We start from the raw sequence: 112,246 nt of genomic DNA, 5'->3' as shown, positions 1-112,246 counted from the left end.
GACGATCGGGGGGCGCGGAAACCCGGTGGGCCGCGGGGACGGTCCCACCGGGCTCCGGCGCAGCGCGATCGGGGGACGGGGTCCGCGCCGCGCTCGGCCGGTCGGGCTCAGCCCGTCGGCGCCGGGGAGGGCCGCAGGGCCTTGCACTTCGCCAGGGCCCTGGCGACCGTCGGGTCGGCCTCGTCGGGGTTGCGCGAGGTCACGCCCTGGTCGCGCAGGCAGTTCCGGTACGCCGAGCCGGGCCCGCCGCGCCCGCCGCCGGGCCGCAGCGTCGGCCGGACGGACGCGCACGCCTGCTGCGCCTTGTCCCAGGTCGCCTGGTCGACGCTGTCCGGCTTGCGGAACGGCCCGCCGGGCCGCCGGCCCGGACCACCCGGCCCGTCACCCGGCCGCTCCTGCCCATCGCCACCGGGCCGCCCCTGCCCATCGCCGCTCGGTCCACCCGGCCCGCCCGGTCCGTCGCCGGGTCGACCCTCGCCCGGCCGGCCCTGCCCCTCGCCGCCCGGTCGTCCCTGGCCGTCGCCGCGCCCCGGCCGGCCGGACGGCAGTTGCAGCACCACGCCGTTGTCGCGCAGGCAGTTGACGTAAGCCGTGAACGCGCCGCCCCGCCCGCGGTCGCCGCCGGGTCCGTTCCCGGCCGCCGGTTCGTCGTCGCCGCCGCAGCCGGCCAGGACCAGCCCGCCCGCCACCAGGACGGCGCCGAGCGCCGCCATCGACCTACCTGTACGCCGCACCGGCTTCCTCCTCGGTGGAGTGGGTTCGGGCGAAAAGGGTGGGCCCGTGGGGACCGCCGCGGGGGCGGGTTTGCGACCAACAGCCAACGCCGCACACCTCGGAGTCCGGTCGGCCATAACTGGGAGTTACCTTTGAATTGATCGCAGACTATGAGGTAACTCCGAGGTTCGGTCCACCGCACCGTCAGCACGGACGGTGATACTCGCTCGGTATGGCGACCCGAATCCTCCCCCGAGGGCCCGCCTGGCTCCGCGGTGAACTGCGGAAACTGCCAGGACCGCCGCGCCTGCCGTGGCGCGGCGGCAGGCCGCGCCGCCCGCTGGCGGCGCTCGTCGCGACGCGCCGCCCGACCGGCCGCGGCCGGTGGCCGCGCCCCGACCGGCGGCAACTGCGCGTGATGCTCGGGCTGCTGGTCCTGTCCCAGGTCGCCGCCGCCGGCACCGCGTACGCGATCACCCGGGACGCCGCCCCCGGCGACCCCGCCGCCGCGGCCACGGTGGACCGGGGACCGGTGACGGTCCAGCTCTCGGCGACGGGGACGGTCGAGTCGACCCGGACCCGCAGCCTCGCCTTCACCGCCGACGGCACGGTCACCGCCGTCCGGGTCCGGGTCGGCGACCCGGTCCGGGTGGGGCAGGTGCTCGCCGCGATCGACAGCAGCGCCCTGGCCGAGCGGGTCGGGTTGGCGCGCACCGGCCTGGACCTGGCCGAGACGGCGCTGACCGAGGCCCGCGCCGCGGCCACCACCGCCGCGAACGCCGCCGCCGGCACCACGACCACAGACACCGCCGCGGCGGGCACCACCACGGACACCGCCGCGGCGGCGGGCACCGCGGTACCCGCCGCCGCGGCCGGCGCCACCGCGACCGCCGCCGGCACGGCGACCGCCGCGACCAACGGCGCGAGCGGCGGCGGGGTCGCACTGCGGCTGGTCGCCGAGTACGAGCCGCTGTACCACCCCGACGACGACCCCGACGCGGGCGAGCCCCCGGGCCGGCACCCGCGGCCGCGGCACCCGCGCCCACCGCACCCCTGCCCCTGCCCGAGCCCCTCCCCTTCCCCCACACCGACGGCGTCACCGTCCCCCACGAAGCCGCACCCGAGCACCCCCGGCGGCGGTACCGGCAACCCCGGCGGCTCCGGCGGACCGGGCAGTCCCGGCAACCCGGGCGGCGGCACGGGCACCGGCGGCGGCCGGAACGGCACCGGGAACGGGAACGGAAACGGCGGCGGCGGCGGCCAGAACGGCGGCCCCGGCGGGAACGGCACCGGCGGCGGACAGAACGGTTCCGGCCGGAACGGGCAGAACGGATCCGGCCGCGCCGGCAGCGCCCCGGGCGGCCGGAACGGCGACGGCCGGAGCGGGGCCGGGCAGGACGGCAGCGGCCAGGGCGGGGACGCGATCCTCTCCACCGAGCAGCGGGTCAACCGGGCCCGCCGCCAGCTCGCCGACCTCGAGGCCCAGCTCGCCGGCACCACCATCACCGCCCCGATCGCCGGCAAGGTCCTCGCCCTCGCCGGCAAGGTCGGCACCGCCGCCCGGGCAGGCGGCACGTTCATCGAGGTCAGCGACGTGAACCGGCTCCAGGTCGCGACCAGCTTCCCCGAGGCCGACGCCGGCCGGCTGGCCACCGGGCAGGCCGCGAGCGTGACCATCCCCGGCATCGCCGACCCGGTGCCGGCCACGGTCACCGCGGTCGACCCGGTCGGGACCACCACGAACGCGGTCGTGACGTACGGGGCGGTGCTCGGCTTCGCCCGCGCCCCCGCCGGCCTGCTGCTCGGGCAGAGCGCCCGGGTGCTCGTCACGGCCGGCGCGGTCCGCGACGCGGTCCGGGTGCCGACCGGCGCCGTGCACGACATCGCGGCCGGGCGGGGCACGGTCCGGGTGGTGGCCGACGGGCGGGCGAGCGACCGGCCGATCGGCGTCGGCGTGCAGGGCGATCAGTACATCGAGGTCACCTCCGGGCTGGCCGAGGGCGAGAGGGTCCGGACGGCATGGTGAGAGTGCGGCGCGCGGTGGCGCGCCCCGTCGCGGCGGCGGCCGCGCTGTCCGCCCGGACGAAGCGGCCGACGCTGCTGGTCAACGCGGTCCTGCTGGTACTGGTCGCCGGGTGCGGCTTCTGGGCGTACCGGGCGGTCACCGGCGGCGCCGACGAGCCCGCGGCGACGGGCGCGCGGACGGTGCCGGTGCTGACCGGCGACCTGACCGCGACGGTCGAGGCGGACGGCTCGGTGGCCAGCGCGCTGACGGCGGCGGCGGACTTCACCACCAGCGGTACGGTCACCGACATCCGGGTCCGGGTCGGCCAGCGGGTCGCCAAGGGCGCCACGCTGGCCACGGTGGACGCCGCGGCGGCCCGCCGCGGCCTGACGGCGGCGCGGGCGGACCTGTCGGCGGCCAACGACGCGGTGACCCGGGCGTCCGACGCCGGCCAGGACACCAGCCAGGCGCAGGCGCAGGTCACCGAGGCCGACCTCGCGGTGCGGGAGGCCCGGGACGCGGTCGCCGGCGCGACCCTGACCGCGCCGATCGCCGGCACGGTAACGAAGATCAACGGCAGCATCGGCGGCTCCTCCGGCGGCAGCGGAAGCAGCGGAAGCAGCGGCGGAAGCACGAGCGGCGGCACCGGCGGCGGGGCCGGCAACAACAGCGCCGGCCGCACCGGCACCGCCGCGTCGTCCGCGTCGACCGGCGGCACCAGCGGCTTCATCGAGCTGGCCGACCTCGGCCGGCTCCAGGTGACGGCGTCGTTCGCCGAGGCCGACGCGGTCAGGCTGCGCGTCGGCCAGGCCGCCACGGTCACCTGGAACGCCCTGGCCGACACCCGGGTCGAGGGCAAGGTCGTCACGATCGACCCCAACGCGACGAGCAGCAACGGCGTCGTCACGTACGCGGCCACGATCTCGCTGGCCGAGCGGCCCGCCGCCGCCCGCGCCGGCCAGACCGTCACCGCCAGCGTGGTCACCGGCCGGGCGACCGACACGGTGTACGTGGTGGCGGCCGCCGTCAACAAGGCCGGCAACCGGCGCACGGTGACCGTGCTGGAGAACGGCCGGCAGACCGTCCGGCAGGTGCGGGTGGGCCTGGAGAGCGCGGCGTTCGTCGAGATCGCCGAGGGCGTCGAGCCCGGCGAGCAGGTGGTCCTGCCCACCCCGACCGGTACCGGGCAGAACGGCCGCGGCCAGGGCGGCTTCGGCCCCGGCGGCTTCGGCATCGGCGGCGGGGGCCGCGGACCCGGCGGCGGCGGCCAGGGCGGTGGTCGCGGATGACCGCCCCCGCCGCCCACCCGGTGCTCGACCTGGCCGGCGTCACCAAGGTGTACGGCGAGGGCGAGGCCACCGTCCGCGCGCTGCGCGGCGTCTCGGTCACCGTCGACCGCGGCGACTACCTGGCCATCATGGGCTCGTCCGGCTCCGGCAAGTCGACGCTGATGAACATCATCGGCTGCCTCGACGTCCCGACCGACGGCCGGTACCTGCTCGACGGCGTCGACGTCAGCGACCTGTCCGAGCGGCAGCTCTCGCTGGTCCGCAACCGGATGATCGGGTTCGTCTTCCAGGCGTTCAACCTGATCCCGCGGACGACCGCGCTGGCCAACGTCGAACTGCCGCTCGCGTACGCCGGGGTGAAGCCCGTCGAGCGCCGCCGCCGGGCCCGGGCCGCGCTCGCCGCGGTCGGGATGGAGGGCCGGACCGAGCACGAGCCCAACCAGCTCTCCGGCGGCCAGCAGCAGCGGGTCGCGGTCGCCCGGGCGCTGGTCACGATGCCGTCGCTGGTCCTGGCCGACGAGCCGACCGGCAACCTGGACAGCCGGTCCACGGCCGAGGTGCTGGACATCCTCGACGGCCTGCACGCCGCCGGCCGCACGATCGTCCTCATCACGCACGAGGCCGAGGTCGGCGAGCGCGCCGCCCGGCTGATCACGCTGCGCGACGGCGAGGTCGCCGCCGACGTCCGGCAGGGGGCGCGATGAACCTGCGCGAGGTCATCCGGTTCGCCCTGCGCGGGGTGGCCGCGAACAAGCTGCGCTCCGCCCTCACCGTCCTCGGCGTCCTCATCGGCGTCGCGTCGGTGATCCTGCTGGTCGCGGTCGGCACCGGCTCGGCGAGGGCGGTCAGCGACCGGATCGCCGCGCTGGGCGCCAGCACCGTCACCGTCCAGCCGACCGGGCGCGGCGGCACGGGCGGGCTGACCGTACCGGTGGCCGAGGCCCTGCGCGACCCGCTGCTAGCGCCCGACGTCAAGTCGGTGTCCCCGGTGGCCAGCACGTCGGGCACGCTGGCCTTCGAGGGCGTGGACCACGAGGTGAACCAGTTCATCGGTACCCGGGCCAGCTACTTCGCCGCCGCCAACATCCCGATCGCCCGCGGCGCCGCGTTCACCGACGCCGACGAGGCCGCCGGGCGCCGGGTGGTGCTGATCGGCGACACCGTGGCGACCGAGCTGTTCGGCCGGGTCGACCCGCTGGGCAAGCAGCTCACCGCGAACGGCACCCTGTTCACCGTCGGCGGCGTCCTCGGCCCGCGCGGCACGGCCGGCTTCGGCGACCCGAACGACGTGGTCATCGCGCCGCTGTCGGCCGTCCGGCAGACGCTGACCGGGTACGGGCAGCTCAGCTCGATCCTGGTCGAGGCCACCTCGGCGGCCCGGGTCAACGACGTGCAGACCCAGGTCGCGACGATCCTCGACCAGCGGCTGCGGGTCGCCGCCACGACCGGCACGGGGCAGAACGCCCGGACGCCGTACCGCATCCTCAACGCCACCCAGCTCCTCCAGACGCAGACGGAGACCGCGCAGACGTTCACCGTCCTGCTCGGCGCCGTCGCCGGGATCAGCCTGCTCGTCGGCGGGATCGGCATCACCAACATCATGCTCGTCACCGTCACCGAGCGGACCCGGGAGATCGGCATCCGCAAGGCGCTCGGCGCCCCGCGCTGGGTGATCCTGGCCCAGTTCCTCGTGGAGGCGACGCTGCTCAGCGTCGTCGGCGGGGCGCTGGGGGTGGGGGTGGCGCTGCTGGGCGCCCGGTTCCCGATCGTCGGCGTGGTGCCGGTGGTCGTACCGGCGTCGATCGCCCTGGCGCTCGGCGTCTCGATCGCCATCGGACTCATCTTCGGCGGCCTCCCCGCCAGCCGCGCGGCCGGGCTGCGGCCGATCGACGCCCTACGGTACGAGTGAGGCTCCCGTGAACGCTCTCCCCAGCGACCCGGCCGACACCCCACCGCCGTCCGCGGCGACGGCGCCCGCAGCACCGACCCCCGCCGAACCGGACGGCGCCGAACCGGACGCCGCGGAATCGGACGGCGCCGAACCGGACGCCGCGGAACCGGACGGCGCCGAACCGGACGCTGCCGAGTCGAGCACCCCGGAACCGGCGGTCGCGGAAGCGCCCGCCGACCCGTCCACTGCGGACCCGGCTGCCGCACCGCCGGTGGCCGCCGACGACGCAGCGGCCGGCGAACAGTGGTGGCTCCTCCCGCCGACGGACCACGACGCGGACACCGTGACACTGCCCCACACCGACCCGCCCGCCGCGACGCCCGCCGAGCCCGAGCCGACCGCACACCGCCTGCTCACCGACGGCGGCGCCGACGGCGACCCGCCGCCGGGCGGGCACGACCCGCTCGCCCCCGCCCCGCCCGCCGACGGGTTCGCCGACGAGCTGGCCGCCGCCGCCCCGCGCCGCTGGTGGAACCGCGGCACCGTGCTGCTCGGCCTCGTGCTCGTCCTCGGCGCGGGCTTCCTCGGCGGCGCGTACACCCAGCGGGCGGTCGGCGGCGGGGACGACGGCGGCGGCCGCGGCCGGGACGGCGGCCGCTTCCCCGGCGGCGGCCGGGACGGCCAGAACCGCCCCGGCGGCCAGAACGGCCCCGGCAGCGGGAACAACGGCAACAACCAGGGCCCCGGCAACAACGGCGGGCCGGGCGGCCAGACCGGCGCCGCCCCGATCACCGGCACGGTCAAGCTGGTCGACGGCCGGACGGTCTACGTCCAGACCGCAGACGGCGAGGTCGTCACCGTCCGGACCGGTACCCGCACCGCCGTCACGCTGGCCCGCCCGGCCACCCCGGCGCAGCTCGCCGTCGGCAGCCGGGTCACGGTCACCGGCGCCGCCGCCGACGACGGCACGGTCACGGCGACCGCGGTCACCGGTACGGCGAAGTAGCCCGGGTCGTCACCGGCCCGGGCGGCCGGTGCCGCGCCGGGGGGCGGCGGCGAGCATCCGGCCCGGCGGCGGCGCCGGGAACGCGGGCCGCGGCCGCGGCGGCGTCACTGCATCGGCAGCAGCACGCGGAACGTCGCGCCCTGGCCCGGCGCGGTGTCCAGGGCGACAGTGCCGCCGTGGCTGTGCACGATCGCCGAGACGATCGCCAGGCCCAGCCCGGCGCCGCCGCCCAGCGTCCGGCTGCGGCTCGGGTCCACCCGGTACAGCCGCTCGAACACCCGCTCGGCGTGCGACTCGGGGATGCCCTCGCCGGTGTCGGCGACCTCCAGCACCGCGACCGCGCCGGTCGCGCCGCCGAGCTTGTCCGGCCGGGCCTCGCGCCGCCCCACCCGGACGGTGATCGACGCGCTCTCCGGCGTGTGCTGGAGCGCGTTGTTGACCAGGTTCGCGGCGACCTGGCGCAGCCGCGGCTCGTCGCCGGGCAGCAGCACCGGCCCGCTGTCGGGGGCGGCGACCGTGATGGTCCGCTGCGGGGCCCGGACCAGGGCGTCCCGGACGGTGTCGGTGGCGATGGCCAGCAGGTCGACGGTCTCCCGGGCGAGCGGGCGCTGGATGTCCAGCCGGGCGAGCAGCAGCAGGTCGTCGACCAGCAGGCCCATCCGGGCGGCCTCGTCCTCGATCCGGCCCATGGTCTCGTCCAGCATCGCGCCGGGCGGGGCGCCGCCGCGCCGGTACAGCTCGGCGAAGCCCCGGATCGAGGTCAGCGGCGTGCGCAACTCGTGCGAGGCGTCGGCGAGAAACCGGCGCAGCCGGTGCTCGGACTGGGCCCGCGCGGCCACCTCGGCCTCCAGCCGGGACAGCATCCCGTTGAGCGTCGCGCCGAGCCGGCCGGGCTCGGTGTGCGGGTCGCCGGCGGGGACCCGGCGGGACAGGTCGCCGACGGTGATCCGCGCCGCCACCTCGCCCATCCGGGTCAGCGGCATCAGCCCGATCCGGACGACGACGTACCCGACCAGGCCGAGCAGCAGCAGGACCACCCCGCCGGCGGCGGCGTCGATGAGCAGCAGCGACCGGGTGGTGGCGTGCACCTCCTGCAGCGAGGCGGCGAGCACGGCCAGGCCGCCGTCGTCGCGCGGGCGGGCCAGGGTGCGCCAGGCGGTCGCGCCGTTGCCGATGGTGAACGGGCCCTTGCCGGCCCGCGCGCGCAGGTCGGCGTAGCCGGGCAGGACCGGCGGGCTGGCCTCGGGGTCGGTGCCGCTGCGCTCGATCAGGGTGCCGTCGGCCCGGTACTGGTACACGACGAAGTCCGAGCCCAGCGCCCGGTTGGGCGGGGTCCGCGCCGGGGTGCCGGGCGGCGGGGTGCGGACGGCCCGGTTGCTCATCCCGGTGAGCCGCTGGTCCACCTGCGCGACCAGGTACGTGCGCAGCAGCACCACCCCGGCGGTGTTCGCGGCAAGCAGGCCGGCGGCGGCGAGTAGGGAGAGGGCGACGGCGAGGCGGGCGCGCAGGGTCCACTGTCGCCAGCCGCGCCACCGGCGCCACCGGCGACCCGCGTCGGTCACGCGTCGGCGCCCCGCGGCAGGCGCAGCGCGTAGCCGACCCCGCGGACGGTGTGGATCAGCGCCGGGCCCTCCCGGTCGATCTTGCGGCGCAGGTAGTACACATAAGACTCCACGATCCGGCCGTCACCGCCGAAATCGTACTCCCACACGCGATCGAGGATCTGCGCTTTGCTGACCACCCGGCCGGCGTTGGCCAGCAGGTACCGCAGCAGCCGGAACTCCGTCGGCGACAGGTCGATCCGCCGGCCGCCCCGGCGCACCTCGTACGCGTCGGCGTCCAGTTCCAGGTCGGCGTAGCTGAGCACGGTGGGCTCGGCCGCGGTCGGCGGCTCCTCGGCGGTCTCCACGCCGGCCCGGCGCAGGATCGCCCGGATCCGCAGGACCACTTCCTCCAGGCTGAACGGCTTGGTCACGTAGTCGTCGGCGCCGACGCTGAGCCCGGCGATCCGGTCCTCCACGGCGTCCCGGGCGGTGAGGAACAGCACCGGGGTGGCGTGCCCGGCCTGGCGCAGCCGGCGGGCGACCTGGAAACCGTCCAGGTCGGGCAGCATCACGTCCAGCACGACCAGGTCGGGGTCGAACTCCTCGGCCGCGATCAGCGCCTCGTTGCCGGTCTCGGCGACCCGCACCTCGAACTGGATCAGTCGCAGGGTCGCCGACAGCAGCGCGGAGATGTTCGGCTCGTCGTCCACGACGAGCACGCGCGTGCCGGCCCCCGCCGCTTGGCTGCTGGCGCTCACCCGGGTCCTCCGCTCGCCGACTCGTCCCGATGTGCCGGTTCTAGCAGGACGACCTGTGCACGCCCTGAGGCGCGCCTGTGGCCGCGACCCGCCGCCCGGGCCCACCGCGCGGCCGGCGCCGGGGTCAGAGCCGGTCGGCGGCCGCCCGCTGGTCCCGGGCCAGCCGGTCGGTGGACGCCCGCTCGGCGGTCGCCTGCTCGGCCAGCGCGGCGTCGGCGGCCACGATGTGCCGGATCGCCTCGTCCACGTCGTCGGTGACCGTGAGCAGGTCCAGGTCGGCCTCGGCGATCTTGCCGGCGCCGGCCATCGCGGTGCGCATCCAGTCGACCAGGCCGCCCCAGTACGCCGTGCCCATCAGCACGACCGGGAACCGGGTCACCTTGCGCGTCTGGACGAGCGTGAGCGCCTCGAACAGCTCGTCCATCGTGCCGAACCCGCCGGGGAGCACGACGAACGCCTGGGCGTACTTGACGAACATCGTCTTGCGGGCGAAAAAGTACCGGAAGTCGATGCCCAGGTCGACCCACTCGTTCATGCCCTGCTCGAACGGCAACTCGATGCCGAGGCCCACGGACAGCCCGCCGGCCTCGGCGGCGCCCTTGTTCGCCGCCGCCATCACGCCCGGCCCGCCGCCGGTGATCACCGCGTACCCAGCGGCGGCCAGCGCCCGGCCGATCCGCTCGCCGAGCCGCCACTCGTCGCTGTCGGGCTTGCTGCGCGCCGAGCCGAAGACGCTGACCGCGGCGGGCAGGTCCGCCATCGTGTCGAAGCCCTCGACGAACTCGGACAGGATGCGCAGCGCCCGCCACGAGTCCTTGGTCTTCCAGTCCTCCCGCGAGCGGGAGTCCAGCAGCCGCTGGTCGGCGGTGCTCGGCGGGATCGAGTCCCGCCGGGTCAGTACGGCGCCGCTGTGCCGCTCGCGCCCGCGGCGCACCGGTGCGCGCTCGGCACCGCCGCGGCCGGGCGCGGCACCCGGGAGATCAGTCATGGTCACCACCGTAGTGTCTGTCGACTGTATCGGCGCAGACCGCAACCTTTTCCGCCCTTGAAGCGTCTATAACGTAAAGACGCGGGTATGCCGTGCATTACCCGTAACGGGGGAAAGGGGGCACCACCGATGATCCGCACCGATCTGGACCGCCGACGCCGTGTCCTGAATCGCCGCATCCGTGCGGCGGTCACCGCGCGCCGGCTCGCCGCGGCCGTCCGGGATCTCGACGCCAAGGATCTGACGCCGGACGAACGGATCCCCGCGGTCGCCTGATCGACGACCGTGCGCCGCCGGGCCGCCGACCCCGTCCGGGGTCAACCAAACGGATCGATCCCCGGCCCCCGCACCGCCCTCCATCCTGGACCCGCGCCCCGCCCCGGTCAGGCCGTCAGCCAATTGATCAGGGTCGCCGCCCCCTCGACGATCTTCGGAATCTCGACGTGCTCGTCCCGCTTGTGGGCGAGGTTGGGGTCGCCGGGCCCGAAGTTGATCGCCGGTACGCCGAGCGCCGAGAACCGGGCCACGTCCGTCCAGCCGAGCTTCGCCGCCGGGGTCGCGCCGACGGCGGCGATGAAGTCCCGGGCGGCCGGCTGGTCCAGGCCCGGCAGGGCGCCGCCGGCGGTGTCCAGGACGTCCAGCTCGTACCCCTCGAACACCGCCCGGACGTGGGCCACGGCGTCGGCCACCGACCGGTCCGGGGCGAACCGGAAGTTGACCACGATCGCGCACTCGTCCGGGATCACGTTGCCGGCCACCCCGCCGGAGATCCCGACGGCGTTGAGCCCCTCCCGGTACGTGCAGCCGTCGATCTCCACCTGCCGCGCCCGGTACGCGGCCAGCCGGGCCAGCGGCTCGGCGGCGGCGTGGATGGCGTTGCTGCCCAGCCACGAGCGGGCCGAGTGGGCCCGGACCCCGTCCAGCCGCACGGCCACCCGCAGGGTGCCCTGGCAGCCGGCCTCCACCCGCCCGTACGTCGGCTCCAGCAGCACCGCGAAGTCCGCGGCGAGCCACTCCGGGTGCACGGCGGAGACCAGCGTGAGGCCGTTGTACTCGGCCTCGATCTCCTCCGCCTCGTAGAACAGGAAGGTCAGGTCGTGCCGCGGCGCGGTCACGGTAGCGGCCGCGTGCAGGGCCAGCGCGGCGCCCGACTTCATGTCCGAGGTGCCGCAGCCCCAGAGGATGTCGCCCTCGGTCCGGCTCGGCCAGTTGTCGGCGAGCGGGACGGTGTCCAGGTGGCCGGCGAGCACGACCCGCTGGGCGCGGCCCAGGTCGGTCCGGGCCATGATCGTGTGCGAGTGCCGGGCGACGGTGAGGCCGGGGATGCGCCGCAGCGCCTCCTCGACGCAGTCGGCGATCTGCCGCTCGTTGCGGGACACGGACTCGATGTCCACCAATGTCCGGGTCAGGGCGACGGGATCGGCGAGGACCTCGGGGGTCAGCGGGTTACCCATGTCAGGCACGGTACCGTCACGTGCTATGACCGCACTGCACTCCCCCGCGTGGGGCATCGGGCTGGCCACCGTCACCGCCGACGGGCAGATCCTCGACACCTGGTACCCGGCCGGCAAGCTCGGCCTCGGCCCGGCGCCCGGCGACGCGGCGGCCGCGGCGGGCGACCCGGCGGCGGGGGCCGGCGCGCGCGGCCCGCTGGACGGGCCCGCGGGCGCCGCGCTGATCGGCCTGCCGGCCGGGGTGCTGGGCGACCGGCCGCTGCCGGGGCTGCGCAGCCGGGTCGTGGTGACGGTCGTCGAGTCGCTGGCCGACGCCCCGGTCGACGCCGCGGACGCGTACCTGCGGCTGCACCTGCTCTCGCACCGCCTGATCAAGCCGCACCAGGCCAACCTCGACGGGGTCTTCGGGCTGCTGGCCAACGTCGCCTGGACCAGCGCCGGCCCGGCCCCGGTGGACCGGGTGGACGAGCTGCGCGCGCTGGTCCGGGCCGGCGGCGGGACGCTGGTGGTGTACGGCATCGACAAGTTCCCGCGGATGGTCGACTACGTCACGCCGAGCGGCGTGCGGATCGGCGACGCCGACCGGGTCCGGCTCGGCGCCCACCTGGCGGCCGGCACGACGGTCATGCACGAGGGCTTCTGCAACTTCAACGCCGGCACGCTCGGCACCTCGATGGTGGAGGGCCGGATCAGCGCGGGCGTCGTCCTCGGCGACGGCACCGACCTGGGCGGCGGGGCGTCCATCATGGGCACGCTGTCCGGCGGCGGCAAGGAGACCATCTCGGTCGGCGAGCGGTGCCTGCTCGGCGCCAACGCCGGCGTCGGGATCTCGCTCGGCGACGACTGCGTGGTCGAGGCCGGCTGCTACGTCACCGCCGGTTCCAAGATCGCCCTGCCGGACGGCCGGGTGGTCAAGGCCCGCGACCTGTCCGGCGTGCCGAACCTCCAGTTCTGGCGCAACGCGCAGTCCGGCGCGCTGGAGGCCCGGCCGCGGTCCGGCCAGGGCATCGCGCTGAACAGCGACCTGCACGCGCACAACTGACGCCGCGCGGCGCCGGGCGGGCCACCCGCCCGGCGCGGCCGGCGGTCAGCGCTCCGGCGGCGTCCCGCCGGCCGGGGCGAGCGCGTCCAGGGCGTCCAGCTCGGTGTCCAGCGCGGCCAGCGTGGTCGCGGTGGCCTGCCGGCGGGACAGCGCGGTGCGGTACGCCGTCTCGTACCCCAGGGCGAGCTTCTCGGCGCTGAAGTGCGCCGCCACCCTGGCCCGGCAGGCGGCCGGGTCGATCTCGCCGACCCGGGCCATCGCGGCCGGCAGCTCGGCCGGGTCGTCGCAGATGAACCCGGTCTCGCCGTGCACCAGCACCTCCGGGACCGCGCCGCCGCGCAGCGCGACCACCGGCGTGCCGCAGGCCATCGCCTCGATCATCACCATGCCGAACGGCTCCTCCCAGCGGATCGGGAAGAGCAGGCAGCGGGCGCCGGCCAGCAGCTCGCGCTTGGCGGTGGCGTCGGCGACGCCGAATACCTCGTCGGTGTCGCGCAGCCGCGGCTCGACCTCGGCCCGGAAGTACGCCTGCTCCGGCGGCTCGGCGCACTTGCCGGCGAGGATCAGCCGGACGCCGGCCGCGTGCGCGGCCTCGACGGCCAGGTGCGGGGCCTTGGTCGGATGGAACCGGCCGAGGAAGAGGGCGTAGTCGCCCTTCTCCTCGCGGTACGGCCAGGTTTCGAGGGTCAGCGCGTTGTGCACGGTGCCGGCCCAGTTCAGGTCGCGCGCCATCGCCCGCTGCCGGTCGCTGATCGCGACCAGGTCGATGTCGGTGCCCAGCGCCCGGTAGTACCGGTACAGGTCGCCGTCCACCGGGCCGTGCACGGTCACCACGGTCGGCAGGCCGAGGTGCGCGTACGCCGGGGCGTTGAGCGGCCCGGACGTCGTGTTGTCGTGCACCACGTCGAGGCCGCCGCGCAGCGCCAGGTGCTCGACCGCGCGCCGGCTGACCGCCGCGTGCACCAGCTCGGGGAAGGGCTCGCCGAGTCGTTCGGGGATCGTCCGGTCCCACACCGGCAGGAAGTCCGCGGCCGTGCCCGGCTTTCCGGCGCCGATCAGCGTCACCCGGTGGCCGCGCGCCACGAGCGCGTCGGCGAGGTCCGCCACGACGGCCTCGACCCCGCCGTACGCGGCGGGCGGCACGTCGAAGTACGGGGGCACGACCAGCGCGATCCGAAGTGGATCCCTCGTCCCGCTACCCACCTGGATCTCCTCCTGCCTGCGGCGGCGCCCAACCCCGGGTCCTTTCTCACCATAGAGTCAACAGCAGGGCAACTCTGGTCGAATACGCCGAATTACGGCTGAAAGTTCCATATCCTCACGCCGTCCGGGCGCGTACCCGTGCCGCACCGGCAGCATGCCACCCTGGGTGTGCAAGAAGGTGGACAGAAACTTGCGGCCGCCGGGGCGCCCGCTGACGATGGACCCGACTCGGGGAGGACCACTTGGCGGCAGGAGCGATAGCGGCGGCCCGTGGCTGCCTGCTCGGCCTCGTCCTGGGCGACGCGATCGGCGCGACGGCGGGCCTCGTCCCCGACGCCGGCAGCCTCGCCGCCACCAGCGGCGGGCAACTCGCCTGCTTCACCGTGGACGGGCTCATCCGGGCCGACGTCCGGTCGGCGCTCCAGGGGCCGTTCGACCCGCCGCACGCGGTCTGGCGCGCGTACCGGCGGTGGGCCGCCCTGCAGGGCGTCATCGACCCCGACGGCACCGGCGAGCCGTTCCTCGACGGCTGGCTCGCCGAGGTGCCCGTGCTCGCGCAGGTGCGTGGCCCCGCCCCGGCCACCATCGCCGCGCTGCGCGGCGGCCCCGGCGGCGCGCCGGACACCGCGCCGCCGCGGGTCACCCACGGCCCGCGCGCGGTCATCCGGACCCTGCCGGTCGGCATGTACGCCCGGGCCGGCCAGGCCGCCCGGCTCGCCGCCGACATCGCCGCGCTCACCCACCGGGACGACGCGCTCGTCGCCGCCGGGTACGCGGCCACCGCGATCCAGCTCCTCAGCGAGGACGCCACCATCGGCCACGCCACCTCGGTCGCCGAGGAGCGGGCCGTGCGGCTCGGCCTCGGGCCCGTCCCGGCGGAGTTCCGGGGCGCCGCCGACGAGGCCGCGGCCGACCCGCGGGCCGCCGTCCGGCTGGCCGAGTGGGCCGGCGCCGGCACCGCGGTCGGCGCGGTCGCCGGGGCGCTGTACGTCGTCGCGTCCTTCCCGGAGCGGGACAGCATCCGGGACGCGATCCTGTTCGCCGCCGCGGCCGGCGACGGCGGCCACGTCGCCACGATCACCGGCGCGCTGCTCGGCGCCCGGCACGGCCCGGACCCGCTGCCGGTGGACTGGCTGTCCCGGCTCGAACTGGTCTGGGTGGCCGACCTGCTCAGCCGCGACCTGGTCCGGCAGATGAGCCAGAGCCCCGCCGGCACCGACGGCTCGACGCCGACCGACCCGTACTGGTGGGACCGCTACCCGGGCTGGTGACCCGCGGCCCGGTCCGCGCCGGGGAACGCCGTCGGCGGGGTCAGGGTGAACCGCAGCTCCACCGCCGCGGTGACGCTCTGCGGGACCGGCGTCAGGTCCAGCACTGTCGACTCGGCGGCCGCGTAGGCCATCCGGGCGCCCCCGCCGCCGCCGTACCCGCCGGAGGTGCCCGGGTCGCTGATCGCGACCAGGCGGTCCAGCGCGGCGCCGACCGCCGCGGCGTACTCCCGGGCCCGGCCGACCGCGTCGTCCACCGCCGCGCGGCGGGCCGCCGACCCGGCCGGGGACTGCGGGCGCAGCTCCCACCACGGCCCGGCGACGGACACGTGGTCGAGCCCGCCGAGCGCGGCCAGCAGCTCGCCGAGCGCGGCGAAGTCGGTGACGGTCACGGTGACGCCCAGGCTGGCCACGTACGCGGCGACCCGCTGGTTGTCGCCGGTCAGCTCCGGATACACCTGGAGCGCGCCGTCGTCGCGCCGCTCGATCGCCGCGGCCCGCTCGTCCAGCGCCGCGCGGACGTCGGCGACCCGGGCGGTCAGCGTGCGCAGGGCGGCCTCGCGCTCGCCGGCGCGGACGGTCACGGTGGCGGAGAGCCGGGCCAGCTCGGGGTCGGCGTCGACGGTGGCCTCGCCGCGGACGGCGACGTACGGGGTGTCGGTCATGCCCCGACGCTAGCCCGGGCACCGCCCGCCGGCACCCCGACGCCCGTCGATCCCACCGAACCGCACGCCCGGTGACCGACCGCCGGCAGGCCGTGGCCGCCGACGGCGCGACCCGGTGCCGCCGACCGGCGCGACGCAGGGTTCGCGGGGCCCGGTGACGGGGTTGCCGGGCCCGGTGGCGCGGCCGGCCAGACAGTCAGGCGGGCCACGGCCGCGCGGTCGGTCAGGCGGTCAGGCGGGCCACGGCGGCGCGGGTGTGGGCGTCGCTGACGGTCAGCGCCACCCGGGCGTGCCGCCCGCCGCCGGGGCCGTAGAACGTGCCCGGCGCCACCAGCAGGCCGCGGTCGGCGAACCACTCCACCGTGGACGCCGCCGGCTCGTCCCGGGTCACCCACAGGTACAGCCCGGCCGTCGAGTGCTCCACCCGGAAGCCGGCCGCCTCCAGCACCGGCCGCAGCGCGGCCCGGCGGGCGGCGTACCGGCCCCGCTGGACCGCCACGTGCGCCTCGTCGTCCAGCGCCGCGACCATCGCCGCCTGCACCGGCGCCGGCACGATCAGCCCGGCGTGCTTGCGGACCAGCAGCAGCTCGTCCACGATCGCCGGGTCGCCGGCGACGAACGCCGCCCGGTACCCGGCCAGGTTCGACCGCTTGGACAGCGAGTGCACCGCGAGGATCCCCCGGTGGTCCCCGCCGTTGACCTCCGGGTCGAGGACCGAGACCGGCTCCTCCTCCCAGCCCAGCGGCAGGTAGCACTCGTCCGAGGCGACGACGGCGCCGCGCTCGCGGGCCCAGTCGACGACCTTGCGCAGGTGGGCCGCGGGCAGCACCCGGCCGGTCGGGTTGCCCGGCGAGTTGACCCAGACCAGCTTCACCCGCGGGTCCGGGCCGACCGCGGTCAGCGCGTCGGACCGGACGCCGGTCGCCCCGGCCAGCCGTACCCCCACCTCGTACGTGGGGTAGCTCACCTCGGGGAACACGACCACGTCGCCGGGGCCGACGCCGAGCAGCGTCGGCAGCCAGGCGACCAGCTCCTTGGAGCCCACGGTCGGCAGCACGCCGAAGCCGGGCTCGGCCCGGCAGGCGCGGACGCACCAGCGGCTGATCGCGGCGCGCAGCGCCGGGCTGCCGGCGGTGAGCGGGTAGCCGGGGGTGTCGGTGGCGTCGGCCAGGGCCCGCCGGACCGCGTCCGGGACCGGGTCGACCGGCGCCCCCATCGACAGGTCGATCAGCCCGTCGGGGTGGGCGGCGGCGCGCTGCTTGGCGGGGGCGAGCTGGTCCCAGGGGAAGTCGGGCAGGTGGGCCGACACGGCGCTCAGTGGTCGCCCTCCTTCGGCGGCTGCGCGGCCACGAACGCCGTGTCCGCCTCGATCTTCCCGACCTTCGAGGCCCCGCCGGGGGAGCCCAGGTCGTTGAAGAACTCGTAGTTGGCGTTCGTGTAGTCCTTCCACTGCTCCGGGACGTCGTCCTCGTAGAAGATCGCCTCGACGGGGCAGACCGGCTCGCACGCACCGCAGTCGACACACTCGTCGGGGTGGATGTACAGCATCCGGCCCCCCTCGTAGATGCAGTCGACCGGGCACTCCTCGATGCAGGCCTTGTCGAGAACATCGACGCACGGCTCGGCGATGATGTAAGTCACGGGTCTTCCCTTCACAGTGCCCGTACGCTGATGGCCCGCGCGGGGCCGGGTACGCGATGGGGCCGCGTGTGCACGACCCTCAGCAGCCTAGTATCCAGTCGCCGCCCCGCGCCCGGCAGGCGCGTGGTTCCCGACGTACCCCCGGGGAGGGCATTCGTGCTCGGAAACGACGATCTCGGGCATCGCGTCGTGGTCCGCGCGCGGGCCGGCGAGCGCGCCGGGCGCCCCCTGTTCCGGGACCACCTCGGCACCCTGACCGACCTGTCCGACACGTCCCTGACCGTGGCCACCGCCGCCGGCCCGGTGACGGTCCCGCTGGCCGCCGTGCACCGCGCCAAGCGCGTCCCGCCGCGCCCGGACCGCCCGCCCCGCTCCCCCGCGCCCGGCTAGCTGCGCGGCAGGCGGGCCTCGGCGCGCTTGGCCTCGGCGTACCGGCGCAGCCCGCGCGACCGGGCGTCCAACCCCAGCGCCGTCACCGCCCCGAGGCCGATCAGCGCACCCACGATCGAGACGCCGCCCCACTGCCAGATCTGCTTGAAGAACTCCCCCGCCCCGTACGTGAACGGGCCGGCCCCGCTGGCGAACGGCCCGACCAGCACCGCCAGCAGCAGCGCGCCGCCGCTGGCCAGGGCGAGGTCCGCCGCCCACGCGCCGACCGGCCGGTACCGGCTCCACCACGCCGCGAGGCCCAGGCAGGCCAGGCCGACGGCGGCGAGCATGCTCAGCGTCACGGCGTCGGCGGCCAGCCCGTCGTCGGCGTACCACAGCCGGACCACCAGCCGGGCCACCAGGTTGACCGCGAACAGCCCGCCGGCGATCACCGCGACGGTTCGCCAGCGGGCCGGGAATGCTCTCTCCGCCATGGGACTGTCTTAGTCCGTTTCCGGGCCGGACACCAGCCCACGCGCCCGGAGCGGTCAGTGCGGCGCGGGCGGCGGGGCGGCCGGGCGCGGGGTGTGGCGAGCATCATCCGGTACATCGCGATGCCGAACGCCAGCGAGCCGGCGACGTTGACCAGCACCGCGAACACGCCGGTGGCCAGCAGGTCGCCCTCGCTGCGCCGGCCGGCGGCCAGCAGCATCACCATCAGCCAGGCGACGAACGCCAGCAGCGCCGGCCAGCGGGCGCCGGTGGCGGCCTCGGTGAACCGCGGCAGCAGGTAGTTGACGGCCACCGCGAGCAGCACGCACAGGCCGACCGGGATGCCGCCGACCCGCAGCGGCACCAGGATCAGCTCCAGCGCCCCGGTGAGCACGGCGAGCAGCACGGCGAGGACGCCGCCGGTGATCCGCAGCGCCCGGTCCACCGGCCCCCGCCACCGTTCGGGGATGAGCGGCGGCACGGGCTCGGCCGGGTCGCCGGGGGGCGGGCCCGGCTCGGCCGCGGCGGCCGGACCGGGGTCGGGCGGGCCCGCGGGGTCGGTCACGCGTCCAGCCCCGCGAACAGGTCGGTCTCCCAGCCGTACGGCCCCTCGCCCGGCCCCGGCTTACCCAGGGCCAGCCGGTAGTGCTCGATGCCGAGGAACTCCCCGCCGAAGTTCGACGCCATCGAGAACAGCCACGACGTCGGCGGCACCTGGGTGGCGTGGGCGCGCAGCGCGGCCAGCTTCGCCGCCTGGAACTCCGGCGCGTACACCGCCGCGGCGATCTCCTCGTCCGGCGTGCCGAACGGCAGGTCCTCGGCGCGCTCCACCCCGGCGAACGGGTTGTCGGTCGACTCGCGGAAGTGGGCGATCCCGGCGGCGAGCGCGGAGAACGGCACCGCCGTCCAGTAGATCTTGTCCGGGGCGTCCGGTCCGGCCAGCTCGGCCGCCCGCATCGCCACCCGGTGCGCCTGGATGTGGTCGGGGTGCCCGTAGAAGCCGTTCGGGTCGTACGTCACCAGCACCTGCGGCCGGACCTCGCGCAGCACGTCGACCAGGTACGCCGCCGCCGCGTCGACGTCGGCCCGCCAGAAGCAGCGCGGGTTCTGGTTGGTCGGCTCGCCCATCATCCCGGAGTCGCGGAACCGGCCGGCCCCGCCGAGGAACCGCTGGTCGGCGACGCCGAGCGCGGCGCAGGCGCCGGCCAGCTCGGCGATCCGGTACCCGCCGAGCTGGTCGGCCTCGGCCGCCGCCAGGTGGGCCAGCTCGGGTACGTGGATCTCCCCCTCCTCGCCGAGCGTGCAGGTCACCAGAGTGACGTGCGCGCCGGCCGCGGCGTACCGGGCCATCGTGGCGCCCGTGCCGATGACCTCGTCGTCGGGGTGGGCGTGGACGAACACCATCCGACGGTCGCTGTTGATCCGAGGACCGCTGTTGATCCGACGCTCGCTGCTCACCGCGCCACTGTAGTCCGGGGGCCCGACCCCCCGCCGGGGCATCCGGACGGGTCGGTTTCGCCCGGGCGAGTTGCGGTGCCGGGGGTACCCGGGGGCCGGGGATGGGGGAGGATCGACGGGTGGACTTTCCGGAGTTGGCGGCACGCACCCATCGTTTCCGGTACGGCATGGTTCGGGCGGTCTCCGTCGCGGCGGACGGCTCCCGCGTGCTCTACCTGCGCTCGCAGGGTCCGGAGGACCCGGTCGACCGGCTGTGGTCGTACGAGGTGGGCAGCGGCGAGACCCGGCTCGTGGCCGACCCGGCCGCGCTGGGCGAGGGCGGCGAGCTGCCGGCGCACGAGCGGGCGCTGCGCGAGCGGATGCGGCTGGCCGCCGAGGGCATCGGCAGCTACGCCGCCGACCCGGCCGCCCGGGTGGCCGCGTTCACCCTGGCCGGCCGCCTGTACCGGGCGGAGCCGGCCACCGGCGCGGTGACCGCGATCGGCACCGCCGGCCCCGTCGTCGACCCCCGCCCGGACCCCACGGGCACCCGGATCGGGTACGTGACCGACGGCGCCCTGCGGGTCGTCGACGCCGACGGCCGGGACACGCTGCTGGCCAGCGAGCCCGGCGCCTCGATCACCTGGGGCCTGGCCGACCACGTGGCGGCGGAGGAGTTCGGCCGGCACCGCGGCTGGTGGTGGTCGCCCGACGGCCGGACGGTGCTCGCCGCCCGGGTCGACAACACCCGGGTCGCCCGCTGGTACCTGCACGACCCGAGCAAGCCGGAGGAGCCGCCGCACGAGGTCGCGTACCCCCGGGCCGGCACCGCCAACGCCGAGGTCTCGCTGCACCTGCTCGACCTCGACGGCGGCTGGGTGGACGTGCGCTGGGACCGCGAGCTGTACCCGTACGTCGTGGCCGCCCAGTGGGCCGACGGCGGCCCGCTCATCACCGTGCTGCGGCGCAGCCAGCAGCACGGCCTGGTGCTGGCCATCGACGCCCGCACCGGCGAGACCCAGGTGCACGCCGAGCTGACCGACACCCGCTGGGTCGAGCCGATCGACGGCACCCCGCTGCACCTGCCCGACGGCCGGGTGCTGGTCGGCGGCGAGCTGCTGCACGACGGGTACGACGCCCGCTGCCTGTTCGCCGACGGCACCCTGCTCACCCCGCCCTCGCTGTACGTCCGCCGGGTGGTCGGCGCGGCCGACGGCGACCTGCTGGTCGAGGGCAGCGACGGCGAGCCCAGCGAGCAGCACCTGTTCCGGGTCCGCACCGCCGTCGCGACGACCGGCGTGGACGCCCAGCGCCTCACCCACGAGCCCGGCTGGCACGTCGCCGCGGTCGCCGGCGACGTGCTCGCGATCGGCCGGGCCTGCCTGGACCACACCGGCACCGTCTGGTCGGTCCGCCGCGGCGGGGTCGAGCTGGCCACCCTGCCGAACGTCGGCGCCACTCCCCCGTACGCCCCGCGCCCGCTGCTGGACCGGGTCACCGACCGTGCGTTGCCCGCGGCGGTGCTGTACCCGACCGGGCACGTCGCCGGCCGCCGGCTGCCGGTCCTGCTGGACATCTACGGCGGCCCGGGCGGCCAGGAGGTCCTGGCCATCCGCAACTACTGGCTGGCCCGGCAGTGGTTCGCCGACGCCGGCTTCGCCGTCGTCTCGATCGACAACCGGGGCACCCCGGGCGTGGCCCCGTCGTTCGAGAAGGCGATCTACCGCCGGATGGCCGACGTGGTCCTCGCCGACCAGGTCGACGGCCTGCGCGCGCTCGCCGACAAGCACCCCGACCTGGACCTGGAGCGCGTGGGCATCCGCGGCTGGTCGTTCGGCGGCTGGCTCGCCGCCCTGGCGGTCCTGCGCCGCCCGGACGTGTTCCGCTGCGGCGTCGCGGGCGCCCCGGTGACGGACTGGACGCTGTACGACACCGGCTACACCGAGCGCTACCTGGGCGCCCCCGACGACGGCACCGACGTGTACGCCCACCACAGCCTGCTCGACCTCGCGGCCGAGCCGCCGATCCGGCCGGACGAGGCGCGGCCGCTGCTGCTGGCGCACGGGCTGGTGGACGACAACGTGGTGGCGGCGCACACGCTGCGGCTGTCGGCGGAGCTGCTGCGGACGGGCCGGCCGCACGCGGTGCTGCCGCTGCCGGGGGCGTCGCACATGGCGGCGGGCGGGATCGGGCCGCGGCTGCTGCGGCTGGAGCGCGAGTTCCTCGTCCGCCACCTCGCCCCGTAGCGCGGCGGACCGTCGCGGCCACGCCGAACGGGTGCATGGGCGAGACCCACAATCGAATCGAACGGATCGACGGGAGCCTTCAGGTAACGCCCGCGCCGACCCCCCGCCATCGGGCGATCTCGCATCGGCTCGCGCGGCTTCTGGAGGAGCCGGCCGCCGCCGCGGGCCTGCTCGTCCTGCCCGCGGTCAACCTGCGGCTGAAGCCCGGCCGCATCCCCATTCCGGACCTGGTGCTCGCCGACGCCGCGATCGACCGCGACGAGCTGGTCGTTCCCGCGGAGCGGGTGGCCCTGGTGGCCGAGATCTTCTCGCCGAGCACGGCGATGACCGACCGAGTACAGAAGATGCACGTGTACGCCGCGGCGGGCATCGACCACTACCTACTACTGGTGGAGCCCCGCGGGCCGCGGCTGCACCTGCACCGCCGCGAGGGCGACACGTACGCCGAGGGGGTCGCGGCCGGCCCGGGCGCGCGGCTGGAGCTGACCGACCCGGTCCGGGTGACGATCGACCCGGCGGCCCTGCTGCCGTGAATCAGCCGGCCCGCCGTGGCACCCGACATGGCACGCACTGGCAAGTTGCCGCGAGGTGGCAAGGGCAGCCAACCGAACGTTCGTTCACATAGGGTCGGCGGGTGACGGAATTCGAGGCGGCCGAGGCCGCTGTCCAGGCTGCGCTGGACGCCGGAGCGCGGTACGCCGACGCCCGGCTGATGCACCGGCGCTACGAATCGATGGATGCCCGCAACGGCGAGGTGGAGCAGCTCACCCGCGAGGAGGACGCCGGCATCGGCGTCCGCGCGCTGGTGGGCAGTTCGTGGGGTTTCTTCGCCCTGCCCGAGACCGGTACCGCGGCGGCGCGGGCCGCCGGCCACCGGGCCGCGGAGATCGCCGAGGCGAGCGCGACGGTCGCCGGGCCGGCGACCGACCTCGCCCCGGCCGAGCCGGTGGTGGCGAGCTGGTCGTCGCCCTGCGGCACCGACCCGCTGGACGTGCCGCTGTCGGTCAAGGGCGACCTGCTGGTCGGCGTGACGGCGGCGATGCGGTCGGCGGGCGCGGACCTGGCGACGGCGCTGTACCGGGTGTGGGACACGTCGAAGTGGTTCGTCTCCTCCGACGGGCACCGGATCGACCAACGGACCCGGGAATGCGGCGGCGGGATGTCGGCGCTGGCGATCGGCGACGGCGAGACCCAGATCCGGTCGTACCCGTCGTCCACTGGCGACTACCGGACGGCCGGCTGGGAGTTCGTGGAGTCGCTGGCGCTGCCGGCGCACGCCGAGCGGATCGCCGCGGAGGCGCGGCAGTTGCTGACCGCGCCGGCGTGCCCGGCGGGCGAGACGACGCTGATCCTCGGTGGGGAGCAGCTCGCGCTGCAGATCCACGAGTCGGTCGGGCACGCGATCGAGCTGGACCGGATCCTGGGCTGGGAGGCGGCGTTCGCCGGTACGTCCTGGTTGGACCTGGCGAAGCTGGGCAGCCTGAAGTACGGCTCGCCGCTGATGAACATCACCATCGACCCGACGATCCCCGGCGCGCTGGGCAGCTTCGGCTTCGACGACGAGGGCACGCCGGCCGCGGCCCGGTACGCGGTCCGGGAGGGCATCTGGACCGGCGTGCTGGCGGGCCGCGACTCGGCCGCGGCGGCGGGGCTGGACTACGCCGGCAGCGTCCGGTCGGACGGCTGGTCGCGGCTGCCGATGGTCCGGATGACCAACGTCGGGCTGGAGCCGGGGCCGCACACGCTGGACGAGATCATCGCCGCGACCGACGACGGCGTGTTCATGGAGACGAACCGGTCCTGGTCGATCGACGACCGGCGGCTGAACTTCCAGTTCGGCTGCGAGATCGGGTACGAGATCAAGAACGGCAAGCGCGGGCGGATGCTGCGCAACCCCACCTACACGGGCATCGGGCCGGTGTTCTGGGGGTCGATGGACATGCTGTCGTCGGAGATCGTGCCGTGGGGCACGCCGAACTGCGGCAAGGGGCAGCCGGGCCAGGTCGGCCACACCGGGCACCCGGCGGCGCCGGCCCGGTTCCGCAACGTACGGGTGGGGGTGACGGGATGACGCGCGAGCTGGAGCTGGCCGCCCGGGTGCTGGCCGAGGTGCGGCGGGCCGGCGGCGGCGACGCCGAGGTGTCGGTGCGGCACGCCGCGAACGGGCTGACCCGGTTCGCGAACTCGGTGATCCACCAGAACGTCGCCGACGAGGTCACCGCGGTGTCGCTGCGGCTGCACCTGGACGGCCGGACGGTCACCGGCTCGACCACGCTGACCGGCGACGACGGGCTGGCCGGGCTGGTCGCCCGGGCCCGGGCGTCGGCCGAGCTGTGCCCGCCGGACCCGCACTGGCCGGGGCTGTCCCCGGCGGCGCCGGCGGCGGGCGCGGCGGGGTACGACGACGCGACCGCCGCGGCGACGCCGGGCGACCGGGCCGCCGCGGTGCGGGCGTTCGTGGCCGCCGCCGACGGGCTGCCCACGGCCGGGTACTGCCGGACGGGGACGATCGCCGCGGCCTTCGCCAACAGCGCGGGCCAGCAGCTCACGGCCGCGCTCACCGAGGCGGCGATCGACGGCATCGCCCGGGCGCCGGGCGCGGACGCGGTGGCCCGCGACTCGGGGCCGCGGCTCGGCCCGCTGGACGGCGGCGCGCTGGGCGCCAGGGCCGCGGCGAAGGCGCGCGCCGCGACCGGGGCGGCGGACCTGCCGCCGGGGGTGTACGAGGTGGTGTTGGAGCCCGGCGCCGTCTCCGACGTGCTGGAGAACCTGTCCGCGTTCGGCTTCAACGGGCGGGCGTTCGCCGAGCGGCGCAGCTTCGCCGCGCCGGGCGAGGCCCAGTTCGACCCGGCGGTGACGATCGTCGACGACGTGGCCGGCGGCGGGCTGCCGTTCGACGTCGAGGGCACCCCGCGCGGCCGGCTGGCGCTGGTCGAGGCGGGCGTGACCGGGGGCGTGGCGCACGACCGGCGGACCGCGGCCGAGGCGGGCGCGGCCTCGACCGGGCACGCCGGGCCCGAGGTGGCCTGGGGGCCGTTCCCGGCGTACGTGGCGCTGGAACCGGGCGCCGGGCCGCACGCGCCGACGGCCGACCCGCACCCGGCGGTGGACCCCGCCGCGGCGGCGCTGGTCGCGGGCGTCGAGCGGGGCCTGCTGGTGACCGACTTCTGGTACACCCGGGTGCTCGACCCGAAGTCGCTGGTGGTGACCGGGCTGACCCGCAACGGCATCTGGCTGATCGAGGACGGGAAGCTGGCCGGGCCGGTGTCGAACCTGCGCTTCACCCAGTCGTACCCGCGGGCGCTCGCGCCGGGCGCGGTCCGCGGGATCGGCGCGGTCCCGACGCGGGTGCCGGGCGAGTGGTTCGGCGGCTGGGTCAGCGCCCCGGCGCTGCACCTGGCGGGCTGGCACTTCACCGGCGGCGCGGCCGGCTGAGCCGGCGGCGGACCCGGTCGGGGCGGCGCGCCGCGACTCCGGTCGATGACAAGGGCGGGGTGGGTAAGTTAGGCTAACCTCACCCCGCCCCGTTGAGTGAGGTTATCCACATCCGGGGCCGGATGTGACGTGTGGACTTTCGTAACCCGTTAGCCACGCGCGAGACTCCCTGCGCACGTCGTCCACGAGTTACGGCGTAACGTGTGCACCTGCGTGCCGATCACCCTTCGGCGCGCACACGCGAGCGGCGCGGTCCGGCAGCCGGGGCCCGGTTCCCGCCGCGCGCCGCCGACGACCACAGGCGCCCGCCAGGGAGATTGACACATGACAACGACGGCAATGCGGCCGCAGAAGGCCCGGCCGCGGGCCGCAATCGCGGCGAGGACACTCCGCACCGACCGGTGGTGGTTACCGCCGCTGACCATCGGCGCGATTCTGCTGCTCTTCATCGTGTATTCCACGGTCCGCCTGTTCATGGGCAAGTACTACGTGGTCGGTGACTACGGCTACCTGACGCCGATCTACTCGCCCTGTTTGTTCAAGGACTGTCTGCCGGAGGCGTCCCACTTCGGCCAGCCGCTGCCGGCGATGCCGTTCTTCATCCCGCTCGGCGCGATCGTCTTCCCGTTCGTCGGCGGGTTCCGGCTCACCTGCTACTACTACCGCAAGGCCTACTACCGCTCGCTGTGGGCCTCGCCGCAGGCGTGCGCGGTGCGCGAGCCGCACAAGAAGTACACCGGCGAGACCCGGTTCCCGCTCATCTTCCAGAACTCGCACCGCTGGTTCTTCTACGCCGCCGCGATCGTGCTGCTCATCAACGTCTGGGATGCGCTGCACACCTTCCAGGGCAAGGACGGCGGGTTCGGCATCGGCCTGGGCACGCTGATCATCTGGATCAATGTGCTGGCACTCGCCGGGTACACCGCTTCCTGCCACGCGTGCCGGCACACATTCGGCGGCAAGCTCAAGCACTTCTCCAAGCATCCGCTGCGGTACCGGATGTGGGTTTTCATCTCCAAGCTCAACCCGAGGCACGGCTTCTTCGCGATGCTGTCGCTGTGGACGGTCATGCTGACCGACTTCTACATCATGGCGGTGTCCGCGGGCTGGTTCTCCGACTTCCGGTTCTTCAACTGAGGCGCGGCGGAAAATGACTGAACGTATCGAACGACACCAGTACGACGTCGTCGTGATCGGCGCCGGCGGCGCCGGCCTGCGCGCGGCGATCGAGGCCAGGCTGGCCGGCAAGAAGACCGCGATCATCTCGAAGTCGCTGTTCGGCAAGGCGCACACGGTCATGGCCGAGGGCGGCGCCGCCGCGGCGATGGGCAACGTCAACAGCAACGACAACTGGATGGTCCACTTCCGGGACACCATGCGGGGCGGCAAGTTCCTCAACAACTTCCGCATGGCCGAGCTGCACGCCAAGGAGTCCCCGGACCGCATCTGGGAGCTGGAGACGTACGGCGCGCTGTTCGACCGGACCAAGGACGGCAAGATCAGCCAGCGCAACTTCGGCGGGCACGAGTACCCGCGGCTGGCGCACGTCGGCGACCGGACCGGCCTGGAGCTGATCCGCACCCTCCAGCAGAAGATCGTGTCGCTGCAGCAGGAGGACAAGCGCGAGTTCGGCGACTACGAGGCCCGGATCAGGGTCTTCGCCGAGACCACGATCACCGAGCTGATCCTGGAGGGCGACGCGGTCGCGGCCTGCTTCGGCTACTACCGCGAGACCGGCGAGTTCCTGCTGCTGGAGGCGCCGGCGGTCGTGCTGGCCACCGGCGGCGTCGGCAAGTCGTACAAGGTGACCTCGAACTCCTGGGAGTACACCGGCGACGGCCACGCCCTCGCCCTGCGCGCCGGCGCGAACCTGATCAACATGGAGTTCCTCCAGTTCCACCCGACCGGCATGGTCTGGCCGCCGTCGGTCAAGGGCATCCTGGTGACGGAGTCGGTGCGCGGCGACGGCGGCGTGCTGAAGAACTCCGAGGGCAAGCGGTTCATGTTCGAGTACGTCCCGGACGTGTTCCGCAAGATGTACGCCGATACCGAGGAGGAGGCCGACCGCTGGTACACCGACGCCGACAACAACCGGCGTCCCCCGGAGCTGCTCCCCCGCGACGAGGTCGCCCGGGCGATCAACTCCGAGGTCAAGGCCGGGCGCGGCACCAAGGCCGGCGGCGTGTACCTGGACGTCTCCACCCGGATGCCCGCCGAGACGATCCGCAAGCGGCTGCCGTCGATGTACCACCAGTTCAAGGAGCTGGCCGACGTCGACATCACCAAGCAGCCGATGGAGGTCGGCCCGACCTGCCACTACGTGATGGGCGGGGTCGAGGTCGAGCCCGACTCGGCGCACGCCACCGGTACGGTCCGGGGCCTGTTCGCCGCGGGCGAGGTCTCCGGCGGCATGCACGGGTCGAACCGGCTCGGCGGCAACTCGCTGTCCGACCTGCTGGTCTTCGGCAAGCGGGCCGGCGAGCACGCCGCGGCCCACGCCGACGGCCCGGCCGCGCGGCCGCGGGCCGCCGACCGGGCGGTGGCCGAGGCGCTGGCGACGGCGCTCGCGCCGCTGGAGAACCCCGGCGGGGAGAACCCGTACGCGCTCCAGGCCGAGCTGCAGACCGTCATGGGCGACCTGGTCGGCATCATCCGCCGCCGCGGCGAGCTGGAGGACGCCCTGGTCAAGCTCGCCGACCTGCGCAAGCGGGTGGGCAACGTGGGCGCCACCGGCGGCCGCCGCTACAACCCCGGCTGGCACCTGGCGCTGGACCTGCGCAACATGCTGGTCGTCTCCGAGTGCACCGCCAAGGCGGCGCTGGAGCGGGAGGAGTCGCGCGGCGGCCACACCCGCGAGGACGCGCCGGGCATGAACCCGCAGTGGCGGACCAAGAACCTCATCTGCTCGCTGCGCGACGACCAGGTCGAGCTGACCCACAAGCCGGTGCCGCGGATGCGGCCGGAGCTGATCCAGCTCTTCGAGCGCACCGAGCTGTCGAAGTACCTGACCGACGAAGAGCTGGCCGAGTTCGACACCCTGGCCGAGGGGGCGGGCGAGTAATGGGAATCCGCAAGTTCAGGGTCTGGCGCGGCGACGCGGCCGGCGGCTCGCTCAAGAACTACGAGGTCGAGGTGAACGAGGGCGAGGTCGTCCTCGACATCATCCACCGCCTCCAGGCCACCCGGGAGCCCGACCTGGCCTGCCGGTGGAACTGCAAGGCCGGCAAGTGCGGCTCCTGCTCGGTGGAGATCAACGGCAAGCCGCGGCTGGGCTGCATGACCCGGATGTCGACGTTCGAGGAGGACGAGACGGTCACCGTCACGCCGATCCGGACGTTCCCGATCATCCGCGACCTGGTCACCGACGTCTCGTTCAACTACACCAAGGCGCGCGAGACGCCGGCCTTCGCCCCGCCGGAGGGCGTGGCGCCGGGCGACTACCGGATGCAGCAGATCGACGTGGAGCGCTCGCAGGAGTTCCGCAAGTGCATCGAGTGCTTCCTCTGTCAGAACGTCTGCCACGTCATCCGCGACCACGAGGAGAACAAGCCGGCCTTCTCCGGCCCGCGGTTCTTCATCCGGGCCGCCGAGCTGGACATGCACCCGCTCGACGCGCGCGAGGACCGGAAGAACTACGCACAGGAGGACATGGGCCTCGGGTACTGCAACATCACCAAGTGCTGCACCGAGGTCTGCCCCGAGCACATCAAGATCACTGACAACGCGATCATCCCGATGAAGGAGCGCGTCGTCGATCGGAAGTACGATCCCCTGGTATGGCTCGGCCGGAAGATCTTCCGGCGCGATCAACTGGAGGGCGCGGTGGACGGTACGGTGGGCCGGGTGCACTCGGACGAACCGCACGAGGGCGTCAACTGGGGCCGGCCGAAGCCGGCGCCGCAGGCCGCGACGCTCGACGACGACGGCCACATGGGCATCACGGAGCTGACGTTCAACCGGCCGGCGGCGGCGTCGCCGTTCGGCGACCAGGAGTTCCCGCTGCCGGCCGACGGGCTGAACTACCACCACCCGGACCGCTGACCGGCCACCGACCGGACCGCTGACCGCACGTCGCGAGGGCGCCCGAGCCGACCGGCTCCGGCGCCCTCCGCGCGTTCAGCCCTCGATGAGGTACGGCCGCAGGGCCGCCACGATCGGCGCGTCGGCGGGCAGCCACGGCACCGACAGCAGGTCGGCCCCGCCCAGCCAGCGCAGGTCGCTGTGCTCCAGCGCGCGCGGCCGGCGCGGCCCGCGCAGCCGGGCGACGTACACCTTGAGGACGTAGTCGCGGCCCGCGAGGGGGACGTCGTCACCCACCCGTTCGAACACCTCGACGTCGACCGCCAGCTCCTCCTCGCACTCGCGGATGAGCGCGGCCACCTCGCTCTCGCCGGGGTCCACCTTGCCGCCGGGGAACTCCCACATCCCGGCCACCTCGGCGGGCTCGGCGCGCTCGCAGGCCAGGACGCGCCCGCCCTCGAGGATGGCGGCCCCGACGATCACCGGCATGCCCGGCCCGTCCGGGGTGCGGGGGCCGGGAAATCGGTCATCGGACTCAATACGGGCTGTCCATCTGGTCGGCACGTGCAACTACATTGCCAGACCCTCGGGCGTTCGGGGAAGCACCGTCATCCGGCCGGCTCTCAGAACACGAAACTATGGGGCATGGACACGCATCGCGATGGAGGGCAGACTGGCAGCACATTTTCACTACGGTAGGGCGACGACTCAGCAACAAGATGAACTCAGTCCCGACGCACCACCGATATATCGCACCACGGAACGACACCGTCGACTCCACGCTCGCCGGCCCGCTCCCGACAGCCGCCTGCCGCGGGCTGTCACACCGCCGCCCGGGTCGCCCGCCCTACTCGCCTGGTCGACCGGGCACGCCGCGCCGCTCCGCTACCGGCGCCGACGTGCCGGGCGGGCATGCGCCGGTCGCCGCCTCATCGTAGGCGGCACGGGGACCCGGCACAGCCGCCGATCGGACGGTCCGCGCCGCGGGCCGGTCCCCGGCCGGCCGGGCCGACACCAGGGTCGGTCGCGACCCGAGGGAGGAAGTGGCGGTGCGCGTGCCATGGAGCATCAGCCGCCGGCCGGACTACCTGTCGGAGGCGTTCGCGCTGCTCGCCGGCTGGGCGCGCCAGGGCCGGGAGATCCACCGGTCGCTGGCCCTGGACGACAGCCAGCACGCGGCCTTCACCGAACGGATCACGGTGATCGCCGACGTCCTGCAGATCCGTCCCCGGGTACACCGGCACGACGGACATACCCTGATCCGGCTGCACTCGCCCGATGAGGCCCTGCACCCCGGCACCGTCGCGATGGCCGCCCGGATCGAGGACGTGTACCGGGCGGTGACGGAGGAACCGGACCGCTGAGCTATCCATCGACGAATGTCTTTCCAAGGGCCCCGTGCACCGCGTACGGTACGCGGAGCCGGTGGGGTTGGCGCCGCCGTGCCGGCGCTCCACCCACCCCCTTGGAGGAAAGCATGCGTCTCCGCGCCCTGCTCGCCGCCGGTACCGCGGCCACCCTCGTCCTGTTCGCGCCGGCCGCGCCCGCCCCGGCGAACCCGGCGGTGCCCGCCGACCCGCCGGCCATCCCCGGCGAGGCCCTCATGGCCCACCTGCAGACGTTCCAGAAGATCGCCGACGGCAACGGCGGCAACCGCGCCCACGGCCGCCCCGGCTTCAAGGCGTCGCTGGACCACGTCAAGGCCGCCCTCGACGCCGCCGGCTACACGACGTCCGTCCAGAACTTCACGCACGGCGGCGCGACCGGCTGGAACCTCATCGCGGAGTGGCCGCAGGGCGACGCCGACCAGGTCGTGATGGTCGGCGCCCACCTCGACGGCGTGACCGCCGGGCCGGGCGTGAACGACAACGGCTCGGGCAGCGCCGCCGTCCTGGAGAACGCCCTGCTCGTCGCCAAGTCGAACCTGCGCCCGGAGAAGCGGCTGCGGTTCGCCTGGTGGGGCGCGGAGGAGAACGGCCTGATCGGCTCGGCGCAGTACCTGAAGAACCTGTCGGCGGACGAGAAGAAGAAGATCTCGATCTACCTCAACTTCGACATGGTCGGCGTGAAGGACCTGAAGAAGTGGCGGATCTACAAGGAGTCGCCGGACGTGGCGTCGGTCTGGAAGGAGCACTTCGCGGGCAAGCAGATCCCGACGGAGGACTACCAGGCCAGCTCGGACCAGCTCTCGTTCAAGAACGCCAAGATCAAGGTATCCGGCTTCGGCGGCAAGACCGACGACGGCTGCTACCACAAGGCGTGCGACACGATCACCAACGTCTCGGTCGAGACGATGACGGTCAGCGCCAACGCGATCGCCGCGGTCTCCTGGAAGCTGGCCGGCGCCAAGCGCCTCCCCTGACCCCGCGCCCGGTGCCGGCGCCGTCCCCAGTGGAGGCGCCGGCTCCGCTGCGCCCATCGTGCTACGCCCACCGGGCGCACACCGCCCCGTCCTCCTCGTTCGTTGGCAGAGCGAGTCCGATTTGCCCAGATATCGGCTTGTTCTCGGGAGGTCCCATGCCGCTGCGCGCCCGTACGATCGCCACCGCCGCCCTGCTCCTGCTCCCCGCCGCGCCCGCCCCCGCGGCGGCCGCGGAGCCGGCCCCGCTGTGCGCCGGCGGCCACCTGCGCCTGCGGATCGACCCCGGGACCGGCGCGGTGAGCGGCGCCGGCACCCTGCACGGCTGCGCCGTCCCCGGCCGCGGCGGCCCCACCGGTGCCACCATCACGATCCGCGGCAGCGCCCCCGTGCGCACCCCGCTCACCCTGGTCACGGTCACCGCCGACACGGTCGAGTGGGACCGCGGCGGCGCGACCACGTTCACCAACCAGCGCACGATCGTCGGCCGGCACGCGGTCGCGATGACCGGCGCCGGCGAGGCGGTGGCGGGCGCGCCGCGCCCGCGGCTGATCGCCGAGAGCGGCACCGGCCACCGCGCCGGCGACACCCCCACGACCGTCGACCTGACCACCACGCTGCTGGACTGACGTCGGTCGATTCCACACCGGCACGCGGTACGTGGAAAATCCGCGTCACCCATCGGCTCCCGCCGATCCTTGTTCCCGGTTACGGTGCAATCCCTGCCCCTTCCCCCCGGGAGCAAAATGATGCACCTCCGTACCCTCGTGGCCGGCGCGGTCGCGGCGGCGCTCGGCGCCACCACCCTCGCCGGTACCGCATGGGCCGAGATCCTCCCCACCGTTCCCGGCGCCCGCGGCGCCGCTGCCGCCGACCCGCCGGTCATCCCGGAGTCGGCCCCGATGGAGCACATCCAGGGCCTGCAGAAAGTCGCCGACGCCAACGGCGGCAACCGCGCCCACGGCCGGCCCGGCTTCAAGGCGTCCATCGACTACGTCAAGGGCAAGCTCGACGCCGCCGGCTTCACGACGTCCGTGCAGAATTTCACCCACAACGGCGCGACCGGCTGGAATCTCATCGCGGACTGGCCGCACGGCGACGCCAACAACGTCGTGTTCCTCGGCGCCCACCTCGACAGCGTCCCGGCCGGGCCGGGCATCAACGACGACGGCTCCGGCACGGCGTCGCTGATGGCGGTAGCGCTGGAGGTCGCCAAGTCGAACGTCAAGCCGGCCAAGCGGCTGCGCTTCGGCTGGTGGGGCGCGGAGGAGCTGGGCCTGATCGGCTCGAAGTACTACACCCAGCAGTTGCCCGCGGACGAGCGCAAGAAGATCGCGGTGTACCTGAACTTCGACATGGTCGGGGCGAAGGGGACGCAGACCTGGGGCGTGTACGAGCAGAGCAGCGAGTACAACGCGATCTGGAAGGACTACTTCAAGGGCAAGAACATCCCGACCAAGAACGTGAACTACGGGGACCGGTCCGACCACGGGTCGTTCCTGCGGATCGGGGTGAAGGTGAGCGGGATCGGGTCCGGGTCGGATCCCTGCTACCACAAGGCCTGCGACACGACGAGCAACGTGGATGCGCGGACGATGGGGGTCACGACGAACGCCATCGCCCACGTCGCCTGGAAGCTCTCCGGCGCGCGCCGCTACTGAAAGTCACTGAGGGGTGGGTGGTGATCACCGCGCACCCCTCAGTCAATCACATAGAGTAATGAACAGATTGACAAATCATCTGTCAATGTTGACAGATGATTTGTCAATCTGCCATCGTCGGAGCGTGCTGTTCGCCGCCCCGACTCTCGTGCCGGACGACCTGCGGGTCGTCGCGGAGATCGACGAGCTGCGCCGTGAGCTGCGCCTGCACCTCCACGAGCCGCGGCGCTGGAAGGGACAGCTCAGGCGCAACCTCAAGGCCCGCGCGGTCCGGGGCTCCAACAGCATCGAGGGGTACGACGTCAGCCTCGACGACGCGCTGGCCGTGCTGGAGGACGAGGAGCCGATCGACGCCGACCACCGTACGACGCTGGAGATCGTCGGCTACCGCAACGCGCTGACCTACATCCAACAGCTTGCCGACGATCCATCGTTCGCGTGCGACGAGTCGCTGATCCGCAGCCTGCACTTCATGATGCTGGGGCACGACCTGAGCAAGAGCCCGGGCCGGTACCGACCCGGCCAGATCTTCGTCCGGGACGACGAGCGGGACGTCACCGTCTACGAGGGCCCGGCGGCCGACGACGTTCCGGGGCTCATGCGGGAATTGGTGCTCGCCCTCGATCAAGCCCCGGAGGATTGCCCCGTCTTCGTCCGGGCGGCGATGGCGCACCTGAACCTGGTCATGATCCACCCCTTCCGGGGCGGGAACGGGCGGATGGCGCGCGCGCTGCAAACCCTCGTACTGGCGCGCGAACGGATTCTCGCCCCCGAGTTCAGCAGTATCGAGGAGTGGCTGGGCCGCAACACGCAGGCGTACTACGCCGTTCTCGCCGACGTCGGTGCGGGCGTTTGGAGTCCTGCGCGGGACACGACCGCCTGGGTACGGTTCAACCTCATGGCCCACCATATGCAGGCGCAGACGGTACTGCGACGGGTGGACGAGGCCGCGCGCATCTGGATCGAACTCGAGACGGTGGTCCGGGCCGAACGGCTGCCCGAGCGCAGCATTCACGCCCTGTACCCCGCCACGCTGGGCCTCAAGGTCCGCCGGCCGGTGTACGAGAAGGACGCCGAGATCGAGGTGGGAACCGCGAACCGCGACATGCGGATGATGGTCGCAGCGGGTCTGCTCCAAGCCCGCGGCGAGACCCGCGGGCGGTACTACGTCGGTGCGTCGGGACTGCGCGACGTGCAGGCCGCGATCATTGGCGGTCGCGCGCCCGTACGGGACCCGTACGCCGCGTAGCCAGGCCGCCGGCCGAGCGGAACTGATATCGGTCCGCTCGTAGCCACGGTGTCGTAGCGTCATGCTGTTGGGGTTGAGTCGATTCCCTTGCCGGATAACGGTTTCCGGCGGTCGAGAGTAGCGGCACGCCCCGCCCACATTCCTCCACGGGGAGGTGACCAATGCCGAACAGTATCGTGAATCCGCGTTTTTCGGCTACATTGCGGCGGTTGCGCGCTGAACGCGGCCTGTCCGTCCGTGACCTCTCCCGCCTGGTCCACCACGGCAAGACGCTCGTCCACGACCTCGAGACCGGCCGCGCCCGCCCCGGGTACGACATCGCCCGCCGCCTGGACGACGCGCTCCGGGCGGGCGGCGAGCTGGCCGCGATGGCGGTCGCCGGCAGCGGCCTACCGGACCCGGACGAGGCCGCCCGGGTGGCTCACGTCGTCCGGCACCCCCGACGCGTGGACCTGTCCACTGTGGCCTCTCTGGCCACCGTGCTCGCCCACCAGCGCCGCCTGGAGGACACCATCGGTTCGGCCGCCATGCTCGGACCGGTCGTCGGTCAACTCTGCGTGATCGAGCACCTGGTCACCGAGACATCCGGGCACCTGCGCTCGGATCTCGTGGACGTGGCGAGCCAGTGGGCACAGTTCGCGGGCTGGCTCGCCGTGGCCACCGGCCGCCCCGCCGGGGCCGCCGCGCGCTTCGACCGGGCGCTGGCCCTGGCGGCCGAGATCGGCGGCCGGGAGATGACCGCCACCGCGCTGAGCTTCAAGGGATACCTGGCCGAGCGCATGGGTCAGCCGGGGGCGATGGTCGGGCTGACCGAGGCCGCGATGCGCGACCGAGGGGTGTTCATCGGCCAGCGGGCGTACGACGCGCTCCAGCTCGCCCGGGGTCACGCGATGCGCGACGACCGGGCCGGGGTCGGGTCCGCGCTGGCCGAGGCCGCCGACCTGACGGCCGGGTTCGCGGAGTACGGCGGTCCGGTCCCCGACTGGCACTACTACCGGTCCCCCGCGTTCTTCGACATCGAGCAGGGCCGGGTGTACGCGCTGCTGGGCGAGCACGAGCCGGACGGGAATCGCCGCGCGGTGGACCTCCTGGCGGCCGGGCTCGACGCGCTCCCGGCGGAGCAGCGCGGGGCCGAGTGGGCGGCGGAGTACCGGCTCCACCTGGCGCACGCCCTCGCCCGGGCCGGGAACCCGACCGCTGCCCGGGCGGCCGCCGAGGCGGTTCGGGTGGTCGCCTCGGCGTCGGGCGCCGCGGCGCTGGTCCGGCGGGCCGAGGAGCTGTCCGCCCGACTGTCCGGGGACACCTGACGGACAGCACCCTTCTTCACAATCCGTGATCCAACGATAACGATCGGAGGATGCGGCCGACCGTCACGAGCCGCTGCGTTCTCGGACCGCCCGAAGGGAGAAGGATGAGGACAATCCTGGCTGTCGGCCCACGCGAGTTGCCGGCCGACGGAATAGTCCGGGTGTGGGTCGACACCGGAAGCGGGTGCGGACGGGAGATCGCCGTAACCGCGGACCGCCTCGTGATAGCCGACCTTGACAACGGACGGGGCACCTCGGCGGTCTATGCCTTCATCCGCAGGTCCGGGATGAGCGACGAATAGCGCGCCGGGCGAGGAGTGCGCTGCCGGCCGAACTCTTCGCGGTCAGACGTTGAAGCGGAATTCGACCACGTCGCCGTCGCGCATGACGTAGTCCTTCCCCTCCATCCGCACCTTCCCCGCCGACTTCGCCGCCTGCATCGACCCCGCCTCCACGAGATCGGCGTACGACACGACCTCCGCCTTGATGAACCCCCGCTGGAAGTCCGTGTGGATCACCCCGGCCGCCTCGGGCGCCGTCGCCCCCACCGGGACCGTCCACGCCCGCGCCTCCTTCGGCCCGGCCGTGAGGTACGTCTGCAACCCGAGCGTGCCGAACCCCACCCGGATCAACTGGTGCAGCCCCGGCTCGGTCTGCCCGGTGGACTCCAGCAGCTCCAGCGCCTCGTCCGGCGGCAGGTCGATCAGCTCCGACTCGACCTTGGCGTCCATGAAGATCGCCTCGGCGGGGGCGACCAGGGCGCGGAGTTCGTCCAGGAAAGTGGCGTTGTTCAGCTCGGCCTCGTCGACGTTGAAGACGTACAGGAACGGCTTCGTCGTCAGCAGGTGCAGCTCGCGCAGCGCGTCGGTGTCGATGCCGGCGGCGGCCGCGCCCGCGTACAGCGTGGTGCCCGCGTCCAGCAGCTTCGCGGCGGCCTCGGCCGCGGCGGCGATGCCGGCGCGCTCCTTGCGGAGCTTGGCCTCCTTCTGCAGCCGGGGCAGCGCCTTCTCGATCGTCTGCAGGTCGGCCAGGACCAGCTCGGTGTTGATGGTCTCGATGTCGTCGGCGGGCGACACCTTGCCGTCGACGTGCAGGACGTCCGGGTCGGAGAAGGCGCGGACGACCTGGCAGATCGCGCTGGCGTCGCGGATGTTGGCCAGGAACGCGTTGCCCCGGCCCTGGCCCTTGGAGGCGCCGCGGACCAGGCCGGCGATGTCGACGAACGAGACCGGCGCCGGGATGACCTTCTCGGAGTCGAAGATGCCCGCGAGCACGGCCAGCCGGTCGTCGGGCAGGCCGACGACGCCGACGTTGGGCTCGATGGTGGCGAACGGGTAGTTCGCCGCGAGGACGTCGTTGCGGGTCAGCGCGTTGAACAGCGTGCTCTTGCCGACGTTGGGCAGGCCGACGATGCCGATGGTGAGGCTCACGTCAAACCAGCTTACGGGTCCCCGCCGCGGTCCCGGACGACCCCACCCCGCGCCCGCCCCCGGCGCCGGGCCGCGGGCCGGACCGCTTGACGTCCGGGTGCCCGACCAGGCGTACGGCGACGATCAGCAGCCAGGCCGCGACCGCGGCCAGGCCGGCGCGCTCGGCCAGGCCGGTGAACGTCGAGCGGCCGACGAACGCCAGGCAGGACGCGGCGACGAGCAGGACCGGCACGGCCAGCACCGCGGCGCCGACGCAGCGGCGGCGCAGGGTGCGATCCGGGGCAAGGGCGGCCAGCAGGACCATCGCCAGGGCGAGCAGGCCCAGCGCGGCGATGCTGGCGGCGGCGTGCACGAGGTCGGCGGGGGTGGCGCGCTGGTACGGCGGCAGCGGGCAGCCGGGCGAGCAGTGGACCAGGGCGGAGGTGGCCGCGGCGGGGGCGGCGAGCAGCAGCAGCGCGGCCGCGCCGAGCGACGCCGCCGGGCGGCCGGCGGGGTTCGCGTTCCCGGCGGCGCCGCGGCCCCAGCGGTGCAGGGCCAGGCCGAGGGCGGCGACGCCGAGGGCGGTGGCGAGGACGCCGGCGCGGTACAGGTCCGCGGCGGGGGCGGCCGGTGTGCCGGACTCGCTGACGAACGCCGGTACGCCCGCGCGCAGGTCGGCGGTGGTCATGGCGAGCATGCCGGCGGCGACCAGGGCGGCGGCGAGCGCCGCGGCGGTGCGCACCACGCGCCCTCCCCCGCCGACCGCGCCGGCGCCGGACCCGCCCGCGTGAAAGTTTTCGATCATCGATACTAGCCCGCCCGGCCGACCCTAGTTTGGCGACTGAGCAAAGGGGGACGTCGATGGTACGGGGGAATCGCGGCTGGGCCGCGGCCGTCGCGGCGCTGGTCGGGCTGGGCGCGGCGGCGCCCGCGGCGGCGGCCGGCGGCGGGTGGGCGCAGGCGGGGTACGACGCGGCGAACGGCGGCTACAACCCGGTCGAGGACGTGCTCAACGCGGGCAGCGTGGACCGGCTGCGGCCGCGGTGGCGGGTCACGTCGCCGACGGTGCCGGAGTACTCCTGCATCAATCAGGGGCCGCCCGTGCTGGCCGACGGGCGGGCGTTCCACCCGGACCAGCGCGGGTTCGCCGCGCTCGCCGCCGGGTCGGGGCGGGTGCTGTGGCGGCACGACGTCGAGGACCCGATGGACACGACCACGCCCCGGCTGGCCGTCGCGGGCGGGCTGCTGGTCGCCGCGTCGTCGGACTGCCAGTCGGTGTCGGACCCGAACGGGACGCTGGCGGCGTACGACGCGCGGTCCGGGGTACGGCGGTGGCAGCTCCGCCGGGACGCGCCCATGCACACGATGGTCGTGGCCGGCGGGCTGGCGATCGTGTCCGGCGTGGACCCGTCGACGACGGCGGAGGTGACGGCGTACCGGGTCGGCGACGGCCGCCGGGCCTGGGCCGTGCCGCGCGCGCTGAACGCCGCTCCGGTGGCGGCCGGCGGGCGGCTGCTGCTGACCCGGGAGGACGCGCCCGCGCCGGGCGCGGTGGCCGTGTCGGCCCGGACCGGTCGGGTGCTCTGGCAGACCCGCCGGGCGTGGGAGGTGCTCGCCGCCGACCCGGCCGGCGGGACGTTCTACGCGCGGGAGGGCGCGGCGCTGCTCGCCGTCCGGGCGGACAGCGGGCGGGTGCGCTGGTCGGCGCCGGTGCTCGGCGGGATCGCCCGGCCGAGCGTGGCCGCCGACGGGCGGCGGGTGTTCGTGGGCGGCGGTGCGGCGCTGACCGCGCTGGCCGCGGCCAGCGGGCGGCGGGACTGGTCGGTGCCGCTCGGCGGCGCCGTCGGGCGGCCGACCCGGGCCGGCGGGCTGGTGTACGCGGCGGTGGCCGGCGGGGCGCTGGCGATCCGGGCGGCGGCGACCGGGCGGGCGGTGCCGGGGGCGCCGGCGCTGCGCGGGACGGTCGGGCACGCGGTGGTCGCGGACGGCACGCTGTACGCGGCGGACGGGGTGCGGCTGGCGGCGTACCGGCCCTGACCCGGCGGGCCCGAACCGTCAGGTCCGATTCCCGCGAGCAATGCCCGGGTCGGCGGGGCAGGATCGAGGGGTGGACCTGGACTTCGCCCGCTGTTACCGGGCCGTCGACAGCCGCGACCCGCGGTTCGACGGCTGGTTCTACACCGCTGTCACCTCGACCCGCATCTATTGCCGGCCGTCCTGCCCGGCGACCACGCCGAAGCAGCGCAACGTGCGCTTCTACCCGTCCGCGGCCGCCGCGCAGCGGGCCGGGTTCCGGGCCTGCCGGCGCTGCCGGCCGGACGCCGCGCCCGGCTCGCCCGAGTGGGACGGCCGGGCCGACACCGTCGGCCGGGCGATGCGGCTGATCGGCGACGGGCTGGTCGACCGCGAGGGGGTGCCGGGGCTGGCCGCCCGGCTCGGGTACACCGCCCGGCACCTGCACCGGCTGCTCACCGCCGAGCTGGGCGCGGGGCCGCTGGCGCTGGCCCGGGCGCAGCGGGCGCAGACCGCCCGGACGCTGATCGAGTCGACCGACCTGGGGCTGGCCGAGGTGGCGTTCGCGGCCGGGTTCGGCAGCGTCCGGCAGTTCAACGAGACGATCGCCGCGGTGTACGCGGTGCCGCCGTCCGCGCTGCGCACCGCGGCCCGGGCCCGGGCGCCCGAGCCGGCCGCGGGGACGATCACGCTGCGGCTGGCGTACCGGCCGCCGCTGCACGCGGGCGCGCTGCTCGGGTACCTCGCCGACCGCGCGGTGGCCGGGGTGGAGGCGGCGGACGGTACCGGGTACCGGCGGGCGGTCCGCCTGCCGCACGGCGCCGGGGCGATCGCGCTCACGCCGGCCGACGGGTACCTCAGCGCGACGCTGCGGCTGGCCGACACCCGCGACCTCGCGCCCGCGGTGGCCCGGTGTCGGCGGCTGTGCGACCTGGACGCCGACCCGGCGGCGGTGGACACGGACCTGGCCGCGGACCCGGCGCTGGCCGCGGCGGTGGCGGCCGCGCCGGGGGTGCGGGTGCCGCGGGCGGTGGACGGGTTCGAGCTGGCGGTGCGCGCGGTGGTCGGGCAGCAGGTGTCGGTGGCCGGCGCCCGCACGGTCCTGGCCCACCTCGCCGCGGCCGCCCACCCCACCGCTGCTGCCCCTGCCGCCACCGCTGGTGCTGGTGCTGGTGCTGGCGCTGGCGCTGGTGCTGGCGCTGGCGCTGGCGGCGAGGGTGCGGCGGTCGGGGACGGGGCCGCGGCCGGGGACGGCGGGGTGGGCGGGCTGGTGTCGTTCCCCGACGCCGGCGCGCTCGCCGACCTGCCCGACGCCGCGTTCCGGATGCCCGCCGCGCGGCGGGCCACCCTCCGGGCGCTCGCCGCCGCCGTCGCGGCCGGCGACCTCACCCTCGACCCCGGCGCCGACCGCGACGACGTACGCCGCGGCCTGCTCGCGCTGCCCGGCGTGGGACCGTGGACCGCGGAGTACGTCGCCCTGCGCGCCCTCGGCGACCCGGACGCCTTCCTCCCCACCGACCTCGGCGCCCGCCGCGGCGCCGCCGCCCTGCACCTGCCCGACTCCCCCGCGGCGCTCGCCGCGCACGCCGCCGCCTGGCGGCCGTGGCGCGGGTACGCCCTGATGCACCTCTGGAGAGCCGCCCGATGATCGATCTGCTGACCTCGACCACGCCCACCGGACCGCTGACCATCCTGGCCGCGGACGGCGCCGTGCGCGCCGCCGGCTTCACCGCCGACCCGGCCGACCTGCTGCCGCTGATCCACCCCGAGCTGCGCGGCCCGACCCGGCCGCGGGCCGAGCTGGGCGACATCAGCAAGGCGGTGGACGCCTACTTCGCCGGCGACCTCGCCGCGCTCGACCGGGTGCCGGTGCACCAGCGGTCCGGCGGGGAGTTCATGGCGGGGGCCTGGACGGTGATGCGGGACATCCCGGCCGGTACGCCGGAGAGCTACACCGCCTTCGCCGCGAGGGCCGGCCGGCCGGCGGCCGTGCGGGCCGCCGCGGCGGCGTGCGCGCGCAACGCGGCCGCCCTGTTCGTACCGTGCCACCGGGTCCTGCGCACCGACGGCAGCCTCGGCGGCTACCGCTGGGGTACGCACGTAAAAAGTTGGTTGCTGTTACACGAGGCCGGCATGAGCCAGCGTTAGTGCAGGTCAGCAACTACTTTCACAATGCCCGACAAAGGTGAATGACTGTTAACGCTCGCATTGGCTAATGGCCCGCATCGACATTCGCGACGTGGATCACACATCATGGCGGCGAGCATGCATCCGGGTTCGTCGATACCCGGGTGCGGTCACCCACCCTGGAGCATGCAGTGAAGCGTTCCACCCCCGCTGCGCTGGCCATCGCGTCCCCGCCGCAGATCGGCGCGCCCACGGGCGCGCCGGGCGGCCGGCGGCCGACGACCCGGGGTCCGCGGGTCACGGTCGCCCCACCCCGATCGTGACCCGCCATGGGCGGGCGGCGTGGGACCCCGATGGCAAGGCGCGCCGGAGGAGTCCCACGCCGCCCTCGTCCCGGCCGGGCCGCGGTGGGCGCGCCCCCGGCCGCGGTAATGGATCGCCGGTGTCGGACCCGGCCCGTACGATCCGGGCATGACGGAAGCGGACGGGCCGAACCACCCGAGCGGGTCAGCCGAGCCCGGCGGCGCGAGTGAGCCGGCACCGCCGCGCGACGACCCGGCAGCGGGCGGCGCGGACGGGCGGGGCGGCGCGGACGGGACGCGCGCCGGGACGCTCCCCGAGCGGCCCTCGCTCGACGGCCTGGAGCAGCGGTGGGCCGAGCGCTGGCGGGCCGACGGCACGTACGCGTTCGACCGCACCCGCGAGCGCGCCGACGTCTTCAGCATCGACACCCCGCCGCCGACCGTCTCCGGTTCGCTGCACCTCGGCCACGTCTACTCGTACACCCACACCGACGTCGTCGCCCGGTACCAGCGGATGCGCGGCCGGGCCGTCTTCTACCCGATGGGCTGGGACGACAACGGCCTGCCCACCGAGCGCCGGGTGCAGAACGTGTACGGCGTGCGCTGCGACCCGGGCCTGCCGTACGACGCCGACCTCACCCCGCCGGAGCGGCCGTTCGACCCGCCGCGGGCGATCTCCCGGCGCAACTTCGTCGCGTTCTGCGAGACGCTGACCGCCCGCGACGAGCAGGTGTTCGAGGAGCTGTGGCGGCGGCTCGGGCTGTCCGTGGACTGGTCGCTGACGTACACCACGATCGGCGCGGCCGCGCGGACCGCGGCGCAGCGGGCGTTCGTCCGGGCGGTGGCGCGCGACGAGGCGTACACCGCGGAGGCGCCGACCCTGTGGGACGTCGGCTTCGGCACCGCGGTCGCGCAGGCCGAATTGGAGGATCGGGAGCGGCCGGGGGCGTACCACCGGCTGAAGTTCGCCGGCCCCACCGGACCGTTGTTCGTGGACACCACCCGCCCCGAGCTGCTGCCCGCCTGCGTCGCGCTGGTCTGCCACCCCGACGACGAGCGGTACGCGCTGCTCGTCGGCCGGACCGCCCGCACGCCGCTGTTCGACGTCGAGGTGCCCGTTCGGGCGCACCCGCTCGCCGACCCGGCCAAGGGCACCGGCCTGGCGATGGTCTGTACGTTCGGCGACCTCACCGACGTCACCTGGTGGCGCGAACTCGACCTGGACACCCGGGTGCTGGTCGGCCGGGACGGCCGATTCGCCGCCGAGCCGCCGGCCGGGGTGCCCGCCGCGCCGTACGCGCCGCTGGCCGGCGCCACCGTCAACGCCGCCCGCCGGGAGATCGTCGCCGCGCTCGGCGCGGCGCTGGCGCTGATCGGCGAGCCGCGCCCGATCACCCACCCGGTGAAGTTCTACGAGAAGGGCGACCGGCCGCTCGAGATCGTCGCCACCCGCCAGTGGTACCTGCGCAACGGCGGCCGCGACGCCGCGCTGCGCGACGCGCTGCTGGACCGCGGGCGCGAGCTGGACTGGGTGCCGGCGCACATGCGGCACCGGTACGAGCACTGGGTCGGCGGCCTCAACGGCGACTGGCTGGTGAGCCGGCAGCGCTTCTTCGGCGTGCCCATCCCGGTCTGGTACCGCCTCGACGACGACGGCCGCCCCGACCACTCCCGCCCGATCCTGCCGCCGGAGTCGGCGCTGCCGGTCGACCCGTCCACCGACACCCCGCCGGGCTTCATCCGCGCCGACCGCGGCAAGCCGGGCGGGTTCGCCGCCGACCCGGACGTCCTCGACACCTGGGCCACCTCGTCCCTGACGCCGCAGATCGCCGGCGGCTGGGAGCGCGACCCGGACCTGTTCGGCCGGGTGTTCCCGATGGACCTGCGCCCGCAGGCGCACGAGATCATCCGGACCTGGCTGTTCGCCACCGTGCTGCGCGCGCACACCGAGCACGACGCGCTGCCCTGGCGGCACGCGGTCGTCTCCGGCTGGATCCTCGACCCGGACCGCAAGAAGATGAGCAAGTCCGCCGGCAACGCCACCACGCCGGTCGACCTGCTGGAGCGGCACGGCGCGGACGCCGTCCGGTACTGGGCCGCCAGCGGCCGGCCGGGCACCGACCTGGCGTTCGACGAGGGGCAGATGCGGGTCGGCCGGCGGCTGGCCACCAAGCTGCTCAACGCCGCCCGGTTCGTGCTCGGCCTCGGCGCGGCCGAGGCGCTGCGCGCGCCCGCCACCGCCGCCCTGGACCGGGCGATGCTCGCGGCCCTGGCCCGCACGGTCGCGACCGCGACGGAGGGGCTGTCGGCGTACGACCACACGGCCGGGCTGGTGGCCGCGGAGCAGTTCTTCTGGACGTTCTGCGACGACTACATCGAGCTGGTCAAGGAGCGGGCGTACGGGCCGGCCGACGACCCCGGCGCGGCCTCGGCCCGGGCGGCGCTGGCCAACGCGCTGTCGGTGCAGTTGCGGCTGTTCGCGCCGTACCTGCCGTACGTGACCGAGGAGGTCTGGTCGTGGTGGCGGGGCGGCTCCGTCCACACCAGCCCGTGGCCGACACCGCAGGAGGTGGAGCGGTTCGGCGCGGACGAGGGCGACCCGGCGCTGCTGGCGGTGGTACGGGACGCGCTCGGCCAGGTCCGGCGGGCGAAGTCGCAGCGGAAGCTGTCGATGAAGGCGCCCGTGCCGCTGGCCGAGGCGCTGGGGCCGGCGGCGGAGCTGGACGTACTGGCGACGGCGCTGGACGACCTGCGCGCCGCGGGCCGCATCGACACCCTGGAACTCCACCCGGACCGCACGACGGAACTGGTCATCGCCTGCGCCCTCTGACCCCACCCGCCCGGGAACATGGGCTGAGGTACCGAATCCGGCGCGGTTGAGGTATCCGACCTCATGATCGCGAGCGGGTGGCGCGGGGGCCCGGGTGGTGGCTCGGTGTGGTGGTCAGTCGCTGGATGAGCAGCCGCCGCCCGAGTCGGTGCTCCAGCCGGCCGCGTCCCCGCCGCCCCAGCCGCTGTCGCCGCCGCTCGGGCTCGAACCGCTGTCGCCGCCGCCCCAGCCGCCGCCCCCCATGCCCCAACCGCTGTCGTTGCCGCCCGCGGTCCCGGTGTCGCCGCTGTTCGGGGCGCAGTCGGCGGTGCCGGTGTCCAGGGTGCCGGCCTCCACCATGCCCACGCCGTCGGCGCCGGGCAGGACGGCGCCGACCGGCCGACCCGCGGGTATCGCGGGTCGGCCGGCCACCCCGCCCGCCCGCTGCCAGCGCGGCGGCGCTCCCGCCGCCCGCCGCCGCGCGGTGCGCACCAGCAGCACCAACCCGACCGTCCAGAGCCCACCGACCACCACCGCCAACACCACCATTCCCGCACGGTAGTACCGCCCCGCCGCCCGCGCGGCCGGGCTGTCGGGTGTCCGACGCGCCGGCCGCGCCACGCGGGAGATGGGCCGCGCGGAGAGAGGTCGCGTGGGGAGGGAAGCGCCGCGGGGCGCGCCGTGCGGAGTGGAGGCGCGCGGATGAATGGTTGCGCCGCGCGGGGATCGTCGCGGCGCGCGGAGAATGTCGGTGCGGGCTGGCAGGGTGTCGGCATGACGTTCTCGACGGTGCTCGTCGTCGTGGTGTGCCTGGGCGTCGGTGCGGCGCTGGGCTGGTACGCCGCCCGTGGCCGGTCCGCCACCGAGCGGGCCGAGCTGCGCGCCACGCTCGCCGCGCGGGAGCACGGTGAGACGCGGCTGGAGCAGTCGCTGCGGACGCTCGGGCACGAGGCGACCGCGCAGTCCGCCGAGGCGGTCGCCCGGGCGGTGGCGCCGCTGCACGAGTCGCTGCTGCGGTACGAGCAGCGGGTCGCCCAGTTGGAGCGCGACCGGGTCGGCTCGTACGCCGAGCTGCGCACCCAGATCGAGGCGATGACGACGGTCTCCGGCGAGCTGCGCACCGAGACCCGGCAGCTCGTGGCCGCGCTGCGCGCGCCGCAGGTGCGCGGGCGCTGGGGCGAGCACCAGCTCCGCCGGATCGTCGAGGCGGCGGGGATGCTGGAGCACTGCGACTTCGCCGAGCAGGTGCACGCGGCGACCGACGACGCGGTGGTCCGGCCGGACCTGGTCGTCCGGCTGCACGGCGGGCGGTCGGTGGTGGTGGACGCGAAGGCGCCGTTCGACGGTTACCTGTCCGCGATGGAGGCGCGCGACGAGCACACCCGGGACCGGCACCTGGCCGCGCACGCCAAGCACCTGCGCGGGCACGTGGACGCGCTGGCGGCCAAGTCGTACTGGTCGGCGTTCCCGACGGCGCCGGAGTTCGTGGTGCTGTTCGTCCCGGCGGACCCGTTCCTGGACGTCGCGCTGCAGCGGGACCCGACGCTGCTGGAGCACGCGTTCGCCCGCGACGTCGTGCTGGCCACGCCGGCGACACTGGTGGCGCTGCTGCGGACGGTGGCGTACTCGTGGCGGCAGGAGGCGCTGGCGCGCAACGCGCAGGAGGTGCACACGCTGGCCCGCGAGCTGTACGGGCGGCTGGGCACGCTCGGCGACCACGTCGGCAAGCTGGGCGGGGCGCTGGGCAGCGCGGTGGCGGCGTACAACCGGGCGGTGGGGTCGCTGGAGTCGCGGGTACTGGTGAGCGCGCGCAAGCTCGCCGACCTGGGCGTGTCCGACAGCCCGCTGGCCGCGCCGGCGCAGGTGGAGCTGGCGCCGCGCCAGCCGCAGGCCCCGGAGCTGACCGACGCCTGACCACCGCACCCCGGTCCCGCCCGGAGGCGGCGGCGTCAGTCGGGGCGGGTGGCGGCGCGGGATTCGGCCAGGACCTCGACGCCGATCGGGCCGGGGTTGTGCGCGACCTCCCAGCAGAAGCCGTCCGGGTCGGCGAAGTACCCGCTGTACCCGCCCCAGTCGCGGGCCGTGCCGGGGCTGATCAGCCGCGCCCCGGCGGCCACCGCCGCGGCGAGCACGGCGTCCACCTCGGCCGGCGCGCCGACGTTGTGGGCCAGCGTCAGCGGGGCGGGGCCGTCGGCCGGCTCGTACCCCAGCTCGGCCACGAAGCCCGCGCGCGACCACAGCGACAGCACCACGCCCGGCGCGACGCGGAGGAAGAGCACCTCCCCCGGCGCCTCGAACGCCGGCCGCCAGCCGAGGCCGTCCAGGTAGAACGCCCGGGACCGGGCGACGTCGCGGACGGCGAGGGTCACGAAGTTCAGCCGCTGCTCCACCCCGCCAACCTACGCCGGCCCGCCCCCGCCCGCCGGGCAACCCCGCCCGCCCCCGCCGCCGGCCCGGAGCGCGGCGCGGCGGATCGACCGGGCAACGGAACACCGTGCCGCGGGCCCCGGGCCGCCCGCCCGGTGACGCCGGCCGGACGGACGATGGCGCATCGGCCGGGCCGCCGACCGCGATCGGGCCGCCGAACAGATCAGTGTGCATCACTGCGGCGGGCTCACCCGGCCCGCGGTGCAGGGGTTCGGCGGGGGTTCGTCTCGCCGTCGGCTGCCGTTGGGTTACGGCGGCTTGAGTGACGGCAACCGACAACCCGCGAAAGGCAGTCATCGTGACCACGACACCGCACGATTCCGCCCTGTCCCGGCGCGGCCTGCTCCGCGCGGGCGCCGCCGGCGGCATGGGCATCGCCCTGGCCGGCAACCTCGACATCTTCGCCGGGCCGGCCGCGGCGCTCGGCGCCCCGAAGCCGCCCACCGGCTACGGGCCGCTGATCGCCGACCCGGCCGGCGTCCTCGCGCTGCCGGCCGGCTTCTCGTACACGCTGGTCGCGAAGACCGGCGGCACCACCCTGGACACCGGCGAGCTGTGCCCGGACGACCCGGACGGCATCGGCTGCTTCCCCGGCAAGCAGAAGGGCAGCGTCCTCGTCACCAACCACGAGGTCGGCGGCAGCGAGCCGAACGGCGTGCCGACGGCGGCGGGGCTGACGTACGACACGGGCGCCCGCGGCGGCACCACCACGATCGAGGTGGACCGCACCGGCAACCGGGTGAAGCACTACGTGAGCCTGGCCGGTACGCACAACAACTGCGCCGGCGGCATCACGCCGTGGGACACCTGGCTCACCTGCGAGGAGACCGAGCAGCGCAAGGGCGGCCGGTTCCTGCGCGACCACGGGTACGTCTTCGAGGTCGACCCGTACGACCAGGCGGCCAACCGCGACCCGGTGCCGCTGAAGTTCCTCGGCCGGTACGCCCACGAGGCCGTCGTGGTCAACCCGCACAGCAGCGAGATCTACCTGACCGAGGACGCCGGCAACCCGCACGGCCTGTACTACCGGTGGGTACCGCCGCGGCACTTCCGGGGCCGCAAGGGCGCGCTGCGGGCGCTCGCGCTGGCGCCGGGCGGCGACACCGCCGGCCAGCTCCAGGCGATGCGCTGCACGCTCGACGGCGTGCACGTGCCGGACCTGGCCGCGGCCACCGCGCCGGGGACCAAGTACAAGGTGACCTGGATCAACGTCGCCGACCGGGACGCGCAGACGACCTCGGTGCGCAAGCAGTTCGCCGCCGGCGTGGTCACCAACAGCAACAAGCTGGAGGGGGCGTGGTGGGGCGACGGCGGCGCGTACTTCGTCGCCAGCTTCGCCCGGACCGCCGACGGCAGCCCGCAGCAGCACGACGGGCAGGTCTGGTTCTACGACCCGCGGCGGGCGACGGTCGAGCTGAAGACGCTGTTCGGGGTGAACCAGACGCCGGACGTGGACGGGGCCAACTTCGACGGGCCGGACAACATCACGGTCTCGCCGTACGGCGGGCTGATCCTGGCCGAGGACGGCGCGGGCGTGTCCCACCTGGTCGGCGTGACCGAGCAGGGCAAGACGTACGCGCTGGCCCGCAACGACCTGAACGACAGCGAATTCTGCGGCCCGACATTCTCCGCGGACGGCCGCATCCTGTTCGCCAACATCCAGGCGCCGGGGCACATTCTTGCGATCACCGGACCCTGGCACCGGCGGCGGTAATCAATGAATGGGGGCGGCCGGGCCGCCCCCATTCATTGCATTGACGTTCATCACTGTGAACGCTACGGTCACCGGCGTATCGGACGAAGGGAGACGCCATGCGCCGCGCCGGGAACCGCCTCGTCACCGTCCTCGCCGCGACCGCCCTCGCCGCCGCGGCCGCCGGGCCCGCGCTCGCCTGCGACCTCAGCCCCGCCGCGGTCGACGCGAACCGCGCGCAGGCCGTCCGCGCCTACATCCCGGCCTGGCAGAACGCCGGCCCGATCACCGGCCGGGCCGAGCAGTGCAGCAACGGCAGGATCCGGGACTACCTCTGCAAGAACGTGGAACTGCTCAGCTTCACCCCGCAGAGCCAGCTCGGCGGCGGCAGCAGCGCCGGGCCCGTCTGGCCGTGGACCGACCCGGAGACGAAGAAGCAGTACGTCGTCTTCTGCCGGGACAACGGCGTCTCCTTCGTCAACGTCGACGACCCGCTCAAGCCGGTCTACCTCGGCAACCTGCCGGCGAACGCGCAGGCGTCGATCTGGTGCGACGTGCGGGTGTACCGGAATCTCGCCTACGTCGGCAAGGACGTCAGCACCGGCAACGGCATCCAGATCTTCGACCTGACCCGGCTGCGCGGGGTGACCGCGCCGCAGACGTTCAAGCACGACGTCGTGTGGAGCCAGGGCTTCAGCAAGGTGCACACGATCTGGATCGACGAGAAGACCGCGACGATGTACCTGTCCGGCGGCGAGCTGTGCGGCAAGCGGGTCGCCGTGGTCAGCCTGGCCAGCCCGCTCGCGCCGAAGCAGGTCGGCTGCGCCGGGACGACGACGTACTCGCACGAGATCGCGCTCGACAACGACTACCGCGGGCCGGACAGCCGGTACCACGGCCGGCAGATCGCGTACAACTTCACCGGTTTCGGCAAGCGGTTCGAGATCATCGACATCACCGACAAGGCGAGCCCGAAGGTGCTCGGCGGGGCCACGTACCCCGAGGCCAACTTCCCGCACCAGGGCTTCCCGACCGGCGACGGCAAGTACCTGCACATGAACGACGAGCTGGTCAGCAACGCCGGCGGCAGCCGCACGTACATCTGGGACATCCAAAAGCTGGACGCGCCGCGCCTGGTCGGGATCGACAGGACCAGCCGGGGCGAGTTCACCCCGCACAACGGGTACACCGTCGGCGACCGGCACATCCAGGCGTCGTACAACGGCGGCCTGCGCATCCTCTCCACCGCCGGCGCGGCCGGCGCCAGGGCCGAGGAGCTGGGCTACCTGGACGTCGCGCCGAGGACCAACGCCAGCGGGTTCGAGAGCGTGATCTTCGCGGCGCCGTACCTGAAGAACAACGTGATCGCGGTCTCCAGCATGGGCGTCGGCCTGTTCCTGGTCCGGGCCACCGGCGCCGCGGCGGTCACGCCGGGCTCGGCGGGGCCGGCGGCGATCCACCCCGTCCCGGCGACCTGACGCCCCACAGCCGGGCAGCCCGGCCGCGGCACCACGCCGGCCGCGGCCGGCGCACATCCGGACCGGACAGTGTCGGTGCGGCGGCGGGAGCGGTCAGGCGGTGCGGCCGGCGGCGCGCATGTCCCGGCGCAGCTCCGGCGGCAGGGCGAACGTCAGCCGCTCCTCGGCCGTGTGCACCGTGTCCACCGTGCCGAACCCGCGCGCGGCCAGGTACGCCAGCACGTCCTGCACCAGCTCCTCCGGGACGCTCGCGCCCGAGGTCAGGCCGACCGTCGTCGCGCCGGCCAGCCACGCCTCGTCGATCTCGTGCGCGAAGTCGATCAGGTACGACGCCCGCGCCCCGTAGTCGAGCGCCACCTCGGTGAGCCGGACCGAGTTGGACGAGTTGCGCGACCCGACCACCAGCACCACGTCGCACTCCGGCGCGATCTCCCGGACCGCGAGCTGGCGGTTCTGGGTGGCATAGCAGATGTCGTCGCTGGGCGGGGACTGGAGCAGCGGCAGCCGGCGCTTGAGCCGGTCGACGGTGGCCATCGTCTCGTCCACCGACAGCGTGGTCTGGGACAGCCAGACGACCTTGGCCGGGTCGCGGACGGCGACCTTGTCGACGTCGTCCGGCCCGTCGACGAGCTGGATGTGCCGGGGCGCCTCGCCGGCGGTGCCGACGACCTCCTCGTGGCCCTCGTGGCCGATGAGCAGGATGTCGTAGTCCTCGGCGGCGTACCGGCGGGCCTCCTGGTGCACCTTGGTGACCAGCGGGCAGGTGGCGTCGATCGCCTTCAGCGAGCGGTCCCGGGCCTGCTCGTGCACCTCGGGGGCCACGCCGTGCGCGGAGAAGATCACGGTGGCGCCCTCGGGCACCTCCTCGTTCTCCTCCACGAAGATCGCGCCGCGCTCCTCCAGCGTGCGGACGACGTGCTTGTTGTGCACGATCTCCTTGCGGACGTAGATCGGCGCGCCGTACAGCTTCAGGGCCTCCTCGACGGTCTGCACCGCCCGGTCCACACCCGCGCAGTAACCCCGCGGCTGTGCCAACAACACCCGCTTGCTCCGCTGCCCCTCGCTCACGCCGCCATGGTACGTGCCCCGCGCCGCCGCGGCCGATTGCCTGATCAGGGGGCTGACGGGCGGAATCGGGCGCGGTACCGGAAATCGGGCGGGGCTAGGGTGGGCGCGTGGTGGAGGTCGCACGCAGTACGTCCGAGGAGCCCTGGCCGGTCCGGGTGGTGAGCCAGAAGATCGGCGCCTGGGTGGCCAGGCTGGGCTGGGTCTGGATCGACGGGCAGGTGGCGCAGCTCGGGCGGCGGCCCGGCGCGCAGACGGTGTTCCTGACGCTGCGCGACCCGTCCGCCGACCTGAGCCTGACCGTGACCGCCCACCGCGACGTCCTCGACCGCGGCGCGCCCGGCCTGGCCGACGGCGCCCGGGTGGTGGTCCGGGCGCGGCCCGAGTTCTACCCGGCCCGCGGGACGCTGAACCTGCGCGCCGACGAGATCCGCCAGGTCGGCATCGGTGAGCTGCTGGCCCGGATCGAGAAGCTGCGCACGCTGCTGGCCGCCGAGGGGCTGTTCGCCCGCGAGCGCAAGCGGCGCCCGCCGTTCCTGCCCGGCCGGGTCGGGCTGATCACCGGGCGGGCCAGCGCCGCCGAGCGGGACGTGCTGACCAACGCCGCCCGCCGCTGGCCGGCGGTCGACTTCCGGACGGTGAACGTCGCCGTCCAGGGCACCGGCGCGGCGCAGCAGGTGATCGACGCGCTGCGGGTGCTGGACGCCGACGAGGCGGTCGAGGTGATCATCATCGCCCGCGGCGGCGGCTCCACCGAGGACCTGCTGCCGTTCTCCGACGAGGCGCTGTGCCGGGCGGTGTTCGCCTGCCGGACGCCGGTGATCAGCGCGATCGGCCACGAGACGGACACGCCGCTGCTGGACTGGGTGGCCGACGTCCGGGCGTCCACCCCGACCGACGCGGCCAAGCGGGTGGTGCCGGACCTGGCCGACGAGGTACGGCTGATCGGCGGCGCCCGGGACCGGCTCGACCGGGCGGTCGGGCACCTGCTGGACCGGGAGGCGCAGCGGATCGCGGCCTGGCGGTCCCGGCCGGTGCTGGCGCACCCGGAGCGGGCGCTGGACCGGGCCGCCGGCGAGGTGGCGGCGCTGCGCGACCGGGCCGGCCGGGTGCTGGACCACGGGGTGCTGCGGGCCGCCGACGGGCTGGCGCACACGCTGGCCCGGCTGCGCGCGCTGTCGCCGCGGGCGACGCTGTCCCGCGGGTACGCGATCGTCCAGCGCGCGGACGGCCACGTGGTCCGCGCGGCCGCGGACGTCGCCGACGGCGACGACCTCCGCCTCCGCCTGGCCACCGACACCCTTGCGGCCACCGCCCGCCTCCCGCGGAACTGACCGCCGCCGGGGTCGGGAGTGGGTGCATTCGCGGCTGCCCCGGCGACCGGGAATGCACCCGGTCGCGGCGGGGTCCGTCCCCGTGGCGGGGCGGTAGGGTGCGCGCGTGGGTGACGAGGGGTTGAGTTACGAGCAGGCGCGGGCCGAGTTGGGGCGCGTGGTCGAGCAGTTGGAGGCCGGCGGGGGGACGTTGGAGGAGTCGCTGGCGCTGTGGGAGCGCGGCGAGCGGCTCGCCGACATCTGCCAGGGCTGGCTGGACGGGGCCCGCGAGCGCCTCGACGCCGCCCGCGCGGCCCGCGCCGCCGACTAGCCGCGGGCCGCCAGCCGGCGGCGGCCGGGTCGGGGCCGCGGCCGAGTCAGGGTCAGGCGATGGCGAAGGAGCGCTTCGAGAGGCCCATCATGTACCCCTGCACCGCCGTCGTCACCGGTGCCGTCGGGTCGGTCGCCGCGCCGAGCGTGACGAACAGCGGCAGGTAGTGCTCGACCGTCGGGTGGGCGTACGGCATCCCCGGCGCCCGGTCCGCGTACGCCGCCAGCTCGTCGACGTCCCCGCGGGCCAGCGCGTCCGCCGCCCAGGCGTCGAAGTCGGCCGACCAGCCCGGCGGGCGGTTGTCGGTGACCATCTCCCTGGTGACGTACGGCAGCCCGTGGGTCATGAACCCCGAGCCGATGACCAGGACGCCCTCGTCCCGCAGCGGGCGCAGCCGGGCGCCGAGGGCGAGCAGCGCCGTCGGGTCGCTCGTCGGCAGGCTGAGCTGCAGGGTGGGTACGTCGGCGTGCGGGTACATGACCTTCAGCGGCACCCACGCGCCGTGGTCGAGGCCGCGGCTGCGGTGCTCGTGCAGGTCGGTGGTGTCGGGCAGGACGGCGGCGATCCGGGCGGCGAGCGCGTGCGCGTCGGGGGTGTCGTAGCGCATCTCGAAGAAGCGCCGGGCGAACCCGCCGAAGTCGTACACCGGGGTCGGCGCCGCGGCGGCGCTGGACAGGCCCAGCGGCGCGTGCTCCCAGTGCGCCGAGACGATGAGGATCGCCCGCGGCTTCGGCATGGTCAGCGCCCAGTCGCCCAGCTCGCGCAGGAAGACCGGGTCGTCGAACAGCGGCGGCGCGCCGTGGCTGAGGTACAGCGCGGGCAGCGGGCCGTCGGCCGGCGTCCAGGCGGGCTGGGCGGCGCTGGCGGGCGCGGCGGTGCGCAGGTACGCGTCGTAGGCGGCGCCGGGCGCGTGGGCGACGGTCATGGCGGGCCTCCCCGGTAGGTGGTCGGGGTCCAGCGTACCGCGCGATAGTTGCGCTAGCAATATTTGCTTAGAGGACTACTTTGCCCGCCAGCGTGGCCAGCTCGGGGGCGCCGGCCGGGCCCAGGACCAGGACCGTGCGCTCCGGCGCCAGCAGGACCAGCGCCTCCTCCCCCGGCCGGCCGGGGTACCGCTGCCAGTCCCGGCCGGCGACCGCGACCGCGCCGGCCGGGCGGGTCGGGCCCAGCTCGTCGGCCAGCAGAGCGTCGGCGGGGCGGTCGCTCTCCACGAGTTGCAGGCCGGCGCCGGACGGGGCCTCGTACCCGATCCGCAGCACCGCCCGCCCGTCCCCCGCGGCGTACGTCGCGCTCGCCGGGCGCCAGCCCGGCAGGTCGCCGGGCGCCGCCACCGGGAAGTCGCCGGCGCGGCGGGCCTCGTCCAGCACCGGCGCCACGTCGGCGACCCGGGGCTCGTCGCCGCGCTGTACGTACTTGTAGATCCCGCCCAGGACCGCCAGCGGCACGATCAGCGCGACCAGCGACAGCACCATGTCCCGCGGCCGCCGGCCGGCCGGCGCGGCGGCGGGGCGGGCGCCCGCGGGCGGGGGCGCGGCGGGCGGCGGAGCGGGTTCGGACGGCACGGGCCCATCCTCGCCGATCGGCGCCCCGCCCGGCCAGCCGGGGCTCGGACCTGGCAGGATTCGAGGGCCGGTCGCATTCACGGCCGGTGATCCCGGCCGGTGCGGGCCGCCCTGCGGCAGCAGCGCCCGGCCGGGGCACGTACCGCCGGCCGGCCGCGGCCGGCGACCGCCCCGCCACCGCGAGGAGGAGCCGCATGACCAGCACCCGCACGCCCCAGGAGCTCGACCGGAACCTGGCCCTGGACCTGGTCCGGGTCACCGAGGCAGCCGCCATGGCCGCCGGCCGGTGGGTCGGCCGGGGGGACAAGGAGGGCGGCGACGGCGCGGCGGTCGACGCCATGCGGAAGCTGATCAACTCGATCCCGATGACCGGCGTCGTGGTGATCGGCGAGGGCGAGAAGGACAACGCCCCGATGCTGTACAACGGCGAGCGCGTCGGCGACGGCACCGGCCCCGAGGTGGACGTCGCCGTCGACCCGATCGACGGCACCACGCTGATGAGCAAGGGCATGCCGAACGCCCTCGCGGTGCTCGCGGTGGCCGAGCGGGGCGCGATGTACGACCCGAGCGCCGTCTTCTACATGGAGAAGCTCGCCGTCGGCCCCGACTGCGCCGACGTGATCGACCTGGACGCCGGCATCACCGAGAACATCCGCCGCGTCGCCAAGGTCAAGAACACCGGCGTCTCGGACGTGACCGTCTGCCTGCTGGACCGGTCCCGGCACAGCGAGCTGGTCAAGGAGGTGCGCGACGCCGGCGCCCGGATCCGGTTCATCTCCGACGGCGACATCGCCGGGGCGATCAGCGCGGCCCGCGAGTCCTCGGAGGTGGACCTGCTGGTCGGCATCGGCGGCACCCCGGAGGGCATCGTCGCCGCCGTCGCGCTCAAGTGCATGGGCGGGGCGATCCAGGGCCGGCTGTGGCCGCGGGACGCCGAGGAGCGGGAGAAGGCCATCGCCGCCGGGCACGACCTGGACCGGGTGCTGACCACCGACGACCTGGTCCGCGGGGACAACATGTTCTTCGTCGCCACCGGCGTGACCTCGGGCGACCTGCTCAAGGGGGTGCGGTACCGGTCCGGCGGGGCGTACACCCAGTCGATCGTCATGCGGTCCAAGAGCGGGACGATCCGGGTGATCGACTCATACCACCGGCTGGAGAAGCTGCGCCAGTACTCGGCGATCGACTTCGACGGGCGGGCGGGCGACTGAGCCCCGGCCCCGCCCGCCGGCGCGCCGCGGGGCTGGCCCTGGCGGCGCTGGCGGGCGTGGGCTCGGCCGCGCAGGCGCGGGTCAACGGCGCGCTCGGCGCCCGGCTGGGCGACGGGGTGGCGGCCGCGGCGGTGAGCTTCGGCGTCGGGCTGCTGCTGGTCGGTACGGCCACGGCGGCGGTGCCGGCGGGGCGGCGCGGGGCCCGACGGCTGGCCGCCGCCGTCCACGCGGCGGTGCGCCCGACGGCCGCCGCGGGCCGGGGCACCGGTGAGCGGGCCGGGCGGCTGCGCTGGTGGGAGTGTCTCGGCGGGCTCGGCGGGGCGGCGTTCGTGGCCAGCCAGAGCCTGACCGCCGCGGTCCTCGGCGTCGCCGTGTTCACCGTCGCCGTCGTCGCCGGGCAGGCGGTCAGCGGGCTGCTCGCCGACCGGTTCGGGCTCGGCCCGCACGGCCGGCAGCCGGTCAGCGGCGCCCGGCTCGCGGGCGCGGCGCTGACCGTCGGCGCGGTCGCGCTGGCCGGGGGCCGGCCGCCGCCGGGCGTACCGGTGTGGCTCGCCCTGCTGCCGGCGCTCGCCGGGCTGGGCGTGGGCGTGCAGGCGGCGGTGAACGGGCGGGTCCGGCAGGTCGCGGGCGGCGCCTGGCCGGCGACGCTGCTGAACTTCGCCGTCGGTACCGCCGCCCTGCTGCTCCTGCTCGCCGTCGACCTCGCCGCGGGCGGGGCGCCGGGGGCGCTGCCGGCAGCGCCGTGGCTGTACCTGGGCGGGCCGCTCGGCGTCACGTTCATCCTGATCGCGGCGGCGACCGTCCGGCACACCGGCGTGCTGCTGCTCGCCCTGGCCACGATCGCCGGGCAGCTCGTCGGGGCGGTCCTGCTCGACCTGGCCGCGCCGGGCGCGGCCGGGCCGCCGGGCGCGGGGACGTACGCCGCGGCCGCGCTCGCGCTCGCCGGCACGCTGGTGGCCGCCGGCCGGGGGCTCAGGTCCGCCGGGTCGCCGCCATGATCACTCGGTGGAAGGCGGGCACCTCGGCGTACACGCCGGGGTAGTCCGGGCGGCCGCAGCCGTTGCCCCAGCTCACGATGCCGAGCTGGGTCCACCTCCCGCCGGCCCGGTACGCCAGCGGCCCGCCGGAGTCGCCCTGGCAGGCGTCCACGCCGCCGCGGCGGACATCGCCGGCGCAGATCATCTCGGCGCGCAGCACGCGGTACCCGAGCGGGTCGTACGCCCGCCGGCACGCCCGGTCCGGGACGAACGGCACCCATGCCCGGCGGAGCACCCGCTGCGCCGGCCCGTCCTCGCGCACCGCGCCCCAGCCGAGGACGAGCAGCGGCTCGCGCGGGGTGACCGGCGCCGCGGCGAGCCGCAGGGGCGGCAGCGGCAGGGCCCGGTCCAGCCGCAGCACCGCCCAGTCCTCGCCGGCGGTGGCGGCGACGTACCGCGGCGACCGGTACACCGCGACGCTGCGCGCCCGCAGCCCCGGCCGGTCGAGGTCGGTGGCCCCGGCCCGGACGGTGATCGCGGCGAGCCGCGGCGAGGCCCCGACGCAGTGCCCGGCGGTGAGGACGTGCCGCGGGGTGATCAGCGTCCCGCCGCAGCCGACCGAGAGCCAGACCATCCACGGGTACGCCCCCGGCGCCGCCGCCCCGCCACCGACGACCCGCGGCAGCCCGCCCGCGGCCGGCACCTCCCCTGTCGCTCCCGGCGCCGCAGCCGCGCGCACGCCCGGCGCCACACCCGGGGCCGGGCCCGGAGCCGGCGCCGATACCGGGGCCGGGGCGGCCGCCGCGGGGGCGGCCGGCGGCAGGAGGCAGGCCCACGCGATGACCGCGACGATCGACCGTTTTGTCGGCATGCGCGAATATTAAGAGCCCGCTCGCGCCGGCGAATCCCATTCCGCCGAACACCACCCACCGACCCCGGCAATCCATAGGAACGGTCATCACATCGACTGCGGTCTTTGCCTCGGGCGGGGGGTCGGGTTAGCGTACGCATGCACCGTGGGCAATATCACGCCGCCCGCGCCCCCACCTCCCCCTTCCCCCCGGAGGAAACCCATGCGGCTCCGTACGCTCGCACCCGCCGGCCTCGCGGCCGCCGCCTGCGCGGTCCTGACGGTCACCTCGGCCTGGGCGGCCACGCCCGCCGGGCCCGCGCCGGCCCCCCGCGCCGCCGACCCGCCCGTCATCTCCGACGACGCCCCCCTCGCCCACCTGCGGCAGCTCCAGCAGATCGCCGAGTCCAACGGCGGCACCCGCTCGCACGGCCGCCCCGGCTTCAAGGCCACGGTCGACTACATCCAGCGGACGCTGGAGGGCGCCGGCTTCAAGGTGACGGTCCAGCCCTTCACGGCGAACGGCTCGCAGAGCTGGAACGTCATCGCCGACTGGGGCACCGGCGACAAGATCGTCATGGTCGGCGCGCACTCCGACTCCGTCCCGGCCGGGCCCGGCATCAACGACGACGGCTCGGGCGTCGCGGCGGTGCTGGAGAACGCGCTGACCGTCGCCCGCGGCAAGGTCCAGGCCGACAAGCGGATGCGGTTCGGCTTCTGGGGCGCCGAGGAGATCGGCCTGCAGGGCTCGAAGTACTACGCGAACAGCCTCGGCGCCGAGAAGAGCAAGGTCGAGGCGTACCTGAACTTCGACATGGTCGGCATGAAGAACACCAAGAAGTGGGGCATCTACAAGGAGGGCCCCGCGCTGAACCAGCACTTCAAGGACTACTTCTCCAAGCGCGGCATCCCGACGGCGACCATCGACCCGGCCGGCCGCTCCGACCACGCCTCGTTCGCCCGCCTGGGCATCCCGGTGACCGGCATCGGCTCGGACGCCGACATGAACAACCTGGACCCGTGCTACCACAAGGCGTGCGACAGCTTCACCAACGTCGACGGCAAGACGATCGGCATCGCGGCCAACGCGGTCGCCACCGTGATGTGGAAGCTGGCCGGCGCCCGCCAGTGACCGCGGCCGATGGGCGACGAGGCACAGACCTCGTCGCCCATCGATGTCGTGATAGCCCGCTGATAGCCCGCCGTTCTACGTTGGTCCCCAGCCGCTTCCTCGGAGGGGACCACATGCGACGACTCCTGCTGACCGCGCTGGTGGCCGTACCGGCCGCGGTGGCGGCCACGGCGCCCGCGACCGCCGGGCCCGCGACCGGCACGCTGACCGGCGTCCTCACCCTCGCCGCGACCGGGCGGCCCGCGGCCGGCGCGTGCGCCGCCGCCCTGCCACGCTGGACCGACGACACCACCCCCGCCGCCCGTACCTGCGTCGGCGCCGACGGCCGGTACACCCTGCGCGTCCCGCCCGGCCAGTACGCGCTGCGCGCCGACGGCACCGGGCTGCCCGAGCAGTGGCACGGCCCGTCCGGCACCGCCGGCGACCGCGCCACCCTGACCGTCGGCACCGGCGGCCGGGCCGTCGCCGACCTGGCCCTGGTACCCGGCTTCGCGACGATCGCCGGCCGGGTCACCGACCCCGACGGCGCCCCCGCCGCGGCGGGGGTGAGCGTGTACACCGAGAACGGCACCGCCATCGCGACCGACGCGGGCGAGGACGGCCGGTACGCGCTGCGGGTGCGCCCCGGCGCGTACCGGATGTCGGCCTGGACGCCGGAGTTCGAGCACCAGTACCGGCCGGGCCGGTCCCGGCTCGCCGACGCCCGGGCGTACCGGGTCGCCGCCGGCGGCGCGCTGACCCTGGACGAGCGGTTCCTCGACCGCGGCAGCGTCCGGGCCACGTTCGTCGACCGGGCGACCGGCGCCGCGGTACCCGACGCGTGCCTGTCCGTCGGGGCGCTGCGCGCCTGCGCCGACGCCCGCGGCGTGGCCACCCTGGACCGGGCGCCGTCGGGCGGGCCGCGGGCGTTCGCGGTGGAGGGCGGCGTCGGGCACCGCGGCCCGGAGCTGACCATCGACGTCCGGCCGGGCAAGCGGGCCGACCGCCGGGTCCCGCTGGACCGGGTCGGCGCGATCGTGGTCAACGCCGTGCAGGCGGGCACCCGGCGCCCGGCGGCGGGCGTCTGCGTGCTGGCGCTGCGCCCCGGCGAGAACCCGCCCTACACCGCCCCCCTGCAACCCGCCGACCGCACCGCGCGTGCCGGCGACCGCGCCGCGAACGGTGCCGGCGAGCGGCCCGCCGGGGTCGGGCGGGGGGTGCGGTTCGGGGCGCGCGGCGTCGGCGTGGACGGGCCGTGCACCGACGGGAACGGCACGCTGACCCTCGGCCCGTACCCCGCGGGCGCGACCGTCCACCTGCTCGCCGGCGCCGGGATCTGCGACGACGACGACTGCCCCGACCACGGCCTGCAGTGGGTCGGCCGGAGCGCCGGTACCGGCGACCGGCGCGGGGCGGCCGCACTGACCGTCCGCCCGGACGCGTGGCTGACCGCGCCGACCATCAGCATCACCCGGTCCGGGGCGATCGAGGGCACGGTGCTCGGCGCCGGCGGCGAGGTGGTCCGGCCGGTGTGCGCGTTCCCGTTCGCGATCGAGCGGTCGTTCTTCGGCAGCGGGCCGCGCGAGCGCCAGTGCACCGACGAGGAGGGCCGGTACGGCATCGAGGGGCTGGGCCCGTTCGCCTGGCCGGTGCTGTTCACCGCGCCGGCGCCGTACGCGTGGCAGTGGTCCGGCGGGCAGCCGGACCGGTTCGCCGCGGCGTACCGCCGGGTGCCGCTGGGCGGGGTGGTCGGGCAGGACGCGACGCTGACCGGCGGCGGCACGGTCCGCGGCACGCCCGGCTACACCGCGGCCGGGGTGATGGTGCGGGCGTACAGCGCGCGCACCGGCGACCTGGCGGCGGAGCGGGTGGACGAACTGGACGCCGACGGCCGGTACACGATCCGGGCCACGGGTGGGCAGCAGCTCAAGGTCGTCGCGGGGAACCGCTGCTGGTACCCGGCCGCGACGGACGCCGGCGCCGCCACGGCGGTACCGGTGACCGAGGGGAAGGCGACCGAGAACGTCGACGTCCGCTGCGCGGGCGACAACCAGCGGAGCTGAGCCCGAATCCCCACCCCGGCGGCGGCGCGGACCGGAGTCCGCGCCGCCGCCGCGCGCTCAGCCCTTCGGCTTGTACGGGCTGTACGTGGCGAGCAGGTCGGTCACCTTGGTGTGCCACGGGCAGTACCGGGTGTAGCTGGCCGGGTCGCCGGCGACGTAGCTCGGCAGGCCGTCGCACACCTCGGCGGAGATGTCCACGAACGCCACGTCGTACGGGTCGAGGTGCCAGGTGTAGCCGGTGTTGATGTCCGGGCCGGTGCGGACCACGCGGCCGTTGATGTGCTTGATGCTGCTGCCGTTGAGGTTGTCGGTCGCCGCCTGGACGTCGTCGGGCTGGATCAGGCGGGCCTTGAAGTACTGGCTGCCGCCGCCCCCGTCCACCCGGATGGTGGCGATGTAGCTGAGCTGCGGCTGAGCGGCGGCAGCCGCCGGCGCGGCGGCGCCGGCCACGCCGAGGGCGGCGGCCGAGGCGACGGCGGCGGTGCGGGCGATGAAGGTGTTCACGTTGGTGTCTCCCGTTCCCGGAGTCCGGTGACGCATCTTCGGAAAATGGCAGCGCGGACCGCCCGGCAGTGGCCGGTCCGCATTGCCCGGTGCGAATTCGAGCCTAGGGTGGCGATGCGACAACGGCAGCGGGAAACGCGATAGATGATGTTGAATAACGCCTGCTGTCCCGGCAATAGCGGTTATTCGATGTGACATTCGCAACGCCGACAGCGGAATGGACACACCGGACGGTCAGACCGGCCAGGGCACGCCCGCCTGGACCAGCGCCCGCCAGCAGCGCGCCGAGCCACCAGCGGCGCCGGATCGGCGGCAGGATCGTCACCGCCACCGCCGTCAGGGCCACCGTCATCTCGGCGACCGGCAGCGGCAGGCCGAGCGTCGCGGTCGCGGCCAGCGCCACCACCGGTACGCCCGGGGCCACCACCGCGATCGGCCGCGCGGACAGCAGCTCCGGCGTGGGCTGCTCGGCGGTGGCCACCAGCACCCGGTCGGCGCCCATCCGGCGGACCGGGAACCACGCCTCGCTGACCAGCAGCGCCGGGTCCAGCGGGTCGAGCAGGTCCGGGTCGAGCGGCTCGTGGTCGAGGTCGTCGAGGTAGAGGATGCCCCGGCCCGGGCGAGCGTCCTGTACACGTCGGCCCGGCGGACCAGCCCGCCGGCGATGAGGATCGTCTCCGGTCGGGTGCCGGTGCGCACCCGGGCCCGGATGGCGTCGGCCATCTGCTGGCTGGACAGCGGCCCGGCCTCGACCAGCAGGTCGCCCACCGCCGCAGCGGGCGCGCCGGCCGGCGGCGGGGGTGCCGACGTCGTCGTCATGGCTGTCTCCCGGGTCGCGAGCGGGTCGCGGGCCGTCCCTGAGCAGGCTAGTGAGCGGCCGCGCGGCCCGCCGTCGATTCGACGTACCTCGACACCTTTCGTTCCTGTCGATTCGTCCGATTCATGGTTGTAAGCGCGGCGGTGGGGCGGGCGTCCCGCGCCCGCCCCACCGCCGCCGACCCGCTAGGCGCGGACCCAGATGGACGAGGTCCGGTCGTTCCAGCCCCAGTAGCCGAGGTTCGGCGCCAGGTAGCCGGGCGGCAGGTACAGCGCGCTGCCCTGGTAGTAGATGTGCTCGTACAGGAACGTCCCGTTCCAGCCGTTGGCCGCGACCGACGAGAGCTGGTCGTTCCAGCTCGTGCACCACCACAGGACGCAGCTCATGTCGAACCGGGTCAGGTCGTTCACCGCGGTGCCGACCCGGACCGCGAACCGGTTGCCCCCGAAGTTCCCGTGCTCGTGGAACCACGACCGGTCCGTGGTCAGCGCCGGCAGCGCGGCGGCCGGCGTACCGCTGGTCGCGGCCGCCCGCTGGACGCCGAACGCGACCCTCGCCGACCGCTTGCGCGCGGCCGCGTCGATCCGCGCGGTCTTCGCCTTGAACACCCGCAGGCTGGTGAAGCCCTCCAGGCGCGCCGCGCGGCCGTTCGCCGCCGGGTGGGCGATGAAGTACAGCGCCCGGCCGTCGTACCGGCTGATCTGGCTGCCCTTGCCGGCCACGCCGTCGACCGTGAACCCGACCCGCGGGGTCTTGTGCACGATCGCCCGGGCCAGGGCTGCCGGGGCGCCGCGCGGGGCGCCGGCCCGGGTGCCGTCGGTGACCGGCGTACCGGTGGCGGGCGGCGCGGCGGCCACCGCCGTCGGTACGGCGAGGACGGCGAGCCCGGTGGTGCAGAGCAGGAGGCCGCGGACCGTACTGCGGATGTTCTTCATGCCATTTCCCCCTCGGTTGGCGAATGCCGTGTCCCGTATCAGCGGGACGTATTCCAGAATCGCGATTCGCGCCTTTCCCGGCGTCCGCGCGGGGGCCGAGATCCGGGGTCCGCCGCCGGGCGGGGCCGGGCGGCCGGGGTCCGCCCCGGGGCGGATGGCCGGGTCATCCCGGGAACGGACGAGGCGGCCGGGCGCGGCCTCGTAGCGTGGAGGAGCGAGAGGGGGGCAGAGATGACCGGGGACACCCGCCGCCACCGGTGGACCGACGCCGGGGTGATCGCCGCCTGCACCGCGGTGGACCTGCTGGTGTGGTGGGCGACGGCGCCGGCCGGGTCCGCCCGCTGGGCCGCCGCGCTGGCCGCCCCGGCGGCGTTCCTCACCCTGGCCGCCCGGCACGCCCGGCCCGGCGCGGTCCTGGCCGTCCAGCTCGGGTACGCCACCGCCGCCCCGCTGCTGCTCCCCGGCTACGCCACGGTCGCCGGGGTGGTGGTCGCGGTGCACGCCGCGGCCGCCCGCTGGCGGCCGCGGGCCGCCGCCGCGGCCGCGCTGGCCGGGCTGCTGCCGCTGGCCGCGCAGGCCGCGGCCGAGCTGCGGGCCGGCGCCGCGCCCGGCGCGGTCGGCCCGCCGGCGCTGCTCCAGGCCCTGCTGCTGGCGGTCGCCGCGGGCGTCGGGCACCGGGCGTGGCAGGCCGACGCGCGGGCCGCGGCCGCCGCGGCGGCGCACCGGGACGCGGCGGCCGGCGCGCTGCGCGCCGAGCGGCTGCGGATCGCCCGCGAGCTGCACGACATCGTCGCGCACGCGGTCACCGCGATGCTGCTGCAGGCCGCCGGGGCGCGGGCGCGGCTCGGCGACGCCGACCCGCCGACCGCGGCCGCGCTCGACGCGATCCGGTCGGCCGGCCAGCAGGCGACGCAGGAGCTGCGCCGGATGCTGCGGCTGCTGCGCTCGGCCGGCGCCGACGACGCGCCGCCGGCCGGCAGCCCCGGCCCGGCCGACATCGACCGGCTGGTCGCCGAGTGCCGGGCCGCCGGCCTGGCCGTCACCGCGGATACCGACGGGCCGCCCGGCGCGGTCGACCCGAGCGTCGGGCTGGCCGCGTACCGGGTGGTGCAGGAGGCGCTGACCAACTGCATGAAGCACGCCGGGCCGGGTACGGCGGTCCGGGTCCGGCTGGCCTGGCGGCCGGGGGTGCTGACCGTCACCGTCGCCGACCGCGGCGGCGCGCCGGGGGCCGCGGCGGCATCGGGCCGGACGGGGGCGTCCGGCGGACTCGGGCTGGTCGGGCTGCGCGAGCGCGTCCGCACCGTCGGCGGCACGCTCGCCGCGCGCCCGGGGCCGGACGGCTTCACGGTGACCGCGGTGCTGCCGGCGGCGGCCGCGCCCGTGGCCGCGGGGGTGGGCACGTGACGATCCGGGTGGTGCTGGCGGACGACCAGCCGCTCGTCCGGGCGGGCATCGCGATGGTGCTCGACGCGACGCCGGGCATCGAGGTGGTCGGCGAGGCCGCCGACGGCGCCGCGGCCGTCGCGCTGACCCGCAGCCGGGCGCCGGACGTGGTCGTGCTGGACGTGGTGATGCCGATCCTCGACGGCGTCGCCGCCACCCGGGCGATCACCGAGGCCGGCGGCCCGGCCCGGGTGCTGGTGCTGACCACCTTCCACAGCGACGAGCGGGTGCGGGAGGCGCTGCGCGCGGGCGCGGCCGGCTTCCTGCTCAAGGACGCGGCGCCGACGGACCTGGCCGCGGCGATCCGCGCGGTCGCCGACGGCCACGCCTGGCTGGACCCGCCGGTGGCCCGCGGCGTGATCGCGGAGATCGCCGCGGCGCCCGCCGCGCCGCCGGCCGGGGTGCCGACCGGGCTGACCGAGCGGGAGCGGGAGGTGCTGGTGCTGATGGCGGCCGGGCTGTCCAATGCGGAGATCGCCGCCCGGTTGACGCTCGGCGCGGCCACGGTGAAGACCCACGTGAGCCGGGTGCTGATGAAGCTCGGGGCGCGGGACCGGACGCAGGCGGTGGTGTTCGCGTACCGGTCCGGGCTGGTGCCGCCGGGGGCCGCCGCCCCCGGCCCGCCCGGCTGAGCGGGGGGCGGGGCGGCGGCCCGCGCCGGTTACAGCTTGCTCTTCAGCGCGCTGATCAGCTCGCCGTTCGGGGTGTCGCCGGAGAACTCCCAGAAGAACGCGCCGCCGAGGCCCTGTTGGTTGGCGTACGCCATCTTGGCCCCCAGCGTCGCCGGGGTGTCGTAGCTCCACCAGTTGTTGCCGCACTTGGCGTACGCGGTGCCGGCGATCGTGCCGGTCGCCGGGCACTTGCCCTTGAGGACCTTGTAGTCCTCGATCCCCGCCTCGTACGTGCCGGCCGCCGCCGCGGTCGCGGTGCCGCCCGGCTCGGCCTGCGTGACCCCGGTCCAGCCGCGGCCGTAGAAGCCGACGCCGAGCAGGATCCTGTCCGCCGGTACGCCCTTCTTCTTCAGCTTCTGCAGCGCCGCGTCCGACCAGAAGCCCGGTTTCGGGATGCCCGGATAGTCGGTGATCGGCGAGTGCGGCGCGGTCGGGCCCTTGGGGTCCCAGCCGCCGAAGAAGTCATACGTCATCGGCAGCACCTTGTCGAGCTGCGCGATGCCCTTGGCGTAGTCGGCGGCGTCCATCTTGCCGCCCTCGCTGCCGTCGGCGGTGATCGCGGAGGTGATCAGGTAGTCCTTGCCGAACTTGCCGCGCAGCGCGGTCAGCACCCTCGCGTACCCCTCGGGCCCGCTGGTCTTGTCGCACTCCAGGCCGCAGGCGTTGGGGTACTCCCAGTCGATGTCGATGCCGTCGAACACGTCGGCCCAGCGCTTGTCCTCGACCAGGTTGTAGCAGGAGTCGGCGAACGCGGCCGGGTTCGCCGCCGCGGCCGGGAAGCCGTTGGACCAGGTCCAGCCGCCCACCGAGTAGATGACCTTGATGTGCGGGTGCTTCTTCTTCAGCTTGCGGAGCTGGTTGAACGAGCCGCGCAGCGGCTGGTCCCAGGTGTCGGCGACGCCGTCGACGCTCTGGTCGGCCTGGTACGCCTTCTCGTACTCGGCGAACGCGTCGCCCATCGTGCAGCGGCCGCCGGTGGTGTTGGCGAACGCGTACAGGATGTGCGTGACCTTGGCGGCGGAGCCGGAGGTGTCGATGTTCTTGACGTGGTAGTTCCGGCCGTACACCCCCCAGGCGGCGAAGTAGCCGACGAGCCACTTGTCGGCGCTCGGGGTCGCGGGGGCCGGCGGATGGGCGCTCGCCGGGGTAACGGGGACGACGGTCGGCAGGAGCAGGAGCGCGGCCGTCGACCCGGCCAGCAGGATGCGGCGGAGGGATTTCTTCACTGAGTGTCTCCTCTAGCCCATCGGTGAGGGACCCACGAGCGGGCCCGGGCAAGGGGGGACGATAGGTATTCACATAATTCGATGTCAAGGTGCACAGTTGGCCCGTTCACGCGGCCGTTCCCGCCGTTCGGCGGACGTGATGACCGTTCCGAGCTGCTTGTGCCCCAGGTGCGGACCGGTATGGACCACCGGCCGGGTCGAATCCCCGTTTCGCCGCGCATGCCCCGGATTTCCGTTGCCGCGGATGACGCTAACTGTGAACGCCGGATCCGGGCGGCAGCCGGGGACGCGGGCGGGCGGCGGCGTCAGGCGGCCGGGTCGGTGGCGGGTTGGGCGGGATCCGCCGCCGGGTCGCTCGCGTGGTCGTTCGCGCGGAGCAGGTCGTGGAAGGCGGTGTGCTCGCGGACGTGCTCCCAGTACGCCGCCCGGGCCAGCCGCAGCATCGCCGGCAGGTCCCCGGCCAGCCGCCCGTCCGTCGGGCAGACCAGCACGTGCCGCATCGAGACCGGGTTGCCGGCCAGCGGCCGGACCGCGACGTCGGCGTCCGCCTGGTACACCGGCTGGCAGGCGGCGACCGCCCGGCCGCCGGCGACGAGCGTGCGGATCGAGTCGGAGCTGGGCGTCGTGTACGGCACCCGCGGCCGGAACCCCGCCTGCTCGCAGGCGGCCAGGAAGCAGTCGGGCCAGCCGGCGCCGTCCGGCGGCGTCATCACCCAGGCCCGGTCGGCGAGCGCCGCCAGCGGCACCTCGGCCAGCGCGGCCAGCGGGTCGCCCGCGGCGAGCGCCACGAACACCGGCTCCCGGACGATCGTCGCGCACCGCATGGCGGGCGTGGCGTGCAGCTCGTACCCCGGGTAGTCGACGGTGACCACCAGGTCGAACCGCCCGGCGCCGACGAGGTCCCAGAGCAGCAGCGGCGAGTACTCCATGGTCAGCCGGACCTCGACGCCCGGCAGGTGCGCGCCGAGCCGGTCGGCCAGCCCGATCGACACCGAGCCGACCGCGCCGCCGAGCGCGATGACCGGGGTACCGCCGCCGCCCCACTGCCGGGCCACGCCGCCGCGCAGCTCGGCCACGCCGTGCAGGATCGCCCGGGCGCGCAGCAGGACGTACTCGCCGACGGTGGTCGGGACCATCCCGCGGGCGCTGCGGACGAACAGGCTCGCGCCCAGCTCGGCCTCCAGCCGCTGGAGCCGGGCGGTCAGGGCGGGCTGGGACATGCGCATGACGGCGGCCGCTTTGGTCAGGCTGCCGGTCTCGGCGATCGCGCACACCGTCCGCAGGTGGCGCAGTTCCAGCTCCATCGATCCGAGCCTAGATCGCCGCGCACCACCCCTCAACCGGCCGTTGCGGTGCGCTTCGCCGCGCGCATGAATCGTGGCGGGAGCGGGGGCGGGGCGCCGGCGGCGCTCTCCCATCGCCGCCGGTGCACCCCGCCCCGGCCCGGTCGGGTCGGCCCGGTCGGTGGCCCGGTCGGTGGGGTCAGTCGGTGGGCTTGGTCTTGCGCAGGATCGCGGCCTTCATCACGTCGAGTCCGATCAGGTTGAACTCGCGGCCGAGCGAGCGCATCAGCGAGTTCTCGGTGGGCCGGTACGCGCCCCGCTTGTAGTAGTACGCCCCCTCGAAGGTGCCGATCCTGCCGCCGTCCGGGGAGTCCTTGCCGATGTAGGCGTGCCACTTGACCTTCTTCTGGGTCATCGTGGCGCTGGGGTACGTCGAGACGTTGACCTCGCTGGGCTCGGCGCCGGTGTACCGGTCGTTCGGGTAGTCGTACTCGTCGGCCAGGCCGCCGACGGAGTGGCCGAGTTCGTGGGCGACGATCCCGCCGGACTGGGCGTTGCCGCCCGAGGAGGTGGCGACCCCGCCGCCGGCGCCGCCGTACTTGGTGCTGTTGGCGACCGCGAGGACCTGGTCGACCTGGGGCGCGGCGGCGGCGTACTGCTTGGCCTTGCCCTCGTCGACGCAGAGCAGCCGCTCCATGCCGGTGCAGAAGAAGTACATGCCCAGGGCGGTGTTCTTCTTGACCCCCTGGGTCGGGTCGCCGCTGACGCCGGACTGGGCCGAGACGACGTTGACCTGCCAGACGTTGAACGAGTCCTTCAGCGACTTGTACGGCTCGATCCCGGTCAGCTCCTCCCACCGCCCGACGACGTGCTGGTGGTACGTCTCCAGCTCGGCCTGCGTGTAGCCGTCGCCGACGAAGACCAGGTCGAACCGGGAGGCCGACGGGCCGGTCTGCTGGATCGGGATGACGTCGGCCGGGACGACCGGCGGGGTGGCCCGGCGCGCGTCGGGGGTGACCCGGACCCGGCTGATCGTGCCGTCCGGGGAGAACACCTCGCGGACGACGGTGGGGGCGGGCCCGGGGGCGGGCGCGGCCGGGGCGGCCGCCGGCTGGACCAGCAGCAGGACGGCCGCGGCGAGGGCGACCGGGGTGGGGCGAATGCGCACGTGAACGCTCCGTTCGGGAGGGGTGCGGGCCGCGCGGCCGGGGAGGGTTGAGCGGATCGCGGGGTGGGCGGACCCTCACTATCGACCGGCGTCGCTGTGCCCGGAAATCACGAACCCCATCAATGTCATCGATGGGAACCAACGGACACCCGAGGGCACACCCGAACACCGGCGCGCGTCGCCGGCGACGCATTTCCGGCTGCCCACACCACGCCAATAACATTGACAGAGTCGAATGTGTGGGAATCCCACAGGTTGGCCGGACCACACCCCGCTCGGTGAACGCCCACCCGCCGGACCCCGCCCGGCCACCCCGAACACACCCACCCTGTGAATGAAAATTCACAGCCGCACACATGCACACCCGCCGCTGCCGTTGTTGCAGCGTGCGCAGGGTGAACACCGGTACGCAATAATCACGGTCGTCTATTGCACAGTGGTCTAGACCTGCTCTACGTTCTCGGCTAACCGCCAAATTTGTAGGGAGTAGGTCAGATGCACGAGCACGATGACCATGAAGGGCAGCGCGTCAGCCGCCGGCGGATCATCGCCGGGGCCGGCTCGGTCGGCTTCGGCGCGCTGATCGCGGCGGCGAGCACCGGCAGCGCCACCGCGCGGTCGGTCGACGGCGGGCAGGTGCCCGTCCGGCCGCTCGACGCCCGGATCGACCCCGCCGTCTTCGACGGCGTCGGCGCCTGCCAGCTCACCAAGGCCGCCATGGAGGGCCCGTACTGGTTCGACGCCAAGAAGATCCGCAGCGACATCCGCGAGGACAAGCGGGGCACGCTGCTGCGCGTGGCGATCAAGGTCCAGGACCGCAACTGCAACCCCATCCCCAACGCCGTCGCCGAGATCTGGCACTGCGACCACATGGGCGCGTACTCCGGCTTCGACAGGGCCCGGGTCGGGCCCTTCCCCGCCACCGACCCGCAGACCCCCACCCGCTACCTGCGCGGCGCCCAGGTCACCGACGCCAACGGCGCCGTCGAGTTCGTCACGATCTGGCCGGGCTGGTACCCGGGCCGGTGCGTGCACATCCACAACATGTTCCACGTCAACAAGCGACGCGTCCTGACCACCCAGACGTACTTCGACGAGACCCTGAACAGCTCGGTGCACGCCGAGGCGCCGTACACCGAGCACAAGGGCAACCGCACCCGCAACGAGCAGGACTCCATCTTCCTGCCCGAGGGAATCATGAAGGTCACCCGGGAGGCCGACGGCTGGCGCGCGGTGGCCGTCTTCACCGTGCCGACCTGACCGAGCCGGCGACGGCGATCGGCCCGGACCTGCCGGGCGGACCGATCGCCGTCGCCCGAACCCCCGCGAGGAGAACCGCATGAGGCGACTCATCACCCTGCCGCTGCTCACGGCCGCGACCGTGCTGGCGTCCCTGCTGGTCACGGCGGCGCCGGCCGCCGCGCACGGCTACATCTCGACACCGCAGAGCAGGCAGGCGTACTGCGCCGCCAACAAGATCGAGAGCTGCGGCGAGGTCATCTGGGAGCCGTGGAGCGTCGAGGCGCTCAAGGGCTCGACGAAGTGCAGCGGCGGCAGCCGGTTCCGCGAGCTGGACGACGAGACCCGCGACTGGCCCGCCACCAGGGTCGGCGGCGCGGTGCAGTTCACCTGGAGCATCCCGGTGCCGCACTCCACCCGGGACTGGGAGTACCTCATCGGCGGCACCCGCGTCGCGCACTTCGTGGACAAGGGCAGGGTGCCCGGCGCGAAGGTGACCCACACGGTCGACCTGAGCGGGCACAGCGGCCGGGTCAAGCTGCTCGCCCGGTGGAACATCGCCGACACCGACATGGCGTTCTACAACTGCGTCGACCTGGAGGTCGGCGGCGCCCCCGAGCCGCGCAGCGCCAACGCCGCCGAGGCCGCGCTGGCCCGGGCCGCCGCGCTCGCCGGGCCCGCGCACCACCACCACTGACAGGAGCCCGGGGGGCCGGGGCCGCTGGTGGGTGGACCGCGCGACCCCGGCCCCCGGGGCCCCTTCCGCGCGTGCGACGGCCCGGCGGCACTCCACCCCGAGTGCCGCCGGGCCGCGTCCGGGTCGGATCACACGCCGGCGATGCCGCGGATCCAGCTTCGGTACCGGGTGATGTTCGTGTACGCGACGTAGCTCTTCCGGTCGCTGGTCGAGGCCGCGCCGACCTGCTTGCCGCGGGCGAACATCGGGCCACCCGAGTCGCCGCCGGCCGCCACGCCGTCGTGGTGGGTCGCCTCGACGGCGGCGCCGCCGCGGTGGTCGCGGCCGTTGGTGCCGGTCACCCGCATCCGGGCGTACCCCGGGTACCGGGACCGGCAGTTGATCTCGGCCTGGTCGGTGCAGGTGGCGCCCCGGCCGAAGACGGAGACGTACCGGCCGTTGTACACGTCCCCGCCCGACCCCGGCGGCGAGAACCCGGTGTCCACCGCCCGGTCGAGCTGGACGATCGCCGGGTCGGCCGACGGGTGCGTGGTGGTGCGGGTGCCGTTGGCGACCCACCCGCCGGCGTACCGGTCGGTGCTGCCGATGCGGAACGCCAACGATCCCCCCACACAGTGCTTCGCGGTGAGGATGTACTGCGCCGCGGTGATCGACGCCGAGCAGTTCTCCTTGCCGTTGCGGTACAGCCGGGCCGCCCGGGGGCCTCCCGGTCGTGGTCGTTGCCGTCGATGACCCCGCGGCCCGGCTCCGGCGGCGGGGTCGTGTCGGCGGCGGCCCGGGTGGCCGTGGTCAGGACAGCCGTGGCCGCGAGCGCGGCGGCGAGGGCCGCCGCTCGGCTACTGCTGGTCATGTCTTCGCTTCCCGCCGCGGTTCGGGCCGCGGCCGGTCGGCAGGACGGGCGCCCGGGCCGACCGTCCCGATGGTGGATGACGTATCGGAATGGTTCACTGCCCGCGGCGGGGCGACAAGGTCGGCGAGTACGTGTTTAAGAGCCGCCGGCTACGTACCCCGCGGCGGCGTCGGCCGGGCGGCGGAGGCGCGCTCGGCCGGGCGCACGCCATGCTCGGCCGATCGGCGGAGCCGCTGGTCGCCGCCGGCCCCCGCCCGTACGCTGGCCCACCCCGGCGGGTACGGGCAGCGGGAGGTGCGATGGGCGGGGTGCGCGCGCCGGCGCTGGTGGGCCGCGCCGCCGAGCTGCGCGCCCTGCGCACCGCCGCGGCCGCGCCGCCGGCGGTGATCCTGCTCGCCGGGGAGGCGGGCGTGGGCAAGACCCGGCTCGTCCTGGAGCTGCTCGACCACCCCGACCTCGCCGGCGCGGCGGTGCTCGCCGGCGCCTGCCACCCGGCGCGCGAGCCGTACCCGTACGGCGCGATCGTCGACGCCCTGCGCGGCGCCGGCGCCGCGCTGGACCCCGCGGGTCTCACCCCCGCGGCCGCGGTGCTGCGCGACCTGGTGCCCGAGTTGTCCCCGCACCTGCCGGACGGGCCGGGCGGCCGGGACCGGCACCGCGTGCTGCGCGCCGCCCGCGAGGTGCTGGCCGCCTGCGGCCGCGCGCTGCTCGTCGTCGAGGACCTGCACTGGGCCGACGAGGGCACCCGCGAGCTGCTGCGCTTCGTCGCCGCCGACCCGCCGCCGGGGCTCACCCTGCTGCTCACCCACCGGCCGGGCGGGCTGCCGCTGGGCGGCGCGTACCGGCCGCGGCCCGGCGTGCGCAGCCTGCCGCTCGCGCTGGCCCCGCTCACCCCGGACGGCGTCCGCGAGCTGGCCGCCGGCCTGCTCGGCGGCGCCGGGGTGTCGGCCGGCTTCGCCGACCGCCTGCACGAGCGGACCGCCGGCATCCCGTTCGTCGTCGAGGAGGCGCTGCGGTCCCTGCCCGACCCGGCCGCCGCCGCGCGCGCCGACGGCGCCGCCGCCCGCCGGCTGCTGGCCGGAGCGGCCGTCCCGGTCCTGCTGCGCGAGGCCATGGCCGAGCGGCTCGGCGCCGCGCCCGCCGCGGCGGGCCGGCTGGCCGGGGCGGCGGCGGTCCTCGGCGTACCGGCGCCGGCCGAGCGGCTGGCGGTCCTGGTCGACCTGCCGCCCGCCGAGGCGCCGGCGGCGGTCGCCGGCGCGCTGGCGCACGACCTGCTGGTCGACCGCCCCGACGGGCTGCTCGACTTCCGGCACGCGCTGGCCCGCGAGGCCGCCCGGGCCGCCCTGACCGGCCCCGAGCGCCGGCACCTGCACGGCCGCGCCGCCGACCTGCTCGCCGCCGACGAGCCGCGGCCGCTGGTCCCGCTCGCCGAGCACAGCCGGCTGGCCGGGCGGCGCGCGGACTGGCTGCGGTACGGCGTGGCCGCCGCCGACCGGGCCGCCGCGCGCACGGACGCCACCACCGCCGCGGACCTGCTGCACCGGCTGCTCGCCGAGCCCGGCCTGCCGCCGGCCGACCTGGACCGGCTGGCGGTCCGGGTGGGCCGGGTCGCGCAGTACAACACCGACCAGCGCGACTCGCTGGCCGTCCTCGCCGCGCTGCTGCGCGACCCCCGGCTGTCGGCGGGCGCACGGGCGCACCTGCGGCTGTTCCACGGGCTGCTGCTGTTCCGCCAGCCGGGCGCCGCCCGGGCCGCGCGGGCGGAGCTGGAGCGGGCCGCCGACGAGCTGGCCGACCGGCCGGACCTCGCCGCCCGCGCCGTGGTCGTCCTGGCCAGCCCGGTGGACGCGATCACCCCGCTGGCCGAGCTGGCCGCGTGGACCGCCCGGGCCGACGCCCACCTGGCCGCCGCGGCCGACGAGGAGCAGCGGCACTCCCTGCGGGCCAGCACCCTCAGCTCCCGGATCCTCGTCGGCGACCCCGCCGCGTACGCCGAGGCGGTGGCCCTCCGCCCGGCGGTCACCGCGATGCCGGCCCGCCGCGAGGTGTCCAGGATGTACTACAACGTCGCCGACGCCTGCGCCAACATCGGCCGGTTCGCCCGCGCCCGCACGCTGCTGCGCACCGGCGCCGACTGGGCCCGCGGCGCGGACATCCCGTTCGACCACCTCAACGCCGTCTCCATCGAGATGCGGCTGGACTGGTTCGCCGGCCGCTGGGCGGGCCTGGCCCGCCGCGCCGCCGACCTCGCCGACGAGCACCGCGACGTCCGGCAGCTCGCCAGCGAGCTGCGCCTGGTCGCCGGCTGGCTCGCCACCGTCACCGGCGCCGCCGACGAGGCCGTCGCCCACTTCACCGCCGTCGGCGCCGCCGACCCCGCCGAGGCCATCGCCCCGGTGGCGCTGAGCGCCATCGCCGGCCTGATCCGCGTCCGCCTCGCCGCCGGCGACGCCACCCCGGCCGCCGCCGACGCCGACCGCGGCGCGGCACTGCTGCGGCACAAGGGCGTGTGGGCGTGGGCCGGCGAACTCCTGCCCGCCGCCCTCGCCGCCCAGCTCGCCGCCGACCGCCCGGAGACCGCCGCCCGCCTGCTCGCCGACGCCGAACGCGGCGCCCGCACCGTCGCGGCCCCGCTGGTCACCGCCGCCCTGGCCGCCGGCCGCGGCCAGCTCGCCGCCCACCGCGGCGACGCCGCCGGGGCCGCCGCGCACTTCCGCACGGCCCGGACCGCGTACCGCGACCTCGGCTGCCCGTACTACGCGGCGCTGACCGCCGAGTGGGCCGCGACCGCGGCGGCGCCGGCCGACACCGCCGCGGCGTCGTACGCCCTGGCCGAACTCGTCGACACCCACACCGCGCTGGGCGCGCCGGTGGACGCGGCCCGCTGCGGGGCGGCGCTGCGGACACTGCGCGCGGCCGAGCCGGGCGGGCGGGGGCGGCCGGGGCACGGGTGGGCGCTGTCGCCGCGGGAGGTGGCGGTGGCCCGGCTGCTGACGGCGGGGCGGAGCAACCGGGGGATCGCGGCGGAGCTGTACGTGTCGCCGCGGACGGCGGAGCTGCACGTCGGGCGGGTACTGCACAAGCTGGGCGTGGACTCCCGGCACGACGTCCCGGTGATCCTGCACGACCTGTGAGTCAGGGGGCGACCTGCTGCCGACACGGCCGGCTCTCCCGCGGCGGACGGCGCCGCCGCCCTCCTGATCGGACTCAGCCGGTCACCCACGGTTCGGCTCGGTCGGCGAGGGCGCGGGACATCGCCACCCGCTCGTCGAACACCCGCTGCTCCGCCGGGTCCGCGCTGTCGATCAGGTCGTACCGGAACCCGTCGAACCCGCTGCGCACCAGCGTCGCGAGCGCGAACCCCTCCGCCGCCGCGTCCGCCGCGTCGTCGAGCCCCTCGGCGGCGAGCCCGCGCCGGTACGCCGGCAGGATCGTGTCCGCGATCGCCGGCAGCAGCGCCGCCGGCTGGATCCCGGCGTGGGTGAGCCCGACGAGCAACTGGCCGAGGTCGAAGCCGAGCGGGTGCGGCGTCCGGAAGGACAGGTCGATCGCGACGAACCGCGCCGGGCCGTCGGCGGCGGCGACCAGCAGGTTCTGCGGGCTGGCGTCGCCGTGCGGCAGGCACTGGGGCAGGGCGGTCAGCCGGTCGAGCAGCGCCGGGATGTGCCCGCCGAGCCGGCGCAGGCGCGCGCGCAGGTCGCCGTGCGCGGCGAGCCGCGGGTGGGACCACAGCGCGTCGTCGGCGAGCGGGCCGAGGCCGCGCTGGGCGACGGCCTGCTCGGCGTACACCCGCAGCGCGTGGCACGGCGGGTACGCGTTGACGGCGAGCACCCCGGCCGCGGTGGAGCGGGCGTTCCAGCGGCCGAGCAGCTCGGCGGCGTCGGCGTACCGGTCCGGGTCCCACTCCGCGGGTACCACCGGGATGTCCTCCTGCCAGACCGCGACGCGGTCGTCGCCGAGGTCGACCACCCGGTGCAGGACCGGGCTGCGCAGGCCGGTCGGCAGGGAGCCCTGGACGACCGGGTCCCACAGTTCCAGCTCGCTGCGCCAGGGGAAGTCGGCGACGAACCACTCGGCCGCCGCGGGCGGCAGGTGCACCAGCAGCGGCCAGTGCCGGGCGTGCTGGAGGACCTTGCAGAACAGCGACCACGGCCGCCCGGCCGCGTCGACGCCGCGGATCCGGTGCACGCCGCCGGTGGCCGGCGAGCCCATCTCGTGCGGTACGTCCTCGACCACTGTCGCGGCCGGGTCGGGCGCGACCCCCAGGGCCGCGCCGACCAGCTCGGCCAGGGCGGCGGGCGCGTCCGCGTCCGGGACGCCGAGCAGCGCGCCGAGGCCAACGCCGGACCGGTCGATCGGGGTCGATACCATGGCATACTCCTCGGCTCGTCAGGCTACCTTCCCACCTGGTCGAGATAGTAAGGTTGCCTTATGACCGACGTCAACCGGGCGTACTCCGATCATGCGATGCTGCTGCTGGGCCACGCGCTGCAGGCGCTCAGCCGCGACTACGCCGACCGGCTCGCGCAGGCGCCGCCCGGCCGGCTCCCGGACGACCTGCGCGGGCTGCGCTCGTCCCAGATCCGCCTGCTCAGCCTCACCCCGCCGGACGGCCTGCGGGTGACCGACCTCGCCCGCCGCGTGGGCATGACCAAGCAGGCCCTCGGCGAGTTCGCCACCGCGCTCGAACGCCTCGGCCTGCTGGAGAGCGCCGCCGACCCGACCGACCGCCGGGCCCGGATCCTGCGCCCGACGCCGCGCGGCCGCACGGTCGTGGCCGCCGCGGCCGCGCTCATCGCCGAGGTCGAGGCCGACTGGCGCGACCGGGTCGGCGCGGCCGCCTGGGACGCGATGCGCGCCACCCTGGAGCGGGTCGCGTCCCTCGGCGGCGGGGTGCGGTAGCTCAGCGGCCGGCGGCGGGCGCGCCGAGGGCGACGCCGAGCAGCGCGCGGATCTGCCCGAGGATCGTCTCCCGGTTGCGGGCCAGCGTCGGCCCGGTCACCGGGTCCTCCCCCGCGCCGCCGGCCAGGACCGGCGTGTGCAGGTGCCCGCCCGGCGCCGCGAGCTGCGTCGCGTCGCGCAGCAGGGTGGCGCGGTAGGCGATCTCGTTGGAGAGGTAGTCGCCGCCCGAGCCGACCGTGTCGGTCGCGCTGGTGTTGTCGTACACCGGGAAGGGCTTCGTACCGGCGGCCACCAGCGCCGCGTACGGCAGCGAGGTGACCGTCCGCTTCGGCTGCGGCTCGACGGTCGGCACCCCGGCCGGGATCGGGATCAGGCCCTTGCGCGAGACCCGCAGGTTGTCCGGCTGGCCGCCGCGGTACGCGGCGTTGTACCGCTCGACGTCGAACCGCCCCGGCCGCCCCTGGCTGACCGTCACGAACAGGTCCGCCCGCTGCGGCCCGGCGGCGAACGACGGCACCAGCGTCCGCTCGACCATGCCCGCACCGAAGTCGTCCCAGCGCACGGGGAAGATCGCGGTCTCCAGCCGGGCCGGGCCGGCCGGGGTGTCGAGGGTGACCCCGTCGAGCGCCAGCGCCGCGGCCCCGGACGGGTTGCTGTTGCCGACCGCGCCGTCCAGCCCGAACGGGTCGAACCCGGTGACGAGGACCCGCCGGGTGCCGGCCGGGAGGTCGGGGCGCAGGGTGTCCCGGCCGCGCGAGGTGGTCTCCAGGTCGGCGAGCAGCTCGTCGTACCGCGCGGGCTCGACCGGGTACGGCGGCCGCCACTGCCGGACCGCGCCGGTCAGGCCGAGCCGGGCCCAGTACAGCGGGCGGTCGTCCGCGGCCGGCAGGTCGCCGCCGGCGCCGCCCTGCGCCCGGGCGACGGCGTCGGCCCAGAGCCGCCGGCCGGCGGCGTGCACGGCCGCGCGGGCGGCGGGCAGGTCGGCGGCGGCCGCCAGGGCCCGGTCGAGGGCCGGGGCGTGGGCGTCGAAGCCGCTGCGGCGGAGGATGTCGCGCGGGATCTGCTCGGCGAGGCGGGCCTCCTCCACGGTCGGCGGCGGGGCGGCGGGGGCGGCCGCGGCCGGGGTGGGGGCGAGCAGGAGCGCGGCGGCGAGGAGGGCCGTTCGGGCGGCGGCTGATCGCATGGTCGGGTCTCCTTACGGACATCGATCGGGGCCGAGGTGAGCGTATGCGCTCCCCCGACCCCGCGATACCCGCCGACGCCGCCGACGGCTGACCGCGGCACCGGCGCGGACGGGCCGGCGCCGCGGGTGGTCGGTCACACCGTGAGGGCGCGCGGGGCGGTGCAGTTGGCGGCGCTCGGTACCACCGGCAGGGTGGCGGACCGGCACAGGATCAGGCCGGGGATGTAGTAGTTCCGCGCGGCCAACTGGATGATCACGCCCTCGATCTTCGCGGAGGCGGGGGCGCAGAACGGGTGCGGCCCCGGCGGCTGGCCGTAGTCCTCCGGCGGCGCCTGCCAGCGCTCGCTGTAGAACAGGCCGCTGCAACCGTCGTTGACCTTGTGGTGGTAGTCGATCGTCCAGGTCTTGTACTGCGGGTCGGCGACCATGTGGTACGTACCCGACAGCGTGTTCGATCCCTGCTGGAGCTGGAAGGTCGTCGCGGGGCGGGCGGCGGCCGGCGCCGCGACCGACGCGACGAGGGCCGTGGCCGCGAGGGCGGCCGGGACGATGCGCTTGATCATGTACTGCTCCCCGATGGCGAGCCGACGGTACGACGGCCCACCGGCCGCGCGGCGACCGATCGTCACCTGCCCACCCCGTGCCCGCCGCTCGAACACGCGAAGGTTCGCACAGCACCCGCCGGCGGGCATCGGGTACCCGGCCACACTCCCGTGGCTCCTCCGTACCGCATCATCCACAGTCGACGGCACCACCGGCGATGGGGCGGTCTCGCTGTTCGTTCCGCCGGCCGCCCGCAACGCCCTGTCCGGACCCGCGTTCCGGCTCGTCTACTACGGCCCGGCGGCGGTGAACCTCGCCCTGCACGGCGCCCGGCTCCTGTACCGGACGCAGCGCCACCGCGCCGCCATCACCCCGGCTGACCCAGCAACGCGCCGCGTGGCACCAAACTGAGCCAACTTGGCCTTGTCGTGGTGCCACGAGTGTGCCATCATGGTGCCATGGACCTGACCCCGTATGTGAACAACCTCGGCCGTGAGTTCGCCACGCTCGCCGAAGCCGGCGGGGACGAGGCGCGCGCGCTGGTCGAACGCCTGACCGGCTCGCTCGAGTCGGCGATCCGGATGGCCCTGCTGGACGCGCTGTCGGCCGCCGCCGACGAGATCACCCGGGATTTGGCCCCGGGCTCGGTCGAGCTGCGCCTGCGCGGCCGCGACCCGAGCTTCGTCGTGGCCCTGCCGTCCGCCGAGCCGCTCGACCCGGACCCCGGCGACGCCGCCGGGGCGGCGGACAGCGATCCACCGATCGACGGGGACGGCCCCGCCGCGCGGATCAACGTCCGCCTGCCGGAGCAGCTCAAGGCCGCGATCGAGGAGGCCGCGGCCGGCGAGGGGCGGTCGGTCAACGCCTGGCTGGTCCGGTCGGCCGCCACCGCCCTGCAGCGGTCCGAGCGGGACCAGCGGGGCCCGCTGCCGGCCAGCGGGAAACGCGCCCGGCAGCGGTTCACCGGCTGGGTGCGCTAGCCGTACCGCACGCCCTTTCCGTCACGTCCCCGGTCCGCGGGGACGATCTCACCCACTCATGATGCGGGGATTCGCCATGCCCGATTTCGCCACGCCCGAACCGATTTCCGTCACCGTCGAACTCAGCGTCGGCGAGGTGCGGATCGCCGCGAGCGACCGTACCGACACCGTCGTCGACATCCGCCCGAGCGACCCCGCCGACGAGTCCGACGTGGCGGCCGCCGCGCAGGTCCGCGTCGACTTCACCAACGGCCTGCTGCGGGTCGTCGGGCCGAAGGGGCGCGCCTTCGACTTCTCCCGCAGGACCAGGTCGGTCGACGTGGCCATCGCCCTGCCCAGCGGCTCCGGGGTGTCCGTCGAGTTGCAGGTGGGCGACGTCCGCGGCACCGGCCGGCTCGGCGAGTGCCGGCTCCGGACGTCCGCCGGGCACTTCTGGCTCGAACGGACCGGGCCGCTGCGCCTGGACACCTCGGCCGGCCACGTCACCGCCGACGGCGTCGCGGGCGACGCCGAGGTCTCCACCGGGTCCGGCCGGATCCGGATCGGCGGGGTCGAGGGCGCCGCGGTGGTCAAGAACTCCAACGGCGACACCGCGATCGGGGCGGTCGCCGGCGACGTGCGGGTGCGCGCGGCCAACGGCGACATCCGCATCGAGCGGGCCGGCGCCGGCGTCGACGCGAAGACGTCCAACGGCAGCGTCCGCGTCGGCGAGGTGGTCCGCGGCTCGGTCGCGCTCGGCACCGCCATGGGCGACCTGGACGTCGGCATCGCCGCGGGCACCGCCGCCTGGCTGGAGGTGAACACCAGCTTCGGCCACGTGCGCAACCTGCTGGAGAACGCCGCCAGCCCCGACGGCGCCGCCGAGACCGTCGAGGTGCGCGGCCGGACCTCGTACGGCGACATCACCATCCACCGCGCCTGACCCCGGAGGCAGCCATGACCAGCCAGTCACCCCGGCCGGCGATCGCCGTCACCGGGCTGCGGAAGTCGTACGGCGGGCAGGTCGTGCTCGACGGCCTGGACCTGCACGTGCCGCCGGGGACGGTCTTCTCGCTGCTCGGCGCGAACGGCGCCGGCAAGACCACCACCGTCCGGATCCTGTCCACGCTGACCGGCGCCGACGCCGGCACCGCCCGGGTCGCCGGGCACGACCCCGCCCGCGAGCCCGCCGCGGTCCGCGCCGCGATCGGCGTCACCGGCCAGTTCTCCGCGGTGGACAACCTGCTGACCGGCGCGGAGAACCTGCGGCTGATGGCCGACCTGCACCACCTCGGCCGGGCCGGGGGCCGGCGGCGCGTCGCCGGGCTGCTCGCGCGGTTCGACCTCGCCGACGTCGGCGACCGGCCCGCCGCGACGTACTCCGGCGGCATGCGGCGGCGGCTCGACCTGGCGATGACCCTGGTCGGCAGCCCGCGGGTGATCTTCCTCGACGAGCCGACGACCGGGCTGGACCCGCGCAGCCGCCGGGGCATGTGGCAGATCATCCGGGAGCTGGTGGCCGACGGCGTCACCATCTTCCTGACCACGCAGTACCTGGCCGAGGCCGACGAGCTGGCGGACCGGATCGCGGTCCTGCACGGCGGCCGGGTGGTCGCCGAGGGGACCGCGGAGGAGCTGAAGCGGCGCATCCCCGGCGGCCACGTCCGGCTGCGGTTCGCCGACCGGGAGCGCCTCGACGCGGCCCTGCGGGTGCTGGGCCCGGCCGCGCGCGATCACGACGCGCTCACCCTGCGGGTGCCCGGCGACGGCAGCCTGCGCGCGCTGCGGGAGCTGATCGGCCGCCTGGACGACCGCGCCGTCGAGGTCGACGGGCTGTCCGTGCACACCCCCGACCTGGACGACGTCTTCCTGGCCCTGACCGGCCCCGCGAACGAGGGAAGGTGACCCGCCGATGAGTACCCCGGCGCTCCGGCTCCACCCGCTGCGTGACTCGGCGACGATGCTGCGCCGCAACCTCAGGCGGATGCTGCGGTACCCGTCGATGACGCTGATGCTGGTCGGGATGCCGGTCGTGCTCCTGCTGCTGTTCGTCTACGTGTTCGGCGGCACGCTCGGCGCCGGGCTCGGCGGACCGGTGGCCGGCGCGGCCGGCGGGCGCGCGGCGTACGCCGACTACGTGGCGCCCGCGATCATCCTGATGACCGTGGCGGCCACGGTCCAGGGCACCGCGATCTCGATCGCGATGGACCTGACCGAGGGCATCATCACCCGGTTCCGCACCATGCACATCGCCCGCGTCTCGGTCCTGGCCGGGCACGTCCTCGGCAGCGTGATCCAGGCGGCGATCAGCCTGGTGATCGTGGTCGGCGCGGCGCTGCTGGTCGGCTTCCGGCCGACCGCCGGTCCGCTCGGCTGGCTGGCCGCGGCCGGCTTCCTGCTGGTCGTGGCGTTCGCCCTCACCTGGCTGGCCGTCGCGCTCGGCCAGGTGAGCCGGAGCGTCGAGACCGCGAGCAACCTGCCCATGCCGTTGGTGCTGCTGCCGTTCCTCGGCAGCGGGTTCGTCCCCACCGGGTCGATGCCGGCCGGGCTGCGCTGGTTCGCCGAGTACCAGCCGTTCACGCCGATCATCGAGACGCTGCGCGGCCTGCTGCTGGACGGGCCGGTCGGGCGCAACGGGTGGCTCGCGCTCGGCTGGTGCGCGGTCATCGCGCTGGGCGGGTACCTCTGGTCGAAGCGGCTGTTCGACCGCGAGTCCTGAGCGGACCGACGGCGTCAGTCCAGGCAGAACTCGTTGCCCTCGGGGTCGGCGAGGACGAGGTGGCCGGCGCTCAGCGGCGGGGCCGGGTCCTCGCGGCGCAGCCGGGTCGCCCCCAGCGCGACCAGCCGGGCGCACTCGGCCTCCAGCGCCGCCATCCGGTCGTCCCCCGCCAGCCCCGGCGCCGCCCGCACGTCGAGGTGCACGCGGTTCTTGGCCGCCTTGCCCTCCGGTACCTGCTGGAAGAACAGCCGCGGGCCGCGCTCCTCGGGGTCCTCGATGGCCGACCGCGTGTTGCGCTGGTCCGCCGGTACGCCGATCCGCGCGAGGAAGTCGTCCCACGCGGCCAGCGGGTCGGCGCCGTCGGGCAGCTCGACGCCGGGCGGGGCGGGGTGGACGTAGCCCAGCGCGTCCCGCCAGAACGTGGACAGCGCGCGCGGGTCCCGCGCGTCGAAGGTGATCTGGACGTGCCGGCTCATCCGGTCGCTCCGTTCGTCGCGGTTCCCGGCCCCCACCGGTCAGCCCCATGATCCTACGGGGCCGGACCGACAGGGACCGGGATCGAACGGGGTGGCGTCGCTAGCCGCGCCAGGTCGCCGCGTGCTCGGCGGCGAAGGCGGCCAGGTCGCGCGCCGGGCGGCCGAGCAGGCGCTCGACCGTGTCGGTGACGGGCGCGCTGTGGCCGGCGCGGATGCCGGCGTAGAGCAGGAGCAGCAGGTCCGCGTACTCCGCCGACACCCCGCCCGCCAGCAGCGCCGCGCGCGTCTCCGCCGGGTCGGTCGCGACGTAGCGCACCGGGCGGCCGGCGGCAGCCGAGATCGCCGCGGCCGCGTCGGCGAACGTGACCGCGGCCGGGCCGGTGATCGGGTACCCGCGGCCGGCGTGCCCGTCGGCGGTCAGCGCCTCGGCGGCGATCGCGGCGATGTCGCGGGTGTCCACGAAGCTGACCGCGCCGTCCCCGGCGGGCACGGGCACCGTGCCGGCGGCGAGGATCGGCGGCAGGAAGAAGCCCGCCGAGAAGTTCTGGAGGAACCAGTTCGGGCGCAGGATCGTCCAGTCCAGCGCGCTGCCCTCGACCAGCTTCTCCGCCTCGCGCAGGCCGGAGCCCTCGGCGCCGTCGACGCCGTACGCCGACAGCAGCACGACCCGGCGCAGGCCGGTGCCGGCGGCGGCGTCGAGGAACTCCCCGATCCGGGTGGCCGGCCGCGTCGTGCCCTGCGGGAGGATCAGGTACGCCCGCCGGACGCCGCGCAGCGCCCCCGCCAGGGTGCCGGGGTCGCTCCCTCGCGCTCGCTGTGCGTCCAGCTTCCAGCGCCCCGGCGAGACGTACCAGGCCCATCGGTCGCCGAAAGATGTCCGATCGTCTCCGCGGCGGCGCGGTAGGGTCGCGGGGTGGACGCGCTCAGCGAGGTGCTGGCGGCCGCCCAGGTCGGGCGGCCGGTCTCGGCCCTGACGGTGGGGCGCGCGCCGTGGGCCATCCGGCTCGACGAGCCGGGCGCGGCGCAGTTCCACGTACTGCTCCAGGGTTCGGCGTGGCTCACCGCGGCCGGCGCCGCGCCGCTGCGGCTGGATGTCGGGGACGTGGTCCTGCTGCCGCACGGCACCGCGCACACGGTGGGCGACGACCCGCACACCGCACCCGCCGACCGGATCCGGCTGGCCGAGCGGCACCCCGCGGACAGCGCGGGCACGTCCGTGCGGCTCGGCGGCGCGGGCGCGGCCACCGCCATGCTCTGCGGCGCCTACCTGCTGGACCGGGCCGTCCCGCCGCACCCCATGCTGCGCGCGCTGCCGGCCGTGATGCACATCCCGGCGAGCCGGGGCAGCCACCCCGGCCTGCGGGCCGCGGTCGACCTGCTCGCCGCCGAGGTGGAGCAGCCGCGCCCCGGCTCCACCGCCATCGTCGGGGCGCTGGTGGACGCGATGCTCGCGTACGTGCTGCGGAGCTGGTGCGAGCGGCACCGCGACGCCTGCCCCGAGTGGCTCGCCGCGCTGGCCGACCCGGCCGTCGGCCGCGCCCTGGCCGCGATGCACGCCGAGCCGGCGCGCGGCTGGACCGTCGCCGGGCTGGCCGGGGTGGCCGGGCTGTCCCGGGCGGCGTTCTCCCGGCGGTTCGGCGCGCTGGTCGGCGAGCCGCCGCTGGCCTACCTGACCCAGTGGCGGATGCTGCGGGCCCAGCAGCTCCTGCGCGCCGGCACGGCCACCCTGGACGCGGTGGCGCGGCAGGTGGGGTACGACTCGCCGTTCGCGTTCGGCCGGGCGTTCAAGCGGTACGCCGGGACGAGCCCGGGGCGCTACCGCGCGGCCGGCCGGCCGCCGGGCTGATATCTCGGGGACGCCGGCCGCCGAACGTCCACCGGCGCACCTCGATCTCCGCGTACCGGTCCGGGGTGAGCAGGGCGCGGGCGGGGTCCGGCGCCCGCAGCAGCGCCGCCGTGCCCGGGCGGGTGGCGCCGTCGTCGGAGAGCAGCGGCCCGTACGCGATCAGGTCGTCCCGGTCCGGGGCGGTCGCGGCCGTCGCGGGCCGCGGCTCGGCCGAGGACCAGGTACCGGTCGCCGTCCGGGTCGCCGGGGAACTCCCACATGGTGCGGCCGAGCAGGTTGCGCCGGCGGCGCAGCAGGACGTCGCGGTACACGCCGGCCCGGTAGTCGGGCCCGTCGAGGGCGAAGGCGCGGGCGGCCGCGACATCCGGGACGTCGACGATGTGCACGCTGCCGGTCGGCGTGACCCCGTCCGCGGCGAGGGTCGGGCCGCGGGCCACCATCGCGAAGGCGTCCATGTAGGACCCGTGCTGTTCGAGCAGCGCCGCGCGCAGCGCCGGGGAGTCGCGCCGGTCCCGGTGGTAGCAGAAGAACTCCCTCCGGCGATTCTCCGGCGGCGACACCGGTCGATGCCCGCGGGTGTCGGCGAGGACCGGGGATCCGGGCAGCGCCACCCGGGGTCATCGCGCCGGTCGGTGGGCGGGCCGCCGATTTCAGTCGCGCCGGGCGTCCTTGACGAACACGATCCCGTCGTGGTTGGCCAGGTGCGCCGGGTCCAGCGGGGCGTAGCCGTGCCAGGGGGAGACGCGCGCGGCCGGCGCGGTGTCGCCGAGGACGGCGGCCAGCTCGCCGGGGTCGACCAGGCGGCGGTCGTCCGGGAGCGCGTACAGCAGCCCCTCGACGGTGTCCGCGGGCGGCGCGCCGACCCCGTGGTCGCGCAGCGTGCCGACGGCCGTGGCCAGGAAGGCGTACGCCGGGCCGAGGCGGGTGGCGGCGATCGCGCCGGCGCTCCACCAGCGCAGCGGCTGCCCGTCCATCCGCATGCTGCTCTCGTCCCGCTGGAGGTGGCTGTTGTGGGCGTTGACCAGCGTCGGCCCCCGCTCGGCGAGGGCGAGCAGGTTGGCGGCCATCATCGAGTCCCGGACGCCGAGCAGCCGCACCAGCCGGTTCGGCGACGGGTCGGCCAGCCAGAAGTGGTACCGCAGCAGCCCGGTGGCGGTGCGGCCGTACAGCAGCGACCGCTCCCGCTCCCCCGGCGCCGCGGCCGCGACCAGACGCGGGGCCTGCGCGTCGAGCAGCGCGACCAGGTCGTCGGCGAGCAGCCGGAGCCGCGCGGCGTCGGCGGTCCGCCCGACGGACCGGGCCGGGTCCCGCATCGCCGCGGGGTCGGTCCACCGGTCGTCGGCGCCGAGCAGCCCGTCGAGCGCCGCGGCGGTACAGGGCAGCAGGTCGGCGTCGAGCCGGGCGGCGAGGTGGGCGTGCAGCGCGGTGAGGGCCTGCCGCGGGCTCGCGGCACCGGTGATCTCCAGCGGCCCGTCGAACCCGGCGAACCGCACCCGCTCGGCGGCGGGCCGGCCCGCGTTGTGGGCGCGCATCCAGCGGACCAGCGCGCGGTTGCCGGCGTACGCGCCCCACCCGTGGCTGAGGCCGCGCCGCATGACGTCGTCGAGCGTGCCCGCTCCGCCGGTGACGAAGTCGTCCACCACCAGGCCCATCAGGCAGTCGGTCTCGAGGGCGATCGTCCGGTACCCGTGCCGCTCGACGAGCTGCCGGAACAGGTCGTTGCGCACGTCGAGCAGGGTGCCGTCGACGTGGGTGGGCTCGCCGAGGGCGAGCAGTCGCGGTACGGCGGGGAACAGCCCCATGACGGAGGCGGCGTCGACTGTCATTCCCTCAACGCTATCGTTGAACCGACGGTGGAGACTTTCCGCAGACAGCGAGCAGGACAGTGCCGCGAAACCCTCAAAGCAGCGGTCGCCTCAAGCCGGTGGACCTGGCGCGCGAGCACGGCCTGTCGACCCAGGCGGTCCGCAACTACGAGGCGGCCGGGATCCTGCCGGCCGCCGGCCGCACCGCGCACGGCTACCGCACGTACACCCCGCGGCACGCGCGGGCACTGCGCGCGTTCCTCGCCCTCGTACCGGGGCACGGCCACCGGGCGGCCGCCGCGATCATGCAGGCGATCAACCGGGGCCGGACCGCGGACGCGCTCCGGCTCGTCGACGAGAGCCACGCCCGCCTCCTCGACGACCGGCGCACCCTGCGGGCCGTCGAGGCCGCGCTCCGGGACCTCGATCCCGTACCGCCGGAGCGGGGCGAGGTGTTCGTCGGCCCGCTGGCCCGCCGGCTCGGCGTGCGCCCGGCGACCCTGCGCAAGTGGGAGCGCGCCGGCCTGCTCCGGCCGCCCCGCGACCCGCGGACGGGCTACCGGGTCTACCGCCCCGCGGACGTCCGCGACGCCCTGCTGGCCCACCAGCTCCGGCGGGGCGGCCACCTCCTCGACCGGATCGCCCCGCTGCTCGCCGAGGTCCGCGCCGCCGGCGGCGTCGCGCCGCTGGCGGCCGCGCTGCGCGACTGGCACGACCGGCTCGCGACCCGCGGCCGCGCGCTGCTCGCCGGCGCCGCCGCACTGCACGCGTACCTCGACGACCACGCGGCCGCCGGCGACAGCGCCGCCGACAGGGCCGCCGCCGACGGGACCGCCGCCGGCAGGGCCGATCACGGCAGGGCCGATCCGGCGGGCGGGCCGGGCCGAGTGGGTATTGCCGGATCGGGCGGTGGCTCGTATTCTCTACTGAATCGGTAGGTTAACTGGGATATTCGCAGCGTCCCTGACCGGCCGATCAACCCCGTTCTCTACCCAACACGGCGGTGGACATGAGGAAGCTGCTCCTGCTCGCACTGGTGGGTCTCGGCGCGCAGCTCGTGGACGGCAGCCTGGGCATGGCCTACGGCGTCACGTCCACCACGCTGCTGTTGGCGATCGGCACCAACCCGGCCGCCGCGTCCGCGACCGTCCACCTGGCCGAGATCGGTACGACGCTCGCGTCCGGCCTGTCGCACTGGCGGTTCGGCAACGTCGACTGGCGGGTCGTCCTCAAGATCGGCATACCGGGCGCGGCCGGCGCGTTCGCCGGCGCGACCTTCCTGTCCGGCCTGTCGACCGAGACCGCGGCGCCGCTGATGTCGATCATCCTGCTGGCGCTGGGCCTGTACGTCCTGATCCGGTTCACGGCCGTCGGGCTCCCGCGGGGCGACCCGGGCAAGCCGCTGCGCAAGCGCTTCCTGGCCCCACTCGGCGTGGTCGCCGGGTTCGTCGACTCCACCGGCGGCGGTGGCTGGGGCCCGGTGGGCACCCCGGCGATCCTGGCCAGCGGCCGGCTCGAACCGCGCAAGACGATCGGCTCGATCGACACCAGCGAGTTCCTGGTGGCGGTGGCCGCCAGCATCGGCTTCCTGGTCGGCATCGGCTCCGAGGGCGTCAACCCCGGCTGGGTGCTCGCGCTGCTGCTCGGCGGCCTGGTCGCCGCGCCGGTCGCCGCGTGGCTGGTCCGGCACATCCCGCCGCGGGTGCTCGGCTCCCTGGTCGGCGGCGTCATCATCCTCACCAACACCCGCACCCTGCTGCGCAGCGACTGGATCGACGCCGGCGACGGCGTGCGGTACGCGTTCTACGCCGTCATCTACGCGGTGTGGGCGGCCGCGATCGGGTACTCGGTCGTCCAGTACCGCAAGCACCGCGACGAGGAGCAGCGGATCAGCGCGGCGGCGGAAGCGGCGGCGGCCGCTGGTGAGCAGCCCGGCGAGAGGGCCCCCGCCGCGGACGGGCGGCGGTCACGCGGCCGCGGGGGTGGTGTGCCATTCGGGGTGGCGGTCCAGCCAGGCCCGGTACACGCCCGCCGATTCGGCGAACCGGTGCTGCGCCGCGGCCAGCTCCGACCGGAGCAGGTGGACGTCGTCCGCGGTGAGCTTGCTGTCGGCGGACACGAGCAGGCTCGTGGTGATCCGCAGGGGCGCTCCCACCAGCGGCAGGGCGACCATTCCGGCGGGCGCCACGGCGTCGGGCTTCATGAACAGCGCGATGTCGGGAATTTCCGCCACCCGATCGAAGTCGGGGTACTCGACGTGGGCCGCGATCCGGGCCGTGAAGCCCGTGCGCTCCCACACGGCAATCACGTGGTTGTCGAATTCGACGCCCGGGGCGCGCACCCCCCGGAATATCTCGGTCGCGAGCTCCGCGAGGTCGATCTCCGTCCGGCCGGCCAGGGGGTGTGCGGCGGGGACGCCGATGAACAGCGGCTCGGCCGCGATGACGTGGCGCTGCACCCCGGGGGCGGCGGCCCGGGTCCCGGGGTGGTCGATGACGACGGCGGCGCCCGGGCGGCCGGAGGTCGGCATGGCCAGCCACAGCCGGTTGTCCAGGCCATCCGCACGTCCGGTACGGCGCCCGGGAGTTCCTCGATGATCTGCGTCAGGCCCGACGTCAGCATGCCCGGAGCCGAACCGATCCGGATGACGCGGGGGCCGGCCGGGGACCGGGGCGACGCGATCCCCTGAAAGCTCCGCAGCGCCTCCAGCACGGTGATGGCGTTGCGCCGACGAGTTCGCCGAGCCCGGTGGTCACCGCCCCCGCGGGGCCGCGGTGGAACAGCCTGCCGCCCACGATCCGCTCGGCCCGGGCCAGTGCCATCGTCGCGGCCGGCTGGCTCATTCCGACCACCACGGCGGCCGCGGTCAACGCCTTTCGCGGAGCCGCCAGCATCAGACATTGATGAGCATCCACGTCTCGACGGATATGCGACCGATCCCGGCATCCATGCGGGCCGCTTATATTGAGGAACGCACGCGTTCACGTTCGATCGTGAAGGCGGGGGTCAGGTGTTGCGACGGCCGTAGTGGAACGTGACGGCGCCCGCGCTGAGCTGGCCGGGGTAGACGGCGAGTTCGTCGAGGGTGCCGACGAAGTAGTCGCGGGCGGGGCGGTTGCTCATTCCGGTGAGGTTGGTGCCGCCGAATCGCCAGTAGCCGGTGATGTTCTCCGGGGCGGCCGGCGAGCCGGTGTTGGCGACGCTGGCGCCGTCGACGTACAGGACCATGCTGGTCGAGGTGTAGGTGGCGACGAGGTGGTGCCAGGCGCCGTCGTTGTAGGCGCTGGGGGATCTGAGGGTGGTGGTGTTGACGACGTACGAGATCCGTCCCCCGCTGTCGAGGTAGACCACCCGGTCGACGCTGGCCCCGGCGCCGGTCTGGGTGTTGCAGAAGCCGGCGAGGCCCCCGCCGAGGCCGCCGGTGGCCTTGAACCACAGTTCGGTGCTGAACGTCGTCGGGTTGGCCTGGGTCGCGGGTGTGTAGGTGCCGGCGGTGCCGGCGTACGCGATCGCTTTCGTGCTGCTCTGGGAGCCGCCGAGGGCGCCGGTGCGCTGCGCGGTGAACGGCGCGTACGCGGTACCGGGGTTGTCGTAGATGGAGTCGATCTCCGAGGCGCTGAGGGCGCGCTGGTAGGTCTGCACGTCGTCGACCCGGCCGGCGAACGTGTCCAGGTAGCTGGCGCCCACGCCGCCGATGCCGGCCCACCGGGCGCCGCCGACGACCATCCCGCCGGTGGCGTTCCACTCGTTGCTCTTGGCGACGTTCGAGGTGTTGCCGCTGCCGTTGACGTACAGGTAGAGGCGGTTGGCGGAGTCGTTGTAGACGAGGGCGACGTGGTTCCACTGGTTGGTCGGCGTGCCGTTGGTGGCGCTGACGTAGGTCTCGTCGTTGCCGGGGTTGTCGATGTCGTCGCGGGGCATGGTGGCGTACCACCGCCAGCCCGAGTTGTAGACCAGCTTGAGGATGTAGGCGCTGCTGTCGGTGCCGATCTGGCTCACCACGGTCCGCGGCGACCCGGTGGCGCTGCTGGTCAGGTACGCCCACGCGGTCACGGTGAAGCTCTGCGTCGTGTCGACCGGCGAGGTGCTCTTGTAGTAGCCGTTGCCGGTGAAGTCGACGGCGTTGCCGCTGATCCCGGTCGCCCAGGCGGTCGTGCCCTGGGCGGTGGCGGTGAGGTGGTTGCCGGAGTTGTCGTACGCGCTCGTGCCCGAGCCCTCGCTGAAGGAGTGCCAGCTCAGGGCGCCGTCCGTGCGGCCGTTGTGGGTACCGTTGCTGCCGTTGCCGCTGCTGTCGGTGGCGGCCACCGTGGCGGACGAGGACGCCGACTGCTCGTTGCGGTAGTAGTGGGACGCCCCGTACGCCGTCGTGGCCTGCGGGTAGGTCCCCCACGCCGCCGCGACCGACAGCCCGTTTGCCGGATTGCCCGAGGTACCCAGGAACGCGGCCTCCGCCGGGACGGTCAGGCACCAGGCGAGCACCGCCGCGGCCACCGTCAGCAGCCGGGCCGGCAGGCGGTGCCAGCGCGGGATCGAGCGATGTGCTCCCATCGCCCACCTCCCGACCGACACGTGACCCGTGCCCGTTCGGCCGGCGCGGGGCCGAGCTGAGGCTTACGGGCGGGTCGGCGCGGCGGCGAACGCGGCGTCGGCCCGGCCGCCGGCCGCGGTCCGCCGGGGCCCGCCGCGGCGCAGGGCGTAGAGGGCCAGGCCGGCGGCCACGACCAGCGGGCCGCCGTCGCGGACCAGGCCGTCGACGCCGAGCAGCCACCAGCACAGCGGCAGGTCGAACACCAGGACGCCGACGCTGATCGCCACCAGCAGCCGCCGCGCCCAGCCGTGGCCGCGCAGCAGGAAGATGGCCGCGAGCAGGACGGCGTAGCTGACCCCGATCCCGAGCGCGAACCACGCCACCACCACCGGCAGGACCGCCACCCGGCCGCCGACCACCTCGCCCACGGCGACGGCCGCCGGGACGAGCATCAGCGGGCCGTACGCGAACGCGGCCACCCGGGCGGTCAGCGCCCGGGCGTCGACGTGCCGCACGGCGCCGTCCCGGAACTCGAGCCCGCCGCGGCCCGCGACCAGCCGCCGAGGGGGCCGGCTCAGTTGGGCGATCACGGCCGGTGACCGGTACAGCATCAGCACCACCGCCAGGCACAGCAGCACCAGCACGGCGAAGCCGAGCACGCCGGGCAGGGCGGGCAGGCCGCTGCGCGGGACGAGCAGCCGGCCCACGGCGAGGACCGTGGTCACGGCGAGGATCAGCCCGAACGGGCGGGCCCCGGCGCGACCCCGGCGCACGTGCCGGATCAGCACCAGGAAGCCGACGCCGCGCAGCAGCGCCCAGCCCGTGCGCACGGTCAGCGGCCAGCCGGCGTCCGCCGCGTACGCCCAGTTGACCAGCTCGACCGCGACGGCGGCCGCCGCGGTCACGGCGAGCAGCGCGACGAGGGCGCGGACGGCGGGCGGCACGGGACTCACGCGCCCCATCCTGCCCCGCCGCCGCGGGAGTCACGCCTCCGGCGGGCGACGCACGCCCGCCGGCCGCCGGTGGCCGGGGCGGCGTGGCAGGATCTGCCGGTGGCTTCCGACGAGCGGATCGACCCGGCCGACCGGCCCGGGCAGCGGGTGCGCATCGTGCACCTGACCGGCCCGGTGTACCGGGCCCTGGCCGACGGCGACCTGGCCGCGGCGAACGCGGTGAGTCCCGTACCCCTGACGCCGCTGTTCCTCGACCCCGCGTCGCGCGGGATCTGGCGGATGCGCAGCGAGCAGATCGCGGCGGACCCGGCGAGCGCCGGGTGGGTCAACGGCGTCGTCTGGTGCGAGCGCGAGCAGGTCGCGGTCGGGCACGCCGGCTACCACGGCCCGCCCGACGCGGCGGGGATGGTCGAGATCGGCTACACCGTCGACCCGGCGTACCGGCGGCGCGGCTACGCCCTGGCGGCGCTGGCGGCGCTGCTCGCACGCGCCGCGCGCGAGCCCGGGGTGCGCACGGCCCGGGTGAGCATCCGCCCGGACAACGTGGCCTCGTACCGGCTGGCGGCCCGGTTCGGGTTCACCGCGGTCGGCGAGCAGTGGGACGAGGAGGACGGCCTGGAGATCATCTACGAGGTCGCGGTGAAGGACGATTAGTCCACTACTTCTGGTTTGGTCCGCCGCTCAGCGGGTTCTACTCCTGTGCCGGAAGACCTCACCGAAGGAGCCAGTCTTGACCAGGACAATGCAGGACATCGTCACCATCAAGCTCGAGCGCAACTTCGACATCATGGATGCCAACAACGACGGCCACGTGGACTGGACCGACTACCAGCAGCTCGCCGACCGCTACATCCAGGCCTACAAGCTCGACAAGAACGACCGCCGGGCGCGGGCCCTCCAGACCTTCACCCAGATCTACTGGCTGGAGCTGCTGCGCCACTCGGGCGTCAACGCGGACCGGCTCACGAAGGAGCAGTTCGTCACGGCCAACCGCCTCGCGGTCATCGACACCAGCCGGCTCAACGTGGCCGAGGGCGGCGGCCACGCGATCTTCGACGTCATCGACGGCGACGGCGACAACGAGATCGCCAAGGACGAGTTCGCCCGCTTCCTGCGCGACGTGTGGAAGAGCGACGCACCCGAGGCGATGGAGTCGTTCGAGAAGCTGGACACCGACGGCGACGGCATGATCTCCCGGCAGGAGTTCATCCGCTCGATCCGCGAGCACTACCTCTCCAACGACCCGGACGCACCCGGCAGCCTGTTCTTCGGGCGCGTCTGACCCGCCGCCGAGGCCGCTCCGGTCCGACCGGAAGCCCGCACGGCCGCCCCCGGGACCCCGGTCCAGGGGGCGGCCGCCGCCGCATGGGGCGGGGCGCGCGGGCGGTCGCCGGGGCGGCGCCGGCCGGTGCGGGCGTGAAGGAGAGCTGCGGCGGCGCTTAAGAAATCTTCGATGGACCGCGGGCGCGGCCGTGTGACAGATTCTGATCGATTCCCACCCCTCCCCCGGCCCGGGCTGCTCGGCATGGCCCACCGGGCCCCGACCCGCAGGAGCCGCGGCTGTGCAGGCGCTGATCAAGGAGAGAGCCGAGCCCGGGCTCCGGCTCGCGGAGGTGCCGGAACCGGTCATCGGCCCCGGCGACGTACTGATCAAGGTGCTGCGCACCGGGATCTGCGGTACCGATCTGCACATCCGGGCCTGGGACGGCTGGGCCCAGCGAACCATCTCGACGCCGCTCGTGGTCGGCCACGAGTTCGCCGGCGAGGTCGTGGAGACCGGCCGGGACGTGGCCGACATCGCGGTGGGCGACCGGGTCAGCGGCGAGGGCCACCTGGTGTGCGGCAAGTGCCGCAACTGCCTGGCCGGGCGCCGCCACCTCTGCCGGGCCACCGTGGGCCTCGGCGTCGGCAGGGACGGCGCCTTCGCGGAGTACGTCGCGCTGCCCGCGACCAACGTGTGGGTGCACCGCCGCCCGATCGACCTCGACGTGGCGGCGATCTTCGACCCGTTCGGCAACGCCGTGCACACCGCGCTGTCGTTCCCGCTCGTCGGCGAGGACGTCCTGATCACCGGGGCCGGTCCGATCGGGTTGATGGCCGCCGCGGTGGCCCGGCACGCGGGCGCCCGCAACGTGGTCGTCACCGACGTGAGCGAGGAGCGGCTGGAGCTGGCCCGCAAGGTCGGCGCGAGCCTGGCGCTGAACGTCACGAACGCGACGATCGCCGACGGGCAGCGGAAGCTGGGCCTGCGCGAGGGCTTCGACGTGGGCCTGGAGATGTCGGGGCAGCCCGAGGCGGTCCGCGACATGATCGCCAACATGACGCACGGCGGCCGGATCGCCATGCTCGGCCTGCCGTCCGGGGAGTTCCCCGTCGACTGGTCGCGGATCGTCACCTCCATGATCACGATCAAGGGCATCTACGGCCGCGAGATGTTCGAGACCTGGTACGCGATGTCGGTGCTGCTCGAGGCCGGCCTCGACCTCACCCCGGTGATCACCGGCCGGTACGGCTACCGCGACTTCGACGCGGCCTTCGCCGACGCGGCGAGCGGCCGCGGCGGCAAGGTCCTCCTCGACTGGACCCTCTGACACCCACAAGGACTGATGATGTTCGATTCGGTACGCGACGACCTCCGCGCCACCCTCGGCGAGATCCGCGCCGCCGGACTGCACAAGCCGGAGCGCGTCATCGGCACGCCGCAGTCCGCGACGGTCGACGTCACCGCGGGCGGCCGCCCCGGCGAGGTGCTCAACTTCTGCGCGAACAACTACCTCGGCCTCGCCGACCACCCCGAGGTGATCGCCGCGGCGCACGCGGCGCTGGACCGCTGGGGCTACGGCATGGCGTCCGTGCGGTTCATCTGCGGTACGCAGGAGGTGCACAAGGAGCTGGAGGCCCGGCTGTCGGCGTTCCTCGGCCAGGAGGACACGGTCCTGTACTCGTCGTGCTTCGACGCCAACGGCGGGGTGTTCGAGACCCTGCTCGGCGAGGAGGACGCGGTCATCTCCGACGCCCTGAACCACGCCTCGATCATCGACGGGATCCGGCTGTCCAAGGCGCGCCGGTACCGGTACGCCAACCGCGACCTGGCCGAGCTGGAGACCCGGCTCAAGGAGGCGGGCAGCGCCCGCCGCCGCCTGGTCGTCACCGACGGCGTCTTCTCCATGGACGGCTACGTGGCCCCGCTGCGGGAGATCTGCGACCTGGCCGACCGGTACGACGCCATGGTCATGGTCGACGACTCGCACGCCGTCGGGTTCGTCGGCCCCGGCGGCCGCGGCACCCCGGAGCTGCACGGCGTCATGGACCGCGTCGACATCATCACCGGCACCCTCGGCAAGGCGCTCGGCGGCGCCTCCGGCGGCTACGTCGCCGCCCGCGCCGAGATCACCGCCCTGCTGCGCCAGCGCTCGCGCCCGTACCTCTTCTCCAACAGTCTCGCCCCGGTGATCGCCGCCGCCTCGCTCACGGTCCTCGACCTGCTGGAATCGGCGGGCGACCTGCGCGAGCGGCTCGCGGCGAACACCGCGCTGTTCCGCTCCCGCATGACCCGGGAGGGCTTCGACGTGCTGCCGGGCGACCACGCGATCGCCCCCGTCATGATCGGCGACGCGTCCGTCGCCGCGCGCATGGCCGAGCTGCTGCTGGAGCAGGGCGTCTACGTCATCGGCTTCAGCTACCCGGTGGTGCCGCAGGGGCAGGCCCGGATCCGCGTCCAGCTCTCCGCCGCCCACTCCGCGGCGGACGTGGACCGGGCGGTGGACGCCTTCGTGGCGGCCCGGGCGAAGCTGTCGGTGGCGTAGCCGCCTCCCGACGTAGGAGAATCCCTCTCATGATCGACGCGCGGCGGCTGCACATCCTCCGTGCGGTGGCCGACCACCGCACGGTCACGGCGGCTGCCGCCGCGCTGTACCTGACCCCGTCCGCGGTCTCCCAGCAGTTGACCGCGCTGGAGCAGGAGACCGGCCACCGGCTCGTCGAGCGCAGCGCCCGCGGGGTGCGGCTCACGCCCGCGGGCGAGATCCTGCTCGGCCACACCCACGCGGTGCTCGCCCAGTTGGAGCGCGCCGGGGCCGAACTCGCCGCGTACGGCGCCGGGGCGGCGGGCACGGTCCGGGTGGCGTCCTTCGCGACCGGCATCGGGCTGGTCGTGGCGCCGGCGCTGGCCGAGCTGGCCGGGGCGTCGCCCGACATCCACGTCCGGGTGCAGGACGTGGAGGGCAACGCCAGCCTGCCGATGGTGCTCGAACGACAGGTCGACGTCGCGGTCGCCGTCGAGTACCGGGGTGCGGCGGCGGACGACCCGCGGCTGACCCAGGTGCCGCTGTACGCCGAGCCGTTCGACGCGATCCTCCCGATCGGCCACCGGCTCGCCGGGGTGGAGCGGGTGCCGCTGGCGGATCTGGCCAAGGACTCGTGGATCGGCCAGCACCCCGGGAACCCCTGTCACGACGTGGTGTTGCTGGCCTGCGAGTACGCCGGGTTCCAGCCGCGGGCGGAGCACTTCTCGGATGACTTCCGCGCGGTGGTGGCGCTCGCCTCCGCCGGGGCGGGCGTGGCGCTGGTGCCGCGCTCGGCGCTGCACGGCGTGGATCTCACGGGGGTGGTCGTGCGTCCCGTCGACGGCATCGCGCCCACCCGGCGCGTTTTCGCGGCCGTGCGCAGCGGGGCGGAGCAGCATCCACTCTTCCGGGCTGTGCTGGACGCACTGGGGCAGGCGGCGCCGACCGGGCCGGTGAAGGAGTAGCCCGCCGGGCCGGCGGCGACTTCGTAGTGCCGTGGTTCGATGACCGCGGCGGCAACCCACGCGGCCGTGATGATGCCGGCGAGCACCGGGCGCGCGGTGGGCTTGTCGAAGACGTCGATCGTGATCAGTTCGGCTATGGCTGTGTCGCTTCCCCTTCAATCCCGACTGTTTCACTTTCGATTAATTCCATGTAATTGCTTGCGATATCAGTGCAGGACTTGAATAAAGCCCATCTGCGGAACATATTTGCGGCATGACATGAGTCACTCCGAATTCTGCCCCACCATTCAGACATGTCCGGTGCCAGCCGATTCATCCTCCACTGCGTGATGACAAAAGGGACGCAGTTGGCTCGGCGTGCCAGTCCGCCCGGTTCGCAACCGGCTACCGTCAGCCATTCTTTGCTTGCCCCGGAGTCAGCGGTATTCGTAGCATGTCCGCTGGCCACGGGGTAACAGAGGGAGACAAAGAATCATGATCGGTACCATCTTGCGTTACGGTGTGCTCGGTGTTTCCGCCGCCGCGCTCACCGCTGCGGTGACGGCTTCCGCGACAGCCGCCACCGCACAGTCGGTCAGCCAGCAGCCATACAAGGACGCTGTCGGCGACGTGGTCGATGAGAACGGCGAGAAGGTAACGGCGCCCTATGGGGATATCGCCCTCATCGAGGGTGTGATCACCCGCTCCGAGCTGACGCTGACCTATAAGACGGCGCAGTCGCAAAGCCCGCTCAAGGACAAGAACTGGGCCAGCAAGGACAGTCACGCAAAGTTCACGATCGACACTAACCAAGACGACGACCCCGACTTCTCGGCCGTGTACGCCGTCAACAAGGATGGCAAACTCGCCACCGCCGTGTACGACGCCACCGACGACAGCGACGACGCCGAGCCGATCTGCAGCGGCAAGGCTTTGTACGCGAAGGGTCTGCATACCCTGGTACTGGACCTCAGCTGCTTGAAGAACCCGCGCAACCTGACTTTTCGTCTGTCGACCTCGTACCACCTGAATGCCGGTGGGGAGAACTCCGTGGTCGGCTACGACGATGCGCCGGGCACGAGGTTCCTCTCGATCTGACCGGGCCGGCCGGGTCGTGTCCCGTGGATCCGGTCCGCGCCAGTGTTTGCGCCGGTTGAATCCGCGTTCTACCCGGTTGCGTCGGCGGTAGGCGGCGCGGTCGCAGTTCGGTGCTCTGCCGCCGGCGTGGCCGCGTCGCTTCCGGTTGGCGATCCGGTCGTTGGGTTCGGGGATGACCCGTGACGATGTCTCGGCAACGCAGCAGCCCGCGGTCGGCTCCCCTTGACGTGCCCGCGACCGCTGCGGGTCGAGCCCCCTTTACGAGCCCCCGCCGCGTGCTGGTGCACTCGCACGATCGTCGAGTCGACCCGGGCGTCCCAGTCGAGGTCACCGTCGGCTTCGGCCACAGCAATGACCTTCTGCTTGAGCATGGCCCGGGTGCCGTCCGCGGCCCATCCACGAAACCGCTGACACGGGGTCTTCCACGGGCCGCGCCACTCGGGTGATCACGCCACGGCGAGCCGGTGCGCTCGACCCAGCAAATCGCGCTGATGACCTGCCGATGATCGAGCCACCGCCTATCCCGGAGCAGGCTGCGCCGGCAGCCACGGCTCCAGCACAGCACACTCAGCGCTACTCAGATTTCCACGAGCCGCAGCTATCTAACGAACGACACCCAAGATCCACGGGACAGGGCCCCAGCCGCCGGGGTGGACAGCCGGCTGACGGCCGCACACCCCCGAATCCACGGCGGACCCCGGGGCCACGGCCCACAGGCCAGTGACGGGCACATCACGCCACCACCCACCCACCATCCGGCTCGAACAGGGGTGTCCCCGACCGTCGATAACACAAAGATCCACACACGAAAAAAACAGGCCCCGACCGCGGGAGTTTTCCCGGGTCAGGGCCTGATTATGTCTGTGCGCCGCCTGGGACTCGAACCCCGAACCCGCGGACTAAGAGAATGAGTGCAATTCTGGTATTCCATGCCAGAAGAGGTCAGATAATGCCACCTGATCCAGCAAATCGCCCACACTCGTGACAGGCGATGCCACGTTCTGTCGAACTATTCCGATACCGTGGATCACACGTCGATCACACCAGCCAGAACCATCGCGTAACCCATCGTGACGGCGGCCAGTAGATACTGGCTCTGGCACGAAGTCCGTGATCGGTGGGCGGGGTCGGCTACTCGGCGAGGATGACGCGGCGGCGTAGGAGGTCGAAGCCCGCTCGGCCGTACATCTGTCGCTTGATCGACTTCAGTTTGCGGACGTTGCCTTCGACCGGGCCGCTGTTCCAGGTCAGGGTGAGGCCGTTGCGGACGGCGTCGTAGTCGTTGAGCAGGCCGGTTGCGAACCGGCTGAGCTGGGGGATGCCGCTGGCCCGGGCCTCGGCGATCTAGGTGTCCAGGTGCGGGCCTTGGAGGTGACGCAGCATCCCGGCGACGTCGCTGACGAGGTGGTTGACGGTGTGCAGGGTTGGACAGCGTTGCAGGATGCGGCCCAAGTCGGCGTGTTCTTCTTCGGTGCGCTGCGCGGCGGGTCGGATGATCCACTCGGTGACGTGCCGGGGCTTCGGCATACTGGTGATGATCGCCGCCGGTGCGGTGCCGTTGCGCCAGGTTTGCAGCAGCCGGCGCACGCTGCGTTCGCTGCCCCGGTAGCCGCGGTGTCGTAGTTGCGTGGTTGGACGGCGGCGTTGGTGACGCCCTGCTGCCAACGCTGGGCAAGGTAGCCGACATGTTCGTCGAACTCACGCACCCGCGGAACAAGCTCGGTGAATTCGTCGGCGACTCCCGCGGCCAGGTAGCGGCGCACGGTCTTGCCATCGAGGTTCAGCGTCTTGCTGATCGTGGTGGTTCCGACGCCTTTGCTGTGCAGGGCGTGAATCTCAGCGTGTCGTTGCCGGGTCAGCTGGGCCCGCCGGCCGCCGTCGCGCCGCTGCGGCGCCTCGGGCGGCGCGGCGGCTTCTTGTGGGGGCTGCTCGCGTAGGCACTTGCGGTGCGCGCGCACGATCCGGTCCACCGCTTCGGTGAGGTTGTAGAGCAGGTGGAAGCGGTCGGCCACCTGGATCGCCTCCGGCGCGCCGAGCCGCGCGCCTTCGGCGTAGCCGCTGGCGCGTCCCGGCAGATCACGTGCGCGCCGGGGTGGGCGCGCAGCCAGTCGGCGAAACTGTCGGCCCGCCGGTCCGTGAGTAGGCCAACGGGGCGGCGGGTGTGCATGTCGACCACGATGCCGCCGTAGCTGTGGCCCTTGCGGAACGCGAAGTCGTCGATCCCGACGACGGCGACTGTGCCTGGTTCCGGCACTGACAGCGCCCGGATCAGCCGCAGCAACGTCGTACGCGACATGCTGCCAAGCCAGGGCGAGGCGACCGGCGCCCGCCGGGATCATCCGACCCGAGCCCAGCAGTCCGCGGATCATCGGCTCGGCAACGGGAGCCGCTCCCCCAAGCAGTTCCCCCTCATGCCCGGCTACGGCTACGTCATCGATGTCGCCGACGACGAGCGCACCGCCCCGTTCCGCGGCTACTTCGTCAACAACGACCAACGCCACGACTGGCCCGAACGCATCCACCTGCGGACCCCGGACCCGGGCGCCGGGACCAGCGCCGGGGACCGCCAGTTCGACGTTTCGGCGTATTTCTGGTCCGGGTATGCAGCTTCACCAGCCGGCGGGCATGGTGCCGCCGAGGGCGGTGATGGCGTTCTTGATCGGTGTGATGAACGCGCTGACCCGGGCATAGTGGCCGGGGTTGTTCGGCCGGGCGCAGCCCTTGCCCCAGCTGGTCAGGCCGACCAGCACCCAGCGGTCGCCGTCGCGGGCTGCGAGGGGGCCGCCGGAGTCGCCCTGGCAGGTGTCGATGCCGCCTTTGGCCAGGTCCCCGGCGCAGATCTCCGCCCCGGCGAAGATTTCGCTGCACTTCGCGTCGGGGATGTGGGGGAGGTCGACTTCGCGCAGCAAGGTGGTTCCCTCGCCGCCCTCGCGGGTGTCTCCCCAACCCATTGCCCGGAAGGTCGGGGTGGAGTCGTACTTGTCGTCGGTCGGTACGGCGACGGGCGTGATGTCGGTGACCGGCTCGTTGAGTTTGATGACGGCCCAGTCGGACACGGCCCCGGGTGCCACGTTGCGGCCATAGCGCGGCGGGGGAACGCCGTACTTCACGCCGGCGCTCTTCCGAATGGTGCCCTGCGTGTGGTTGACCTTCCCGACGCTGATCCCGGTTCGGCCGCTGCCCCCCTCGAAGCAGTGCGCGGCCGACAGGACGATGTCCGGGGAGACCAGCGAGCCGCCGCACATGATGCTGAGGTGCGCGACCCACGGGTAAGCGCCTTCCGCCGCGGGCTTGCCCCCGACGATCCGGTGGTGGTGGGGGTCAGCGGCAGCGGGCCCGGATAGGCCGGGGGCGAACAGGACGACGGCGGCGGCTGCGAGGGCCGGGGGTAGGCGCCGATTCATCGGGAGTCCTCCAGGGGTGAGCGTTCGTGTGGTGCGGGGGGTGGGGCTTTACCGAACCGATCATTCGGTCCCGCCGTGCGCCTGCGTGGGCCCGCGGGACCGGCGCGGTTCGGGTTCCGGCCACCGTTGTGGTCGTCGGAACCCGGAACCGCGCGCGTCGGGTGACTACGGCTGCGGGTGAGGCTGTTCAGCGCGCCGTGGTGGGGAAGCGGAGGTCGACTGTCACCTTGCCGCTGGCGGGTACGGGGATCGGGGTTGCCTCGTCGAATGAGGCGGCATTGTCGTGCCAGCCGAACCCGAGGGGGTCGTCGTTCTCCACGGTGGCGGCGCGAATCTTGATGTCGGAACCGCCGATGACGTGGTACGAGTAGGTGGGCTCGGTACCGGTCACGTAGGAGCCGGCCACCACGCCCTCGCGGGCGTCGACCAGAAGGGCGTAGCGCTTGGCGTTGTCGCCGGTCGGACCGGACACCTTGCCTTCCAGAGTGGTCCCGGCCGCGAGCCGGAAGTCCTGCTCCTTGTCGACGCCGGGCTCCACGCGCACGGTCGTGGCGTCGCGTTCCCGGATGGTGCCGCCGACCCACTGGTCGGGTGTCGAGCTTTCCGTCTCTGCGTTCGGCATGAACCGGATTGCCCACTCGTAGGGGCCGAGGTTCCTGGACCGGAACGCCCCGTCGGCGCCGATGGAGTCCACCAAGAGGGCCTGGTCGTTGTAGCGGTAGGACTCGTAGCCGGCGATACCGCTCACGACGGGGCTGCCGTCGGGGTGCAGCACCTTGCCATGCACCGTGCCGGCCGGATCCAACAGCACCGCCGGCGCTACGGTTTCACCATCCTCGCCAACGGTGACCGTCGCCGCCTGGTGCTCGCGTCCGCTGCCGCCGTTGGCCCCGACCCACTGGCTACCCAACCGGCCCCCCGGACCCATCGCGACGAAGATTCGGTAATCGCCCGCTGGCAGCGGCTCACTGTGAATGAAACCCTTGTCGTCGCCCTCGGTGAGTCCGACGAAGGCCCAGGTGCTGTCCGCACTCACGGTCCGGATCCAGAGCATGCTGGTGTCGTCGGCGTAAACCTCGCCGGTGCGCCGGTCGGTGACGCGCGCGGCGATGGTGCCGCCGAGGCCGAACACCGCGGCCGCGGCCGTCGGCTGCTCGGCGCCGATGACGGGTGCGACGAAGTCGGCCAGGAGGTTACGGCCGCCGTCGGGCCGGACGACCACCGGGAGGGCTCGGCCGGTGGGCAGGCCACGAATCGTCAGCGCGCCGCTACCGGTGCACTCGGTCAGGTTCTCGGCAGCGAGAATCGTGGCGCAGAACCGCTCGACCGGCTCACCCGTGCGGGCCTCCTTCGCCGAGACGACCAGGACGCCCATGCCACGGGTCAGCTGCGGGCGGGCGGACTGTCCCGCTCGCGCGCGACTGCTGTCCCAGAGCCCGAGTCGGGCGTTCGCCGTGGCCGAGAGGCCCCGAAGCGCCGGATCCGGAGTGTGGCCCGTACCGGGAGAGACCAATCTCTGTGACGTGGGCACAGGCGCGCTCATCGACGACGACGCGGCGATGGGGGCGGCGGCGGCAGGAGTGGGGGCGAGGCCAACGGCGAGGGCCGTCGCCCACGCGGCAATGGGTAAAGGGTGCATTCGAACCTCACTGGCTAGGGAGGTGGATCCCGGGGTGATGTTGCCGGCCGGCGGGCGCGGTTCCGCCGAACGCGATTACGGCACATCGATCACTATCACTGTCATGCCATGCGCATGAACAATCCCAACGACCCATAGACTCCAGCTATAGCGATAACCATGCGGGAGTTATGACTCGGCCCCTTCTACTTTGAATCTTCGGCGCCACGTTATTCTGTCTATTCTGTTTAGATGCCAAGTTATCGCGGACTTCGCCGCGTGAGCGGTCGGTTGGATCGGGGATCATCACGGGTTTCGGAGGTCTCCGCTGCCCACCCCGGCGGGTTGGCAGCGGAGACGACGGGGGGCTAGCGCCGACCTCCCGGTTCCGACGGCGTGCCGCGAACATCAATCGGCCCCATCAACGACAGGCGGTCGCAACAAGACCCGGCAGGGCTTAGCTTGGCGAGTTCGGCGGCCACATGCCCGCCGAACCGCCGCGCCAACGTTGCGGCGGACCGCCCCGCCGCAGCCGTGGACAGATCGCCGGAGAGCTTGACCAGATAGTTGCCGGGCACCGGCGCGGCGGCGGGGATGACCGCACCGACTGGACCGGCGGCTACAGCCGGACCGGGCAGGAGAACGCCAGCGAGCGCCGCGGTGATACAGGCGGCGCCCGCCGCGGAGAAACGGCTCAGTCGCGCAGCTTTCATGCGCATACTTCACTTCGAAATACGCGCTATTACATTCGCACAGAGGGACGAATTGCTGTGGGTTGAGTAGACCTGATGCTACGAGTAATGCGAGTCCGCTGAATCCGAGGATCCCTTGCGTCATGGCGGTCGCGGGCAGGATCGACAACCGACGGCGCAGGCCCACCGCGGCAAGCGCCAGCCTTCGCGCCGGCAGCGGGACTGCACACCGCGCCCGTGGCCAACCACATAGAGACATCACACCGTTCACGCCGCCGGCCCGATACCAACGGTCCCCAACGCCCCTTTGCCCGGTTGGGTAGTGGTTACCCCGGCCGGCGTGCCATGCGACGAGCCCGGAGCAGCGACCGCGGACGGGACAAGTCGTGGGCCGCCCCGCCACCAGCCGCGCATCCAGCGCGGTGCTGGATCGAGACGGTGGACCTTCACCTCCGGGCGGGTTGGCGAGTTACGCAAGGAAATCCCCGGTGCTGCGGTGGTCCGCCGCCGGCTGAACGCGGGCGACCCGCACCGAAACGCCGTCGTATCGGCCGGTCACGCCGTACGTGACCGGCCACCCTTTCCGGTCGTAGACCTCGACTGCACGGTCAGCGGCCTCGCCCGGCTATGCCGCGAGGACGCGGGGGCGGCGCCGCGTCCGGCGAACGACCGGGCGGCGTCCGTGCCGTCCCGGCGGACCCGGCCGGCCGGACCGCGTCGGACACCCATCTGATTCCGACGTACCGCCGTCGATTCGGCCCTCGTGCGCCGGTGTTGCCAGTGTCGACCCGTCCGCTCCCAGCCATCGACGCACGACGCAGCCGTGTGGACAATGAGCCAATGGTCCACTTGGGTGACTCGACGTCAGTCGGCAGCGCCATCCGGGGAGTCCGGCCGCTGCCCCAGCGGCGGGCCGACCTGCCCTGCGCGGCGGGGGTGCCCGCATGAGCGGCCCGACCGACGCGCTGGACTACCCGTTCCCCGACGACGGCAGGCCCGGCGTCCCGGCGGAGTTCGACCGGCTGCGCGCGCGGTGCCCGGTCCAGCGAGCGAGACTGCCGTACGGCGGCGAGGGCTGGCTGGTGAGCCGGCACGAGGACGTCAAGACGGTGCTCGGCGACTCCAGGTTCAGCCGGGCTGCCACCGTCGACGCCGACATCCCGCGGACCACCCAGTGGCGCACCCGGGGCGGCAACCTCATGGCGATGGACCCGCCGGACCACAGCCGTGTCCGCCGGCTGGTCGCCGGGGCGTTCTCCCGCAAGGCCGCCCAGCGGCTGCGGCCGCGCACCACCCAGATCGTCGAGGAGCTGGTCAGCGGGATGCGGGCCGCCGGCTCCCCCGTCGACCTGGTGGAGCACTTCTCCGCGCCGCTACCGGTCACCGTGATCTGCGAGCTGCTCGGCGTGCCCTTCGCACAGTGGCACCTGTTCCGGGACTTCTCCGAGAAGATGTTCGGCGGCGGCGCGGCCTCCGCGGAGGAGGTCGGTCAGGCCACTGCCCACCTGGAGGCGTTCCTCCGGGAGCACGTCGCAGCCCGCCGCGCCGAGCCCCGCGACGACCTGCTCTCGGACATCATCCGGGCCGGCACGGGGGAGGATGCCCCGCTGACCGAGCACGAACTCGTCTCCCTCGGCGTGACGATCCTGGTCGCCGGCCACGAGACGACCGCCACGGCCATCGCGAACCACGTCCACGCCCTGCTCACCCGCGGGGAGTGGACGGACCTGGCAGCCCGACCCGCGCTGGTGCCGACGGCGGTGCACGAACTGCTGCGGTACGTGCCGATCGGCGGCCCGGAGACGATGCCCCGGGTGGCTGTGGAGGACGTGGAGATGGCCGGGACGGTGGTCCGCGCGGGGGAGACCGTCTTCCCGGTCGTGGGCTCGGCGAACCTCGACCCGGCCGTCTTCGCCGAGCCCGACCGGCTGGACCTGCAACGCGCGGCGAACCCCCATCTGACGTTCGGCTTCGGCCCGCACTACTGCCTCGGCGCCCAGCTCGCCGTCATGGAGCTGGAGGTGGGCCTGGGCGCGCTGCTGCGGGAGTTCCCGGGGCTGCGCCTGGCTGTCCCCGACGCCGAGCTGCGCTGGCGGACGGACAACCTGGTCCGCGGCCCGCTCCGCCTGCCGGTCGCCTGGTAGCGCGCTCCCGGCACCTGCCCGCCCGACGGCATCGCCGCGCTTCCGCACCCACATGCCGGCCAGCGATGAGAACATCCGGCGCGGGTGGCAACCCGCAGAGACCTTCCGTGGACCAACAGCCGGCACTTGCCAGCTCGAGCTGCTCTCGGCGGAGCCCATGCGCAACGGCGCAGTGGCCATGCACTACCGCCGCGCGCGCTGAACCAAGACCCGGATCTCCTGCCCCCTGGCCTGCGGTCCTCCAACACACGCACATGCTGCGGTCGGCGTGCATGTCACCGTGAGGGGCTTGAGGCCCATCCGACCAAGGAGGGCGTTGATTTCCTCGGCGACCTGCTGGGGGGGCGATGCCTACCCGGGAGTGCGCAAACCGGCCAACCGTGTTTGATTGCTTCGCGCCGCGCGGCGGCGTGGGTGTCGCCGAAGGCGAGGGATGCGCCCGGGCGATTGTCCGGCCTGACCACTCGGTCCGGGACGTTCAGTTCAACGTGAACGTCCCGCGTGATCGCCCGGGGCCCAGCCCACCACCGGCTCCGTATCCCGGGCGTCCCGGGGCCGTCCCACCTGCTTGTCCGCTCCCGGTGATTGCCCCAGCGTTGGTGCAGCAAACGGAGACGGATCGCACCGATCACGTCCCACCCACTGCCAACGCCGAGTGCGCCACACCACACCGATCGTCGCGAATCCATGGGTCGACCAAGGGATGGTGCGGCTCCGATGTCGACGATGTGGTCGGCGCCGGGATGGCGCACTCCGTGTCCTCGTAGCGAGGGCACCAGGGAGAGGAAACCACGATGCAAACAGTGATTGCCACCACAATGGCTCTTCTGCTGGTGGCGCTGCCGGGGTCGGCTGCCGGCCCGACGGCGCCCGACGTACGCACGAGCGGTGGCCCGCGGCTGCACGCCCCGGTACCGGAGGTGCTGCCCGGGGGGCGCGTGGGCGTGCCCACCGGGCCGCTGCCCACCTCGACGCCGCCGAAGAGGTCGTCGGCAAACGGCGCTGACATGACCGGCTTCATCTGCGATGGCAACGACGGCGCCCGCGTCGAGGTGCTCTACGTGCGGGAGGCCACCATGCCCGACCGCTACGCGGCGATGCAGCCGGTGCTGCAAGCGTGGCTGCTGAACGCCGACGCCGCCTTCAACGACGGCGCGGCGCGACAGGGGCAGAGCCGGCACCTGCGGTTCCTGACCGAGAAGGTCGGTGACGGCTGCGGGGCGGTGGTCAAGCACGTGGTGGTGCCGAAGGACTCCCTCAAGGACTTCGACCCGTCGGTGGACGCGGTCCGCGCCCTCGGCTACGACCGGAATGACCGCAAGTATTTGATGATCACTGAGTCCACGGAAGTCTGCGGCATGGCCGAGTACTCCCATGACGACTCGCCCGGCCCCGACAACGCCTCGAACACCGGCACCAGCTACCTGCGGGTCGACGCCACCGCCGGCTGCCTCGGCGCCAACGCGATCGCCCACGAGATGGGGCACGCGCTGGGCGCGGTGCAGGACTCTGCCCCGCACGCTGACGACGGGCACTGCACGCAGTCGCTCGACATGATGTGTCACGACGACAAGACGCCCACGCCCGACTGCCCGGAGTGGGACTCCAAGCGGCTACCCGACTGCGCCGGCGACGACTACTTCAACGTCGCCCCGCCAGCGGGCAGTTACCTGGCCACCCACTGGAACCTCGCGCGGTCGCGGTTCTTCCACACCAGCGACACTCCCAGCAACGTCGACTACCCCCGGCCGGGTTTCACCTACACGGTGACGAACGTGGCGTCGGGCGCGGCGTTGGACATCGACCCCGCCAACGGCTCCACCAACGATCGCAAGCGCTACCTGTCCGCCGCCCCCGCCAACAGCGCCTCCGCCACCCAGAAGTGGCTGATCGGTTACGACACGGGTATCCAGCTGATGAACAACGACAGCCTCCTCTGCCTCGACTCCGCTAACCGTAGCCAGAAGCCCGGCACCCGTTCGTACCAGGAGGAATGCGCCGCTGAGGACGGACAGCGCTGGGCCTACCTGCCGCACACCGACGGTTCGTACAGCATCCTGAACTGGCTGACGGGCCTGGCGCTGACCCAGGATCGTCCGGACAGCTCGCTGATGAAGCAGCAGGTGTACACGGGCGCGGCGAGCCAGCGGTGGCGCGTCGAGCGGATCGCCGACCCGGCGCCGTTGGGCGGCTCCGGCACCTACCACCTGGCCGCCCTCAGCTCCCGGGACGCCGTGTCCGCTCCGACCAACAGCCTGCCCGGCGCCGTGGTCACGCACAGCCCCCGCAGCACCGCGACCAGCCAGCATTGGCGGCTGACCGCCCGGGGACAGTACTGGCAGCTCAAGCTCGCCTCGACATCCCTGTGCGTGAGCAACAACCGCACGACCACGGTTGGCGGCGAGCTGACCCTGCGCCCCTGCGCCATCACGGGCACCGACCAGCAGTGGACCATGACGCGCATCGCCGACGGCCGGTACCAGCTGGTCAACCGGCTCAGCGGCCTGGCCCTGGCCATGACCGACGGCGACCTGTCCGCCCTACAGCAGCAGCCCTCCGACGCCAAGAACCGGGCACAGATCTTCGCGTTGACGCTGGACTGACCACGGATACGGCACCGCCCTTTTGCCGAACGCCGGAGCGGACAACCGTACTGCCCATGAGGTGAGGATCGGACCCGCGCACCGGACCGCGTCGGGCAGGCCCGAACCGCCCCGGAACCCTGACAGGGTGTCCTGAACCGTCGATCAAACAAAGATCCACCTGCAACAAGGAACATGCCCTGACCGTGGGAGTTCTCCCCGGTCAGGGCATGATTACGTTGGTGCGCCGCCGGGGACTCGAACCCCGAACCCGCGGATTAAGAGTCGGGGTCAGGTGATATCGCCCATTAGCGCCAGATGCCATTCTGGTCTCAATACTGCGCTTGAGAAGATTGAACAACTTCAGGTTGATGAAGATGGGCGAGGGTTGGTAATTTCCTATAACGAAGGCCGAAAGGTCGCATACGCAGTTGATCTTCAGCTTCTGTTCTATCGGAAATTTGCGACCGTCGCATGGCCATGGGAAACTTATCGAAGAGCGTCAGGGAGGCTAGTAGCTTTCGTGTGGCACGACACAACATTTCGATTGCAACTCTCGGTAGCGGCCGTGACTTTGGGGACGGTGACTCCGGCGAACTCGCCTCGCCGAATCGAACGACCCAATGACGGCTGCTCTTCTGTCGCACAGCGTGCGGGTGGTAACGCCTACACGCCCGCTTGATCGTCGGGGTGAGGCGACTCGAAGGTGAGCGTCAGCGAGGTGTGGTAGGCGTTGGGGCTCGTGCGAGGCGAAGGTCGATCCGGCGGCTCGGTGGCACCTGTCCAGACCTTCACCGCTCGAAAGGCGTAGCCGTCCTGGGCCACCGGTTCGGCCCGGAAGAAGACCATCTGCCCTTGCACGAGCTGCCGGTAGCCGTCGGCGGCAATGGCGGAAAAATGCACCCAGCACTCGCCGGGAACATCAGCGCCGTCGATGACACCCCAGCCCTCGTCAGGGTCATACCTCTGCACTGAGCCAATGCTTGTCACTGTTCCAGTCTCCCTGACGGTCCCCGGCAAGGGCGTCCGCACCTGCCGCTGTTGGCGCGGGTGGTGGGAGGGCAGTGCACGGGCTCCGCGAATGTCATCGCGGTGGGCCCATGGTGCTGCGCCGCTATCCGCCGGCCTCGGTCACGATGGTGAAGTTCAGCAACGTCAGTCCGTCGACCGGTTCGAACCCGGCCCCCGTGTAGAGCGCCAGGGCCGGGGCGTTATCGGGTTCGGTGTGCAGCGACACCCGCACCGCGCCCGCGGCACGCGCCTGGACAATGGCATGCCGAAGGAGCCTGCTGGCGACACCGGCACGGCGGTACCGTTCTGCGACATACAGATCCCGGATCGACCACGCGGTTCCCAACATCATCGACGCCGGCATAACGGTCGTCGTGATGAAGCCGTGTACCAGATCCAGGTCATCGACGGCTACGGCCAGCGACAGCCGCTGCTGAGACAGCTGCGCATGCAACCATGCTCGGGCCGCTTCGGGCGACGGCCGGTGGCCATAGTGACTGCGGTACTCGTCGAACATGCCGCTCGCCTGTCCGAAGCTGTGATGCGTGGGGTCCATTGGCACCACCGTCACCGTCATCCCAACAGTCTTGCCCAATCCAGACGTCGCCGGCAAGACAGTCGGTTTGGTGAGCGTTCGGCGGGGCTCGGTGGGTGACGGTGCCGCCGCCGGCCGTACTCATCTGCCGCCGAGCGTGCGCGCTGCCGCTGGGCCGGTCGTGCACCGAATATTCGCCAAGGCGGGGGGTCAGACGCTGGCCAGATCACCCACGGGTGGGCGCAATGCTGCGGAGCCCCGGTATCGTTGGGCACCATGACGACCTACTCCGGTCCGGCGAGGCTGACCCTCGCCGGCGGCACCCAGGTGGCCGGCACGGCTTCGCTCAGCACCAATCAGCGCGGAGGTATCGAGGGCTGGGGTGGCACGTTCCGTCCGGACCAGACCAGCGCGGACATCCGCAACGCTGGCGAGGAACTTTCCTTGGAACTGCCGTACGACCAGATCGGATCGGTGTCCGTCACCGGCGTCCGGAAGCTGCTCGCGACGCAGATCCTGGTGACACTCACCGGTAGCGGCCCCGCACCGTTCTGATTCGCATTCCGGCTTCGCTCCACACCAAGATTAGCTGCGCTCATCTGCCGCCTATCGGATCCCGGGGCAGAGGTGCTCGGTGGTGCTTCCGGCTACAGGTGTCCGGTGTCGTTGAAGCTGACCAGGGTCGGCGGGCGGTTGGTGTCCCATCGGACGATGGTGATGGCACAGTTGGCTTGGTTGAGGCCGAGCCAACGCCATACCGGGGCGTCCAGGACGTGCCGAACGAACCACCCGATCACGAAGTTGTGCGTGATCAGCAGCTCGTGCCGTTCGTCGTCGCCGGCGACGCCGAGACGTTCGACAGCGGCTTGCAGAGCGATCGCGTCCTCGTCGCGTTCGTCGTCGGGGACACCGTCGAGCCAGTCGTGCCACCGGCGCGGGTATCGGCCGCGCTGTCCGACGGACGGGGTCGGGGTGCGGTCAGTGACGAGGTGACAGGCGTGACGCGGTACGTGCGGGAGATATCCGCCGACGATGTCGGCGGTCCGGGCGGCCCGTACCAGCGGGCTGTGATGGATCGCCGTGAAGGGCAATGTCCGAAGGCGCCGGCCAACCCGGTCGGCCTGAATGCGCCCGGCGTGGGAGAGACCTCCGTCCGGGGTGTGAGCGGCGGGGTCCTGCTCACCATGTCGCACGAGGTACAGGTCAGTGTGCGCCAAACCCATCCGCCTTTCGAGGGGCCCATCGATCGATCACGGTAGGACGCAGCCGCAAGAACCCCTCCCGGCGGACCCGGCCTACGTACCTTCTGCCGCGTCGGGTGCGCTATGTCCTCCCCTGGCGTTGTCGTCGATGCTCCGGACCCTTCGGTCCGTCGTTGTCGTAGGGGCAACTGCCAGTGGACGGAGGACCGACCGCCTCGGGAGTTGGTGGCTTGTCCCTGGCGTGGCGTTATGGCAGATGGTCGGGGTGTGGATGAGTACCTGACCGTGGGCGGGCGGCCGAGCTGACGGGGTCACCGTTCGCACGCTGCGTCACTACGATGAGATCGGGCTCCTGCAGCCGTCGGCGAGGACCCGGCCACCGACGTGGTCGCGCACCTGCTCAGGCTGCGCGGCCTACTGCTGGAACAGCGCGACCGCGCTGCCGCCATGGTGGCAGCCATCGATCGGGAGCTGGAGGCGCGAGCGATGGGAATCAGTACCGCGCCGGAGGAGCAGTTGAAAATGTTCGGCGCGCAGCTCTACGACGCCATCGGATCGGACTACCCGGCGACGCGACGCACCGAGCCGAATCGCCGCGCGCATCTGGGAGGCGTTGGGGGATGCCCGAACGGTGCTCAACGTCGGCGCCGGCACCGGCTCCTACGAACCGCCCGACCGTATCGTGACGGCGGTGGAACCGTCGGCGGTCATGCGCGCGCAGCGTCGATGCCGCGATGGCGGTCAGCACCGTCCACCACCGGCCGGATCCAGTCGCCGGCCTGCGTGTAGCCATTCGTTGATCGCGGTGATGTGGAGGGTGGCCTCGTATCGGACGGCTAACTTGTCGTACCGGGTGGCCACGCCGCGGTGGCGCTTGAGGCGGTTGATGCCGCACTCCATGGCGTGGCGTTGGCGGTAGACCTGCGGGTCGAAGGCGGGTGGGCGTCCGCCGCGGGAGCCTTTGGCGCGGCGGTGGGCGCCCTGGTCGGTCTTGCTGGGATGCATGCCTTGATGCCGCGTCGGCGTAGCAGGGCGCGGTTGGCGCGGGAGGTGTAGGCCCGGTCTGCGATGACCTGGTCGGGCCTGACGCGGGGACGGCCCGCACCCGGCGGCCCGCACCCGGCCGGGGAACCCGAATACCGGCCAGCACGGGACCGAACTGCGGGCTGTCACCGCGGTGTCCGGCGGTCAGCAGCATCGACAACGGCTTGCCGCCCTGCTCGCAGGCCAGGTGCAGCTTCGTGGTCCAGCCGCCGCGGGAACGACCCAGCGCGTGATCGGCTGGTTCCGCGCCCGGCCCTGCGGGCGGTTCGGCCTGCGCATCGGGCCGGGTGCGGGCGCCTGCGGCGTGCTGATGCGCCCGGGCGATGGTGGAGTCGACGCTGACGTCCCAGCAGATCAGCCCCGCGGCTTCCGCCTGGACCTGCAGACCGGTCACGATGCCGGCCCAGATCCCGGCGCGCTGCCCCTGGCGAAACAGCGCATACACCGCCTGCCAGGAGCCGTAACAGCCTGGTGCATCCCGCCACGGCGACCCGACCCGAACCCGCCACCGGATCCCGTCGCGCACGCCGTACGCCCGTGGACCGACATCGGTCCACTGGGACCGGTGCCTGATGGTGGCTTCGTCTCGCCGTCCCGCGAGCGCCCGGCGGGTGATGTGTTAGAGTCGGCTGGTTGCAGTTTGATTTCCTTGG

At 74.3% G+C, this 112,246-nt stretch carries 102 protein-coding genes and 7 pseudogenes; 61 read left to right on the top strand and 48 right to left on the bottom strand.

Annotated features, from left to right (window positions below; genetic code table 11):
• Positions 1-107: 107 nt before the first annotated feature.
• Complete coding sequence (locus IEY94_RS16520) at positions 108-734, bottom strand: hypothetical protein (RefSeq protein ID WP_189171092.1); 627 nt, start codon at positions 732-734, stop codon at positions 108-110.
• A 398-nt stretch (positions 735-1,132) separates the two neighbouring features.
• Between IEY94_RS16520 and IEY94_RS24020 the strand changes: the two genes are divergently transcribed.
• The 5 genes from IEY94_RS24020 to IEY94_RS16495 are packed head-to-tail and all read left to right on the top strand — an operon-like array spanning position 1,133 to position 6,905.
• Positions 1,133-2,740, top strand: a complete 1,608-nt coding sequence (locus IEY94_RS24020) for a permuted SH3 domain-containing protein (protein ID WP_189171091.1) — start codon at positions 1,133-1,135, stop codon at positions 2,738-2,740.
• Complete coding sequence (locus IEY94_RS16510; protein WP_189171090.1) at positions 2,734-4,008, top strand: efflux RND transporter periplasmic adaptor subunit; 1,275 nt, start codon at positions 2,734-2,736, stop codon at positions 4,006-4,008. The genes IEY94_RS24020 and IEY94_RS16510 overlap by 7 nt, the downstream gene beginning before the upstream one ends.
• Positions 4,005-4,712 (top strand): ABC transporter ATP-binding protein, encoded by a 708-nt coding sequence (locus IEY94_RS16505; protein ID WP_189171089.1) that lies wholly within the window; start codon positions 4,005-4,007, stop codon positions 4,710-4,712. Before IEY94_RS16510 ends, IEY94_RS16505 begins: the two co-directional genes overlap by 4 nt.
• Positions 4,709-5,917: an ABC transporter permease gene (locus IEY94_RS16500; RefSeq protein ID WP_189171088.1), complete on the top strand. Its 1,209-nt coding sequence runs from the start codon at positions 4,709-4,711 to the stop codon at positions 5,915-5,917. Before IEY94_RS16505 ends, IEY94_RS16500 begins: the two co-directional genes overlap by 4 nt.
• Before the next feature lie 7 nt (positions 5,918-5,924).
• A complete protein-coding gene (locus IEY94_RS16495; protein WP_189171087.1) occupies positions 5,925-6,905 on the top strand; it encodes a hypothetical protein in 981 nt (326 codons plus the stop codon).
• 104 nt (positions 6,906-7,009) lie between these two features.
• On the opposite strand, the gene IEY94_RS16490 is transcribed toward IEY94_RS16495, so the two are convergent.
• From IEY94_RS16490 to IEY94_RS16480, 3 genes are all read right to left on the bottom strand, one after another.
• Entirely contained in the window at positions 7,010-8,467 is a 1,458-nt protein-coding gene (locus tag IEY94_RS16490) for a sensor histidine kinase (protein ID WP_189171086.1), read from the bottom strand.
• The gene (locus IEY94_RS16485; protein ID WP_189171085.1) at positions 8,464-9,207 is read right to left on the bottom strand and encodes a response regulator transcription factor; all 744 of its coding nucleotides are present in this window, start codon (positions 9,205-9,207) and stop codon (positions 8,464-8,466) included. Before IEY94_RS16485 ends, IEY94_RS16490 begins: the two co-directional genes overlap by 4 nt.
• Positions 9,208-9,331: 124 nt before the next feature.
• On the bottom strand, positions 9,332-10,195 hold the full coding sequence (locus tag IEY94_RS16480) for an LOG family protein (RefSeq protein ID WP_189171084.1): 864 nt from the start codon (positions 10,193-10,195) through the stop codon (positions 9,332-9,334).
• Positions 10,196-10,324: 129 nt separating this feature from the next.
• Between IEY94_RS16480 and IEY94_RS16475 the strand changes: the two genes are divergently transcribed.
• Entirely contained in the window at positions 10,325-10,471 is a 147-nt protein-coding gene (locus IEY94_RS16475) for a hypothetical protein (RefSeq protein WP_189171083.1), read from the top strand.
• Positions 10,472-10,578: 107 nt separating this feature from the next.
• On the opposite strand, the gene dapE is transcribed toward IEY94_RS16475, so the two are convergent.
• Positions 10,579-11,649, bottom strand: coding sequence for a succinyl-diaminopimelate desuccinylase (gene dapE, locus IEY94_RS16470; RefSeq protein WP_189171082.1), 1,071 nt, complete (start codon positions 11,647-11,649; stop codon positions 10,579-10,581).
• A gap of 25 nt (positions 11,650-11,674) precedes the next feature.
• On the opposite strand from dapE, the gene dapD reads away from it, so the two are divergent.
• Positions 11,675-12,691, top strand: a complete 1,017-nt coding sequence (gene dapD, locus IEY94_RS16465) for a 2,3,4,5-tetrahydropyridine-2,6-dicarboxylate N-succinyltransferase (protein WP_189171081.1) — start codon at positions 11,675-11,677, stop codon at positions 12,689-12,691.
• A 45-nt stretch (positions 12,692-12,736) separates the two neighbouring features.
• On the opposite strand, the gene IEY94_RS16460 is transcribed toward dapD, so the two are convergent.
• Positions 12,737-13,894: a glycosyltransferase family 4 protein gene (locus tag IEY94_RS16460; protein ID WP_229784093.1), complete on the bottom strand. Its 1,158-nt coding sequence runs from the start codon at positions 13,892-13,894 to the stop codon at positions 12,737-12,739.
• A gap of 242 nt (positions 13,895-14,136) precedes the next feature.
• Between IEY94_RS16460 and IEY94_RS16455 the strand changes: the two genes are divergently transcribed.
• Positions 14,137-15,165, top strand: a complete 1,029-nt coding sequence (locus IEY94_RS16455; protein WP_189171080.1) for an ADP-ribosylglycohydrolase family protein — start codon at positions 14,137-14,139, stop codon at positions 15,163-15,165.
• Here IEY94_RS16455 and IEY94_RS16450 read toward each other — a convergent pair.
• The 3 genes from IEY94_RS16450 to fdxA form a co-directional block, all read right to left on the bottom strand.
• Positions 15,150-15,827, bottom strand: a complete 678-nt coding sequence (locus IEY94_RS16450) for an SIMPL domain-containing protein (RefSeq protein ID WP_189171079.1) — start codon at positions 15,825-15,827, stop codon at positions 15,150-15,152. The genes IEY94_RS16455 and IEY94_RS16450 overlap by 16 nt on opposite strands.
• Positions 15,828-16,050: 223 nt before the next feature.
• On the bottom strand, positions 16,051-17,145 hold the full coding sequence (dapC, locus tag IEY94_RS16445; RefSeq protein WP_229784165.1) for a succinyldiaminopimelate transaminase: 1,095 nt from the start codon (positions 17,143-17,145) through the stop codon (positions 16,051-16,053).
• The gene (gene fdxA, locus IEY94_RS23640; RefSeq protein WP_229784092.1) at positions 17,142-17,468 is read right to left on the bottom strand and encodes a ferredoxin; all 327 of its coding nucleotides are present in this window, start codon (positions 17,466-17,468) and stop codon (positions 17,142-17,144) included. Before fdxA ends, dapC begins: the two co-directional genes overlap by 4 nt.
• 156 nt (positions 17,469-17,624) lie before the next feature.
• Here fdxA and IEY94_RS16440 point away from each other — a divergent pair.
• Positions 17,625-17,816: pseudogene (locus IEY94_RS16440) on the top strand (GNAT family N-acetyltransferase); the annotation flags it as partial.
• Between the two features lie 38 nt (positions 17,817-17,854).
• Here the strand turns inward: IEY94_RS16440 and IEY94_RS16435 are convergent.
• Genes IEY94_RS16435 through mshB form a run of 3 tightly spaced genes read right to left on the bottom strand, consistent with a single transcriptional unit; the run spans position 17,855 to position 19,733 of the window.
• Entirely contained in the window at positions 17,855-18,331 is a 477-nt protein-coding gene (locus IEY94_RS16435; RefSeq protein WP_189171076.1) for a hypothetical protein, read from the bottom strand.
• Positions 18,286-18,894, bottom strand: coding sequence for a hypothetical protein (locus tag IEY94_RS16430; RefSeq protein ID WP_189171075.1), 609 nt, complete (start codon positions 18,892-18,894; stop codon positions 18,286-18,288). The genes IEY94_RS16435 and IEY94_RS16430 overlap by 46 nt, the downstream gene beginning before the upstream one ends.
• Positions 18,891-19,733 carry an N-acetyl-1-D-myo-inositol-2-amino-2-deoxy-alpha-D-glucopyranoside deacetylase gene (gene mshB, locus IEY94_RS16425; protein WP_229784159.1) on the bottom strand — a complete coding sequence of 281 codons (843 nt, stop codon included), beginning with the start codon at positions 19,731-19,733 and terminating at the stop codon, positions 18,891-18,893. Before mshB ends, IEY94_RS16430 begins: the two co-directional genes overlap by 4 nt.
• Before the next feature lie 173 nt (positions 19,734-19,906).
• Between mshB and IEY94_RS16420 the strand changes: the two genes are divergently transcribed.
• From IEY94_RS16420 to IEY94_RS16390, 7 genes are all read left to right on the top strand, one after another.
• A complete protein-coding gene (locus tag IEY94_RS16420) occupies positions 19,907-22,012 on the top strand; it encodes a S9 family peptidase (RefSeq protein WP_189171073.1) in 2,106 nt (701 codons plus the stop codon).
• 35 nt (positions 22,013-22,047) lie between these two features.
• Entirely contained in the window at positions 22,048-22,545 is a 498-nt protein-coding gene (locus IEY94_RS16415) for a Uma2 family endonuclease (RefSeq protein WP_189171072.1), read from the top strand.
• 101 nt (positions 22,546-22,646) lie between these two features.
• Positions 22,647-24,083, top strand: coding sequence for a TldD/PmbA family protein (locus IEY94_RS16410; RefSeq protein ID WP_189171071.1), 1,437 nt, complete (start codon positions 22,647-22,649; stop codon positions 24,081-24,083).
• On the top strand, positions 24,080-25,447 hold the full coding sequence (locus IEY94_RS16405) for a TldD/PmbA family protein (RefSeq protein ID WP_189171070.1): 1,368 nt from the start codon (positions 24,080-24,082) through the stop codon (positions 25,445-25,447). The genes IEY94_RS16410 and IEY94_RS16405 overlap by 4 nt, the downstream gene beginning before the upstream one ends.
• A 324-nt stretch (positions 25,448-25,771) precedes the next feature.
• Entirely contained in the window at positions 25,772-26,584 is an 813-nt protein-coding gene (gene sdhC, locus IEY94_RS16400) for a succinate dehydrogenase subunit SdhC (protein ID WP_189171069.1), read from the top strand.
• A gap of 13 nt (positions 26,585-26,597) precedes the next feature.
• Positions 26,598-28,508: a fumarate reductase/succinate dehydrogenase flavoprotein subunit gene (locus IEY94_RS16395; RefSeq protein WP_189171068.1), complete on the top strand. Its 1,911-nt coding sequence runs from the start codon at positions 26,598-26,600 to the stop codon at positions 28,506-28,508.
• Positions 28,508-29,488: a succinate dehydrogenase/fumarate reductase iron-sulfur subunit gene (locus tag IEY94_RS16390; protein WP_189171067.1), complete on the top strand. Its 981-nt coding sequence runs from the start codon at positions 28,508-28,510 to the stop codon at positions 29,486-29,488. The genes IEY94_RS16395 and IEY94_RS16390 overlap by 1 nt, the downstream gene beginning before the upstream one ends.
• A gap of 75 nt (positions 29,489-29,563) precedes the next feature.
• Here IEY94_RS16390 and IEY94_RS16385 read toward each other — a convergent pair whose 3' ends face one another.
• Positions 29,564-29,950, bottom strand: coding sequence for a (deoxy)nucleoside triphosphate pyrophosphohydrolase (locus IEY94_RS16385; protein ID WP_373291312.1), 387 nt, complete (start codon positions 29,948-29,950; stop codon positions 29,564-29,566).
• A 566-nt stretch (positions 29,951-30,516) separates the two neighbouring features.
• On the opposite strand from IEY94_RS16385, the gene IEY94_RS16380 reads away from it, so the two are divergent.
• The 7 genes from IEY94_RS16380 to IEY94_RS16350 all read left to right on the top strand — a co-directional run bounded on the left by IEY94_RS16380 (position 30,517) and on the right by IEY94_RS16350 (position 36,345).
• Positions 30,517-30,831, top strand: coding sequence for a 4a-hydroxytetrahydrobiopterin dehydratase (locus IEY94_RS16380; RefSeq protein WP_189171065.1), 315 nt, complete (start codon positions 30,517-30,519; stop codon positions 30,829-30,831).
• Positions 30,832-30,944: 113 nt separating this feature from the next.
• Complete coding sequence (locus tag IEY94_RS16375) at positions 30,945-31,829, top strand: M28 family peptidase (RefSeq protein ID WP_189171064.1); 885 nt, start codon at positions 30,945-30,947, stop codon at positions 31,827-31,829.
• A gap of 155 nt (positions 31,830-31,984) precedes the next feature.
• Positions 31,985-32,455 carry a hypothetical protein gene (locus IEY94_RS16370; protein WP_189171063.1) on the top strand — a complete coding sequence of 157 codons (471 nt, stop codon included), beginning with the start codon at positions 31,985-31,987 and terminating at the stop codon, positions 32,453-32,455.
• Positions 32,456-32,575: 120 nt separating this feature from the next.
• Positions 32,576-33,487, top strand: a complete 912-nt coding sequence (locus IEY94_RS16365; protein ID WP_229784089.1) for a M28 family peptidase — start codon at positions 32,576-32,578, stop codon at positions 33,485-33,487.
• A gap of 124 nt (positions 33,488-33,611) precedes the next feature.
• Complete coding sequence (locus tag IEY94_RS16360; protein ID WP_189171061.1) at positions 33,612-34,736, top strand: Fic family protein; 1,125 nt, start codon at positions 33,612-33,614, stop codon at positions 34,734-34,736.
• 161 nt (positions 34,737-34,897) lie between these two features.
• Positions 34,898-36,043, top strand: coding sequence for a helix-turn-helix domain-containing protein (locus IEY94_RS16355; protein WP_268244849.1), 1,146 nt, complete (start codon positions 34,898-34,900; stop codon positions 36,041-36,043).
• Positions 36,044-36,147: 104 nt separating this feature from the next.
• Positions 36,148-36,345, top strand: a complete 198-nt coding sequence (locus IEY94_RS16350) for a hypothetical protein (RefSeq protein WP_189171059.1) — start codon at positions 36,148-36,150, stop codon at positions 36,343-36,345.
• A gap of 42 nt (positions 36,346-36,387) precedes the next feature.
• Here the strand turns inward: IEY94_RS16350 and ychF are convergent, their stop codons facing one another.
• Positions 36,388-37,473, bottom strand: a complete 1,086-nt coding sequence (ychF, locus tag IEY94_RS16345; protein WP_189171058.1) for a redox-regulated ATPase YchF — start codon at positions 37,471-37,473, stop codon at positions 36,388-36,390.
• A gap of 1 nt (position 37,474) precedes the next feature.
• Complete coding sequence (locus IEY94_RS16340) at positions 37,475-38,197, bottom strand: DUF998 domain-containing protein (RefSeq protein ID WP_189171057.1); 723 nt, start codon at positions 38,195-38,197, stop codon at positions 37,475-37,477.
• A 116-nt stretch (positions 38,198-38,313) separates the two neighbouring features.
• Here IEY94_RS16340 and IEY94_RS16335 point away from each other — a divergent pair, with 116 nt between their 5' ends.
• The 4 genes from IEY94_RS16335 (at position 38,314) to valS (ending at position 44,724) form a co-directional block, all read left to right on the top strand.
• Complete coding sequence (locus tag IEY94_RS16335) at positions 38,314-39,489, top strand: outer membrane protein assembly factor BamB family protein (protein ID WP_189171056.1); 1,176 nt, start codon at positions 38,314-38,316, stop codon at positions 39,487-39,489.
• Positions 39,490-39,559: 70 nt separating this feature from the next.
• A complete protein-coding gene (locus IEY94_RS16330; RefSeq protein ID WP_189171055.1) occupies positions 39,560-41,113 on the top strand; it encodes a DNA-3-methyladenine glycosylase 2 family protein in 1,554 nt (517 codons plus the stop codon).
• Positions 41,110-41,613 carry a methylated-DNA--[protein]-cysteine S-methyltransferase gene (locus IEY94_RS16325; protein WP_189171054.1) on the top strand — a complete coding sequence of 168 codons (504 nt, stop codon included), beginning with the start codon at positions 41,110-41,112 and terminating at the stop codon, positions 41,611-41,613. The genes IEY94_RS16330 and IEY94_RS16325 overlap by 4 nt, the downstream gene beginning before the upstream one ends.
• Before the next feature lie 450 nt (positions 41,614-42,063).
• Complete coding sequence (valS, locus tag IEY94_RS16320; protein ID WP_189171053.1) at positions 42,064-44,724, top strand: valine--tRNA ligase; 2,661 nt, start codon at positions 42,064-42,066, stop codon at positions 44,722-44,724.
• Positions 44,725-44,838: 114 nt separating this feature from the next.
• Here the strand turns inward: valS and IEY94_RS16315 are convergent, their stop codons facing one another.
• Positions 44,839-45,252 carry a hypothetical protein gene (locus IEY94_RS16315; RefSeq protein WP_189171052.1) on the bottom strand — a complete coding sequence of 138 codons (414 nt, stop codon included), beginning with the start codon at positions 45,250-45,252 and terminating at the stop codon, positions 44,839-44,841.
• A gap of 225 nt (positions 45,253-45,477) precedes the next feature.
• Between IEY94_RS16315 and IEY94_RS16310 the strand changes: the two genes are divergently transcribed.
• Complete coding sequence (locus tag IEY94_RS16310) at positions 45,478-46,617, top strand: DNA recombination protein RmuC (RefSeq protein ID WP_189171051.1); 1,140 nt, start codon at positions 45,478-45,480, stop codon at positions 46,615-46,617.
• Between the two features lie 35 nt (positions 46,618-46,652).
• On the opposite strand, the gene IEY94_RS16305 is transcribed toward IEY94_RS16310, so the two are convergent.
• Positions 46,653-47,093, bottom strand: coding sequence for a VOC family protein (locus tag IEY94_RS16305; RefSeq protein ID WP_189171050.1), 441 nt, complete (start codon positions 47,091-47,093; stop codon positions 46,653-46,655).
• Positions 47,094-47,428: 335 nt separating this feature from the next.
• Between IEY94_RS16305 and IEY94_RS16300 the strand changes: the two genes are divergently transcribed.
• Together IEY94_RS16300 and IEY94_RS16295 are read left to right on the top strand one after the other, a co-directional pair.
• Positions 47,429-48,844: an alkaline phosphatase PhoX gene (locus IEY94_RS16300; protein ID WP_229784087.1), complete on the top strand. Its 1,416-nt coding sequence runs from the start codon at positions 47,429-47,431 to the stop codon at positions 48,842-48,844.
• A gap of 98 nt (positions 48,845-48,942) precedes the next feature.
• A complete protein-coding gene (locus IEY94_RS16295; RefSeq protein WP_189171049.1) occupies positions 48,943-50,301 on the top strand; it encodes a choice-of-anchor B family protein in 1,359 nt (452 codons plus the stop codon).
• 93 nt (positions 50,302-50,394) lie between these two features.
• Here IEY94_RS16295 and IEY94_RS16290 read toward each other — a convergent pair whose 3' ends face one another.
• Positions 50,395-51,369 (bottom strand): 4-hydroxy-3-methylbut-2-enyl diphosphate reductase, encoded by a 975-nt coding sequence (locus tag IEY94_RS16290; protein ID WP_189171048.1) that lies wholly within the window; start codon positions 51,367-51,369, stop codon positions 50,395-50,397.
• Between the two features lie 107 nt (positions 51,370-51,476).
• Here IEY94_RS16290 and xseA point away from each other — a divergent pair, with 107 nt between their 5' ends.
• Positions 51,477-52,700: an exodeoxyribonuclease VII large subunit gene (gene xseA, locus IEY94_RS16285; protein ID WP_189171047.1), complete on the top strand. Its 1,224-nt coding sequence runs from the start codon at positions 51,477-51,479 to the stop codon at positions 52,698-52,700.
• A gap of 106 nt (positions 52,701-52,806) precedes the next feature.
• Positions 52,807-53,010: an exodeoxyribonuclease VII small subunit gene (locus IEY94_RS16280; protein ID WP_189171046.1), complete on the top strand. Its 204-nt coding sequence runs from the start codon at positions 52,807-52,809 to the stop codon at positions 53,008-53,010.
• Positions 53,011-53,062: 52 nt separating this feature from the next.
• Here IEY94_RS16280 and IEY94_RS16275 read toward each other — a convergent pair whose 3' ends face one another.
• Both IEY94_RS16275 and IEY94_RS16270 read right to left on the bottom strand, forming a co-directional pair.
• Positions 53,063-53,935, bottom strand: coding sequence for a dioxygenase family protein (locus IEY94_RS16275; RefSeq protein WP_189171045.1), 873 nt, complete (start codon positions 53,933-53,935; stop codon positions 53,063-53,065).
• Positions 53,936-54,002: 67 nt separating this feature from the next.
• Positions 54,003-54,572, bottom strand: coding sequence for a DUF4245 domain-containing protein (locus tag IEY94_RS16270; protein ID WP_189171044.1), 570 nt, complete (start codon positions 54,570-54,572; stop codon positions 54,003-54,005).
• 194 nt (positions 54,573-54,766) lie between these two features.
• Here IEY94_RS16270 and glpX point away from each other — a divergent pair, with 194 nt between their 5' ends.
• Both glpX and IEY94_RS16260 read left to right on the top strand, forming a co-directional pair.
• The gene (glpX, locus tag IEY94_RS16265; RefSeq protein ID WP_189171043.1) at positions 54,767-55,783 is read left to right on the top strand and encodes a class II fructose-bisphosphatase; all 1,017 of its coding nucleotides are present in this window, start codon (positions 54,767-54,769) and stop codon (positions 55,781-55,783) included.
• Positions 55,780-56,781 carry a DMT family transporter gene (locus tag IEY94_RS16260; RefSeq protein ID WP_189171202.1) on the top strand — a complete coding sequence of 334 codons (1,002 nt, stop codon included), beginning with the start codon at positions 55,780-55,782 and terminating at the stop codon, positions 56,779-56,781. Before glpX ends, IEY94_RS16260 begins: the two co-directional genes overlap by 4 nt.
• Here IEY94_RS16260 and IEY94_RS16255 read toward each other — a convergent pair.
• Positions 56,756-57,631 (bottom strand): serine protease, encoded by an 876-nt coding sequence (locus tag IEY94_RS16255; protein WP_189171042.1) that lies wholly within the window; start codon positions 57,629-57,631, stop codon positions 56,756-56,758. The two genes, IEY94_RS16260 and IEY94_RS16255, sit on opposite strands and share 26 nt — an antisense overlap.
• Before the next feature lie 202 nt (positions 57,632-57,833).
• Here IEY94_RS16255 and IEY94_RS16250 point away from each other — a divergent pair, with 202 nt between their 5' ends.
• Positions 57,834-58,742: a M20/M25/M40 family metallo-hydrolase gene (locus tag IEY94_RS16250; RefSeq protein WP_189171041.1), complete on the top strand. Its 909-nt coding sequence runs from the start codon at positions 57,834-57,836 to the stop codon at positions 58,740-58,742.
• 113 nt (positions 58,743-58,855) lie between these two features.
• The gene (locus IEY94_RS16245) at positions 58,856-60,784 is read left to right on the top strand and encodes a carboxypeptidase-like regulatory domain-containing protein (RefSeq protein ID WP_189171040.1); all 1,929 of its coding nucleotides are present in this window, start codon (positions 58,856-58,858) and stop codon (positions 60,782-60,784) included.
• Between the two features lie 57 nt (positions 60,785-60,841).
• Here IEY94_RS16245 and IEY94_RS16240 read toward each other — a convergent pair whose 3' ends face one another.
• The 3 genes from IEY94_RS16240 to IEY94_RS16230 form a co-directional block, all read right to left on the bottom strand.
• On the bottom strand, positions 60,842-61,288 hold the full coding sequence (locus IEY94_RS16240; RefSeq protein ID WP_189171039.1) for a BP74-related protein: 447 nt from the start codon (positions 61,286-61,288) through the stop codon (positions 60,842-60,844).
• A gap of 103 nt (positions 61,289-61,391) precedes the next feature.
• The gene (locus IEY94_RS16235; protein WP_189171038.1) at positions 61,392-61,790 is read right to left on the bottom strand and encodes a hypothetical protein; all 399 of its coding nucleotides are present in this window, start codon (positions 61,788-61,790) and stop codon (positions 61,392-61,394) included.
• Between the two features lie 500 nt (positions 61,791-62,290).
• Positions 62,291-63,040, bottom strand: coding sequence for a beta/gamma crystallin family protein (locus IEY94_RS16230; protein WP_189171037.1), 750 nt, complete (start codon positions 63,038-63,040; stop codon positions 62,291-62,293).
• 231 nt (positions 63,041-63,271) lie between these two features.
• On the opposite strand from IEY94_RS16230, the gene IEY94_RS16225 reads away from it, so the two are divergent.
• On the top strand, positions 63,272-64,447 hold the full coding sequence (locus tag IEY94_RS16225) for a sensor histidine kinase (RefSeq protein ID WP_189171036.1): 1,176 nt from the start codon (positions 63,272-63,274) through the stop codon (positions 64,445-64,447).
• On the top strand, positions 64,444-65,118 hold the full coding sequence (locus IEY94_RS16220; protein WP_189171035.1) for a response regulator: 675 nt from the start codon (positions 64,444-64,446) through the stop codon (positions 65,116-65,118). The genes IEY94_RS16225 and IEY94_RS16220 overlap by 4 nt, the downstream gene beginning before the upstream one ends.
• A 29-nt stretch (positions 65,119-65,147) precedes the next feature.
• On the opposite strand, the pseudogene IEY94_RS16215 reads toward IEY94_RS16220, so the two are convergent.
• The 3 genes and pseudogenes from IEY94_RS16215 to IEY94_RS16205 form a co-directional block, all read right to left on the bottom strand.
• Positions 65,148-66,323: pseudogene (locus IEY94_RS16215) on the bottom strand (glycoside hydrolase family 18 protein); the annotation flags it as partial.
• A 365-nt stretch (positions 66,324-66,688) separates the two neighbouring features.
• Positions 66,689-67,687 carry a LysR family transcriptional regulator gene (locus IEY94_RS16210; protein ID WP_189171033.1) on the bottom strand — a complete coding sequence of 333 codons (999 nt, stop codon included), beginning with the start codon at positions 67,685-67,687 and terminating at the stop codon, positions 66,689-66,691.
• A 178-nt stretch (positions 67,688-67,865) separates the two neighbouring features.
• Positions 67,866-68,834 (bottom strand): M64 family metallopeptidase, encoded by a 969-nt coding sequence (locus tag IEY94_RS16205; RefSeq protein ID WP_189171032.1) that lies wholly within the window; start codon positions 68,832-68,834, stop codon positions 67,866-67,868.
• A 495-nt stretch (positions 68,835-69,329) separates the two neighbouring features.
• Here IEY94_RS16205 and IEY94_RS16200 point away from each other — a divergent pair, with 495 nt between their 5' ends.
• Entirely contained in the window at positions 69,330-70,094 is a 765-nt protein-coding gene (locus IEY94_RS16200; RefSeq protein WP_189171031.1) for an intradiol ring-cleavage dioxygenase, read from the top strand.
• A gap of 79 nt (positions 70,095-70,173) precedes the next feature.
• On the top strand, positions 70,174-70,770 hold the full coding sequence (locus IEY94_RS16195) for a lytic polysaccharide monooxygenase auxiliary activity family 9 protein (RefSeq protein ID WP_189171030.1): 597 nt from the start codon (positions 70,174-70,176) through the stop codon (positions 70,768-70,770).
• Between the two features lie 128 nt (positions 70,771-70,898).
• Here IEY94_RS16195 and IEY94_RS16190 read toward each other — a convergent pair.
• Positions 70,899-71,465 (bottom strand): annotated as a pseudogene (locus IEY94_RS16190) (trypsin-like serine protease); the annotation flags it as partial.
• Between the two features lie 454 nt (positions 71,466-71,919).
• On the opposite strand from IEY94_RS16190, the gene IEY94_RS16185 reads away from it, so the two are divergent.
• A complete protein-coding gene (locus IEY94_RS16185) occupies positions 71,920-74,754 on the top strand; it encodes an AAA family ATPase (protein ID WP_189171029.1) in 2,835 nt (944 codons plus the stop codon).
• A 73-nt stretch (positions 74,755-74,827) separates the two neighbouring features.
• Here the strand turns inward: IEY94_RS16185 and IEY94_RS16180 are convergent, their stop codons facing one another.
• A complete protein-coding gene (locus tag IEY94_RS16180) occupies positions 74,828-75,991 on the bottom strand; it encodes a phosphotransferase (RefSeq protein ID WP_189171028.1) in 1,164 nt (387 codons plus the stop codon).
• A 60-nt stretch (positions 75,992-76,051) separates the two neighbouring features.
• Here IEY94_RS16180 and IEY94_RS16175 point away from each other — a divergent pair, with 60 nt between their 5' ends.
• Positions 76,052-76,522 carry a MarR family winged helix-turn-helix transcriptional regulator gene (locus IEY94_RS16175; protein WP_189171027.1) on the top strand — a complete coding sequence of 157 codons (471 nt, stop codon included), beginning with the start codon at positions 76,052-76,054 and terminating at the stop codon, positions 76,520-76,522.
• Position 76,523: 1 nt separating this feature from the next.
• Here IEY94_RS16175 and IEY94_RS16170 read toward each other — a convergent pair whose 3' ends face one another.
• Together IEY94_RS16170 and IEY94_RS16165 are read right to left on the bottom strand one after the other, a co-directional pair.
• Entirely contained in the window at positions 76,524-77,705 is a 1,182-nt protein-coding gene (locus tag IEY94_RS16170) for a pyroglutamyl-peptidase I (RefSeq protein WP_189171026.1), read from the bottom strand.
• Between the two features lie 134 nt (positions 77,706-77,839).
• Positions 77,840-78,268 (bottom strand): hypothetical protein, encoded by a 429-nt coding sequence (locus IEY94_RS16165; protein WP_189171025.1) that lies wholly within the window; start codon positions 78,266-78,268, stop codon positions 77,840-77,842.
• A 438-nt stretch (positions 78,269-78,706) separates the two neighbouring features.
• On the opposite strand from IEY94_RS16165, the gene IEY94_RS16160 reads away from it, so the two are divergent.
• From IEY94_RS16160 to IEY94_RS16145, 4 genes are all read left to right on the top strand, one after another.
• A complete protein-coding gene (locus tag IEY94_RS16160; RefSeq protein WP_189171024.1) occupies positions 78,707-79,228 on the top strand; it encodes a YlcI/YnfO family protein in 522 nt (173 codons plus the stop codon).
• A 76-nt stretch (positions 79,229-79,304) separates the two neighbouring features.
• Complete coding sequence (locus tag IEY94_RS16155; protein WP_189171023.1) at positions 79,305-80,150, top strand: DUF4097 family beta strand repeat-containing protein; 846 nt, start codon at positions 79,305-79,307, stop codon at positions 80,148-80,150.
• A gap of 14 nt (positions 80,151-80,164) precedes the next feature.
• On the top strand, positions 80,165-81,112 hold the full coding sequence (locus IEY94_RS16150; RefSeq protein ID WP_189171022.1) for an ATP-binding cassette domain-containing protein: 948 nt from the start codon (positions 80,165-80,167) through the stop codon (positions 81,110-81,112).
• 7 nt (positions 81,113-81,119) lie between these two features.
• A complete protein-coding gene (locus IEY94_RS16145) occupies positions 81,120-81,926 on the top strand; it encodes an ABC transporter permease (RefSeq protein WP_189171021.1) in 807 nt (268 codons plus the stop codon).
• Positions 81,927-81,940: 14 nt separating this feature from the next.
• Here IEY94_RS16145 and IEY94_RS16140 read toward each other — a convergent pair whose 3' ends face one another.
• Both IEY94_RS16140 and IEY94_RS16135 read right to left on the bottom strand, forming a co-directional pair.
• Positions 81,941-82,402: a VOC family protein gene (locus tag IEY94_RS16140; protein WP_189171020.1), complete on the bottom strand. Its 462-nt coding sequence runs from the start codon at positions 82,400-82,402 to the stop codon at positions 81,941-81,943.
• 100 nt (positions 82,403-82,502) lie between these two features.
• The gene (locus IEY94_RS16135) at positions 82,503-83,435 is read right to left on the bottom strand and encodes an NAD(P)H-binding protein (protein ID WP_189171019.1); all 933 of its coding nucleotides are present in this window, start codon (positions 83,433-83,435) and stop codon (positions 82,503-82,505) included.
• Between IEY94_RS16135 and IEY94_RS16130 the strand changes: the two genes are divergently transcribed.
• Positions 83,316-84,248: an AraC family transcriptional regulator gene (locus IEY94_RS16130; RefSeq protein WP_189171018.1), complete on the top strand. Its 933-nt coding sequence runs from the start codon at positions 83,316-83,318 to the stop codon at positions 84,246-84,248. The two genes, IEY94_RS16135 and IEY94_RS16130, sit on opposite strands and share 120 nt — an antisense overlap.
• Here IEY94_RS16130 and IEY94_RS16125 read toward each other — a convergent pair.
• Both IEY94_RS16125 and IEY94_RS16120 read right to left on the bottom strand, forming a co-directional pair.
• The gene (locus IEY94_RS16125; protein WP_229784085.1) at positions 84,218-84,859 is read right to left on the bottom strand and encodes a YciI family protein; all 642 of its coding nucleotides are present in this window, start codon (positions 84,857-84,859) and stop codon (positions 84,218-84,220) included. The two genes, IEY94_RS16130 and IEY94_RS16125, sit on opposite strands and share 31 nt — an antisense overlap.
• A gap of 39 nt (positions 84,860-84,898) precedes the next feature.
• A complete protein-coding gene (locus IEY94_RS16120) occupies positions 84,899-86,074 on the bottom strand; it encodes an erythromycin esterase family protein (RefSeq protein ID WP_189171017.1) in 1,176 nt (391 codons plus the stop codon).
• Between the two features lie 98 nt (positions 86,075-86,172).
• Between IEY94_RS16120 and IEY94_RS16115 the strand changes: the two genes are divergently transcribed.
• A complete protein-coding gene (locus IEY94_RS16115; protein WP_229784084.1) occupies positions 86,173-86,991 on the top strand; it encodes a MerR family transcriptional regulator in 819 nt (272 codons plus the stop codon).
• A 71-nt stretch (positions 86,992-87,062) separates the two neighbouring features.
• A pseudogene (locus IEY94_RS16110) lies at positions 87,063-88,040 on the top strand (sulfite exporter TauE/SafE family protein); the annotation flags it as partial.
• Here the strand turns inward: IEY94_RS16110 and IEY94_RS24355 are convergent.
• The 4 genes from IEY94_RS24355 to IEY94_RS16090 all read right to left on the bottom strand — a co-directional run bounded on the left by IEY94_RS24355 (position 88,020) and on the right by IEY94_RS16090 (position 91,534).
• The gene (locus IEY94_RS24355; protein WP_189171200.1) at positions 88,020-88,583 is read right to left on the bottom strand and encodes a LysR substrate-binding domain-containing protein; all 564 of its coding nucleotides are present in this window, start codon (positions 88,581-88,583) and stop codon (positions 88,020-88,022) included. The pseudogene IEY94_RS16110 and the gene IEY94_RS24355 overlap by 21 nt on opposite strands.
• An 85-nt stretch (positions 88,584-88,668) precedes the next feature.
• Entirely contained in the window at positions 88,669-88,947 is a 279-nt protein-coding gene (locus IEY94_RS24350) for a helix-turn-helix domain-containing protein (protein ID WP_189171016.1), read from the bottom strand.
• A 112-nt stretch (positions 88,948-89,059) separates the two neighbouring features.
• Positions 89,060-90,601 carry a LamG domain-containing protein gene (locus IEY94_RS16095; protein WP_189171015.1) on the bottom strand — a complete coding sequence of 514 codons (1,542 nt, stop codon included), beginning with the start codon at positions 90,599-90,601 and terminating at the stop codon, positions 89,060-89,062.
• A 63-nt stretch (positions 90,602-90,664) separates the two neighbouring features.
• Entirely contained in the window at positions 90,665-91,534 is an 870-nt protein-coding gene (locus tag IEY94_RS16090; RefSeq protein WP_229784080.1) for a hypothetical protein, read from the bottom strand.
• A 147-nt stretch (positions 91,535-91,681) separates the two neighbouring features.
• On the opposite strand from IEY94_RS16090, the gene IEY94_RS16085 reads away from it, so the two are divergent.
• From IEY94_RS16085 to IEY94_RS16060, 6 genes are all read left to right on the top strand, one after another.
• Complete coding sequence (locus IEY94_RS16085; protein WP_189171199.1) at positions 91,682-92,188, top strand: GNAT family N-acetyltransferase; 507 nt, start codon at positions 91,682-91,684, stop codon at positions 92,186-92,188.
• Positions 92,189-92,264: 76 nt separating this feature from the next.
• The gene (locus IEY94_RS16080; protein WP_229784079.1) at positions 92,265-92,816 is read left to right on the top strand and encodes an EF-hand domain-containing protein; all 552 of its coding nucleotides are present in this window, start codon (positions 92,265-92,267) and stop codon (positions 92,814-92,816) included.
• Positions 92,817-93,096: 280 nt separating this feature from the next.
• Positions 93,097-94,125, top strand: a complete 1,029-nt coding sequence (gene tdh, locus IEY94_RS16075) for an L-threonine 3-dehydrogenase (protein ID WP_189171014.1) — start codon at positions 93,097-93,099, stop codon at positions 94,123-94,125.
• Between the two features lie 18 nt (positions 94,126-94,143).
• Positions 94,144-95,340 carry a glycine C-acetyltransferase gene (locus IEY94_RS16070; RefSeq protein ID WP_189171013.1) on the top strand — a complete coding sequence of 399 codons (1,197 nt, stop codon included), beginning with the start codon at positions 94,144-94,146 and terminating at the stop codon, positions 95,338-95,340.
• Between the two features lie 29 nt (positions 95,341-95,369).
• Positions 95,370-96,284, top strand: coding sequence for a LysR family transcriptional regulator (locus IEY94_RS16065; protein ID WP_189171012.1), 915 nt, complete (start codon positions 95,370-95,372; stop codon positions 96,282-96,284).
• A gap of 474 nt (positions 96,285-96,758) precedes the next feature.
• Complete coding sequence (locus tag IEY94_RS16060; protein ID WP_189171011.1) at positions 96,759-97,361, top strand: hypothetical protein; 603 nt, start codon at positions 96,759-96,761, stop codon at positions 97,359-97,361.
• Positions 97,362-98,492: 1,131 nt separating this feature from the next.
• On the opposite strand, the gene IEY94_RS24345 is transcribed toward IEY94_RS16060, so the two are convergent.
• Positions 98,493-98,705 carry a transposase gene (locus tag IEY94_RS24345; protein WP_189171197.1) on the bottom strand — a complete coding sequence of 71 codons (213 nt, stop codon included), beginning with the start codon at positions 98,703-98,705 and terminating at the stop codon, positions 98,493-98,495.
• A complete protein-coding gene (locus IEY94_RS16050) occupies positions 98,706-98,948 on the bottom strand; it encodes a hypothetical protein (protein ID WP_189171010.1) in 243 nt (80 codons plus the stop codon). It lies immediately after the preceding gene.
• Positions 98,949-99,046: 98 nt separating this feature from the next.
• On the opposite strand from IEY94_RS16050, the gene IEY94_RS16045 reads away from it, so the two are divergent.
• Positions 99,047-99,298, top strand: a complete 252-nt coding sequence (locus tag IEY94_RS16045; protein ID WP_189171227.1) for a hypothetical protein — start codon at positions 99,047-99,049, stop codon at positions 99,296-99,298.
• Positions 99,299-99,970: 672 nt separating this feature from the next.
• Here IEY94_RS16045 and IEY94_RS16035 read toward each other — a convergent pair.
• The 3 genes from IEY94_RS16035 to IEY94_RS16025 all read right to left on the bottom strand — a co-directional run bounded on the left by IEY94_RS16035 (position 99,971) and on the right by IEY94_RS16025 (position 103,096).
• Positions 99,971-100,765 (bottom strand): serine protease, encoded by a 795-nt coding sequence (locus IEY94_RS16035; RefSeq protein ID WP_189171008.1) that lies wholly within the window; start codon positions 100,763-100,765, stop codon positions 99,971-99,973.
• 187 nt (positions 100,766-100,952) lie between these two features.
• Complete coding sequence (locus IEY94_RS16030) at positions 100,953-102,140, bottom strand: hypothetical protein (protein ID WP_189171007.1); 1,188 nt, start codon at positions 102,138-102,140, stop codon at positions 100,953-100,955.
• A 611-nt stretch (positions 102,141-102,751) separates the two neighbouring features.
• Positions 102,752-103,096 carry a hypothetical protein gene (locus IEY94_RS16025; RefSeq protein WP_189171006.1) on the bottom strand — a complete coding sequence of 115 codons (345 nt, stop codon included), beginning with the start codon at positions 103,094-103,096 and terminating at the stop codon, positions 102,752-102,754.
• Between the two features lie 923 nt (positions 103,097-104,019).
• Between IEY94_RS16025 and IEY94_RS16020 the strand changes: the two genes are divergently transcribed.
• From IEY94_RS16020 to IEY94_RS16010, 3 genes and pseudogenes are all read left to right on the top strand, one after another.
• Positions 104,020-105,219, top strand: coding sequence for a cytochrome P450 (locus IEY94_RS16020; RefSeq protein ID WP_189171005.1), 1,200 nt, complete (start codon positions 104,020-104,022; stop codon positions 105,217-105,219).
• 115 nt (positions 105,220-105,334) lie between these two features.
• Positions 105,335-105,421: pseudogene (locus IEY94_RS16015) on the top strand (dihydrofolate reductase family protein); the annotation flags it as partial.
• Between the two features lie 592 nt (positions 105,422-106,013).
• A complete protein-coding gene (locus IEY94_RS16010) occupies positions 106,014-107,822 on the top strand; it encodes an RICIN domain-containing protein (RefSeq protein WP_189171004.1) in 1,809 nt (602 codons plus the stop codon).
• A 645-nt stretch (positions 107,823-108,467) separates the two neighbouring features.
• Here IEY94_RS16010 and IEY94_RS16005 read toward each other — a convergent pair.
• Positions 108,468-108,773, bottom strand: a complete 306-nt coding sequence (locus IEY94_RS16005) for a cold-shock protein (protein WP_229784075.1) — start codon at positions 108,771-108,773, stop codon at positions 108,468-108,470.
• A 142-nt stretch (positions 108,774-108,915) separates the two neighbouring features.
• Positions 108,916-109,389: a GNAT family N-acetyltransferase gene (locus tag IEY94_RS16000; protein ID WP_189171002.1), complete on the bottom strand. Its 474-nt coding sequence runs from the start codon at positions 109,387-109,389 to the stop codon at positions 108,916-108,918.
• A gap of 234 nt (positions 109,390-109,623) precedes the next feature.
• Between IEY94_RS16000 and IEY94_RS15995 the strand changes: the two genes are divergently transcribed.
• Positions 109,624-109,902, top strand: a complete 279-nt coding sequence (locus IEY94_RS15995) for a hypothetical protein (RefSeq protein ID WP_189171001.1) — start codon at positions 109,624-109,626, stop codon at positions 109,900-109,902.
• Positions 109,903-109,994: 92 nt separating this feature from the next.
• On the opposite strand, the gene IEY94_RS15990 is transcribed toward IEY94_RS15995, so the two are convergent.
• On the bottom strand, positions 109,995-110,570 hold the full coding sequence (locus IEY94_RS15990; protein WP_229784073.1) for a histidine phosphatase family protein: 576 nt from the start codon (positions 110,568-110,570) through the stop codon (positions 109,995-109,997).
• Positions 110,571-110,851: 281 nt separating this feature from the next.
• Here IEY94_RS15990 and IEY94_RS15985 point away from each other — a divergent pair.
• Positions 110,852-111,334 (top strand): annotated as a pseudogene (locus IEY94_RS15985) (MerR family DNA-binding transcriptional regulator); the annotation flags it as partial.
• On the opposite strand, the pseudogene IEY94_RS15980 reads toward IEY94_RS15985, so the two are convergent.
• Positions 111,291-112,113 (bottom strand): annotated as a pseudogene (locus tag IEY94_RS15980) (IS5 family transposase); the annotation flags it as partial. The pseudogenes IEY94_RS15985 and IEY94_RS15980 sit on opposite strands and share 44 nt — an antisense overlap.
• Positions 112,114-112,246: the final 133 nt, after the last annotated feature.

It is taken from the genome of Pilimelia anulata (assembly GCF_014647895.1).
Classification (GTDB): domain Bacteria; phylum Actinomycetota; class Actinomycetes; order Mycobacteriales; family Micromonosporaceae; genus Pilimelia; species Pilimelia anulata.
Note: the sequence above shows the minus strand (reverse complement) of the source record. Positions and strands in the feature narration are given on the sequence as shown.

Excerpts from the sequence above, each read along its gene's own strand:
- IEY94_RS24020 (WP_189171091.1), top strand. The coding sequence starts at position 1,133 with ATGCTCGGGCTGCTGGTCCTGTCCCAGGTCGCCGCCGCCGGCACCGCG.
- IEY94_RS16510 (WP_189171090.1), top strand. The coding sequence starts at position 2,734 with ATGGTGAGAGTGCGGCGCGCGGTGGCGCGCCCCGTCGCGGCGGCGGCC.
- IEY94_RS16505 (WP_189171089.1), top strand. The coding sequence starts at position 4,005 with ATGACCGCCCCCGCCGCCCACCCGGTGCTCGACCTGGCCGGCGTCACC.
- IEY94_RS16500 (WP_189171088.1), top strand. The coding sequence starts at position 4,709 with ATGAACCTGCGCGAGGTCATCCGGTTCGCCCTGCGCGGGGTGGCCGCG.
- IEY94_RS16480 (WP_189171084.1), bottom strand. The coding sequence starts at position 10,195 with ATGACTGATCTCCCGGGTGCCGCGCCCGGCCGCGGCGGTGCCGAGCGC.
- IEY94_RS16475 (WP_189171083.1), top strand. The coding sequence starts at position 10,325 with ATGATCCGCACCGATCTGGACCGCCGACGCCGTGTCCTGAATCGCCGC.
- dapE (WP_189171082.1), bottom strand. The coding sequence starts at position 11,649 with ATGGGTAACCCGCTGACCCCCGAGGTCCTCGCCGATCCCGTCGCCCTG.
- dapD (WP_189171081.1), top strand. The coding sequence starts at position 11,675 with ATGACCGCACTGCACTCCCCCGCGTGGGGCATCGGGCTGGCCACCGTC.
- IEY94_RS16450 (WP_189171079.1), bottom strand. The coding sequence starts at position 15,827 with ATGACCGACACCCCGTACGTCGCCGTCCGCGGCGAGGCCACCGTCGAC.
- IEY94_RS16435 (WP_189171076.1), bottom strand. The coding sequence starts at position 18,331 with ATGGCGGAGAGAGCATTCCCGGCCCGCTGGCGAACCGTCGCGGTGATC.
- mshB (WP_229784159.1), bottom strand. The coding sequence starts at position 19,733 with ATGGTGTTCGTCCACGCCCACCCCGACGACGAGGTCATCGGCACGGGC.
- IEY94_RS16415 (WP_189171072.1), top strand. The coding sequence starts at position 22,048 with ATGGGCGAGACCCACAATCGAATCGAACGGATCGACGGGAGCCTTCAG.
- IEY94_RS16405 (WP_189171070.1), top strand. The coding sequence starts at position 24,080 with ATGACGCGCGAGCTGGAGCTGGCCGCCCGGGTGCTGGCCGAGGTGCGG.
- sdhC (WP_189171069.1), top strand. The coding sequence starts at position 25,772 with ATGACAACGACGGCAATGCGGCCGCAGAAGGCCCGGCCGCGGGCCGCA.
- IEY94_RS16395 (WP_189171068.1), top strand. The coding sequence starts at position 26,598 with ATGACTGAACGTATCGAACGACACCAGTACGACGTCGTCGTGATCGGC.
- IEY94_RS16390 (WP_189171067.1), top strand. The coding sequence starts at position 28,508 with ATGGGAATCCGCAAGTTCAGGGTCTGGCGCGGCGACGCGGCCGGCGGC.
- IEY94_RS16375 (WP_189171064.1), top strand. The coding sequence starts at position 30,945 with ATGCGTCTCCGCGCCCTGCTCGCCGCCGGTACCGCGGCCACCCTCGTC.
- IEY94_RS16370 (WP_189171063.1), top strand. The coding sequence starts at position 31,985 with ATGCCGCTGCGCGCCCGTACGATCGCCACCGCCGCCCTGCTCCTGCTC.
- IEY94_RS16365 (WP_229784089.1), top strand. The coding sequence starts at position 32,576 with ATGCACCTCCGTACCCTCGTGGCCGGCGCGGTCGCGGCGGCGCTCGGC.
- IEY94_RS16355 (WP_268244849.1), top strand. The coding sequence starts at position 34,898 with ATGCCGAACAGTATCGTGAATCCGCGTTTTTCGGCTACATTGCGGCGG.
- IEY94_RS16350 (WP_189171059.1), top strand. The coding sequence starts at position 36,148 with ATGAGGACAATCCTGGCTGTCGGCCCACGCGAGTTGCCGGCCGACGGA.
- IEY94_RS16335 (WP_189171056.1), top strand. The coding sequence starts at position 38,314 with ATGGTACGGGGGAATCGCGGCTGGGCCGCGGCCGTCGCGGCGCTGGTC.
- IEY94_RS16325 (WP_189171054.1), top strand. The coding sequence starts at position 41,110 with ATGATCGATCTGCTGACCTCGACCACGCCCACCGGACCGCTGACCATC.
- valS (WP_189171053.1), top strand. The coding sequence starts at position 42,064 with ATGACGGAAGCGGACGGGCCGAACCACCCGAGCGGGTCAGCCGAGCCC.
- IEY94_RS16315 (WP_189171052.1), bottom strand. The coding sequence starts at position 45,252 with ATGGTGGTGTTGGCGGTGGTGGTCGGTGGGCTCTGGACGGTCGGGTTG.
- IEY94_RS16310 (WP_189171051.1), top strand. The coding sequence starts at position 45,478 with ATGACGTTCTCGACGGTGCTCGTCGTCGTGGTGTGCCTGGGCGTCGGT.
- IEY94_RS16295 (WP_189171049.1), top strand. The coding sequence starts at position 48,943 with ATGCGCCGCGCCGGGAACCGCCTCGTCACCGTCCTCGCCGCGACCGCC.
- IEY94_RS16275 (WP_189171045.1), bottom strand. The coding sequence starts at position 53,935 with ATGACCGTCGCCCACGCGCCCGGCGCCGCCTACGACGCGTACCTGCGC.
- glpX (WP_189171043.1), top strand. The coding sequence starts at position 54,767 with ATGACCAGCACCCGCACGCCCCAGGAGCTCGACCGGAACCTGGCCCTG.
- IEY94_RS16255 (WP_189171042.1), bottom strand. The coding sequence starts at position 57,631 with ATGCCGACAAAACGGTCGATCGTCGCGGTCATCGCGTGGGCCTGCCTC.
- IEY94_RS16250 (WP_189171041.1), top strand. The coding sequence starts at position 57,834 with ATGCGGCTCCGTACGCTCGCACCCGCCGGCCTCGCGGCCGCCGCCTGC.
- IEY94_RS16245 (WP_189171040.1), top strand. The coding sequence starts at position 58,856 with ATGCGACGACTCCTGCTGACCGCGCTGGTGGCCGTACCGGCCGCGGTG.
- IEY94_RS16235 (WP_189171038.1), bottom strand. The coding sequence starts at position 61,790 with ATGGGCGCCGACCGGGTGCTGGTGGCCACCGCCGAGCAGCCCACGCCG.
- IEY94_RS16230 (WP_189171037.1), bottom strand. The coding sequence starts at position 63,040 with ATGAAGAACATCCGCAGTACGGTCCGCGGCCTCCTGCTCTGCACCACC.
- IEY94_RS16225 (WP_189171036.1), top strand. The coding sequence starts at position 63,272 with ATGACCGGGGACACCCGCCGCCACCGGTGGACCGACGCCGGGGTGATC.
- IEY94_RS16210 (WP_189171033.1), bottom strand. The coding sequence starts at position 67,687 with ATGGAGCTGGAACTGCGCCACCTGCGGACGGTGTGCGCGATCGCCGAG.
- IEY94_RS16200 (WP_189171031.1), top strand. The coding sequence starts at position 69,330 with ATGCACGAGCACGATGACCATGAAGGGCAGCGCGTCAGCCGCCGGCGG.
- IEY94_RS16195 (WP_189171030.1), top strand. The coding sequence starts at position 70,174 with ATGAGGCGACTCATCACCCTGCCGCTGCTCACGGCCGCGACCGTGCTG.
- IEY94_RS16185 (WP_189171029.1), top strand. The coding sequence starts at position 71,920 with ATGGGCGGGGTGCGCGCGCCGGCGCTGGTGGGCCGCGCCGCCGAGCTG.
- IEY94_RS16180 (WP_189171028.1), bottom strand. The coding sequence starts at position 75,991 with ATGGTATCGACCCCGATCGACCGGTCCGGCGTTGGCCTCGGCGCGCTG.
- IEY94_RS16175 (WP_189171027.1), top strand. The coding sequence starts at position 76,052 with ATGACCGACGTCAACCGGGCGTACTCCGATCATGCGATGCTGCTGCTG.
- IEY94_RS16170 (WP_189171026.1), bottom strand. The coding sequence starts at position 77,705 with ATGCGATCAGCCGCCGCCCGAACGGCCCTCCTCGCCGCCGCGCTCCTG.
- IEY94_RS16165 (WP_189171025.1), bottom strand. The coding sequence starts at position 78,268 with ATGATCAAGCGCATCGTCCCGGCCGCCCTCGCGGCCACGGCCCTCGTC.
- IEY94_RS16160 (WP_189171024.1), top strand. The coding sequence starts at position 78,707 with ATGGACCTGACCCCGTATGTGAACAACCTCGGCCGTGAGTTCGCCACG.
- IEY94_RS16155 (WP_189171023.1), top strand. The coding sequence starts at position 79,305 with ATGCCCGATTTCGCCACGCCCGAACCGATTTCCGTCACCGTCGAACTC.
- IEY94_RS16150 (WP_189171022.1), top strand. The coding sequence starts at position 80,165 with ATGACCAGCCAGTCACCCCGGCCGGCGATCGCCGTCACCGGGCTGCGG.
- IEY94_RS16145 (WP_189171021.1), top strand. The coding sequence starts at position 81,120 with ATGAGTACCCCGGCGCTCCGGCTCCACCCGCTGCGTGACTCGGCGACG.
- IEY94_RS16140 (WP_189171020.1), bottom strand. The coding sequence starts at position 82,402 with ATGAGCCGGCACGTCCAGATCACCTTCGACGCGCGGGACCCGCGCGCG.
- IEY94_RS16120 (WP_189171017.1), bottom strand. The coding sequence starts at position 86,074 with ATGACAGTCGACGCCGCCTCCGTCATGGGGCTGTTCCCCGCCGTACCG.
- IEY94_RS24355 (WP_189171200.1), bottom strand. The coding sequence starts at position 88,583 with ATGCCGACCTCCGGCCGCCCGGGCGCCGCCGTCGTCATCGACCACCCC.
- IEY94_RS24350 (WP_189171016.1), bottom strand. The coding sequence starts at position 88,947 with ATGCTGGCGGCTCCGCGAAAGGCGTTGACCGCGGCCGCCGTGGTGGTC.
- IEY94_RS16095 (WP_189171015.1), bottom strand. The coding sequence starts at position 90,601 with ATGGGAGCACATCGCTCGATCCCGCGCTGGCACCGCCTGCCGGCCCGG.
- IEY94_RS16070 (WP_189171013.1), top strand. The coding sequence starts at position 94,144 with ATGTTCGATTCGGTACGCGACGACCTCCGCGCCACCCTCGGCGAGATC.
- IEY94_RS16065 (WP_189171012.1), top strand. The coding sequence starts at position 95,370 with ATGATCGACGCGCGGCGGCTGCACATCCTCCGTGCGGTGGCCGACCAC.
- IEY94_RS16060 (WP_189171011.1), top strand. The coding sequence starts at position 96,759 with ATGATCGGTACCATCTTGCGTTACGGTGTGCTCGGTGTTTCCGCCGCC.
- IEY94_RS16045 (WP_189171227.1), top strand. The coding sequence starts at position 99,047 with ATGTTCGTCGAACTCACGCACCCGCGGAACAAGCTCGGTGAATTCGTC.
- IEY94_RS16035 (WP_189171008.1), bottom strand. The coding sequence starts at position 100,765 with ATGAATCGGCGCCTACCCCCGGCCCTCGCAGCCGCCGCCGTCGTCCTG.
- IEY94_RS16030 (WP_189171007.1), bottom strand. The coding sequence starts at position 102,140 with ATGGGCGTCCTGGTCGTCTCGGCGAAGGAGGCCCGCACGGGTGAGCCG.
- IEY94_RS16025 (WP_189171006.1), bottom strand. The coding sequence starts at position 103,096 with ATGAAAGCTGCGCGACTGAGCCGTTTCTCCGCGGCGGGCGCCGCCTGT.
- IEY94_RS16020 (WP_189171005.1), top strand. The coding sequence starts at position 104,020 with ATGAGCGGCCCGACCGACGCGCTGGACTACCCGTTCCCCGACGACGGC.
- IEY94_RS16010 (WP_189171004.1), top strand. The coding sequence starts at position 106,014 with ATGCAAACAGTGATTGCCACCACAATGGCTCTTCTGCTGGTGGCGCTG.
- IEY94_RS16000 (WP_189171002.1), bottom strand. The coding sequence starts at position 109,389 with ATGACGGTGACGGTGGTGCCAATGGACCCCACGCATCACAGCTTCGGA.
- IEY94_RS15995 (WP_189171001.1), top strand. The coding sequence starts at position 109,624 with ATGACGACCTACTCCGGTCCGGCGAGGCTGACCCTCGCCGGCGGCACC.
- IEY94_RS15990 (WP_229784073.1), bottom strand. The coding sequence starts at position 110,570 with ATGGGTTTGGCGCACACTGACCTGTACCTCGTGCGACATGGTGAGCAG.